110 protein-coding genes, 5 tRNA genes, 3 pseudogenes and 1 riboswitch (1 of these 119 running past the window's edge) are annotated in these 112751 nt (G+C 59.7%); of the genes and pseudogenes, 68 read left to right on the forward strand and 50 right to left on the reverse strand.

The window, feature by feature from the left end:
• The 12 genes from J2W17_RS00005 to J2W17_RS00060 all read left to right on the forward strand — a co-directional run.
• Positions 1–432 (forward strand): electron transfer flavoprotein subunit beta/FixA family protein (locus J2W17_RS00005; RefSeq protein WP_307327301.1); only part of this gene is annotated, 432 nt, incomplete at its 5' end.
• Positions 433–1362 (forward strand): electron transfer flavoprotein subunit alpha/FixB family protein, encoded by a 930-nt coding sequence (locus tag J2W17_RS00010; RefSeq protein ID WP_307327304.1) that lies wholly within the window; start codon positions 433–435, stop codon positions 1360–1362.
• A gap of 194 nt (positions 1363–1556) precedes the next feature.
• Entirely contained in the window at positions 1557–2381 is an 825-nt protein-coding gene (locus tag J2W17_RS00015) for a substrate-binding periplasmic protein (protein ID WP_307327307.1), read from the forward strand.
• Positions 2382–2390: 9 nt separating this feature from the next.
• The gene (locus J2W17_RS00020; protein ID WP_307327309.1) at positions 2391–2747 is read left to right on the forward strand and encodes a DUF4398 domain-containing protein; all 357 of its coding nucleotides are present in this window, start codon (positions 2391–2393) and stop codon (positions 2745–2747) included.
• Positions 2744–3556 carry an OmpA family protein gene (locus J2W17_RS00025; protein ID WP_307327312.1) on the forward strand — a complete coding sequence of 271 codons (813 nt, stop codon included), beginning with the start codon at positions 2744–2746 and terminating at the stop codon, positions 3554–3556. Before J2W17_RS00020 ends, J2W17_RS00025 begins: the two co-directional genes overlap by 4 nt.
• A 210-nt stretch (positions 3557–3766) precedes the next feature.
• Entirely contained in the window at positions 3767–5206 is a 1440-nt protein-coding gene (locus J2W17_RS00030) for an aminotransferase-like domain-containing protein (protein WP_064676444.1), read from the forward strand.
• Between the two features lie 78 nt (positions 5207–5284).
• Positions 5285–5764 (forward strand): translation initiation factor 2, encoded by a 480-nt coding sequence (locus J2W17_RS00035; protein ID WP_307327318.1) that lies wholly within the window; start codon positions 5285–5287, stop codon positions 5762–5764.
• A 163-nt stretch (positions 5765–5927) separates the two neighbouring features.
• Positions 5928–6182: a YkgJ family cysteine cluster protein gene (locus J2W17_RS00040; RefSeq protein ID WP_307327320.1), complete on the forward strand. Its 255-nt coding sequence runs from the start codon at positions 5928–5930 to the stop codon at positions 6180–6182.
• A 41-nt stretch (positions 6183–6223) separates the two neighbouring features.
• A complete protein-coding gene (locus J2W17_RS00045) occupies positions 6224–6829 on the forward strand; it encodes an START domain-containing protein (RefSeq protein ID WP_307327323.1) in 606 nt (201 codons plus the stop codon).
• 1077 nt (positions 6830–7906) lie between these two features.
• Complete coding sequence (locus J2W17_RS00050) at positions 7907–10000, forward strand: LTA synthase family protein (protein WP_307327326.1); 2094 nt, start codon at positions 7907–7909, stop codon at positions 9998–10000.
• Between the two features lie 474 nt (positions 10001–10474).
• Positions 10475–14617, forward strand: coding sequence for a DUF1592 domain-containing protein (locus J2W17_RS00055; RefSeq protein ID WP_307327329.1), 4143 nt, complete (start codon positions 10475–10477; stop codon positions 14615–14617).
• 2 nt (positions 14618–14619) lie between these two features.
• Positions 14620–15984, forward strand: coding sequence for a DUF1552 domain-containing protein (locus J2W17_RS00060; protein ID WP_307327332.1), 1365 nt, complete (start codon positions 14620–14622; stop codon positions 15982–15984).
• Between the two features lie 116 nt (positions 15985–16100).
• On the opposite strand, the gene J2W17_RS00065 is transcribed toward J2W17_RS00060, so the two are convergent.
• Complete coding sequence (locus J2W17_RS00065; RefSeq protein WP_178084746.1) at positions 16101–16259, reverse strand: DUF3309 family protein; 159 nt, start codon at positions 16257–16259, stop codon at positions 16101–16103.
• A 279-nt stretch (positions 16260–16538) separates the two neighbouring features.
• Between J2W17_RS00065 and J2W17_RS00070 the strand changes: the two genes are divergently transcribed.
• The 3 genes from J2W17_RS00070 (at position 16539) to csrA (ending at position 18095) form a co-directional block, all read left to right on the forward strand.
• Entirely contained in the window at positions 16539–17354 is an 816-nt protein-coding gene (locus J2W17_RS00070) for an SDR family oxidoreductase (RefSeq protein WP_307327334.1), read from the forward strand.
• A gap of 64 nt (positions 17355–17418) precedes the next feature.
• The gene (locus J2W17_RS00075; RefSeq protein WP_307327337.1) at positions 17419–17751 is read left to right on the forward strand and encodes a YnfA family protein; all 333 of its coding nucleotides are present in this window, start codon (positions 17419–17421) and stop codon (positions 17749–17751) included.
• Between the two features lie 155 nt (positions 17752–17906).
• On the forward strand, positions 17907–18095 hold the full coding sequence (gene csrA, locus J2W17_RS00080; protein WP_307327340.1) for a carbon storage regulator CsrA: 189 nt from the start codon (positions 17907–17909) through the stop codon (positions 18093–18095).
• A 5-nt stretch (positions 18096–18100) separates the two neighbouring features.
• Here csrA and J2W17_RS00085 read toward each other — a convergent pair whose 3' ends face one another.
• The 4 genes from J2W17_RS00085 to J2W17_RS00100 all read right to left on the reverse strand — a co-directional run bounded on the left by J2W17_RS00085 (position 18101) and on the right by J2W17_RS00100 (position 23427).
• Positions 18101–18328 (reverse strand): YheU family protein, encoded by a 228-nt coding sequence (locus tag J2W17_RS00085; RefSeq protein WP_003199186.1) that lies wholly within the window; start codon positions 18326–18328, stop codon positions 18101–18103.
• Positions 18329–18549: 221 nt separating this feature from the next.
• The gene (locus J2W17_RS00090) at positions 18550–19740 is read right to left on the reverse strand and encodes an osmoprotectant NAGGN system M42 family peptidase (RefSeq protein ID WP_307327371.1); all 1191 of its coding nucleotides are present in this window, start codon (positions 19738–19740) and stop codon (positions 18550–18552) included.
• A gap of 162 nt (positions 19741–19902) precedes the next feature.
• Positions 19903–21651 (reverse strand): N-acetylglutaminylglutamine synthetase, encoded by a 1749-nt coding sequence (gene ngg / locus J2W17_RS00095; protein WP_307327374.1) that lies wholly within the window; start codon positions 21649–21651, stop codon positions 19903–19905.
• A gap of 3 nt (positions 21652–21654) precedes the next feature.
• Positions 21655–23427 carry an N-acetylglutaminylglutamine amidotransferase gene (locus J2W17_RS00100; RefSeq protein ID WP_307327378.1) on the reverse strand — a complete coding sequence of 591 codons (1773 nt, stop codon included), beginning with the start codon at positions 23425–23427 and terminating at the stop codon, positions 21655–21657.
• A 215-nt stretch (positions 23428–23642) separates the two neighbouring features.
• Between J2W17_RS00100 and J2W17_RS00105 the strand changes: the two are divergent.
• Positions 23643–24101, forward strand: a pseudogene (locus tag J2W17_RS00105) (NEL-type E3 ubiquitin ligase domain-containing protein); the annotation flags it as partial.
• A 4-nt stretch (positions 24102–24105) separates the two neighbouring features.
• On the opposite strand, the gene mnmC reads toward J2W17_RS00105, so the two are convergent.
• Positions 24106–26088: a bifunctional tRNA (5-methylaminomethyl-2-thiouridine)(34)-methyltransferase MnmD/FAD-dependent 5-carboxymethylaminomethyl-2-thiouridine(34) oxidoreductase MnmC gene (mnmC, locus tag J2W17_RS00110; protein ID WP_307327382.1), complete on the reverse strand. Its 1983-nt coding sequence runs from the start codon at positions 26086–26088 to the stop codon at positions 24106–24108.
• A 237-nt stretch (positions 26089–26325) separates the two neighbouring features.
• Here mnmC and pap point away from each other — a divergent pair, with 237 nt between their 5' ends.
• Both pap and J2W17_RS00120 read left to right on the forward strand, forming a co-directional pair.
• Entirely contained in the window at positions 26326–27840 is a 1515-nt protein-coding gene (gene pap, locus J2W17_RS00115; RefSeq protein WP_307327385.1) for a polyphosphate:AMP phosphotransferase, read from the forward strand.
• Positions 27841–27942: 102 nt separating this feature from the next.
• Complete coding sequence (locus J2W17_RS00120; protein ID WP_307327387.1) at positions 27943–29127, forward strand: thiolase family protein; 1185 nt, start codon at positions 27943–27945, stop codon at positions 29125–29127.
• A 153-nt stretch (positions 29128–29280) separates the two neighbouring features.
• Here the strand turns inward: J2W17_RS00120 and J2W17_RS00125 are convergent, their stop codons facing one another.
• Complete coding sequence (locus J2W17_RS00125; protein ID WP_307327391.1) at positions 29281–29475, reverse strand: DUF6316 family protein; 195 nt, start codon at positions 29473–29475, stop codon at positions 29281–29283.
• A gap of 210 nt (positions 29476–29685) precedes the next feature.
• On the opposite strand from J2W17_RS00125, the gene J2W17_RS00130 reads away from it, so the two are divergent.
• Positions 29686–30645, forward strand: a complete 960-nt coding sequence (locus J2W17_RS00130; protein ID WP_307327394.1) for a DMT family transporter — start codon at positions 29686–29688, stop codon at positions 30643–30645.
• Positions 30646–30789: 144 nt separating this feature from the next.
• On the opposite strand, the gene J2W17_RS00135 is transcribed toward J2W17_RS00130, so the two are convergent.
• Complete coding sequence (locus J2W17_RS00135) at positions 30790–32184, reverse strand: class II fumarate hydratase (protein ID WP_307327396.1); 1395 nt, start codon at positions 32182–32184, stop codon at positions 30790–30792.
• Between the two features lie 190 nt (positions 32185–32374).
• On the opposite strand from J2W17_RS00135, the gene J2W17_RS00140 reads away from it, so the two are divergent.
• The 7 genes from J2W17_RS00140 (at position 32375) to J2W17_RS00170 (ending at position 40320) form a co-directional block, all read left to right on the forward strand.
• On the forward strand, positions 32375–32896 hold the full coding sequence (locus J2W17_RS00140) for a DUF2059 domain-containing protein (RefSeq protein WP_064676461.1): 522 nt from the start codon (positions 32375–32377) through the stop codon (positions 32894–32896).
• Between the two features lie 12 nt (positions 32897–32908).
• Positions 32909–33208: a BolA family protein gene (locus J2W17_RS00145; RefSeq protein WP_307327398.1), complete on the forward strand. Its 300-nt coding sequence runs from the start codon at positions 32909–32911 to the stop codon at positions 33206–33208.
• A gap of 237 nt (positions 33209–33445) precedes the next feature.
• Positions 33446–34387: an oxygen-dependent tRNA uridine(34) hydroxylase TrhO gene (trhO, locus tag J2W17_RS00150; RefSeq protein WP_307327401.1), complete on the forward strand. Its 942-nt coding sequence runs from the start codon at positions 33446–33448 to the stop codon at positions 34385–34387.
• 3 nt (positions 34388–34390) lie between these two features.
• The gene (locus tag J2W17_RS00155) at positions 34391–35029 is read left to right on the forward strand and encodes a DsbA family protein (RefSeq protein ID WP_307327404.1); all 639 of its coding nucleotides are present in this window, start codon (positions 34391–34393) and stop codon (positions 35027–35029) included.
• Entirely contained in the window at positions 35022–36839 is a 1818-nt protein-coding gene (locus J2W17_RS00160; protein WP_307327407.1) for an ABC transporter ATP-binding protein, read from the forward strand. The genes J2W17_RS00155 and J2W17_RS00160 overlap by 8 nt, the downstream gene beginning before the upstream one ends.
• Before the next feature lie 178 nt (positions 36840–37017).
• Positions 37018–39480 (forward strand): EAL domain-containing protein, encoded by a 2463-nt coding sequence (locus tag J2W17_RS00165; RefSeq protein ID WP_307327409.1) that lies wholly within the window; start codon positions 37018–37020, stop codon positions 39478–39480.
• A gap of 78 nt (positions 39481–39558) precedes the next feature.
• On the forward strand, positions 39559–40320 hold the full coding sequence (locus J2W17_RS00170) for a TenA family transcriptional regulator (protein WP_373459900.1): 762 nt from the start codon (positions 39559–39561) through the stop codon (positions 40318–40320).
• Positions 40321–40403: 83 nt separating this feature from the next.
• On the opposite strand, the gene sugE is transcribed toward J2W17_RS00170, so the two are convergent.
• The 3 genes from sugE to rdgC all read right to left on the reverse strand — a co-directional run bounded on the left by sugE (position 40404) and on the right by rdgC (position 42860).
• Positions 40404–40718 carry a quaternary ammonium compound efflux SMR transporter SugE gene (gene sugE / locus J2W17_RS00175; RefSeq protein ID WP_027922462.1) on the reverse strand — a complete coding sequence of 105 codons (315 nt, stop codon included), beginning with the start codon at positions 40716–40718 and terminating at the stop codon, positions 40404–40406.
• Positions 40719–40839: 121 nt separating this feature from the next.
• The gene (locus tag J2W17_RS00180; RefSeq protein WP_307327418.1) at positions 40840–41805 is read right to left on the reverse strand and encodes a bile acid:sodium symporter family protein; all 966 of its coding nucleotides are present in this window, start codon (positions 41803–41805) and stop codon (positions 40840–40842) included.
• A 134-nt stretch (positions 41806–41939) separates the two neighbouring features.
• Positions 41940–42860 (reverse strand): recombination-associated protein RdgC, encoded by a 921-nt coding sequence (gene rdgC / locus J2W17_RS00185; protein ID WP_150744468.1) that lies wholly within the window; start codon positions 42858–42860, stop codon positions 41940–41942.
• 162 nt (positions 42861–43022) lie between these two features.
• Here rdgC and J2W17_RS00190 point away from each other — a divergent pair.
• From J2W17_RS00190 to J2W17_RS00235, 10 genes are all read left to right on the forward strand, one after another.
• Positions 43023–43098, forward strand: a tRNA-Val gene (locus tag J2W17_RS00190).
• Positions 43099–43117: 19 nt separating this feature from the next.
• Positions 43118–43194 (forward strand) — tRNA-Asp (locus J2W17_RS00195).
• 188 nt (positions 43195–43382) lie between these two features.
• Positions 43383–43458, forward strand: a tRNA-Val gene (locus tag J2W17_RS00200).
• Positions 43459–43473: 15 nt separating this feature from the next.
• Positions 43474–43550: transfer RNA gene (locus tag J2W17_RS00205), tRNA-Asp, on the forward strand.
• Between the two features lie 364 nt (positions 43551–43914).
• Positions 43915–44631, forward strand: coding sequence for an FKBP-type peptidyl-prolyl cis-trans isomerase (locus tag J2W17_RS00210; RefSeq protein ID WP_307327425.1), 717 nt, complete (start codon positions 43915–43917; stop codon positions 44629–44631).
• 294 nt (positions 44632–44925) lie between these two features.
• Entirely contained in the window at positions 44926–45381 is a 456-nt protein-coding gene (locus J2W17_RS00215; protein WP_064676472.1) for a YkvA family protein, read from the forward strand.
• A 113-nt stretch (positions 45382–45494) separates the two neighbouring features.
• Entirely contained in the window at positions 45495–45830 is a 336-nt protein-coding gene (locus tag J2W17_RS00220) for a helix-turn-helix domain-containing protein (protein WP_307327430.1), read from the forward strand.
• A 2-nt stretch (positions 45831–45832) separates the two neighbouring features.
• On the forward strand, positions 45833–46204 hold the full coding sequence (locus J2W17_RS00225) for a hypothetical protein (RefSeq protein WP_003223109.1): 372 nt from the start codon (positions 45833–45835) through the stop codon (positions 46202–46204).
• Entirely contained in the window at positions 46205–46612 is a 408-nt protein-coding gene (locus J2W17_RS00230; RefSeq protein WP_307327432.1) for a sel1 repeat family protein, read from the forward strand.
• A 427-nt stretch (positions 46613–47039) separates the two neighbouring features.
• Positions 47040–47366, forward strand: coding sequence for a hypothetical protein (locus tag J2W17_RS00235; protein WP_307327434.1), 327 nt, complete (start codon positions 47040–47042; stop codon positions 47364–47366).
• Positions 47367–47764: 398 nt separating this feature from the next.
• On the opposite strand, the gene J2W17_RS00240 is transcribed toward J2W17_RS00235, so the two are convergent.
• The gene (locus J2W17_RS00240; protein WP_307329424.1) at positions 47765–49846 is read right to left on the reverse strand and encodes a carboxy terminal-processing peptidase; all 2082 of its coding nucleotides are present in this window, start codon (positions 49844–49846) and stop codon (positions 47765–47767) included.
• Between the two features lie 138 nt (positions 49847–49984).
• On the opposite strand from J2W17_RS00240, the gene J2W17_RS00245 reads away from it, so the two are divergent.
• Positions 49985–50947, forward strand: a complete 963-nt coding sequence (locus tag J2W17_RS00245; protein WP_307327437.1) for a zinc-binding dehydrogenase — start codon at positions 49985–49987, stop codon at positions 50945–50947.
• Between the two features lie 116 nt (positions 50948–51063).
• On the opposite strand, the gene J2W17_RS00250 is transcribed toward J2W17_RS00245, so the two are convergent.
• The 6 genes from J2W17_RS00250 to J2W17_RS00275 all read right to left on the reverse strand — a co-directional run bounded on the left by J2W17_RS00250 (position 51064) and on the right by J2W17_RS00275 (position 56491).
• Positions 51064–51717 carry an HAD family hydrolase gene (locus tag J2W17_RS00250; RefSeq protein ID WP_307327439.1) on the reverse strand — a complete coding sequence of 218 codons (654 nt, stop codon included), beginning with the start codon at positions 51715–51717 and terminating at the stop codon, positions 51064–51066.
• Positions 51718–51825: 108 nt separating this feature from the next.
• On the reverse strand, positions 51826–52815 hold the full coding sequence (locus J2W17_RS00255; RefSeq protein ID WP_307327441.1) for an ABC transporter ATP-binding protein: 990 nt from the start codon (positions 52813–52815) through the stop codon (positions 51826–51828).
• Positions 52812–53612 (reverse strand): ABC transporter permease, encoded by an 801-nt coding sequence (locus J2W17_RS00260; RefSeq protein WP_307327443.1) that lies wholly within the window; start codon positions 53610–53612, stop codon positions 52812–52814. Before J2W17_RS00260 ends, J2W17_RS00255 begins: the two co-directional genes overlap by 4 nt.
• On the reverse strand, positions 53599–54444 hold the full coding sequence (locus J2W17_RS00265; RefSeq protein WP_373459903.1) for an ABC transporter permease: 846 nt from the start codon (positions 54442–54444) through the stop codon (positions 53599–53601). Before J2W17_RS00265 ends, J2W17_RS00260 begins: the two co-directional genes overlap by 14 nt.
• Positions 54441–55247, reverse strand: a complete 807-nt coding sequence (locus J2W17_RS00270; protein ID WP_307327445.1) for an alkaline phosphatase family protein — start codon at positions 55245–55247, stop codon at positions 54441–54443. The genes J2W17_RS00265 and J2W17_RS00270 overlap by 4 nt, the downstream gene beginning before the upstream one ends.
• Before the next feature lie 176 nt (positions 55248–55423).
• Complete coding sequence (locus J2W17_RS00275) at positions 55424–56491, reverse strand: ABC transporter substrate-binding protein (protein WP_307327447.1); 1068 nt, start codon at positions 56489–56491, stop codon at positions 55424–55426.
• 361 nt (positions 56492–56852) lie between these two features.
• Here J2W17_RS00275 and J2W17_RS00280 point away from each other — a divergent pair, with 361 nt between their 5' ends.
• Positions 56853–57566: a UTRA domain-containing protein gene (locus J2W17_RS00280; protein ID WP_307327449.1), complete on the forward strand. Its 714-nt coding sequence runs from the start codon at positions 56853–56855 to the stop codon at positions 57564–57566.
• Positions 57567–57597: 31 nt separating this feature from the next.
• On the opposite strand, the gene J2W17_RS00285 is transcribed toward J2W17_RS00280, so the two are convergent.
• The gene (locus tag J2W17_RS00285; RefSeq protein ID WP_307327451.1) at positions 57598–58365 is read right to left on the reverse strand and encodes a DODA-type extradiol aromatic ring-opening family dioxygenase; all 768 of its coding nucleotides are present in this window, start codon (positions 58363–58365) and stop codon (positions 57598–57600) included.
• Between the two features lie 103 nt (positions 58366–58468).
• Here J2W17_RS00285 and J2W17_RS00290 point away from each other — a divergent pair, with 103 nt between their 5' ends.
• Positions 58469–59125: a thiopurine S-methyltransferase gene (locus J2W17_RS00290; RefSeq protein ID WP_307327453.1), complete on the forward strand. Its 657-nt coding sequence runs from the start codon at positions 58469–58471 to the stop codon at positions 59123–59125.
• 198 nt (positions 59126–59323) lie between these two features.
• Here J2W17_RS00290 and htpX read toward each other — a convergent pair whose 3' ends face one another.
• Both htpX and J2W17_RS00300 read right to left on the reverse strand, forming a co-directional pair.
• On the reverse strand, positions 59324–60211 hold the full coding sequence (gene htpX / locus J2W17_RS00295) for a protease HtpX (RefSeq protein ID WP_064676487.1): 888 nt from the start codon (positions 60209–60211) through the stop codon (positions 59324–59326).
• Positions 60212–60526: 315 nt separating this feature from the next.
• Positions 60527–61738 (reverse strand): pyridoxal phosphate-dependent aminotransferase, encoded by a 1212-nt coding sequence (locus J2W17_RS00300; RefSeq protein WP_008030363.1) that lies wholly within the window; start codon positions 61736–61738, stop codon positions 60527–60529.
• Positions 61739–61963: 225 nt separating this feature from the next.
• Between J2W17_RS00300 and msrB the strand changes: the two genes are divergently transcribed.
• On the forward strand, positions 61964–62359 hold the full coding sequence (msrB, locus tag J2W17_RS00305) for a peptide-methionine (R)-S-oxide reductase MsrB (RefSeq protein ID WP_307327458.1): 396 nt from the start codon (positions 61964–61966) through the stop codon (positions 62357–62359).
• A 126-nt stretch (positions 62360–62485) separates the two neighbouring features.
• Here msrB and bglX read toward each other — a convergent pair whose 3' ends face one another.
• Complete coding sequence (gene bglX, locus J2W17_RS00310; RefSeq protein ID WP_307327461.1) at positions 62486–64777, reverse strand: beta-glucosidase BglX; 2292 nt, start codon at positions 64775–64777, stop codon at positions 62486–62488.
• A gap of 237 nt (positions 64778–65014) precedes the next feature.
• On the opposite strand from bglX, the gene J2W17_RS00315 reads away from it, so the two are divergent.
• The 6 genes from J2W17_RS00315 to J2W17_RS00340 all read left to right on the forward strand — a co-directional run bounded on the left by J2W17_RS00315 (position 65015) and on the right by J2W17_RS00340 (position 68145).
• The gene (locus tag J2W17_RS00315) at positions 65015–65626 is read left to right on the forward strand and encodes a LemA family protein (RefSeq protein ID WP_307327463.1); all 612 of its coding nucleotides are present in this window, start codon (positions 65015–65017) and stop codon (positions 65624–65626) included.
• Between the two features lie 43 nt (positions 65627–65669).
• The gene (locus tag J2W17_RS00320) at positions 65670–66425 is read left to right on the forward strand and encodes a TPM domain-containing protein (protein WP_307327465.1); all 756 of its coding nucleotides are present in this window, start codon (positions 65670–65672) and stop codon (positions 66423–66425) included.
• Positions 66426–66467: 42 nt separating this feature from the next.
• Positions 66468–67085, forward strand: a complete 618-nt coding sequence (locus J2W17_RS00325) for a TPM domain-containing protein (protein ID WP_307327467.1) — start codon at positions 66468–66470, stop codon at positions 67083–67085.
• Positions 67086–67221: 136 nt separating this feature from the next.
• Positions 67222–67524: a helix-turn-helix domain-containing protein gene (locus J2W17_RS00330; RefSeq protein WP_307327469.1), complete on the forward strand. Its 303-nt coding sequence runs from the start codon at positions 67222–67224 to the stop codon at positions 67522–67524.
• Positions 67511–67867, forward strand: coding sequence for a putative holin (locus J2W17_RS00335; RefSeq protein ID WP_307327471.1), 357 nt, complete (start codon positions 67511–67513; stop codon positions 67865–67867). The genes J2W17_RS00330 and J2W17_RS00335 overlap by 14 nt, the downstream gene beginning before the upstream one ends.
• Positions 67867–68145: a phage holin family protein gene (locus tag J2W17_RS00340; protein WP_307327473.1), complete on the forward strand. Its 279-nt coding sequence runs from the start codon at positions 67867–67869 to the stop codon at positions 68143–68145. The genes J2W17_RS00335 and J2W17_RS00340 overlap by 1 nt, the downstream gene beginning before the upstream one ends.
• 24 nt (positions 68146–68169) lie before the next feature.
• On the opposite strand, the gene J2W17_RS00345 is transcribed toward J2W17_RS00340, so the two are convergent.
• On the reverse strand, positions 68170–68592 hold the full coding sequence (locus J2W17_RS00345; protein WP_307327475.1) for a helix-turn-helix domain-containing protein: 423 nt from the start codon (positions 68590–68592) through the stop codon (positions 68170–68172).
• A gap of 300 nt (positions 68593–68892) precedes the next feature.
• Here J2W17_RS00345 and J2W17_RS00350 point away from each other — a divergent pair, with 300 nt between their 5' ends.
• From J2W17_RS00350 to J2W17_RS00360, 3 genes are all read left to right on the forward strand, one after another.
• Positions 68893–69177 carry an ogr/Delta-like zinc finger family protein gene (locus J2W17_RS00350; protein WP_307327477.1) on the forward strand — a complete coding sequence of 95 codons (285 nt, stop codon included), beginning with the start codon at positions 68893–68895 and terminating at the stop codon, positions 69175–69177.
• Positions 69174–69536 (forward strand): hypothetical protein, encoded by a 363-nt coding sequence (locus J2W17_RS00355; protein ID WP_307327479.1) that lies wholly within the window; start codon positions 69174–69176, stop codon positions 69534–69536. Before J2W17_RS00350 ends, J2W17_RS00355 begins: the two co-directional genes overlap by 4 nt.
• 124 nt (positions 69537–69660) lie before the next feature.
• Positions 69661–70869 (forward strand): class I SAM-dependent methyltransferase, encoded by a 1209-nt coding sequence (locus J2W17_RS00360; RefSeq protein ID WP_307327481.1) that lies wholly within the window; start codon positions 69661–69663, stop codon positions 70867–70869.
• Here J2W17_RS00360 and J2W17_RS00365 read toward each other — a convergent pair.
• Positions 70857–71768, reverse strand: a complete 912-nt coding sequence (locus J2W17_RS00365) for a DMT family transporter (RefSeq protein ID WP_307327483.1) — start codon at positions 71766–71768, stop codon at positions 70857–70859. The two genes, J2W17_RS00360 and J2W17_RS00365, sit on opposite strands and share 13 nt — an antisense overlap.
• 219 nt (positions 71769–71987) lie before the next feature.
• Between J2W17_RS00365 and J2W17_RS00370 the strand changes: the two genes are divergently transcribed.
• From J2W17_RS00370 to J2W17_RS00385, 4 genes and pseudogenes are all read left to right on the forward strand, one after another.
• Positions 71988–72569: a DJ-1/PfpI family protein gene (locus tag J2W17_RS00370; RefSeq protein ID WP_307327485.1), complete on the forward strand. Its 582-nt coding sequence runs from the start codon at positions 71988–71990 to the stop codon at positions 72567–72569.
• A 14-nt stretch (positions 72570–72583) separates the two neighbouring features.
• Complete coding sequence (locus J2W17_RS00375; RefSeq protein ID WP_307327487.1) at positions 72584–72889, forward strand: ribbon-helix-helix domain-containing protein; 306 nt, start codon at positions 72584–72586, stop codon at positions 72887–72889.
• Between the two features lie 122 nt (positions 72890–73011).
• Entirely contained in the window at positions 73012–73356 is a 345-nt protein-coding gene (locus J2W17_RS00380; RefSeq protein ID WP_307327489.1) for a YegP family protein, read from the forward strand.
• A gap of 48 nt (positions 73357–73404) precedes the next feature.
• Positions 73405–73647 (forward strand): annotated as a pseudogene (locus J2W17_RS00385) (cupin domain-containing protein); the annotation flags it as partial.
• 9 nt (positions 73648–73656) lie between these two features.
• On the opposite strand, the gene J2W17_RS00390 reads toward J2W17_RS00385, so the two are convergent.
• A complete protein-coding gene (locus J2W17_RS00390; RefSeq protein ID WP_307327491.1) occupies positions 73657–74676 on the reverse strand; it encodes a DUF4917 family protein in 1020 nt (339 codons plus the stop codon).
• Between the two features lie 155 nt (positions 74677–74831).
• Between J2W17_RS00390 and yiaY the strand changes: the two genes are divergently transcribed.
• Positions 74832–75980: an L-threonine dehydrogenase gene (gene yiaY, locus J2W17_RS00395; RefSeq protein WP_307327493.1), complete on the forward strand. Its 1149-nt coding sequence runs from the start codon at positions 74832–74834 to the stop codon at positions 75978–75980.
• On the opposite strand, the gene J2W17_RS00400 is transcribed toward yiaY, so the two are convergent.
• On the reverse strand, positions 75977–77137 hold the full coding sequence (locus tag J2W17_RS00400) for an MFS transporter (RefSeq protein ID WP_307327495.1): 1161 nt from the start codon (positions 77135–77137) through the stop codon (positions 75977–75979). The genes yiaY and J2W17_RS00400 overlap by 4 nt on opposite strands.
• 17 nt (positions 77138–77154) lie before the next feature.
• Positions 77155–78378, reverse strand: coding sequence for an aminotransferase class I/II-fold pyridoxal phosphate-dependent enzyme (locus J2W17_RS00405; protein WP_307327497.1), 1224 nt, complete (start codon positions 78376–78378; stop codon positions 77155–77157).
• A 265-nt stretch (positions 78379–78643) separates the two neighbouring features.
• Between J2W17_RS00405 and J2W17_RS00410 the strand changes: the two are divergent.
• The 6 genes and pseudogenes from J2W17_RS00410 to J2W17_RS00435 form a co-directional block, all read left to right on the forward strand.
• Positions 78644–78811: pseudogene (locus tag J2W17_RS00410) on the forward strand (type II toxin-antitoxin system RelE/ParE family toxin); the annotation flags it as partial.
• The gene (locus tag J2W17_RS00415) at positions 78808–79104 is read left to right on the forward strand and encodes an addiction module antidote protein (protein ID WP_307327498.1); all 297 of its coding nucleotides are present in this window, start codon (positions 78808–78810) and stop codon (positions 79102–79104) included. The pseudogene J2W17_RS00410 and the gene J2W17_RS00415, both read left to right, overlap by 4 nt.
• Positions 79105–79247: 143 nt before the next feature.
• Complete coding sequence (locus tag J2W17_RS00420) at positions 79248–79886, forward strand: LysE family translocator (RefSeq protein ID WP_307327500.1); 639 nt, start codon at positions 79248–79250, stop codon at positions 79884–79886.
• Between the two features lie 85 nt (positions 79887–79971).
• Positions 79972–81321, forward strand: coding sequence for a sensor domain-containing protein (locus J2W17_RS00425; protein ID WP_307327503.1), 1350 nt, complete (start codon positions 79972–79974; stop codon positions 81319–81321).
• Between the two features lie 115 nt (positions 81322–81436).
• Positions 81437–81595 carry a KGG domain-containing protein gene (locus J2W17_RS00430; protein WP_307327505.1) on the forward strand — a complete coding sequence of 53 codons (159 nt, stop codon included), beginning with the start codon at positions 81437–81439 and terminating at the stop codon, positions 81593–81595.
• A 73-nt stretch (positions 81596–81668) separates the two neighbouring features.
• Positions 81669–82172: a DUF4142 domain-containing protein gene (locus tag J2W17_RS00435; RefSeq protein ID WP_307327507.1), complete on the forward strand. Its 504-nt coding sequence runs from the start codon at positions 81669–81671 to the stop codon at positions 82170–82172.
• 57 nt (positions 82173–82229) lie between these two features.
• On the opposite strand, the gene J2W17_RS00440 is transcribed toward J2W17_RS00435, so the two are convergent.
• A complete protein-coding gene (locus J2W17_RS00440) occupies positions 82230–82640 on the reverse strand; it encodes a low affinity iron permease family protein (protein ID WP_307327510.1) in 411 nt (136 codons plus the stop codon).
• A gap of 189 nt (positions 82641–82829) precedes the next feature.
• On the opposite strand from J2W17_RS00440, the gene J2W17_RS00445 reads away from it, so the two are divergent.
• Complete coding sequence (locus tag J2W17_RS00445; RefSeq protein ID WP_191630651.1) at positions 82830–82976, forward strand: hypothetical protein; 147 nt, start codon at positions 82830–82832, stop codon at positions 82974–82976.
• A 170-nt stretch (positions 82977–83146) separates the two neighbouring features.
• On the forward strand, positions 83147–83917 hold the full coding sequence (gene tam, locus J2W17_RS00450; RefSeq protein WP_307327514.1) for a trans-aconitate 2-methyltransferase: 771 nt from the start codon (positions 83147–83149) through the stop codon (positions 83915–83917).
• Positions 83918–84203: 286 nt separating this feature from the next.
• Here the strand turns inward: tam and J2W17_RS00455 are convergent, their stop codons facing one another.
• The 14 genes from J2W17_RS00455 to J2W17_RS00520 form a co-directional block, all read right to left on the reverse strand.
• Positions 84204–84473 carry a short-chain dehydrogenase gene (locus tag J2W17_RS00455; RefSeq protein WP_307327516.1) on the reverse strand — a complete coding sequence of 90 codons (270 nt, stop codon included), beginning with the start codon at positions 84471–84473 and terminating at the stop codon, positions 84204–84206.
• Between the two features lie 492 nt (positions 84474–84965).
• Positions 84966–85325, reverse strand: a complete 360-nt coding sequence (locus J2W17_RS00460; protein ID WP_150798040.1) for a helix-turn-helix domain-containing protein — start codon at positions 85323–85325, stop codon at positions 84966–84968.
• Between the two features lie 167 nt (positions 85326–85492).
• A tRNA-Gly gene (locus tag J2W17_RS00465) sits at positions 85493–85566 on the reverse strand.
• A gap of 180 nt (positions 85567–85746) precedes the next feature.
• Positions 85747–86631: an alpha/beta fold hydrolase gene (locus J2W17_RS00470; RefSeq protein WP_307327521.1), complete on the reverse strand. Its 885-nt coding sequence runs from the start codon at positions 86629–86631 to the stop codon at positions 85747–85749.
• 312 nt (positions 86632–86943) lie between these two features.
• Positions 86944–87636, reverse strand: a complete 693-nt coding sequence (locus J2W17_RS00475; RefSeq protein ID WP_307327524.1) for a pseudouridine synthase — start codon at positions 87634–87636, stop codon at positions 86944–86946.
• Positions 87637–87695: 59 nt separating this feature from the next.
• The gene (locus J2W17_RS00480; RefSeq protein WP_307327529.1) at positions 87696–87890 is read right to left on the reverse strand and encodes a cysteine-rich CWC family protein; all 195 of its coding nucleotides are present in this window, start codon (positions 87888–87890) and stop codon (positions 87696–87698) included.
• Between the two features lie 6 nt (positions 87891–87896).
• Positions 87897–89384 (reverse strand): sensor domain-containing diguanylate cyclase, encoded by a 1488-nt coding sequence (locus J2W17_RS00485; protein ID WP_307327532.1) that lies wholly within the window; start codon positions 89382–89384, stop codon positions 87897–87899.
• Positions 89385–89619: 235 nt separating this feature from the next.
• Complete coding sequence (atzF, locus tag J2W17_RS00490; RefSeq protein WP_307327534.1) at positions 89620–91398, reverse strand: allophanate hydrolase; 1779 nt, start codon at positions 91396–91398, stop codon at positions 89620–89622.
• Between the two features lie 25 nt (positions 91399–91423).
• The gene (gene uca / locus J2W17_RS00495) at positions 91424–95056 is read right to left on the reverse strand and encodes an urea carboxylase (protein ID WP_307327536.1); all 3633 of its coding nucleotides are present in this window, start codon (positions 95054–95056) and stop codon (positions 91424–91426) included.
• A gap of 317 nt (positions 95057–95373) precedes the next feature.
• Entirely contained in the window at positions 95374–96039 is a 666-nt protein-coding gene (locus tag J2W17_RS00500) for an urea amidolyase associated protein UAAP2 (RefSeq protein WP_307327538.1), read from the reverse strand.
• 11 nt (positions 96040–96050) lie between these two features.
• Positions 96051–96776 carry an urea amidolyase associated protein UAAP1 gene (locus J2W17_RS00505; protein ID WP_307327542.1) on the reverse strand — a complete coding sequence of 242 codons (726 nt, stop codon included), beginning with the start codon at positions 96774–96776 and terminating at the stop codon, positions 96051–96053.
• Positions 96777–96788: 12 nt separating this feature from the next.
• Positions 96789–97577, reverse strand: coding sequence for an ABC transporter ATP-binding protein (locus J2W17_RS00510; protein ID WP_307327545.1), 789 nt, complete (start codon positions 97575–97577; stop codon positions 96789–96791).
• Between the two features lie 110 nt (positions 97578–97687).
• Positions 97688–98503 (reverse strand): ABC transporter permease, encoded by an 816-nt coding sequence (locus J2W17_RS00515; protein WP_307327548.1) that lies wholly within the window; start codon positions 98501–98503, stop codon positions 97688–97690.
• 15 nt (positions 98504–98518) lie between these two features.
• Positions 98519–99586, reverse strand: coding sequence for a putative urea ABC transporter substrate-binding protein (locus J2W17_RS00520; protein ID WP_307327551.1), 1068 nt, complete (start codon positions 99584–99586; stop codon positions 98519–98521).
• 63 nt (positions 99587–99649) lie between these two features.
• Positions 99650–99750: riboswitch (guanidine-I (ykkC/yxkD leader) on the reverse strand.
• A gap of 416 nt (positions 99751–100166) precedes the next feature.
• On the opposite strand from J2W17_RS00520, the gene J2W17_RS00525 reads away from it, so the two are divergent.
• On the forward strand, positions 100167–100640 hold the full coding sequence (locus J2W17_RS00525; protein ID WP_307327554.1) for a hypothetical protein: 474 nt from the start codon (positions 100167–100169) through the stop codon (positions 100638–100640).
• A 125-nt stretch (positions 100641–100765) separates the two neighbouring features.
• Here J2W17_RS00525 and J2W17_RS00530 read toward each other — a convergent pair whose 3' ends face one another.
• Positions 100766–101869 carry an enoyl-CoA hydratase/isomerase family protein gene (locus J2W17_RS00530; protein WP_307327557.1) on the reverse strand — a complete coding sequence of 368 codons (1104 nt, stop codon included), beginning with the start codon at positions 101867–101869 and terminating at the stop codon, positions 100766–100768.
• A gap of 132 nt (positions 101870–102001) precedes the next feature.
• Between J2W17_RS00530 and ung the strand changes: the two genes are divergently transcribed.
• Positions 102002–102694: a uracil-DNA glycosylase gene (gene ung, locus J2W17_RS00535; protein WP_307327560.1), complete on the forward strand. Its 693-nt coding sequence runs from the start codon at positions 102002–102004 to the stop codon at positions 102692–102694.
• Positions 102695–102810: 116 nt separating this feature from the next.
• Here the strand turns inward: ung and J2W17_RS00540 are convergent, their stop codons facing one another.
• Genes J2W17_RS00540 through J2W17_RS00555 form a run of 4 tightly spaced genes read right to left on the reverse strand, consistent with a single transcriptional unit; the run spans position 102811 to position 106854 of the window.
• The gene (locus tag J2W17_RS00540) at positions 102811–103851 is read right to left on the reverse strand and encodes an AbrB family transcriptional regulator (RefSeq protein WP_307327563.1); all 1041 of its coding nucleotides are present in this window, start codon (positions 103849–103851) and stop codon (positions 102811–102813) included.
• The gene (locus J2W17_RS00545) at positions 103844–105358 is read right to left on the reverse strand and encodes a tripartite tricarboxylate transporter permease (RefSeq protein ID WP_307327566.1); all 1515 of its coding nucleotides are present in this window, start codon (positions 105356–105358) and stop codon (positions 103844–103846) included. The genes J2W17_RS00540 and J2W17_RS00545 overlap by 8 nt, the downstream gene beginning before the upstream one ends.
• Position 105359: 1 nt before the next feature.
• Entirely contained in the window at positions 105360–105818 is a 459-nt protein-coding gene (locus J2W17_RS00550) for a tripartite tricarboxylate transporter TctB family protein (RefSeq protein ID WP_307327569.1), read from the reverse strand.
• Between the two features lie 58 nt (positions 105819–105876).
• Positions 105877–106854 (reverse strand): Bug family tripartite tricarboxylate transporter substrate binding protein, encoded by a 978-nt coding sequence (locus tag J2W17_RS00555; RefSeq protein WP_307327572.1) that lies wholly within the window; start codon positions 106852–106854, stop codon positions 105877–105879.
• Positions 106855–107234: 380 nt separating this feature from the next.
• Between J2W17_RS00555 and J2W17_RS00560 the strand changes: the two genes are divergently transcribed.
• Entirely contained in the window at positions 107235–107906 is a 672-nt protein-coding gene (locus J2W17_RS00560) for a response regulator (protein WP_064679262.1), read from the forward strand.
• Complete coding sequence (locus J2W17_RS00565) at positions 107899–109287, forward strand: sensor histidine kinase (RefSeq protein ID WP_307327577.1); 1389 nt, start codon at positions 107899–107901, stop codon at positions 109285–109287. Before J2W17_RS00560 ends, J2W17_RS00565 begins: the two co-directional genes overlap by 8 nt.
• Positions 109288–109320: 33 nt before the next feature.
• On the opposite strand, the gene J2W17_RS00570 is transcribed toward J2W17_RS00565, so the two are convergent.
• Together J2W17_RS00570 and ygfZ are read right to left on the reverse strand one after the other, a co-directional pair.
• Entirely contained in the window at positions 109321–110142 is an 822-nt protein-coding gene (locus J2W17_RS00570; protein WP_307327581.1) for an HDOD domain-containing protein, read from the reverse strand.
• Positions 110143–110176: 34 nt separating this feature from the next.
• The gene (ygfZ, locus tag J2W17_RS00575; protein ID WP_307327584.1) at positions 110177–111118 is read right to left on the reverse strand and encodes a CAF17-like 4Fe-4S cluster assembly/insertion protein YgfZ; all 942 of its coding nucleotides are present in this window, start codon (positions 111116–111118) and stop codon (positions 110177–110179) included.
• Positions 111119–111267: 149 nt separating this feature from the next.
• On the opposite strand from ygfZ, the gene J2W17_RS00580 reads away from it, so the two are divergent.
• Both J2W17_RS00580 and J2W17_RS00585 read left to right on the forward strand, forming a co-directional pair.
• Positions 111268–111522: an FAD assembly factor SdhE gene (locus tag J2W17_RS00580; protein WP_007898624.1), complete on the forward strand. Its 255-nt coding sequence runs from the start codon at positions 111268–111270 to the stop codon at positions 111520–111522.
• On the forward strand, positions 111506–111958 hold the full coding sequence (locus J2W17_RS00585; RefSeq protein WP_307327588.1) for a protein YgfX: 453 nt from the start codon (positions 111506–111508) through the stop codon (positions 111956–111958). Before J2W17_RS00580 ends, J2W17_RS00585 begins: the two co-directional genes overlap by 17 nt.
• Here J2W17_RS00585 and nadB read toward each other — a convergent pair.
• Positions 111927–112751: the 3' portion of an L-aspartate oxidase gene (gene nadB, locus J2W17_RS00590; protein ID WP_307327591.1), read on the reverse strand. The gene runs 792 nt beyond the window's last position; only the last 825 of its 1617 coding nucleotides appear in the window; the start codon falls outside the window, past its right edge; the stop codon is at positions 111927–111929. The genes J2W17_RS00585 and nadB overlap by 32 nt on opposite strands.

The following is a 112751-nucleotide window of genomic DNA, read 5'->3' on the forward strand; positions in this document are numbered from 1 at the left end:
AAGGAACAGCCGCAGCTGGTGATCCTTGGCAAACAAGCCATCGACAGCGACAACAACCAGACCGGCCAGATGCTCGCGGCACTGAGCGGCTACGGCCAGGGCACCTTCGCCTCGAAAGTCGAGATCAGCGGCGACACGGTTGCCGTGACTCGCGAAGTCGACGGCGGCGCGCAGACGGTTTCCCTGAAACTGCCGGCCATCGTCACCACCGACTTGCGTTTGAACGAGCCGCGTTATGCGTCGCTGCCAAACATCATGAAAGCCAAGAAGAAGCCTCTCGAAGTGCTGACTCCGGACGCTTTGGGCGTTTCCACTGCCTCCACCAACAAGACCGTTAAAGTCGAAGCGCCGGCTGCACGCAGCGCAGGCATCAAGGTCAAGTCGGTGGCTGAACTGGTCGAGAAACTGAAAAACGAAGCGAAGGTAATCTAAATGACTATCTTGGTTATTGCTGAACACGACAACAAAGTAGTGGCCCCGGCCACACTGAACACTGTGGCTGCTGCCGTCAAAATCGGCGGTGATATCCACGTTCTGGTTGCCGGTCAGGGCGCTGGCGCCGTGGCTGAAGCCGCTGCGAAAATCGCAGGCGTGGCTAAAGTGCTGGTGGCCGATAATGCCGCCTACGCTCATCAACTGCCGGAAAACGTTGCTCCGCTGGTGGCCGAGCTGGGTAAGGCTTATAGCCACATCCTGGCTGCCGCTACTTCGAACGGCAAAAACATCCTGCCGCGCGTTGCCGCGACCCTGGACGTTGACCAGATCTCCGAGATCATCTCGGTGGAAAGCGCTGACACCTTCAAGCGTCCGATCTACGCCGGTAACGCCATCGCTACCGTTCAGTCCAACGCTTCGGTGAAAGTCATCACCGTGCGTGCTACCGGTTTCGACCCGGTGGCGGCTGAGGGTGGTTCGGCATCGGTTGAAGCCGTTGCCGCTGCCCACGACGCTGCGATCTCCAGCTTCGTTGGCGAAGAGCTGGCCAAGTCCGATCGTCCGGAACTGACCGCTGCCAAGATCGTCGTTTCCGGCGGCCGCGGCATGCAGAACGGCGACAACTTCAAACACCTGTACGCCCTGGCCGACAAGCTGGGTGCGGCGGTCGGCGCTTCCCGCGCCGCGGTCGACGCAGGTTTCGTCCCCAACGACATGCAGGTCGGTCAGACCGGCAAGATCGTTGCTCCACAGCTGTACATCGCAGTCGGTATCTCCGGCGCGATCCAGCACCTGGCCGGCATGAAAGACTCCAAGGTGATCGTTGCGATCAACAAGGACGAAGAAGCGCCGATCTTCCAGGTGGCCGATTATGGCCTGGTGGCGGATCTGTTCGAAGCTATCCCTGAGCTGGAGAAGCTGGTCTAATCCAGCGGCTTCACTTATAAAGAGCCCGACCTTTTGGTCGGGCTTTTTTTTTGTTCTCCCAGTAGGAGCGAGCTTGCTCGCGATGGTCTCAAGGACAACGCGTTCATTCAGAAAGAACGCTTTATCGTTAACGTCCATCGCGAGCAAGCTTGCTCCTACAGAAGATATAACCGGGTTTAGGGGAGTGTATTGCCATGGAACTGCGTCGCATATGTGGTTGGTCAATGCTGCTGGGCCTGACGGTGTTGCCGATGTTGTCCAGTGCCGCAGGCAAGTGCGAACGCCTGGTGGTCACCGGCAGTCCGGACGCACCGCCTTATCTGTGGCAAGACCCGCAGCACCCCAAGCGCCTGATCGGTGCCGGTGCCGATCTGTTGCAGCAGGTGGCGGGGGAGTTGGGGATCAAGATCGAATTGCTTTACGCCGGCAAACGTTCCCAGGCTTGGGACGAAGTGCGCAGCGGGCGCATGGACATGCTGGTCGACGCGCCGTTGACAGTCAGTGGGCTGGAATCCCTGGATTACATTCATCCGCCGTTGCTGGAAAACGACTACCTGGTCTGGACCCGAAAAGACTCGGCACTGGTCTACAACCAGGTGCAGGACCTTCGCGGTCATCCCGGCGCTTTGTCCGAAAAGGCCCGCTTGACCCCGGCATTCGGCACGTTCGCCGAGCAGCAATTGACCCTCGTGCGCACGCCAAACCTGACCCAGGCCTTTCAGAAACTGCTGTTGGGCGAGGTGGAATTCGTTCTGGCGGGACGCTACTCCGGCATGGCGGCCGCACAGTCGCTGAGCATGGCCAATGACCTGATCGCGCGTCCTCAACCGGCCGACAAACCCGGTCTGTTCCTCGCGGTCTCCCATGACTCCGCTTGCAACGATCCGTGGTTACGCGGACAGCTGGCTAAAAAGATGACAGAATTGTCCGCGTCCGGTCTGACGGAAGCCGCATTGCAGCGCAATGTCGAGCGCTGGAAGCTGCAGCAGCAACTACCCGCCAGTACCCCAAAACAGTAGGGATTTTTAGTGAGTATTCGACCTCTTTTCGCTGCCCTGGCCGTTCTGGCTCTGGCGGGTTGTGCAGCCGATCCGGCGCCGAATGAACAGATACGCCTGACCGAACAGGCGCTTGTGCAAGCAAAAGCCGTGGGTGCCACCGCCGACGACGTGCCGGAGTTGAAGCTGGCCGAAGAAAAATTCAGCCGTGCCCAGGGCGACATGGCCGATCAATCCTACAAACATGCGCGCATGCGGGCCGAACAGGCCGAGCTGGACGCGCGCCTGGCCGAAGCCCGGGTCCTGACCCGCAAGAGTGAAGAACAGTTGAATGTGCTCGATACCCGCATCACCCGCTTGCGCAAGCAACTGGGAGATGCCCAATGAGCCTCGGCAGGAAAGTACTCGGCGGTCTGCTCCTGGCAGCCTGTGCAGGCCTTCATGGCTGTGCCGGTCAGCACAGCGAGGCCGCGTTGCAGCAGGCGGGGGTCGATTTCCAGAAGGTCAAGGAAGACTCCAGCGTGTTGCGAATTGCGCCCAAGGACGTGATTCGCGCTGGTGAGTCCCTGGCCCGCGCCGATCGCCTGTCCAGTTACTGGGGCAGCGGCTCCGACGTGCAGCATTACGCTTACCTGAGCCAGCGCTACAGCGAAATCGCCCGTGAGCACACCAACCAGGTACTCAACGAAGAGCGCGCGGCGAAGCTCGAACTGGAGCGTCAGCGCCTGCAACTGGCCCTGCGCGAATCAAAATTGCTCAGCGTGCAACAGCAGGGCAAGTGGCTTGAAGAACAGATTCTCGCACTGGCCACCACCCAGACCGACCGTGGCCTGGTGATGACCCTGGGCGATGTGCTGTTCGATACTGGCGAAGCGGAGTTGAAAAGTTCGGCCAACCGCGTGGTGTTGAAGATCGTGCAGTTCCTGCAGCTCAACCCCAAGCGTGTCGTGCGCATCGAAGGCTACGCCGACAGTACCGGCGGCAAGCAGGAAAACCTCAAGCTGTCCCGCGACCGTGCGCAATCGGTGGCGAACGTGCTGATGGACTTGGGCATCGACGACAAACGCATCCAGGTCGAAGGCTACGGCGATGAATACCCGGTGGACGTGAATGCCTCGGAACGGGGGCGCGCGCAAAACCGTCGGGTGGAAATTGTGTTCTCCGACGAAAGCGGCCAGCTCGGCGCTACCCGCTAGAGGTTGCATGACTGGAGAACCCGGCCTGCCAGCAGCGCCGGGTTTTTTTTACGCCTGACAAAACGTTCGTACCACCCCAATCATCAGTACAGATTCAGCTGACACTGCACTGTACTGTCGACTATTGTGGCAACTGTCCCCGTACACTTCTAAACTGTTCCGGTATTGTTTTGCACAAGAATAAAATGCCGTGAAATCGAGTGCTGCGTCATGACCAATCTCTTGCTTTACCAACGTATTGCTCAACAGCTGGCAGAAGACATCCGCCGGGGTGTCTATCAACCGGGGGAGCGCGTGCCTTCGGTACGCAAGATGAGCTCGCAGCTCAACGTCAGCCATGCAACAGTCTTGCAGGCCTATGCCAATCTCGAAGATCAGGGGCTGATCCGCGCCCGGCCGCAGTCGGGCTACTACGTGCACCAGACCCCTGCACTGACCGCGCCGACACCGGACATCGCCAGGGTCGAGCGTCCCGGCCTGGTCACCCGCAGCAGCATCATTCAGCAAGTGCTGGTCGAATCCCGCCGCGAGGGCGTATTCCCCTTGGGCGCGGCGGTGCCGAGCGTCGATTATCTTCCGGTCAGGGCGCTGCATCAGCAGTTGGCCAAAGTCACCCGTTTCCATAGTCCGCGGGCGTTCAGCTACATGTTCAGCCCTGGTTTCGAACCCCTGCGGCGCCAGGTGGCGATTCGCATGCGTGATGCCGGCGTGGTGGTCGATCCCTCGGAAGTGGTGATCACCCACGGCTGCGTCGATGCGTTGCAGATGTCCCTGCGCGTCCTGACGCGACCGGGCGACTTGATCGCCGCCGAGTCGCCGACCTACTACGGTTTGCTGCAACTGGCTGATCTGCTGGGCCTCAAGGTCATCGAAATTCCCAGCGATCCGGCCACCGGCATGAGCCTTGAAGCCCTGCAACTGGCGGCCAACCAATGGTCGATCAAGGCGCTGGTGCTGACCACGCGTCTGAGCAATCCGTTGGGCGGCACCATGCCCGAAGAGCGCCAGAAGCAACTGCTGCGACTGGCCTCGGATTTCGATATCCAGGTGGTCGAAGACGATATCTACGGCGAACTGATGTTCGAGCAGGGTCGCACCAAGGCGCTCAAGGCCTACGACCGGCTGGATCGGGTGATCTATTGCTCGAGCTTTTCCAAAACCCTGTCGCCGGGCGTTCGGATCGGCTGGATGATCGCCGGCAAGTACCAGCAGGAAATCCAGCGTTTGCAGACCTTCAGCACCCATTCGGCCTGCAGCGTCACCCAGATGGGCATTGCAGCGTATCTGGAGAACGGTGGTTACGACCGGCATTTGCGCTACATCCGTCAGGAGTACCGCAAGAACCTCAGCGCCTTCCAGCTGGCGGTGCAGCAGCATTTTCCAGAAGGCACACAGATGACCCGACCGACCGGCGGCTTCATTCTGTGGGTCAGTTTGCCGGGAAGGGTCAACACTCAGGAACTGCATGTGCGCGCCTTGCAGCAGGGCATCAGCATCGCGCCAGGGCTGATTTTCAGTAATACCGAGCAGTTCAATCACTGCATCCGGCTGAACTGCGGCATCCCCTGGAACCGGGAAGCGGAGCGTGCCTTGATGACCCTGGGCATGCTTGCCACCCAGCTCTGCCAGGAAATGGCCGGCGGTTTTTGACGGAGCGGACAGGCTGTGCTTGTCTTGTTGCCTGCAACAGGCCAGCATATGACTCCTGCCGTTTGCGCCGTTGGGTCCATGAAAGCGATTTTCCCCGCTGTGTGGCTATCGATATGCCTGCTGATGACCTTTCCGGAGGCAGGCCTCATGGCAGCTCCCGTTCAGGAAAAACCGCCAGCCAGCGCCAGCTCGAAACAACCGGCACCGGCCAAGAAGGCCGCAACGGTCAAGGTCAAAAAGAAAGCGGCCCAGGTGAAAAAACGCGCACCGATTGCCTCCAAGTCCAAATCCGCCAGTGAAGTGGTGAAGACCAGGCTTCCTTCGGCCAATCTGGATTTGAGTCTGCCCGAGGAGATGGCCGAGGAACTGAAACCCGTCGGTTCGGTACCCTTGCCACGGCGCGATCCGGTATTACCGCAAATGTTCGGCGACAAGGCCGGCAGTACTCCGTTCCAGCTCAACGGCAGGCTGATCAGTAACGAAATGCAGTTGCAATTGCGTAACGAAGAGCGCCGGGAGGTGGAAGGCGCTGCGTTGGAATTCGAATTCAAGCGGTAATTGCCACCCATCTGTGACCCGATGGCCAGACACTTTGTCGGAGACTGGTCAGTCACGTTCGTTTGATCGAAAAAACCGGATCCAGGCAATTTAAAACGACCGTTTTAGCGGTTACCCTGTGCCTCGTCTTTAACCCATCGCCCGTCGCGAGGAGCTCGTCGTCATGAAATGCCGTGAAGGCTGTGGCGCCTGTTGCATTGCCCCTTCCATCAGTTCACCGATTCCCGGCATGCCTAATGGCAAGGCCGCGGGAGAACGCTGCGTTCAACTCTCTTCAGAAAACCTGTGCAGTATTTTCGGCAAGGCGGAACGTCCCGCCGTGTGTTCGGCATTTGCCGCCGATGTCGAAGTGTGCGGAAGCAGCCGCGATGAAGCGATCAAATTGTTGGGATGGTGGGAGCAGATGACGGCGGCGTGATGGGTTCAACGAACGGAACTTCAACAATAAGGAATAAGATTATGGGTTCGCTGCATCGTATGGCTGTGCTCTGTGGTTTGACTGTAATGCTGGCCACCCAGGCCGCCCAGGCCGAAGACTGGAAAGTCGCCAAGAACGAAGACGGGATCAAGGTCTCCCTCAGTGAAGTGGCTGGCTCCGATTACAAGGCCTACCAGGGCGTCACCCTGATGAAGACCACGATGACCAAGTTGCGTGCTTTGCAGGAAGACCTGCCAGGTGCCTGCGTCTGGATTCACGAATGCAAGACCCAGAAGTTGCTCAAGCACGAAGGCAATCAGAGCTGGACCTACACCCAGTTCAATACGCCATGGCCAGTCACCCCGCGTGATTCGGTGCTGCACGTCACCACCGTCGAGGGCGCGGACGGCAGCTTGACCCGCAAACTCGAAGGCGTACCGAAATACCTTCCCGAAGAAAAAGGCTTTGTGCGGGTCACCAAGGTCGACGGTTTCTGGAAGTTCGTGCCCAAGGGCGACCAGATCGAAGTGACTTATCAGGTGCACACGGAGCCGGGCGGCAGCATTCCTTCGATGGTGGCCAACAAGTTTGTGGTCGATGCGCCGTTCAATACGTTGAAAGCCCTGAAAGAGCGTGCCGAGAGGTGATTGCTGTGTTTTTTTGATGGTGGCTGTATTGGGTACATATCCGTTGCTGCGGTAACGGCTACTTAGGGTTCCGCCCTTACGGCGGGTCACTTTGAAAAGCGCAAAGTAACCAAACGCTTTTGCCCCGCCATTCGGTGCCTCGCCTAGGCTCGGCATGCCCTCACTCCGGCATTGCTCCGGGGGCCCGCCGCCATCGGCCATCCATGGCCGGGGGCGGCTACCGCGGCATCCTTGCCGCGGTGCCCCCTGCGCAACGCCTGCGTTCGGCCTCTGGGAAAGGGGCGGCAGATCTGAAGCCAAAGCCAAAGCCAAAGCCAAAGCAACGGCAACGGCAACAGCAACGGCAACAGCAACTTCAGCGAACCCGGTGCCGGGCATCACACGATCAACTGTAGGAGCTGGCTTGTCGGATCGCCGCACCGCAGCGAAAGCGGTGGGTCAGCTGTAAAATTTTTGGACTGAACGGACGCCTTCGCCGGCAAGCCAGCTCCTACAGAAGATTGGCGTAGGGCTTTCGCTTTTCACCACTCAACAGGCCGAGCGTTAGCTCGCCTGCGGCTTTTGATCTTGATCTGCCCCGTCGTGAGGCCGAGTGGAGGTTCTGCGCAGTGGGCAACCCGGCATGGATGCCGGGTTAGCCGCCCCCGGCCATGGATGGCCGATGGCGGCGGGCCCACGGAGCAGGACCGGAGCGAGGGCATGCCGAGCCTAGGCGAGGCACCGGACGTCAGGGGCCAAGCGTTTTGGTTACTTTGCGCCGGGCCGCGCAGGCTCTTCCAAAGTGACCCGCTGTAAGAGCGGAACCATAAGAAGCCGTTACCGCAGCAACGGATATGTACACAATCATTCCGGCGTCACTTTATTGTGTTTCCAGATATACGTTGCACAAAATTTTCACAAAGCCTCCAAGACAATTCGCCCCGCACCGTGCATACCGGGCAGTAATCAATGGCAATGCCGCAGACGATCGTGCAACATTTGCGCACCGCGCACGCCCCGGGGCCGAGAACAGGCCAACAGAGGGCAAAGCGCCGCTGTTTTTTTGAAACTTCAACTTCCAATGGGTCCTAAAACGACATGGCAAACCCGGACGCCCTGAGTCAGCAGCGAGCTTCTAGTCGCCTGCTGCAACCGACCGTCAAATCGCATCTGGCCTATACGCTATTATGTGCCCTGGTCATGATGGTCATGTTGACCCTGCTGCGCGTCGCGCTGCTGGTCTACAACCGCGAGATGATTCTCGACACTCCAGCCTCTACCTTTTTCGAAGCGTTCACCAACGGTATGCGTTTCGACCTGCGCCTGGTGGTCTACCTCTGCATTCCGCTGCTGCTGGCGCTGTTCAGTGCGCGGGCCATGGCCGCCCGCGGGTTCTTCCGTCTCTGGCTGACCATCGTCTCGAGCATTGCATTGTTCCTCGGCCTGATGGAGATGGACTTCTACCGCGAGTTCCACCAGCGCCTCAACGGCCTGGTCTTCCAGTACATCAAGGAAGACCCGAAAACCGTGACCAGCATGCTCTGGTACGGTTTTCCGGTGGTTCGTTACCTGCTGGCCTGGGCCGTAGGCACCGTGATCCTGACCCTGGCGTTCAAGGGCGCCGATCGCGCCACCCGTCCTCGCGGTCCATTCAGTGGCGGCACTGTCAGCACGCGCCAGATCGCCCCGTGGTATTCGCGCATCGCGGTGTTCGTGGTCTGCCTGATGGTCTGCGTAGTCGCTGCCCGCGGCACCCTGCGCCAGGGCCCGCCGATGCGTTGGGGTGACGTCTACACCACCGACTCCAATTTCGCCAACCAGCTGGGCCTCAACGGTACCTTGTCGCTGGTCGAAGCGGCCAAGAGCCGGATGTCCGAAGATCGCGACAACATCTGGAAAGCCACGCTGCCACAGGCGCAAGCTCAGCAAATCGTGCGTGACATGCTGGTGCTGCCGGACGACAAACTGGTGGATGCCGAGACCGCCGCCGTGCGTCGCGATTACACGCCGCCGGCCGACAAGACCCTGCCGATCAAGAATGTCGTCGTGATCCTGATGGAAAGCATGGCCGGTCACTCGGTCGGTGCATTGGGCGCACCGGGCAACATCACGCCGTACCTCGACAAACTGTCGAAGGAAGGTCTGCTGTTCGACCGCTTCTTCTCCAACGGTACCCATACTCACCAAGGTATGTTCGCCACCATGGCCTGCTTCCCGAACCTGCCGGGGTTTGAATACCTGATGCAGACCCCGGAAGGCGGCCACAAGTTGTCCGGTTTGCCGCAATTGCTCAGCGCTCGTGATTACGACGACGTATATGTCTACAACGGCGACTTTGCCTGGGATAACCAGTCGGGTTTCTTCAGCAACCAGGGCATGACCAACTTCATTGGTCGTAACGACTTCGTGAACCCGGTGTTCTCCGATCCGACGTGGGGCGTGTCCGACCAGGACATGTTCGATCGTGGTCTGGTCGAGCTCAAGGCGCGGGAAAACGGCAAGCCGTTCTACGCATTGCTGCAGACCCTGTCGAACCACACGCCATACGCCTTGCCGACACCCTTGCCGGTTGAGCGCGTGACCGATCGCGGTAACCTGAACGAACACTTGACCGCCATGCGCTACGCAGACTGGGCGCTGGGCCAGTTCTTTGAAAAGGCCCGCAAGGAGCCGTACTTCAACGAGACCCTGTTTGTCGTTGTGGGCGACCACGGGTTTGGCAACGAGCGCCAGATCACCGAAATGGACCTGGGCCGCTTCAACGTGCCAATGCTGTTCATCGCACCGGGCATCCAGGAAAAGTTCGGCCAGCGTGACCACACCGTGGGCACTCAGATCGATATCGTGCCGACCATCATGGGCCGGATCGGTGGCGAAGTGCGCCATCAGTGCTGGGGGCGTGACCTGCTCAACCTTCCCGAAGGCGATCCCGGTTTCGGCGTGATCAAACCGTCGGGCAGCGAGCAGACCACGGCCATCATCACGGCCGACCAGATTCTGGTCCTGCCGAAGGAAAAGGAAATGGCGCCGAAGCTGTACCAATATGAATTCGGTGCTACCCCGCGCGCCGAGGTCGTTGCGGATGCGCCGCGAACGGCAGAGTTGAAACTCAAGCTCGAAGCATTCCTGCAAACGGCGACCAAGAGCCTGATCGACAACACCGCCGGCGTGGTGGATGGCAAGCCGGACTGAATGTTCAGGCAATAAAGCAGAGACCGTAATGGGCTAATGCCGATGGTCAAGGCTTTCTGCTTGACCTTGGGCAGCAAAAAAAAGGATCCGGTGTCTTTACTGACATCGGATTTTTTTTGCCCCTTGGATGGGTAGCGTACCGCTCTGAAATTCTGGATCAGCGCGCAGTTCAAGGGTAATACCTGTCAACTTTGACAGTAGACGGCCTTATGATTTGAGGATTTCATGAAGGCGCTTGTGGTACTGGGTCCAACGATTGAAAACGGACTGTATTTCAAGGATGAATGCCCCTCTGTTCCTGTCTCTATGGCGTCATGCCATGTCGTGGTCATGCAGTGGAACCGTATTGGAAGGCATTCCAATAGAAACGCCGGGGTCGGCTTTGGCTCTTTGTTGCCTGCCGCTTCGGTTCAGGTGGTTCACCGCAGGACACTGAATCAGCAGACGCGTCCGAAAGGTTGAATTGCTTGGCTGATGAGTGAGGCTTTCTTTATGGATAAGTCTGTCGGTACGCTTCGTTTGCTGTTTATCGCCTGTCTGTTGGCGCTGGGCGCGATTATCGCTTTGGTGGTTTTCCCCAAAACATCAGCTTCATCTCCCTCGCCTCGCTCATGTACGGCGCCCGCCTATGAACAGGGTAAGGTTTATGAGCAGGGCGATCAGGTTCAGCATGTCGATCGGCTATTCGAATGCTGGAAAGATGAAGAGGCACCGCTTGGCGTCGGCAGTTGGCAGTGGTGTCGGCAACCGACCTATGAGCCGTTTCTTTCAACTGGCCCCTGGAAAGATGCATGGAAAGAGCTCGGCGAATGCGGTGGATTCGAGGGCAATCGCCTGACGTTGGATTTTTCCACGCTCAGCGGCAAAGCGCCCCTGAAGCCGGCCGTGCCGGGTGTCGCTCGCGCCGACCAGATGGTCGTCGGAGTCCTGCGTTGCAAGGCCGAAGAGATTGCGATCAGCGCGAAGGCCAACGAAACGATACACCTCGATAATTTGAAAGCTTGTGACTATCAACTGGTGATGAATACCGCTGATGGGTACAGCCCGCTGAATACCCCACGCATTATCTCGTTCAAGGAGGCGCAGGGGGAGGAGCAAGCGGTGACGGTCAAGTATCGACCGCCGGTGGAAGTCAGCAAGCTCAGCGGTTTACCCGGGATAAAAATCGAGCTGTTTGCCCAGGGGCTTATTCAGCCCCGGCAGATGGCGATGGGCAAGAACGTATTGTATGTCGGCTCCAGCGCTATTCCTTCATACGTCTATGACGGAAAAATCGGCGACATGATCTACGCACTGCCTCTGGATGAGACAGGTAAACCGACAGGTATCCATGTGGTTGCCAGTGGTCTGGAGGAACCCCATGGCGTGGCGTATCGCGACGGTGATCTGTATTACTCGACCACGGGTGGTCTGTATCGCTTGCGTAATGCCGATGCCAACTACAAAGATCCAAAACCCGAGCTGGTCTTCAGCTTTCCAGCGGACGACAAGCTGTTTCCCTTGCCTTCGCAGGCGTCGGGATCGAGCACTCGCGTCTGGCACATGAAACACCCCTTGCGTTTCAATCCGCTCGATCCGTCAGACAAGTGGATTTATACGGCAGTGGGCATTCCCTGCAACCTGTGCATGATTCCTCCCGACAAGCGTTATGGGACCGTCTTGCGTTATTCCCTGGAAACAGGAGAGTCCGAGATTCTGGCCACGGGGGTGCGTAACTCTGTGGGTTTCGACTGGAATCCCCAAGACGGCAAGATATGGTTCAGTGACAACAATCGCCAAGGCTTCCCCAACCCGGACGAAGTCAACGTGATCAGCAAGCCCGGTTTGCATTTCGGCGTGCCTTACAGGTTTGGTAAAAACACGCCCGGCTTCACCGAGGAGGAATATCGGGATCCAAGGGTAATCCAGCCGCCGCTGGTGCCTGGTGCCATTGTGTCGGACAAGTCGCTTGAACAGATCAATCCCGCCGATTATGTGCCAGCGGCTTTTGCCTCGGGAACCAACACCGCGCCGCTGGGCGTCAAGTTCTGGTCTGGCTACCCCGGCGCGGCGGCGGGTACCCAGCGTTTACTTGTCGCCGTGCATGGTGCGGGCTCCATCGCGCGTCCCGGCATGGATATACAAATGCTGACCATTCAGGGCGGTAAGCAAGTCGTCAATCAGATCCCGTTGATCAATGGGTTTGTGCAGGACCCGGATCGATTCGATGTCTATTGCCTGGATAACTCGTGCATCGGACGCCCCGTAGAGTTTCTTGAACTGGCGGATGGCAGCCTGTTGATCAGTGACGACGTCGCCGGGGTCATTTATCGCGTGCGCTATGACGCAACCGGGTTGCCGCCGACCCGGTTGGAATTGCGCCCGACGTTGCCGCCAAACGGACTGGAAAACGAGATGATCAGCGGTTACCTGATTGATCCCGATGGCAATAGCCGGCTGGTGCAAATGTCCTGGCACTACGCAGACAATGCGGCAAGAATAATTCTCGATGGGCTTAAGTATGGTCAGTATCAGTTGCGGCTCAACGACGTAAAAAACTGGATTCCTCAGGTACGAAATACTTCCTTTACCCTCTCGGAAGCTAACAGAAGTCAGACCATCACCCTGATTTACCGCGAGCGGCCGATCAAGCTTGAGGTCAAGGTCAAGATTCAGGCTCCGGCCAAACCAGCTTCGGTCACCGATGCTCAATGGCGCATCAGCCTGGTCAACGAGGACCAAAGCGATGCTGAGCCACGGGTCGTTGAAGTCCCATGGGGTGGAAGTACGACACAAACCCTCGACTATGGAAATTACAAGGTTATCTATCCGTTTTACTCGAAGGAAAAACCGCAGCCGGAACTGGAATCGGTAGTGATTGATGAGGCCAGTGAGGACTGGCAACTACCCTCAATGGCCTATCAACATGTCGAAAACCTGGGCGAGAAGGTCCTGGTTGAATCCTGCACTAAATGCCACGCGGTCGAGCGCTTCGACAATTTGCGCATGGCCTTGGCCTGGAACGTGGCGGGCCAGGATGCGCTGGTCAAACTCATCGAGACCATGGGGGTGTCAGGGCACTGTGACACCACCTGTGCGACTGAAGTCAGCAAGCACTTGATAAACGTCATCTGGAAACCCTACCTCGATCAGGCCGAATCCCATGGCGCACGCCAAATGCGATTGTTGACGCCAAGTGAGTATGCCGCCAGCGTCAGGGACATCCTGGGTGTAGAGATCAACGCCGAAAAGTTGCCAGCTGACAAATCGGAGAAAGACTTCAAGTACCCTGGGGAGGCGGACAAGGGCATTCTGCAGGCAGAGGACGTCAAACTGTTCTACGACATGGCATTGTCGGTGGCAGAGCGCGTTCCGGCGGCACGCTTGAGTGCGCTGGCAACCTCCCGCGCAGGAACTGACCTGGTGACCTCGTTGGGCTATCAGTTGTTCCGTCGACCTGTGTCCGACGCTGAGCGTTTGCGCTATCAGAAACTGTTCGATGAGCAGGGGGCGCCTGCTTTGATCGCCGCTCTTTTGCTATCGCCGCATTTTCTTTATCGCTCGGAGTTGGGGCTGCAGACAACGGCTGACGGCAAGGTGTATCAGTTGACACCATTCGAGGTAGCCACTGCGCTCTCTTTCGGATTCTTGGGTACGACTCCGGATGTTGAGCTGTTGGCCAAGGCGCAGCGCAACGAGCTGCAGACCTCTCAACAGATCTCGGCCGAGATTGAGCGAATGATGGAAACGGATCGCGGTATCGAGCAATTCAACCGTTTCGTCAGCTACTACGCCAGGACGGTCCGCGGTGTCCAGGAAAAGCCGGGGTTGAGTAAGGATATGGTGGAACTCATGGCTCAAGAGCAGTATCTGCTGAGCAAAAACCTGCTCCTGAGTGGAGGAACGCTGAGTCAGTTGTTCAACCCCGGTTATACCTATCTGAACCAGGACCTGGCCACGCACTACGCAATCAAAGGGGTCACGGGCAGCACGATGCAAAAGGTAGCGGTAGATGAAACACGGGGAGGCTTGTTGCATCTGGGGCTGACCCAGGCCGCCACATCGGATTACCTGAGCACCTCATTGGTCAAGCGTGGAATCATGATTCGCGAGCAAATGTTCTGCCGCGAGTTTGGTGCACCCGTGGACGCCGACCCTACGGACCCTGTTTATCCGCCACGTGCGGTGACCACCCGTGAGCATTGGGACCTGGTTAATGGTGAGCAGGCTTCAGAGGGGCGCTGCTGGCGATGCCATCAATATATGAATGACACCGGGTCATCGATGGAACATTACGACGCAGCCGGTCGCTTCCGAACCGAGGAAAAAGCCTACAACTTTGACCAGTACCCGCAGATGTTGCCGATCAAGGCTTCCGGTCCGTTTATCAGTACGACCGGAACCGAGCAGATCAATGACGTCCGGGATATCGCAAAAATTATTCCACGCAATTCAGCGTCACAATTTTGCATGGCCGATAGCTACTTCCGATTTGTGTTTGGCACCAAATCGGATGTATCGACCGCCGGGACCGTGAGGGAAGTTGCCGCTGGTTTGAAGGCCTCAGGCTCCCTGGCAGAGATGTTGAAAACCCTGGGTACTTCCAATGCATTCATCTACAAGACCGAAAGGAATTGATCATGGGCATTTTGAAAAGTCGTCGGCGTTTTCTGGCGGGCCTGGCTGCGGCGGGTATCTATGGTCCCCTGACCCAATTTGGATTGGCGCGCATGGCATTGGCAGGGCAAACCCAGCAAGCTCAATTGAAGGTAGTGTTTGTCGTGTTACCTGACGGTCTGGCGGTGGACTCCTTCCAGGGCGGTGAAAATTTTGGTGACGGGCTCGGGTTGTGGCATCCCGTTGCATCTGAAATGGATACCGCGGCATTCACTTTGAGCGAAGTCAGCTCGGAACTGGCCGCCTATCGTAGTCAATCGTTATACCTGCGTGGAATTCTTCTGGGACCAGGGAATGCTGGCCATAACGCCTGGGGTTGGCTATTACGTGACAGTCAACAGAACCATTCGTCTATCGACGTCCTGTTGGGGCAAGCGATGCCGGGCAGTGAGCCGACGCACCGCAGTCTGTTTGCCGGTCCCCATGCCGGGATCGACGGTTATCCCTGGTTTGTTTCATACCAGGGGACTGCAATTCGCACGCCTTACCGCGACCCAAAGTTGATGGCTGAGTCGTTGTTCAAGGCCCCCGTTCAAATGAAGCGCTCCGAACCTGGAGCCGGCTCGCTGTTGGAGGCAGCCCTGGTGGATATCCAGGAGGTCAAAAGCAAGCTCTCCGCCGGCGAACGGCAAAAGCTCGATACCCATCTGGACTCGGTACGGCAGGTTATCAAGGATCTTGAGGATGCACGTCCACCCGTGGGTGAATGCCAGCCAGTGACGCTGGAACCTGTGGATTACAGGAGTGCGCTGCACCGCAACCGGATTCAGGCCGACCATCATCAAGTGGTGGCAACTGCCTTGAGTTGTGGGATAACCCGCGTCGCCACGATTCAAATCGGGCGCTCGGCGGAGTCGCTCAATATCATTGATGTCAGTCCCACCAGTAATCCCCATGAGTGTGCTCACCGTCGCTCCGGGGAAGCATTCTGGAAGGGAACGCGGCAATGGTATGTTCGGCAGGTCAAACTATTGATGGACGAATTGTCCCGGTATCAGGATCCACACGTGCCCGGCGACAACCTGCTCAAACATACCCTCGTCGTACTCACTAGCGAAATGGCCGATGGAGCCCCTGAGCACACGATTGATATGCCCATGGTGTTGATGGGGGGGGCGAGTGGTTTGCTCAAAAGCGGGGAGGGTGCAGGACGGTATTTCAATATCACGCAGCAGGCCGATCGTCAGCACCATGCAGGGAACCCGACCATTGGCAAGCGCTTCGTTGACATGCAGCGCATATGGGCAACCATAGCCAAAGCTGCGGGAACGAGCGTGCCTTACGGAGGTAACATCGAGCCAGTCACAGGAATTTTCAGCAACGTTTGAGGACGCTTTGCAGTCTGTGCGTGCGTGCACCGGCTTCGACACACCGCCCGGAAAAAATGCCAGTCAGTGAGACTGACTGGCATTGGATTTCAGCAGGTTATCTGCCTTTCAAAGCTTCATATCTTGCCAAGCAATAGCAGGATCAACAGCACCACCAACACCACGCCGATGATACCCGACGGGCCATACCCCCAACTTCTGGAGTGCGGGAAGACCGGTAAGCCACCTACCAGCAGGAGGATCAGGATAATGATCAGAATTGTGCCCATGTTTATTTCCTTGTTGGAAGTGTTCTGGAACTACCTGGCGTTTAACTGTCAGCCGTGATGCCATAAAACCAGGATGCTTACAAAATCCGACTGTTGCCCATGAAAGAAAATTCCAAGTTTTTTTAATGTTTTTCGAAGAAAGGCTTATTTCGTTTTTACTCCATTAGTTGGTCGGAGGCCTTCCACGGTTTGCCTGGGCCATTCAGCAATCTGATGGAGCGTGGGTCGGGCAATGTCCTTCGCTACACTCGACGCATCTTCCCCGGAACAACAAGGCTGTTTGCTATGCAAAATCGCATGATGATCACTGGCGCGGGCTCAGGCTTAGGTCGCGAAATCGCACTGCGCTGGGCGCGTGAAGGCTGGCAGCTGGCCTTGTCGGATGTCAGCGAACCCGGTTTGCAAGAAACCCTGAAACAGGTTCGCGAAGCGGGCGGCGACGGATTCATCCAGCGTTGCGATGTCCGTGATTACAGCCAGCTCACCGCCTTCGCCCAAGCCTGCGAAGAGAAACTGGGCGGCATCGATGTCATCGTCAATAACGCCGGCGTCGCCTCGGGCGGGTTCTTCAGTGAACTGTCCCTGGAGGACTGGGACTGGCAGATCGCAATCAACCTGATGGGGGTGGTCAAGGGCTGCAAGGCCTTCCTGCCACTGCTGGAAAAAAGCAAAGGCAAGATCATCAACATTGCGTCGATGGCAGCACTGATGCAAGGCCCGGCCATGAGCAACTACAACGTCGCCAAGGCGGGCGTGGTGGCTTTGTCCGAAAGCCTGCTGATCGAACTGGCGCAGCAGGAAGTCAGCGTGCACGTGGTGTGCCCGTCATTCTTCCAGACCAACCTGCTCGATTCCTTCCGCGGCCCGACGCCGGCCATGAAGGCCCAGGTAGGTAAATTGCTGGAAAGCTCGCCGATCACCGCGGCCGACATTGCCGATTACATCTATCGACAGGTCGGCGCCGGCGAATTCATGATTCTGCCCCATGAACAGGGCCGCATGGCTTGGGCACTCAAGCAGAAGAACCCGCAACTGCTCTACGACGAAATGACCATCATGGCCGACAAGATGCGCGCCAAGGCCAGACAAACCGCAGGCTGAACTTGCCTCTGGGCATCACGGTCGCTAGGGTGGCCGCAACCGGCCATCCTCGCGAGACGTTTGCATGCTCAACTACCTGTGGTTTTTCCTCGCCGCGCTGTTTGAAATCGCCGGCTGCTTCGCGTTTTGGGTGTGGCTACGTCAGGGCAAGAGTGCCTGGTGGATTGTGCCGGCGTTGCTCAGCCTGACCCTGTTTGCGCTGCTGCTGACCCGTATCGAGGCGACCTATGCCGGTCGCGCCTATGCCGCTTATGGTGGTATCTATATCGTTGCGTCGATTGGCTGGCTGGCGGTGGTCGAGCGGATTCGTCCGTTGGGCTCGGACTGGATCGGCGTGGGGCTGTGCGTGATCGGGGCCAGCGTCATCCTGTTCGGACCACGCTTTTACCCATCCTGACAGATAAGTCCTACAGCGCCGGTGATTTGTCAGACCCTTCCTTCACCGGCCTGCTTGATGCGTTGTAGGAGAGGACTGATTTGCCTTCGTTGCATTGAACACCCGCCGTGGGCCGGGCATCTTCAGGGTCAATTAACCCTGAAGGACGAAATGCCATGCTTGTACTCAGTCGCGTTGTAGGCGAATTGATCTCTATCGGTGACGACATCTCCGTACGCATTGTCGCGGTCAACGGTGGCACGGTGCGCTTCGGCGTCGAAGCGCCGCAGAACGTCGAAGTGCACCGGGCCGAGGTCTACGAACGCATCCAGCTCAAATTGCCGAAGAAAAACAAAGCGCGCTGAAGGTTTCAGTCGAACAGATGCTTGGGCACGTCGTGCTTGAGCATCAACTGGCATTGTTCGCTTTCCGGGTCGAAGACAATCAGCGCCTGCCCCTTGGTCAAGGCTTGGCGAACACGCAGTACGCGGGTTTCGAGCGGCGTGTCATCACCGTTGTCGGTGCCGTCACGGGTGACGAAATCCTCGATCAGGCGGGTCAGGGTGTCGACTTCAAGTTGGTCGTGGGGGATCAGCATGGGCACCTCGGCTAAACAATGGCGCGATGCTACGGCGAATGATTGATTTCGGCTAGCCTGCGGCTTATCTGTCGCCTGATCTACCGCTTTCGCGAGCAAGCCCGCCCACAGTGGACCGCGTTTTTCCTGGAGGAACTCGGTCGAATGTGGGAGCGGCGGTGCGACGATTCGACTTGCTCGCGAAGGCGATGGTTCAGGCACCAAATCCCTTAAGGCAAAAATCAGCTCTCCGACCGCTGCCCCACCAGGCTATCCACCGACGGCACCCGGGTATCGCTTTCCATCTGCGTGTCATGTTCGATCTGATGACTGAACCTGTCCAGCGATCCCTTCGCCGGTTGGGCATCGCTGGCGAATACCGGTGGGCTGAGGATGTAGGCACCCAGCAAACGACTGAGCGCGGCGAGGCTATCGATGTGGGTGCGTTCGTAGCCATGGGTGGCGTCGCAGCCGAAGGCGAGCAGGGCCGTGCGAATGTCGTGACCGGCAGTCACCGCCGAATGCGCGTCGCTGAAGTAATACCGGAACAGGTCGCGCCGTACCGGCAATTCATTGTCACTGGCCAGTCGCAGCAGGTGGCGCGACAAGTGATAGTCGTAAGGCCCGCCGGAATCCTGCATCGCCACGCTCACTGCGTGTTCGCTGGAATGCTGGCCCGGCGCAACCGGGGCGATGTCGATGCCGACGAATTCGCTGACATCCCAAGGTAACGCCGCCGCTGCGCCGCTGCCGGTTTCCTCGGTGATGGTGAATAGCGGATGACAATCGATCATCAACTCTTCGCCGCTGTCGACGATCGCTTTCAGCGCCGCCAGCAAGGCGGCAACACCGGCCTTGTCGTCGAGGTGACGGGCGCTGATGTGTCCGCTTTCAGTGAACTCCGGCAAGGGGTCGAAGGCGACGAAATCGCCGACGCTGATCCCCAGGGAGTCGCAATCGGCCCGGGTGGCGCAATAGGCGTCCAGACGCAGTTCGATGTGATCCCAGCTGATCGGCATTTCATCCACGGCAGTGTTGAAGGCGTGCCCGGAAGCCATCAGCGGCAACACGCTGCCGCGGATCACCCCGTTATCGGTAAACAGGCTGACCCGGCTGCCCTCGGCAAACCGGCTGGACCAGCAACCGACCGGGGCCAACGTCAGACGCCCATTGTCCTTGATCGCGCGAACGGCAGCGCCAATGGTGTCCAGGTGCGCGGAAACGGCGCGGTCCGGGCTGTTCTTTTTGCCCTTGAGCGTGGCGCGGATGGTCCCGCGCCGGGTCATTTCAAAGGGGATGCCAAGTTCTTCAAGGCGTTCGGCGACGTAGCGCACGATGGTATCGGTGAACCCGGTCGGGCTGGGAATGGCGAGCATTTCCAGCAGGACTTTTTGCAGGTAGTTGAGATCCGGTTCGGGAATTTTGCTGGTCATGGAAACTCCTGATGAGTTGAGCGCATCGATGGTTTCGATGAGGGGGGAGGATTTGTGGTGCTTGTCAGGACGCCTTCGCTGGCAAGCCAGCTCCTACAGGGGAATGCGATCACCTGTAGGAGCTGGCTTGCCAGCGAAGGCGGCCTAGCAGGCGCTACATAACTAAGAAGCCGCCGGCTGACTATGCGGAAACAACAAATCCACAAACCGCTCGGCCGTCGGCTGCGGTTCATGGTTGGCCAGCCCGGCGCGCTCGTTGGCTTCGATAAACACATACTCCGGTTGATCGGCGGCGGGCACCATCAGGTCGAGCCCGACCATCGGGATATCCAGCGCCCGCGCCGCACGCACCGCCGCATCGACCAGGGTCGGATGCAGGGTCGCCGTGACATCCTCGAGAATGCCGCCGGTATGCAGATTCGCCGTGCGCCGCACGAACAGATGCTCGCCGGCCGGCAGAATGCTCTCGTAGTCGTAACCTGCTGCGTGCAGGGTGCGCTCGGTCTCATGGTCCAGCGGGATTTTGCTTTCGCCGCCGGTGGCTGCCTGGCGACGTCGACTCTGGGCTTCGATCAGCGCACCGATGGAATGCTGACCATCACCCACCACTTCTGCCGGTCGGCGGATCGCGGCGGCGACCACTTCGAAACCAATCACCACGATTCGCAGGTCGAGGCCTTCATGGAAGCTTTCCAGCAGCACGCGGCTGTCGAACTGGCGGGCGGCCTCGACGGCTTGCTGGACCTCTTCGATGCTCTGTAAATCTACCGCGACCCCATGACCCTGCTCGCCATCCAGGGGTTTGACCACCACACGCTCGTGCTCATCGAGAAACGCCAGATTGTCGTCCGCGTTACCCGCGAGCTGTTGCGCAGGCAAATTCAGGCCGGCCTTTTTCAGCGCCTTGTGGGTCAGGCTCTTGTCCTGGCACAGTGTCATGCTGATGGCACTGGTCAGATCGCTCAAGGATTCGCGGCACCGTACCCGTCGTCCGCCATGGATCAAGGTGAACAGGCCGGCCTCGGCATCGTCGACCTGCACTTCGATGCCGCGCCGGTGCGCTTCCTCGACGATGATCCGCGCATACGGATTGAACTCGGCTTCGGGACCCGGACCGAGGAACAGCGGTTGATTGATGCTGTTCTTGCGCTTGATGGCGAAGGTCGACAGGTTGCGAAATCCCAGCTTGGAGTAAAGACTTTTCGCCTGGCGGTTGTCGTGCAGCACCGACAGGTCCAGGTAACTCAAGCCGCGGCTCATGAAGTGTTCGATCAAGTGCCGCACCAGCACTTCACCGACGCCCGGTCGCGAACATTGCGGGTCGACGGCCAGGCACCAGAGGCTGCTGCCGTTTTCCGGGTCGTTGAACGCCTTGTGATGATCAAGGCCCATGACGCTGCCGATGATCGCGCCGCTGTCCTCATCTTCGGCCAGCCAGAATACCGGGCCGCCCTGGTGACGCGGGGTCAGCAGGCTCGGGTCTATCGGCAGCATGCCGCGCAGCTGATACAGCTGATTGACCGCCGCCCAGTCTGCATCGCTCTGGGCCCGACGGATGCGAAAACCGCGAAACACCCGGGTGGACTGCCGATAATCGCTGAACCACAGACGCAAGGTGTCGGACGGGTCGAGAAACAGCTGTGCCGGCTCCAGCCCCAACACTTGCTGGGGCGCGGCAACGTAGAGCGCAATGTCGCGCTCGCCGGGTTGCTCGTTGAGCAACTCCTGGGCGAGGCTCGCCGGGTCGGCAAAGGTGTGGCCGATCAACAACCGGCCCCAGCCGCAATGCACGGCGATCGGCGCCGCGCCCAATTTGCTGCCATCTTCGGCCAGGCGCGCCTGCAAGCGTTCGTAGGAGGGTGCCTGACCGCGCAACAGGCGTTGGCTATAAGCCGTGGCATGGGGTTTCATCGATCAGATTCCTTGTTCACTGAGCCACAGATTCAGGGCCGCCAATTGCCACAGCTTCGAGCCGCGCAAAGGGGTCAACTGGCCTTGTGGATCGGTCAGCAGGCGATCGAGCATTTCTGGCTTGAACAGACCGCGATCCTGGCTGGGATCGAGCAGCAGTTCGCGCACCCAGTTCAACGTGTCGCCCTGCAAGTGCTTCAGGCCGGGGACCGGGAAGTAACCCTTCTTGCGGTCGATCACTTCACTGGGAATCACCAGCCGCGCCGCTTCTTTCAAGACTTGCTTGCCGCCGTCCGGCAGTTTGAATTTGCCCGGCACCCGAGCTGACAATTCCACCAGGCGGTAGTCCAAAAACGGTGTGCGCGCTTCCAGGCCCCAGGCCATGGTCATGTTATCGACGCGTTTGACCGGGTCGTCCACCAGCATCACCGTGCTGTCCAGGCGCAAGGCTTTGTCCACCGCAGCATCCGCGCCGGGCTGGGCGAAATGTTCTTTGACGAAGTCACCCGCGGCGTCATTGGCGGTCAGCCATTTCGGCTGCACGGTGGCGGCGTAATCGTCGTAGCTGCGGTCGAAAAACGCATCGCGATAGGCGGCGTATGGATCGGCGGCGCCGTCGACTTGCGGATACCAGTGGTAACCGGCAAACAACTCGTCCGCTCCCTGGCCGCTCTGCACCACCTTGCAATGCTTGGCCACTTCCCGGGACAACAGATAGAAAGCGATGCAGTCATGGCTGACCATCGGCTCGCTCATGGCGCGGAACGCCGCTGGCAGTTGTTCGATGATCTCTTTTTCGTCGATGCGCAGTTGGTGGTGCTGCGTGTTGTAGTGCTTGGCGATCAGGTCCGAGTACTGGAACTCGTCGCCGCGCTCGCCACCGGCATCCTGGAAACCGATGGAAAAGGTCGACAGGTTTTCCACGCCGACTTCCCGCAACAGACCGACCAGCATGCTCGAATCGACACCGCCGGACAGCAGCACGCCGACATCGACCGCCGCACGTTGACGAATCGCCACCGCATCGCGGGTGCTCTCGAGCACCCGGTCGCGCCAGTCTTCGAGGGTCAGGTTCATCTCGTCGGCGTGGGGGCCGTAGGGCAGTGTCCACCAGATTTTCTGCTCGGTGGTACCGTCCGCTTCGATGCGCATCCAGGTCGCCGGTGGCAGTTTTTCGATGCCCGCCAGCAAGGTGCGCGGAGCCGGAACCACGGCGTGAAAATTCAGGTAATGATTGAGCGCCACCGGATCGAGGATCGGGTTGATGTCGCCGCCCTTGAGCAACGCCGGCAGCGACGAGGCAAAGCGCAGGCGCTGGCCGGTGCGCGACAGGTACAGCGGTTTCACGCCCAGACGGTCGCGGGCGATGAACAGGCGTTTGGCGTCGCGCTCCCAGATGGCGAAGGCGAACATGCCATTGAGTTTGGGCAGCAGGGCTTCGCCCCAGGCGTGATAGCCCTTGAGCAGCACTTCGGTATCACCGCCGGAATAGAAGGCGTAGCCCAGGCTTTCCAGCTCGGTACGCAGTTCCGGGAAATTGTAGATAGCGCCATTGAATGCCAGGGACAAGCCCAGTTGGTTGTCGACCATCGGCTGCGCCGAGCCGTCCGACAGGTCCATGATTTTCAGGCGACGATGGCCCAGGGCAATCGGCCCTTGGGCCTGGAAGCCCCATGCGTCAGGGCCGCGAGGGGCCAGGTGATGGGTGATTCGTTCAACGGCTGCAAGGTCCGCAGGTTGATGATCAAAGCGTAACTCGCCAGCTAATCCGCACATAAAGTCCTTACCGGTTTTTCCGTTGGGGAGGGTCAAGCGATACCGCACCAAAAACGGTGGGTACTCTGAAACTGACCCGAGCGATTCCTCGTAGTTTTAGATCGATAAGTTATAAGCGGGTATTGCCGGACGAATGGCGGGACGGCAGAACGGCAGATTGAACGGGCGGTAAATAATGCTGCGATGCAGAGGAGTAGGATTATCTCGCCAAGCTTGCCAAGGAGCATGTCGAGGCCAATACCACGCTCGATCCTGTGGAAGTGGAGCTGGCGTATCGCACAGGGTTGGCCGAAAGACTCGACCTTGTTGGCCAACCCAAGCATATGCGCTTCGCCTCGGTCGGTGGCGTGACCTCGGCGGACCTGGACATTGCATGCAATAAGGTCATCAGCGCTGAAGCTTCCTCCGAGCTGTTGGATGACTTGGTTAAACGCGATTTCTGGGGCGATTTTTTGCGTGAACAGAAGGCTGAAAAATTCACCGCGCTTTTCGAGCCTTTTCTGAAACGGGTGAATACAGCCACCGAAAACATGGAGGCGCTGGGCGCGGGATACCGCGCGCAGGTCGACGGCATTGCGGATGAGAAACAGCTGGCTGAAAACGGTCTGTTGAAACGTCTGACCGAGGAGGTCCTGAAGGCGGAGGAGTCAAAGACCTGTTTTATTCTGGATTGATCATTCAGGCCTTGCTTCTAATCAATCGACGCAAGGCAAAGCGATTCGGATGACACGCCTCGGCCACAGTCCTTGGCAGTGGCAAGGGTTCATCATCGAGCCAGGCGGCAAGCAACTCGCCGGACAACGGTGCGGTGATCAACCCTCGCGAGCCGTGCCCGCTGTTGATGTACAAACCATCCAGCCAGGGGCAAGGAATGTCCGGTGTTTTCCGGGCATCCTTGCTCAAGGCACGGTAGGCCCCGGCAAATGCCTGACTGTCCGCCAATGGACCGACAATCGGCAAATAATCCGGGCTGGTGCAGCGAAACGCTGCGCGACCTTCGAGAGTTTGCGGTTGCAGGGTGTCCGCGCCGAGTCGTGTGACCAGGTCCAGCGATATTTCCTCGAGCATCTTAAGGTTATCGGCATGCTCGGCGGCTGTCGGTGTCAGGTCCTCGGTGTTGAAATCAAAACTGGCACCCAGGGTATGTTCGCCCAGCCGTGCTGGCGCCACATAACCTTCGGCGCAGACCACTGTGTTCAAACTCTGGCTGGCGGCTGTTTGTGGCAGGCGGGTGATCTGCCCGCGAATGCGTTTGAGCGGCAGCTCGCTGCTGCAGGGGAAACGCTTGATCTCGGCAGCGCCGGCCAGTACCACCACCGGTGCATCGGCCAGCAATGTTTCGCCATCCCACGCTTGCCATTGTCCCTCGGTGTGTCGCAATTGCAGCACATCGTGATGCGTCCGGACCCGGATATTCGGGTGTGCGGCCTGCCACTGGCACAGGGCGGGCGGATGCACCCAACCGCCTTCGGGAAAGAACAGCCCACCCGATTGCAGGCCGATACCGGCGTGCGCCTGGGCCTGCTCCCGATCAAGTGTGTGCAGCAAGTCCTCGGGAAACGCTGCCGCCAGCTGCGCCTGGCGCTCGGCTTCCTTGGCATTGAACGCCAGTTGCAGGACGCCACAAGCGTCCCAGTCCACGCCCCGCTGCAAATGCTCCAGCAGGCGTCGGGTGTAGCCAAAGCCGCTGACGATCAATTGCGACAATGCTGTGCCATGGGCCGAAAGCTTGAGATACAACACGCCCTGGGGATTGCCCGAGGCTTCCCGCGCCAGCGCATCGTGGCGCTCCAGCAGGCTGACTTGCCAACCTCTCGCCGCCAGGCTGGCGGCCGTCGCACAACCGGCCAGGCCGGCGCCGATCACCAGCGCCCGACGCTCGCCGGTCAGCGGTGTCGGGCGTGCAAACCAGGGTTTGGCCACGGCGGGTGCCTGGGCAGGTTCAGGCCAGCCGAGGAAGGTGCCGCGCAGGATCTCCCATTTATGGCCGATGCCTGGGGTGCGCTTCATCTTGAAACCCGCGGCGTTCAGCAATCGGCGCACCCAGCCGGTGCTGGTGAAGGTGCTGAGGGTCGAGCCCGGCGCGGCCAGGCGCGCCAGTTCGGCAAACAGTTCGGCGGTCCACATGTCGGGGTTTTTGGCCGGGGCGAAGCCGTCGAGAAACCAAACGTCGACCTGCGCATCCAGCTGCGGCAATTGCTCCAGGGCATCGCCGATCAACAAGGTCAGGATCACTCGGCCGTTATCCAGGATCAGACGCTGGAAGCCTCGATGGATCGCCACGTACTGCGCCAGCAGTTGCTCGGCAAAAGGTTTGAGCTCGGGCCACAAGGCCAGCGCCCGCTGCAGGTCCGGCAGGCTCAGCGGATACTTTTCGACACTCACGAAATGCAGCCGCGCACCCGCCACCGCGTGCTGTTCGAACAACTGCCAGGCGCAGAGAAAATTCAATCCGGTGCCGAAACCGGTCTCACCGATCACCAGTCTTGCGCCCACCGGTAACGCGGCAAAGCGTTCACGCAGATTATTTTGCTCGAGGAAGACGTAACGGGTTTCATCAAGGCCCGACTTATCCGAAAAATAGACATCGTCGAACACCCGCGAACGCGGGAGCCCTTGGTCGTCCCAGTCGAGCTGGGCGTGGGGCAATACAGGTTTCATGGCAGGCTCGGCAACGGCAAGGCGGCCATTCTAGCCTGTAGGAGCGAGCTTGCTCGCGATGGATTCCAGAACACGGCGTGTTATCCAGCAAAACCGCGGTATCGTTGGCGACCATCGTCGCAGCGCCGCCCGGAGCAGGCTCGCTCCTACAAAGTCATCACGAAACCATAGGGAATTTTCCCTGCGGACTAATGGCCCAATCCGCTAGTCTTGCTCAATCCGGGAAGGGAGCCGTCCATGTTCGAATCTGCTGAAATCGGTCACGTCATCGACAAAGAAACCTACGAAGCTGAAGTGCCAGCCCTGCGCCAGGCGTTGCTTGAGGCGCAGTTTGAACTTCAGCAGCAGAAACGCTTCCCGGTGATCATCCTGATCAACGGCATCGAAGGCGCGGGCAAGGGCGAGACGGTCAAGCTGCTCAACGAATGGATGGACCCGCGCCTGATCGAAGTTCGCACCTTCGATCAACAGACCGACGAAGAGCTGGCGCGACCACCGGCCTGGCGTTATTGGCGGATGCTCCCGGCCAAGGGGCGCATGGGGATTTTTTTTGGCAACTGGTACAGCCAGATGCTGCAAGACCGGGTCCATGGCGTGTTCAAGGATCCGCGGCTCGATCAAGGCATCAACGCCGCCGAGCGCCTGGAGAAGATGCTGTGCGACGAAGGCGCGTTGATCTTCAAGTTCTGGTTCCACCTCTCCAGGAAACAAATGCGCGCGCGGCTCAAGGCCCTGGCCGACGACCCTTTGCACAGTTGGCGCATCAGCCCGCTGGACTGGCAGCAGTCGCAGACCTACGACAAATTCGTCAAATATGGCGAACGCATCCTGCGTCGCACCAGCCGCGACTACGCGCCCTGGCATGTGATCGCCGGGATGGATCCGCGCTATCGCAGCCTGGCGGTGGGCATGATTCTGCTCGAGGGCCTGCAAGGCGCCCTGAAGCGCCCCAAAATTCACCCGGACAAAGTCAGCGCCGCGCCATTGATCAGCAGCGTCGACCAGATGAACCTGCTCGATAGCCTGGACTTGACCCTGAATCTGGACAAGGGCGAGTACGAAGAACAGTTGATCACCGAGCAGGCGCGGCTCTCCGGGCTGATGCGCGATAAACGCATGCGCCGCCACGCCCTGATCGCCGTATTCGAAGGCAATGACGCGGCGGGCAAGGGCGGGGCCATCCGCCGGGTGGCCGCAGCGCTGGACCCACGCCAGTACAGCATCGTGCCGATCGCCGCGCCCACTGAAGAGGAGCGGGCGCATCCGTATATGTGGCGGTTCTGGCGCCATATTCCGGCGCGAGGAAAATTCACCGTGTTCGACCGCTCCTGGTATGGCCGGGTGCTGGTGGAGCGCATCGAAGGTTTTTGCAGCGCGGCGGACTGGTTGCGCGCCTATGGCGAAATCAACGACTTCGAAGAGCAGATCGCCGATGCCGGGGTGGTCCTGGTCAAGTTCTGGCTGGCCATCGACAAACAGACGCAGATGGAGCGATTCGAGGAGCGGGAACAGACGCCGTTCAAGCGCTTCAAGATCACCGAAGATGACTGGCGTAACCGTGACAAGTGGGACGACTATCGGACCGCGGTCGGCGACATGGTCGATCGCACCAGTACCGAGGTCTCGCCCTGGACCCTGGTGGAGGCCAATGACAAGCGCTGGGCCCGGGTCAAGGTGCTTCGCACCATCAATGAGGCGCTGGAAGAAGCGTTCAGGAAGTCCGACAAGAAGGCGAAAAAGGACAAGAGGTGAGTCAATGGTTACGCATACGCAAGGTGAATGATTGTCGCGGTCGGTCATTCTGTGGACTTATGCTCGGTCTACTCCAATCCGACAACAACAATGAGGTATGCCATGCGTGAAGTGGTGATCGTCGACAGCGTGCGGACCGGCCTGGCCAAGTCCTTTCGCGGCAAGTTCAACATGACCCGGCCGGACGACATGGCGGCGCATTGTGTCGACGCCTTGTTGACACGCTCGGGGATCGATCCAGCCAGCGTCGAGGACTGTATCGTCGGTGCCGGCTCCAACGAAGGCGCCCAGGGCTACAACATAGGGCGCAATGTCGCCGTGCTCTCACGGTTGGGCGTCGGCTGTGCCGGCATGACCCTCAATCGTTTCTGTTCGTCGGGCTTGCAGGCGATTGCTATCGCCGCCAACCAGATCGCCTCGGGTTGCAGCGATATCATCGTCGCCGGCGGCGTCGAGTCCATCAGCCTGACCATGAAAAGCGTCAACACCGACAACCTGATCAACCCGCTGCTCAAAGAGCAGATGCCGGGCATCTACTTCCCCATGGGCCAGACCGCCGAAATCGTCGCCCGTCGTTATCACGTCAGCCGCGAACAACAGGACGTTTACGCGCTGCAAAGCCAGCAACGCACCGCGCAGGCCCAGGCCGGGGGATTGTTCGACGATGAAATCGTGCCCATGGCGGTGAAATATCGGGTTGAAGACAAGGCCACCGGGCAGGCGCAGATCCTCGACGGCATCGTCGATCGCGACGACTGCAACCGTCCGGACACCACGCTGGAAAGCCTGGCCGGTTTGAAACCGGTGTTTGCCGAAGACGGCTCGGTGACCGCCGGCAATTCTTCGCAGCTGTCCGATGGCGCCTCCATGACCCTGGTGATGAGCCTGGAAAAAGCCCTGGCGCTGGGGCTGAAGCCCAGAGCCTTCTTTCGCGGCTTTGCCGTGGCCGGGTGTGAGCCGGATGAAATGGGCATCGGCCCGGTATTCTCGGTGCCCAGGCTGCTCAAGGCGAAGGGTTTGCAGATAGCCGACATCGATCTGTGGGAGCTCAACGAAGCCTTCGCGTCCCAGTGCCTGTACAGCCGCAATCGGCTGGAGATCGATAACGACAAGTACAACGTCAATGGCGGCTCGATCTCTATCGGGCATCCGTTCGGCATGACCGGTTCGCGACAGGTGGGGCATCTGGTGCGTGAGTTGCACCGGCGTCATCTGCGTTACGGCATCGTCACCATGTGCGTGGGCGGAGGTATGGGGGCTACGGGTCTGTTTGAGGCAGTGCGTTAGAATCCGAAATGTTTGTTGCCTGATCAACCGCTTTCGCGAGCAAGCCCGCTCCCACAGTTGATCTGAGGTGCTCACAAATAATGAGTTCACAGAAGATCCAATGTGGGAGCGGGCTTGCTCCGGGCGGCGTTCCGACGATGCAGGCGCTGCGGTTTATTGGTTCGTCCGCAACAGCAGCATCCGCGCTATATAAGCCTGAATCTTCAACTCAGCCGTCTCCATGTTTTCAAACGGTCCTTCCAGGGTGTTTTCCCGGGTGCTGAAATACAGCTCCCCGTTCACACGGCACATCCGGTCACTGCGAAAGTGGGTAGCGGGGGTGTTGTCCTGGGCGCGCATGCCGTACATGGCGGTCTCCTGTGGGGTGTTGCCGTCGATGGATCCAATGAGCTTATGCACGAACCGCTGACTATGCCTCGCCAACCGATCGACGGCCTATCGCTCCTTGAATGTGGCGACCTGTACAGTTCCATTCGCGGCCAGTCGCCAACTGTCCCTGTGTGCCGAGCTCCTCTGGGCCTAGAATGACGGTTTTCGCCAATCGGTTTCGGGGTTTCCATGCACGTTTCATCGGGTCGCTGGGTTTATGGTCTGTTCCTGGCCTTGTTGACCGCGTTGTTGTGGGGAATCCTGCCGATCAAGCTCAAGCAAGTGCTGCTGGTGATGGATCCGGTGACGGTGACCTGGTTTCGTCTGATGGTGTCCGGCGGGTGCCTGTTCATTTTCCTGGCGGCGACCAGGCGTCTGCCCAGTCGCAAAGTCCTCGGCCCGCGCGGCGGCTGGCTGGTATTGATGGCGGTGCTCGGTCTGGTGGGCAACTACGTGCTGTACCTGATGGGATTGAATCTGCTCAGCCCCGGCACCGCGCAGCTGGTGGTGCAGACGGGGCCGATCATGCTGCTGATTGCCAGTCTGTTTGTGTTCAGGGAGCGGTTCAGCATTGGGCAGGGGATTGGCCTGCTGGTGCTGGTGGTCGGCTTCGTGTTGTTTTTCAACCAGCGGCTGGTCGAGTTGTTCACGTCCCTGACCGACTATACGGCCGGCGTTCTGTTGGTGTTGCTGGCTTCCACCGTCTGGACCTTCTATGCCCTGGGGCAGAAGCAATTGCTGACGGTGTGGAATTCGTTTCAGGTGATGATGGTGATCTACCTGTTTTGCGGGTTGTTGCTGACGCCATGGGTGCATCCGTTGGAGGCGCTGCAACTGAGCCCGTTGCAAGGCTGGCTGCTGCTGGCGTGTTGCATGAACACCCTGATTGCCTACGGCGCGTTTGCCGAGGCACTGGCGCATTGGGAAGCTTCGCGAGTGAGTGCCACCCTGGCGATCACGCCGTTGGTGACCTTTGCTGCGGTGGCGGTAGCGGCGTGGTTATGGCCGGAATATGTGCATGCCGAGACGATCAATGGTCTGGGGTATGGTGGGGCGGTGCTGGTAGTGCTGGGGTCGGCGCTGGTGGCGTTGGGGCCTTCGTTGATGGCCGGGATCCGGGCTCGGCGGGTGCGGATGGCGGCCAGTTAGACCGCGTTATCGTTCTTCGTCGGATCGCCGCCCGGAGCAAGCCCGCTCCCACAGGGATTTGTGTCGACCACTTTTTCGTGAATGACACAATACCCTGTGGGAGCGGGCTTGCTCGCGAAGGCGGACTGTCAGGCGCTACAGGACTCAGCCCTTGGCCCCAGCCTCCAGCATATTCTCCGGCCTTACCCAGGCATCGAACTCTTCATCGGTCAGGTACCCCAACTGCAACGCCGCTTCCCGCAACGTCAGCCCTTCGCCATAAGCCTTCTTGGCGATCTCCGCCGACTTGTCATAGCCGATATGCGGATTCAGCGCCGTCACCAGCATCAGTCCGCGTTCCAGATGTTCCGCCATTTTCGCCGCATCCGGTTCCAGACCGGCGATGCAATGCTGCTGGAAGTTGCTGCAGCCATCGCCCAACAGCCTGATCGATTGCAGCAGGTTGTGGATGATCACCGGTTTGAACACGTTCAGTTGCAAGTGGCCCTGACTCGCCGCAAAACCGATGGCGACGTCGTTGCCCAAGACCTGGCACGCCAGCATCGACAACGCTTCGCACTGGGTCGGATTGACCTTGCCGGGCATGATCGAACTGCCCGGTTCGTTGGCGGGCAGTTTCACCTCGGCAAAACCGGCACGCGGTCCGGAACCCAGCAGGCGCAGGTCGTTGGCGATTTTCATTAGGGTGACGGCGAGGGTTTTCAGCGCGCCGGACAAGGTGGTCAGTGGCTCATGACCGGCCAGTGCGGCGAATTTGTTCGGTGCGGTGACGAACGGCAGGCCGGAGAGAGCGGCCAGTTCGGCGGCGATCGCTTCGCCGAAACCGTGGGGCGAGTTCAAGCCCGTACCAACGGCGGTGCCGCCCTGGGCCAGTTCGTAAACGGCCGGCAGTGCACTGCGGATCGCCCGTTCCGCGTAATCCAGTTGCGCGATGAACGCCGACAGTTCCTGGCCGAAGGTGATGGGGGTCGCGTCCATCATGTGGGTGCGGCCGGTCTTTACCAGCTTCATGTGCCGCGCGGATAACTCGGCCAATCCGCCGGATAATTCGCTGATCGCCGGCAGCAAATGCTTTTGCACGGCCTGGGCCGCGGCGATGTGCATCGCAGTGGGGAAGCAATCGTTGGAGCTCTGGGAGCGATTGACGTGATCGTTGGGGTGCACCGGAGTCTTGCCGCCGCGCGGGTTGCCGGCCAGTTCATTGGCACGACCGGCGATCACTTCATTGACGTTCATGTTGCTCTGGGTGCCGCTGCCGGTCTGCCAGACCACCAGCGGGAACTGGTCGTCGTGACTGCCGTCGAGCACTTCGTCGGCGGCCTGTTCGATCAGTCGGGCGATGTCGGCGGGCAGGTCGCCGTTGCGGTCATTGACCCGCGCCGCGGCTTTCTTGATTAGCGCCAGCGCATGCAGCACCGCCAGCGGCATGCGTTCGTTGCCGATGGCGAAATTGATCAGCGAGCGTTGCGTCTGAGCGCCCCAGTAAGCTTCATCCGGGACTTCAACCTGGCCAAGGCTGTCGGTTTCGATACGGCTCATCATGCACACTCCTGTAGGTCTGATAGCGAGTTTAGGCCCTGATCCATCGCGGTGGTTCCATCAGTCTGGAATTTGACCGTTCACCCCTCTAAATCAGGCCCGACAAGGCTTGGGGTTGAGCCATACGGTTTTTTAGGCGCAGAATGGTCGCCCTTGGGGTTTTACCTCGCCTGCTAGAAAAGGAAACTCGATGACTCGTCTTCGTGCCATCTGTACCGCGGTTGCACTGGTTTGCGCCAGCGGCCCTGTTTTTGCCGATACCGCCAGCCACAACGCCAGTGCCGAGGCTTTCCTGACCCTGGCGCACGCTGACAAACTGGGCACTCCGGTGTACATGCAAGTGCAGCAAATGTTCGCTCAGCGCTTTGAACAGACCAAAGCCCCCGAGTCGAAAAAAGCCCTGCTGGAAACCTACCAGGCCAAAGCCAACGCCGCTCTGGACCAAGCCATCGGCTGGAACAAGCTGAAGCCGGACATGGTCAAGCTCTACACCACCAACTTCAGCGAATCCGAGCTCAAGGACCTGGTTGCGTTCTACAAGTCGCCACTGGGCAAGAAAGTTCTGGAAAAAATGCCGCAGCTGACCCAGCAATCGGCCCAGATGACCCAGGCCAAGCTGGAAAGCGCAGTGCCTGTGGTCAACAAACTGCTGGCAGACATGACCGCCGAGCTGGAGCCTAAAGGCGCCGCTCCAGCCAAGAAAAAGCCGTAAGCGGAGTCTGGTATGAGCATGCAACAACGCATCGAATCGACGCTGGGCCTGTTACAGCCCGAGCACCTGCAAGTGCTGGATGAAAGCCACATGCACAGCCGTGGGTTGCAGACCCACTTCAAGGCTGTGGTGGTCAGCCAGCAGTTCGAAGGGCTTAACCGCGTCAAGCGTCACCAGAAAGTCTATGGCACGCTCGGCGAGTTGATGGGCGAGTTCCATGCGTTGGCGCTGCATACCTACACGCCAGATGAATGGGCACAGATCGACGCGGCCCCGGCCTCGCCGACCTGTGCTGGCGGCAGCAAGCATTAACACGGCCCCCTGTAGGAGCTGGCTTGCCAGCGAAGGCGTCGTCACAGCCAACAATGATGTCGACTGACCCTCCGCCTTCGCTGGCAAGCCAGCTCCTACAAGGGCAGGCGTCGCTGGCAAGCCAGTTCCTACAGTGCCGTTTATTTTTGCTAGAATCCGCAACGCGCCGCTCACCCGGCGCGTTTTTTTTCGTATCCGGTTCACCCCTTACGAGGGTAGCCACCTGGAGAATCACCCATGACACAACAGATTGTCGTGGCGGCACTGTATAAGTTCGTCACCCTGGAAGATTACGTCGCTTTGCGTGAGCCACTGCTGCAAGCGATGGTCGACAACGGCATCAAAGGCACACTGCTGATCGCCGAGGAAGGCATCAACGGTACCGTGTCCGGCAGCCGCGAAGGCATCGACGGGCTGATGGCCTGGCTCAAGAACGACCCGCGCATGGACGACATCGACCACAAAGAGTCGTACTGCGTTGATCAGCCGTTCTATCGCACCAAGGTCAAACTCAAGAAAGAAATCGTCACCCTCGGCGTCGAAGGCGTGGACCCGAATAAAAAGGTCGGCACCTACGTCGATCCAGAGAACTGGAATGCGCTGATCAGCGATCCGGAAGTGCTGTTGATCGACACCCGCAACGACTACGAAGTCTCGATCGGCACCTTCGAAGGCGCCATTGATCCGAAGACGACGAGCTTTCGCGAATTCCCTGATTACATCAAAGCCCATTTCGACCCGGCCGTGCACAAGAAAGTCGCGATGTTCTGCACCGGCGGCATTCGTTGTGAAAAGGCTTCGAGCTACATGCTCAGCCAGGGTTTCGACGAGGTTTATCACCTCAAGGGTGGCATTCTGAAGTACCTGGAAGAAGTACCGCAGGAAGAAACCAAATGGCAGGGCGACTGCTTCGTGTTCGATAACCGCGTGACCGTGCGCCATGACCTCAGCGAAGGCGACTACGATCAATGTCATGCCTGTCGCACACCGATCAGCGTCGACGACCGCGCATCCGAGCACTACGTGGCCGGCATCAGTTGCCCGCATTGCTGGGATAAGCTGAGCGAGAAGACCCGCCGCAGTGCCATCGACAGGCAAAAGCAGATCGAACTGGCCAAGGCGCGCAACCTGCCTCACCCGATCGGCTACAACTACAAGCAAACCCCTTCCGAGGCCTGAACCATGTCTGCGCAACGCCTGCTCTATGTGATGGACCCGATGTGTTCCTGGTGCTGGGGCTTCGCGCCGGTGGCCAATGCGCTGGTCGAGCAGGCGCAGGCAGCGGGTGTGGACGTGCACCTGGTCGTGGGCGGTTTGCGTACCGGGAGCGGCTCCGCGCTGGAGCCGACCACCCGGCGCTACATCCTTGAGCATTGGCAGGCGGTCACCGAGGCCACGGGTCAACCGTTCAAGCTGGAAGGCGCGTTGCCCGAGGGCTTTGTGTACGACACCGAACCTGCCTGTCGGGCACTGGTAACTGCACGCAGCCTGGCGCCGGATTGTGCGTGGAGACTGCTCGGGCTGATTCAGCATGCGTTTTACGCCGAAGGTCGCGATGTCACACATGCCAGCGTGCTGGTGGAACTGGCGGAGCAGGCCGGTTTGCCGCGCATCGAGTTCGCCGCAGCGTTCGACCGCGCCGATCAGCATGCCGCAACGGCGGCCGATTTCACTTGGGTTCAGGACCTGGGCATCGCCGGTTTCCCGACCTTGCTGGCGGAGCGTGACGGTCAGTTGGCGCTCTTGACCAATGGCTATCAGCCGCTGAGTGTGCTGTCCCCATTGCTCGGCCGCTGGCTGGAGCGCGCGGCCTGTGCATGACCTGCCCGATGACGCGCCGGCACCCAAGCGCGTCGATCGACTGAGCTGGGCGGAAATCCGGCGGCTTGCCCTGCTGCATAAAAAATCCCTGTGGATCGCCAACGGCGTGGCCGTGCTGGCGACCCTGTGTAGCGTACCGATCCCCTTGCTGTTGCCGTTGCTGGTGGACGAAGTGTTGCTGGGCCACGGCGACACCGCGCTGAAAATCATGAACCACGCGCTGCCCGACGTCTGGCAGAAAGCCGCGGGCTACATAGGCTTGATGCTGTTCGTGACCTTGGGCCTGCGGTGCGCTGCGCTGCTGTTCAACGTGGTGCAGGCGAAGCTGTTCGCCGCGCTGGCCAAGGACATCGTGTACCGTATTCGTGTACGCCTGATCGAACGACTCAAGCGCATTTCGCTGGGTGAATACGAAAGTCTGGGCAGCGGCACGGTGACCACGCACCTGGTCACCGACCTGGACACGCTGGACAAATTTGTCGGCGAAACCCTCAGCCGTTTCCTTGTGGCCATGCTGACCCTGGTTGGCACCGCGGGCATCCTGATGTGGATGCACTGGAAACTGGCGCTGCTGATTCTGTTGTTCAACCCGCTGGTGATCTACGCCACGGTGCAGTTGGGCAAGCGGGTCAAGCACCTGAAGAAACTCGAAAACGACAGTACTTCGCGTTTCACCCAGGCACTCACCGAAACCCTCGATTCGATCCAGGAAGTCCGTGCCGGCAACCGTCAGGGTTTTTTCCTCGGGCGACTTGGCCAACGGGCGCGTGAAGTGCGCGACTACGCGGTGAGTTCGCAGTGGAAAACCGATGCGTCGAACCGTGCCAGCGGCTTGCTGTTCCAGTTCGGCATCGATATTTTTCGTGCCGCCGCCATGCTCACCGTACTGTTTTCCGACCTGTCGATCGGGCAGATGCTGGCGGTGTTCAGTTACCTGTGGTTCATGATCGGTCCGGTGGAACAACTGCTGAACCTGCAATATGCCTACTACGCCGCCGGTGGCGCGCTGTCGCGGATCAACGAGTTGCTGGCCCGGGCCGACGAACCTGAATACCCGGGCGGTGTCGACCCGTTCAACGGTCGCGAAACCGTCGGCATCGAAGTCCAGGGATTGAGTTTCGGCTACGGCGATGAATTGGTGTTGAACCAGATGAACCTGTCGATCGCTCCCGGTGAAAAGGTCGCGATTGTCGGCGCCAGCGGTGGCGGCAAAAGCACCCTGGTGCAACTGTTGCTGGGCCTGTACACGCCGCTCGCCGGGACCATCCGCTTCGGCGGTTCGACCCAGCAGGAAATCGGCCTGGAAACCGTTCGGGAAAACGTAGCAGTGGTCCTGCAGCACCCCGCGCTGTTCAACGACACCGTGCGCGCCAACCTGACCATGGGCCGCGAACGTAACGACGAGGCATGCTGGCAGGCGCTGGAAATTGCGCAGCTGCACGCCACGATTCGTGAATTGCCCAATGGCCTGGACAGTATTGTCGGTCGTTCCGGCGTGCGCTTGTCCGGCGGCCAGCGTCAACGCCTGGCGATTGCGCGGATGGTGTTGGCCGAGCCCAAGGTGGTGATACTCGACGAGGCCACCTCCGCCCTGGACGCGGCCACTGAATACAACCTGCACCAGGCATTGCAGCGCTTCCTGAGCAATCGCACCACCTTGATCATTGCGCACCGGCTGTCCGCGGTGAAACAGGCCGACCGGGTGCTGGTGTTCGACGGCGGGCAAATTGCCGAGGATGGCGACCATCAGCAATTGATTGCCGATGGTGGGTTGTACGCCAAGCTGTATGGGCATTTGCAGCAACATTAGACCCATGCCGCAGAATATCGGGACCTGTTCGCGCCGTCGACGCCGAAAATCCGTCCCTGGTATCGCTGTTACTATGCTGCCCTCGGGAGTGCCGCTTGCCTAGAATGAGAACCCATCCTAGTCTGGCTGTAGCGATTTCGTCCGGACGACGAACGGGTAGTGCTTATCAAGGGACCTCATGAATCAGACTCGGACTCTCGGAACGCCCCGGCTGCTGGGCATCGTCTGGCCTTTTATCGCCGTCGTGCTGTTTCAAGCACTGCTGGGGGGCGTCAGTCTGTACATGCTTTCCGCCGTCCGCGGCTACGTGGCGGGTGAAAGCCTGTGGTCCAAGGGCCAGAAAGACGCCATTTATTACCTCAACCTCTACGCCGACAGTCATGACGAGGCGATTTTTCGCAAGTACGAGAGCGCCATTGCCGTACCTGAGGGAGGGCACGAGTTACGTCTGGCGCTGGATCATCAGCCACCGAACATCGACGCGGCACGAGTGGCGATCCTCAAGGGTGGCAATCACCCGGATGACGTCTCCAGTTTGATCTGGCTGTACCTCAACTTCCGGCACTTCAGCTACCTGGAAAAAGCCATCGACCTCTGGCGGGTGGGGGACGCCTACCTGGTGCGATTGGATGACGTTGCGCAGCAGATGCACCGGCGCATGACCGCCAATCAGGCCACGGATGCCGACATCCAGCGCTGGAAGGCGCAGATATTCGCCATCAATGATGGCGTGACACCGGCGGCGAAGGCCTTCAGTGATGCCTTGGGCGAAGGATCGCGGGTGATTCTGCGGCTGTTGTTGGTGATCAATCTGGCCACTGCCCTGGGCTTGATCGTCCTGGCGCTGATGCGCACCCACAAACTGCTCAAGCAGCGGCATGCGTTCGCCGACGCGCTGCAACTGGAGAAAGACCGTGCGCAAATCACGCTGCAATCGATTGGCGATGGCGTGATCACCACGGATGTCGAAGGTGCGATCGCCTACATGAACCCGGCCGCCGAGGCCTTGACGCACTGGAAGGCCGAGCAGGCGACTGGTTTGCCCCTGGCGGCGCTGTTCAATCTGCTGGACGAGAATGCTCAGGCCGACGGTTTTACCTTGATCGAGCATATATTGAGCGGACAGCTCAGCGGTGGCAGCGAACATTCCAAATTGATTCAACGCCTGGACGGCAGCACGGTGTCGGTCACGCTGGTGGGTGCACCGATCCGTAATGCCGGCAAGGTCAGCGGCACCGTGCTGGTGTTGCATGACATGACCCAGGAGCGGCAATACATTGCCAATCTGTCCTGGCAGGCGACCCACGATGCCCTGACCGGGCTGGCCAACCGTCGCGAGTTCGAGTATCGCCTGGAGCAGGCGCTGCACAATCTGACGCGGCATTCGGGGCGCCATGCGTTGATGTTCCTCGACCTGGATCAGTTCAAACTGGTCAACGATACCTGCGGTCACGCGGCCGGTGACGAGTTGCTGCGGCATATCTGCGCGTTATTGCAATCGGGCCTGCGCGAGGGCGATACCCTGGCCCGGTTGGGGGGCGACGAGTTTGGCATCCTGCTGGAAAACTGTGCCCCGCACGCCGCGGAAAAGATTGCCGAGGTGTTGCGCCAGACCGTACAGAACCTGCATTTCGTCTGGAAAGGCCGACCCTTCGTCACCACGGTGAGTATCGGCCTGGTGCATGTCACGCAGAGCCCGACCACCCTCGAAGCCTCGCTGCGCGCTGCGGACATGGCCTGCTACATGGCCAAGGAAAAGGGGCGCAATCGGGTTCAGGTCTACCATGCCGACGATTCGGAACTGTCCCTGCGCTTTGGCGAGATGGCCTGGGTGCAACGCTTGCACATGGCGCTGGAAGACAACCGCTTCTGTTTATACGCCCAGGAAATTGCGCCCCTTGGCGCTACCGAACAGGGAGGCGGGCATATCGAGATCCTGTTGCGCCTGCATGACGAAGCCGGACGGATGATTATGCCCGACAGTTTCATTCCGGCCGCTGAACGTTACGGCCTGATGACGTCTCTCGACCGTTGGGTGGTGGAGAACGTGTTCAAGATCATTGCCCAGTGCATAGCCGACAAGCGCAAATGCCCGCCCATGGCGATGTGTGCGATAAATCTGTCAGGCACCACCATCGGAGATGAGGCGTTTCTCGACTTTCTGCGCGAACAATTTGTTGCGTATTCAATTCCGCCTGAAATGATTTGTTTTGAAATCACAGAGACGAGCGCGATTTCAAATCTGGGCAGTGCAATAAAATTTATCAATGAACTCAAAGGGTTAGGATGCCACTTTTCGCTCGATGATTTTTGCGCCGGAATGTCCTCATTCGCGTATTTGAAACATTTGCCTGTAGACTTCCTGAAGATCGACGGGAGTTTCGTAAAGGATATGCTGGACGACCCGATTAACCGCGCCATGGTCGAAGTGATCAATCACATCGGTCATGTCATGGGTAAGCGCACGATTGCCGAGTTTGTCGAGACGCCCCAGATCGAGCAGGCATTGCTGGAGATCGGGGTGGATTACGCTCAAGGGTATGTGATTGAACGCCCGCATCCGTTTACCTGCGATAGTCTGCAACGTCGTCCTGCCCGGCCCCGGCCCTTGTTGTTCAAGGCGCCTGGCACGTTCCGCTGAAAACTCTCGCTGGTCCTTACAATCACAATCAAAAGGAGCCCGACAGTGATCGACACATTCATCAGAACCGGACCACTCATGGAAGCTGCAAGTTATCCCGCCTGGGCTCAGCGCCTGATCCAGGATTGCAGCGCGAGCAAGCGCCGGGTTGTCGAACACGAACTGTACCAGCGTCTGCGTGATAACAAGCTCAGTGCAAAGACCATGCGCCACTACCTGATCGGTGGCTGGCCTGTGGTCGAACAGTTCGCTTTATACATGGCACAGAACCTGACCAAGACTCGCTTTGCCCGCCATCCAGGCGAGGACATGGCGCGTCGCTGGCTGATGCGCAATATTCGCGTGGAACTCAATCACGCTGATTACTGGGTGCATTGGAGCCGTGCCCACGGTGTCAGCCTGGAAGATCTGCAAGCGCAACAGGTTGCCCCGGAACTGCATGCCTTGAGCCATTGGTGCTGGCACACCAGTTCCGCGGACTCACTGATCGTTGCCATTGCCGCCACCAACTACGCCATCGAAGGTGCGACCGGGGAGTGGTCGGCGCTGGTGTGTTCCAGTGGCGTCTATGCGGCATCGTTCCCCGAGGAAGATCGCAAGCGGGCCATGAAGTGGCTGAAGATGCATGCCCAGTATGACGATGCCCATCCGTGGGAAGCACTGGAAATCATCTGTACGTTGGCGGGCATGAACCCGAGCAAGTCCCTGCAGGTGGAGCTGCGCCAGGCCGTCTGCAAGAGCTATGACTACATGTTCCTGTTTCTGGAGCGCTGCATGCAGCTCGAGCATGCAGAGAGGGCTCCGGTGATGCGTGAGCGGATGGCGCTGGCCGAAAGCTGATCCGTAATTCGCTGCATTGAAAAAGCCCGCTCTCCTGTCCGTATCGACAGGAGCGCGGGCTTTTTTGTGGCCGGTGCAATTGGCTAGGCGCTGACTTTCAGTCCAACCAGTCCGGCAATGATCAGGGCCACGCTGGCCAGTCGGAACAGCGCCATGGATTCACCAAACAGAATGATCCCGGCTATTACCGTCCCGACTGCCCCCACGCCCGTCCAGATCGCATAGGCCGTGCCCAGCGGCAGTTCCTTCATGGCAAGACCCAGCAAACCCAGGCTGATAGCCATGGCGGCAACGGTCAACGCGGTGGGGAGAGGGCGGCTGAATCCATCGGTGTACTTGAGGCCGACGGCCCAGCCGACTTCGAACAGGCCGGCGAAAAACAGAATGATCCAGGACATGAGGAGACCTCCATCGATTGACGGGGTCGTCCCCAGATTTAATGACTCGATCGAGCCGCGAGGTCGTCCTCGCGTTGCGCAGAATAGTGCCCATTATTAACCCGCAGATCAAGATCATGGATCAGTCGGTGGCCTCTTTGGCCGCTGTTGCCCTGTCCGCTTTCTCGCTCATGCGCCGGAAATACGTCGAGAGCAGCGCCCCGGAAATGTTGTGCCAGACGCTGAACAATGCGCTGGGCACCGCCGCCAGCGGCGAGAAGTGCGCGCTGGCCAGCGCGGCACCCAGTCCGGAGTTTTGCATGCCGACCTCCAGCGCCAGGGATTTACGCTGGGCCAGGGGCAACTTGAACAGCCTGCCGGTGAAATAACCCAGCAGGTAGCCGAAGCTGTTGTGCAGCATCACCACGGCCATGATCAGCAGGCCGGACTCGGCGATTTTCGCCTGGCTGGCGGCGACCACCGCGGTGACGATGATCACGATGCTGACTACCGAGACCAGGGGCAATACTTCCACCGCGTGGCGCACCCGGGCACCGAGCACCCGTTGGGCGACCACGCCGAGCACGATCGGCAGCAGGACCACTTGCAGGATCGACCAGAACAGCTCCATGAACGACACCGGCAGCCACGCCGAGGCCAGCAGCCAGATCAGTGCCGGCGTCAGCAGCGGCGCGAGGAGGGTGGTGACGGCGGCGATGGCCACCGACAGCGCCAGATCTCCACGGGCCAGCCAGGTCATCACGTTCGACGAGGTACCGCTCGGGCAGCAACCCACCAGAATCACACCGACCGCGATTTCCGGCGGCAAGTGGAACACCTGGCAGAGCAACCACGCCACGCCGGGCATGATCACGAAATGGGCAACCACGCCCAGGGCCACACGCCACGGATGGCGCGCGACTTCGGCGAAGTCTTCAAGCTTGAGGGTCAGGCCCATGCCGAACATGACCAGCCCCAGCAGTGGGACGATTGCGCTCTTGAGGCCGATGAACCACGTCGGTTGCAGGAATGCTACGACGGCGAAAATCAGTACCCAGTAAGCGAAGGTATTGCCGACAAAACGACTCAATGCTGCGAGTGCGCGCATGGCCTGATCCTATTTGTGGGAGGGTATACAATTTCTGTAGGAGCTGGCTTGCCAGCGAAGAGGCCCTCAAGTCATACACAAGGCATGACGACGCCTTCGCTGGCAAGCCAGCTCCTACATGGGGTGCCGCGTTGTTAGATCCCCTGCGGAGTCTCTTCCCCACCCAGCGCTTCAACCAGCGCCGGCAGGAAATCGCCGAACGTCAGCATCATCAGGGTGAAGCTGGCATCCAGTTGGCCCAGGGCTTCCTCGCCACCGTCCTGTTCCGCCTGGTCTTGCAGCAGGTCTTCGAACTTCAGGCGCTTGACCACCATCTTGTCGTCGAGGACGAACGACAGCTTGTCTTGCCAGGCCAGCGACAACTGAGTGACCACTTTGCCAGTGCTCAGGTGCAGCTGGATTTCTTCGCTGGTCAGGTCCTGGCGCTTGCAACGAACGATGCCACCGTCTTCATGGGTGTCGCGCAGTTCACACTCGTCCAGCACGAAGAAGTCGTCCGCGGCTTTCTGGGTGGTCACCCATTCCGTCATGGTCGCCGTCGGGGACATCTTCACGGTCAGTGGGCGCACCGGCAGCGTACCGATCACTTCACGCAGGGTGGACAGCAGGTCTTCGGCACGTTTCGGGCTGGCCGAATTGACCAGGATCAGGCCCTGTTTCGGCGCGATGGCGGCGAAGGTCGACGAACGACGGATAAAGGCGCGGGGCAGGAAGGCCTGGATGATTTCATCCTTGATCTGGTCGCGTTCCTTTTTGTAGACCTTGCGCATTTGCTCGGCTTCGATCTCCTCGACCTTTTCCTTCACCGCGTCGCGCACGACGCTGCCCGGCAGAATGCGTTCTTCCTTGCGGGCGCTGATCAGCAGGAAGTCACCGCTGACGTGTACCAGGGGCGCATCTTCGCCCTTGCCGAACGGCGCGACGAAACCGTAGGTGGTCAACTCCTGGCTTGCACATGGACGCGCCAGTTTGGTGGCCAGTGCAGTTTCCAACGCCTCGGCATCAACAGGCAGATCTTGGGTCAGGCGATAGAGCAGCAGGTTTTTGAACCACATGGGGTGAGTCTCTCCTTAATATACAAAGGGGGGCATTATTCTCTTCGCGGCGCCATAGGCCAACCCTTAGCTAAGCCTTTGGAAGGCCTGCAAAAATTATTTAAAAAAGTGCTTGCCAGAGGTTGGGGTGCTCCGTAGAATGCGCGCCACACCGAACGTGAAGGGTGATTAGCTCAGCTGGGAGAGCGTCTGCCTTACAAGCAGAATGTCGGCGGTTCGATCCCGTCATCACCCACCATTCGCATTCAGTGTTACGCGCAGCGGTAGTTCAGTCGGTTAGAATACCGGCCTGTCACGCCGGGGGTCGCGGGTTCGAGTCCCGTCCGCTGCGCCATATTCGGTTACCTGGAATGCTGAACGCCAGGTCACCACGGAAAAGCCCGCTCACGCGGGTTTTTTTCTGCCTGAAGTTCCTGCAGGGTGCTTCGTTTCACGGGTTTTCAGATTTTTTTGAATAATTTATCAATTAAATCAACACTTTATGAAAAACCGTGGCATAATGTGCCCCGCAACGAAGGTAAAGGGTGATTAGCTCAGCTGGGAGAGCGTCTGCCTTACAAGCAGAATGTCGGCGGTTCGATCCCGTCATCACCCACCACTTTCAACGCTACGCGCAGCGGTAGTTCAGTCGGTTAGAATACCGGCCTGTCACGCCGGGGGTCGCGGGTTCGAGTCCCGTCCGCTGCGCCATATTCGGTTATCTGGAATGCTGAACGCCAGATCACCACACGCAAAGCCCGCCTAGTGCGGGCTTTTTGCTGTCTGGAGATTGGCTTTTGCGCTTTTTCCCTGTAGGCGCGAGCTTGCTCGCGATGGTCTCAAGGGCGGCGCGTTGATTCAGGAAAAACGCGTTATCGTTAACGTTCTTCGCGAGCAAGCTTGCTCCTACAGACGAAGATGACAGACTCTTCATCCTCCGATTCCGGAAATGCGTTGAAACACCTGAACTTATCAGAAGTTTCCTGCTCTCATGCCGGTAGCCATTGGTCGTGGCCGCCTGATAAGCTCGCGGCTTTACTCGATTGCCCTTTAGGCGCATGAACAAGGAAATAGCATGAAACAGCATCGGTTGGCGGCGGCGGTGGCCCTGGTTGGCCTGGTACTAGCGGGTTGTGATTCGCAGACCAGCGTAGAGCTCAAAACCCCGGCGCAAAAAGCTTCCTACGGGATTGGCCTGAACATGGGCAAAAGCCTGGCTCAGGAAGGCATGGACGATCTGGACTCCAAAGCCGTTGCCCAGGGCATCGAAGATGCCGTCGGCAAGAAAGAACAGAAGCTGAAAGACGAAGAGCTGGTCGAGGCCTTCGCAGCACTGCAAAAGCGTGCTGAAGAACGTATGGCCAAGATGAGCGAAGAGTCGGCAACCGCCGGCAAGAAATTCCTCGAAGACAACGCCAAGAAAGCGGGTGTCACCACCACGGCTTCGGGCCTGCAGTATGAAGTGGTCAAGAAAGCCGATGGCGTACAGCCAAAGGCAACTGACGTCGTGACTGTCCACTACACCGGTACCCTGACCAACGGCACGGTTTTCGACAGCTCCGTCGAGCGCGGCAGCCCGATCGATCTACCGGTCAGCGGTGTGATCCCGGGTTGGGTCGAAGGCCTGCAACTGATGCACGTTGGCGAGAAGTACAAACTGTACATTCCTAGCGAGCTGGCTTACGGCGCCCAAAGCCCGAGCCCGGCGATTCCAGCCAACTCGGTGCTGGTATTCGACCTGGAACTGCTGGGCATCAAGGACCCGGCAAAACAGGACGACGCTGCCAAGTAATCGGCGTCTGCTCCAACGACAACGCCTCGCTTATGCGGGGCGTTGTTGCATCTGGCGTTCAGCAAGGGTAAACAATGCGAACGGATGCTGAACGCTGGAGTCATAGCCATTGAGGACGCCCTGCGCTATCCGCGCCAGAGCGCCAAGTCAATGAAATCTTGGGTTTTTTTATGTGAGTAAAAAACGCCCGATCTGAGCCCAGCCCTTATGAAACGGGGGCTTCAGCCGCGAAATGCAGCTCTGTTCACAAGGTTATCCACAATTTGTGTGGATAACATTTCAGCGGGAGAATTTATGAAAGCGCCCTGGAATTTCGCTCGTTTTCTGCCACTCGCCGGACGCCTGCTTGCTCGTGGTCGTTTGCCGACCTTGCTGTTCGCGGTGGCCAGCAAAGGTGCCACTCAGGGAAACCGGCTGGGCAAGCTCAAGGACGATCTGCGTTTGTTACAGGCGCTGTGCCTGGCCTATTGGCGAGGCGAGTACCGTGCCATCAGCCCGAAAGCGCTGATCTCGGTGGTCGCGGGCTTGATGTACTTCCTCAGTCCGGTGGATGCGATCCCGGACTTCATTCCGATGTTCGGCATGCTCGATGACATCGCCGTGCTGGCTTGGCTGATGAAAGTCCTCGACGACGAACTCAACGCCTTCCGCGCCTGGCGCAAACGCCAGCTGCCGGAGAAGCTCGCCATTGTCGAGCGCCTGCCCGATACCCCGGAGCAACTCAAGCTTCAGCACCCGAAAAAGCACTGAGCCTCTTCAAGACGTCCTTATATTCAAACCCCTCGCGACCTTGGCCGCTGTTAGGATTACACTTCTAGGGAAAAGTGCCGACTCGCTAAGTGTCGTTGTCCTACGGGGAAGTCATGGATATTCAGATAATCACACGCGAAGGCGAGCCCGAGTATGCAGTACTGCCGTGGGCTCAGTATCAGGCTTTACTGAAAGCAGCAGGCATCACCCAGCAACCGCCGCAGGTCGCCCAGGAGCGTCACGCGGCATCACCAGAGCCGATTCTTCCGGGTCTGGATCAACTCCGCAGTTTGCGCGAAGGAAAGGGCATCGCCATCGAGGCGCTGGCCCGCACGGTAGGCATCAGCCCGTCTTATCTGGCCCTGATCGAAAGTGGCGAGCGTCAACCCGACGCTGCGATTCGCCGCAGCCTGGCCTGGGAAATGACGGTGCCAGGGTGGAGGGATTAATCGTGAGCGTACGCATCAGTCGTCAACATTGGGATGGATTACTCGGCGAGCTGGATCAGGCCCGTCGTCAGCGGCACCTTCTGACTTATCGCGCATTACTGGAACGTCTGCAGCTGCCGACGCCCGCCATGCAAACCCTGACCGCCGCCCTTGAGCATTTGGCCGCGCTGGACGCCAAGGCCGAACAGCCCTTGCGCAGTTCGCTGGTGATCAGCCAGGGCGCCAGTCGCCTGCCGCGCACCGGCTTCTTCGAATGCGTCGAACGCCTGGGGCGTTTTTCCGGGCCTTCCGATGGTGTCGCTGCTGCCTCCTGGCATGCTTCGGAAGTGGTGCGAGTATTCGAGTACGAATACCCCGAATCGGCGGAAGCCTGAGTGTTTTTGCGACTCAAGGCGCGGGCCGGCTACTGGCTGGCGCGTCGTTTGTTTCACTGGTCATGGTTCGTCCGCCAGCCCCGCGGCTGGAGCTGGCTCGAGGGCCAGTTTGCGCGCATGGCCAACCTGGGTGATGTTGGTGCTCAAAGCTTCTACGGGCACATCCTGACCTTTCGCGGCGTTGGCCTTGGTGCTCGTGAGGAAGGCGTGCGCTTGTTGCGCCTGGCGGCGTTGGCGGGGGATGGCAAGGCGGCGTACCAGGTGGGCGTGATCAGCCTGGCGGGGACGGCGAGCAAGGCGCCGGATCCGGTCGAGGCGGCGCGGTTCTGGGAGATGGCTGCCAAGGCGGGGCATCCGTTGGCCGAGATCAAACTTAGAGAGTTGGTTTCTCGCGGATCTCCGGATTAATTATCTGCCTGTCCCTGTCTGCCTATCGACCTGAAAAAGAAACGTGCGAAAGAGAAACATCCCTGCACATTTTGCGCTTGGGTAGCGAAATTTCTGGGCAAAGTTGTCGGAAGTTTCCTTCAAAGCGCGGCGACTTTCGTGAACTGGTGCGCGATGAGTTCAGTCGTTAGGCTTTGGGGGTCGCTGCATATCCAGCGGCAGGGTGTAGGAACCCTTCAAGACTTTTAAGGTGACATTGGCGTCGATACTTGATTGCGGCCGTTGAAATGCGTCCGTAAAATTCGTTGCGGCGGCTATGTGTGGGCACGCTTCGGCGTGGTCGAGTTTTCGCCCTAAAGGTCTCGATATTCCTACCCCACGCATAGCTGCCACCCTAACCTGTAGGAAGGTGGATGGCAGTTCCTATCATCACTTTTAGGGTTTCCATATGACTACACTACATCCCGATCCACCTTACGAAAAACCGACCCCCCATCCCGAAAACCGCTTCATGGCGCTCACCAGCAACTGCAGCGACATATCCACGCTGTTCGTCGATACCCACGCGCCGCTTGATGTTTTGTATGACGCAGCCAACTACCGAATTCGCGCGGTAACCCAAGTGCTGGAGAACCTGTCAATGCGCGGTTCTATCGAGTGTGAATCCTTCATCCTCAGTGACTTTTCCTTGCTCTGTGCCATTCCGTTGCGCGATGGCTGCGATGTGCTGGATGTGATTGGTCGGCGGTTGCGGGCTCGGTCAGCGGCGAATTAGTTCAGAGAGTTGTAGTGTCTGAGCTGGCCTCTTCGCGAGCAAGCTCGCTCCCACAGGTTTTGTGTCGTTCGCAATATTTATAAACGACGCCATACCTGTGGGCGGGCTTGCTCCGGGCGGCGTTCCAACGAAAGCGGTGCGTCAAGCGACATCAATATTGACTGGGCCGCCATCTTCGCGAGCAAGCCCGCTCCCACATGAATTGCGCTTGACTGACTGGCATTGGGGCTTGCCCGCGAAGACTTCAGCCCAATCAGCGCTGCCCATCAGCAATTCACCCTCTCGCCCAGGCACCGCCTGGCAATAAAAAAAGGACTGAGTGCAAAAATGCACTCAGTCCTTTCTTCACGACTTTATGAAGACGCTCCTGGGAGCGTCAGTATTAAATCGCCATCACCTCAGTGCTTGGCCACCGCCGTATTGAGCTTCAAGTAGTCCAGCAGAATCCGCCCGGTCTCGCTCAGGTAGGCATCGTCTTCCGGCTTGGTCTTGTCCGGCTCGGCTGCGATCAGGTCTTCATCTTCCTTCTTCAGCTCTTTGAGCGGCTCTTCGCCCTTGGCCTTGCGACGCAGATTCTCCATGGTCAGCTGCTTGGCTTCGATGTCGGCGTGTTGGGCGCGACGGTCGGCTTCATTGAGGCTGACGGTTTTTTCCGCCATCAATTTCTGCGCCAGGGCCAGCTTGTCGCGGATGAACACGAACTCCGCGTCCTTGGCCGTACGCACGTCATGCTCGGACTGCAGCTGGGTGATGTACGGTTTGAAGGGGTCGAGCGCAGGCTTGATCGCCGCTCGGATGGTGTCCCACGGCATGGCTTCCGGCAGGGCGCTTTCGCCGATTTCCTTGGTGTCGATGATCGAGGGGTAGTCGATGTCCGGCAGTACGCCCTGATGCTGGGTGCTCTGGCCGGATACCCGGTAGAACTTGGCCAGGGTCAGTTTCAGTTCGCCATGGTTCAACGGCTGAATGGTCTGCACGGTGCCTTTGCCGAAGGTCTGGCCGCCGATGATCAAGGCGCGGTGGTAGTCCTGCATGGCGCCGGCAAAAATCTCCGAAGCCGAGGCTGACAAACGGTTGACCAGCAGCGCCATCGGGCCTTTGTAGAACGCCCCCGGATTTTCATCTTCGAGCACGTCGACCCGGCCATCGGCATTACGCACCAGAACGGTCGGCCCTTTGTCGATGAACAGGCTGGTCAGTTCGGTGGCTTCCTGCAGGGAACCGCCGCCATTGTTGCGCAAGTCGATGACCACGCCATCGACCTTTTCTTTCTGCAACTCGGTCAGCAGTTTCTTGACGTCACGCGTGGTGCTCTTGTAGTCCGGATCACCGGCGCGGAAGGCCTTGAAGTCCAGGTAGAACGCCGGGATCTCGATGACGCCGAGCTTATAATCCTTGCCGTCCTGCTTGAGCTTGAGGACCGACTTCTTCACCGCCTGGTCTTCAAGCTTCACCGCTTCGCGGGTGATCGGGACGATCTTGGTGGTCTGGTCGTTCGGCGCATTGCTCGCCGGGATCACTTCCAGGCGCACCACGGTGCCTTTCGGACCACGGATCAGCTTGACCACTTCGTCCAGGCGCCAGCCGACCACGTCGACCATTTCCTTGTTGCCCTGGGCCACACCGATGATCTTGTCGGCGGGTGCAACCATTTTGGTCTTGTCGGCCGGGCCTGCCGGCACCAGGCGCACGACTTTCACCTGGTCGTTGTCGCTCTGCAACACGGCGCCGATGCCCTCGAGGGACAGGCTCATGTTGATGTCGAAGTTCTCCGCGTTATCCGGTGACAGATAGTTGGTGTGCGGGTCGTAGGACATGGCGAAGGTGTTGATGTACGCCTGGAAGATGTCCTCGGCACGGGTCTGGTCCAGGCGCGCCAACTGGTTCTTGTAGCGCTTGGTCAGGGTTTCCTGGATCTGCTTGGAATCCTTGCCGGCGATCTTCATCCGCAGGACTTCATCCTTGACGCGTTTGCGCCACAGTTCGTCGAGGTCTGCGGTGGATTTGAGCCAAGGGGCATCCTTGCGATCGATCAGCAAGGTTTCCTTGGTGGTGAAGTCGATTTTGTCGACGCCCTTGTTCAACTCGACGAGGGCGAAGTCCAGACGCGCCTTGACGCGGTCCAGGTAGCGCTTGTAGATGGTGAACCCGGCGTTCAGGTCGCCGCTTTTCAGAAAATCGTCGAACTGGGTTTTCCACTTGTCGAATTCGGCAATGTCGCTGGCCATGAAATAGCTGCGCGACGGATCCAGCAGCTTGAGGTAGCTGTCATAGATGATGACCGAGCGCGCATCATCGAGCGGCGGCTTGCTGTAGTGGTGGCGCTTGAGCAATTCGACGACGTTCAGACTGGCGATCACTTCGTCACGGTCAGGCTGAAGCTTGTCCCAGCTATTGGCTGCGAATGTATTGCTCGACATCGGCATCAGGCCGATACCAATTAACAGGGCTAGTGCGGTGCTGGGGAACAAATGCTTCATGCTGATTCGACGCGGGGACAATTGATAACGCATATTAGGCCGTCTTTGAAGTCGCCGGTTCCGTAAAGGCCGGTCGCATAATGCAAAAAGCCCGGCGCTACAGCTACGGGCTCAGTCCAGACTCACTATGGAGGCACTGTGAAAGCATTGCAAGGCGTGGAAGGTCGAGTGGAGTGGGTGGACGAGCCGAGTCCTACGTGTGATGTAGGACAAGTCCGCATTCGTGTGGCGGCAGCAGGTCTCAATCGCGCCGATTTGTTACAGAAGGCGGGCCTTTACCCGCCACCGCCGGGAGCCAGTCAGGCGCTGGGTCTTGAGTGTTCGGGGGTGATCAGCGAGGTTGGCCCGGGCTCGTCCTGGCAGGTCGGGGATCGGGTTTGCGCCTTGCTGGCCGGGGGCGGGATGGCCGAAGAGGTGGTTGTCGACGGACGGCATGTGCTGCCGGTTCCCGACGGAATGTCGCTGGCCGAGGCGGCAGCGCTACCCGAAGTGTACGCGACCGTCTGGCTGAATTTATTTCAACTGGCTGCGCTCAAACCGGGTGAGAAAGTTCTTCTGCATGCCGGGGCGAGTGGCATCGGTTCAGCTGCCATTCAGCTATGCAAGGCGTTTGGCAACCCGTGCTGGGTCAGCGTCGGTTCCGCCGAGCGCCTGGCTTACTGCGAGGCGCTCGGCGCCCAAGGCGGCGTGGTACGTAACGGCGATCTGGACAGCTTAAGGGATCTGGGACCGTTCGATGTGATCCTCGACCCGGTCGGTGGCAACTATGCCGAGCTGAATCTGAAGGTGTCGGCCCTGGATGGCCGCTGGGTGTTGATCGGGCTGATGGGCGGGCGTGAGGCCAAGCTGGACCTGGCGCAGGTGCTGGGCAAGCGCGTGCAGTTGTTGGGTTCGACCCTGCGCACTCGCAACGATCAGTTCAAGGCAGATTTGTTCAGTGATCTGAGTCAGCATGTCTGGCCGCTGTTTGCCGAAGGGCGTCTGAGTGCGCAACTGGCGAAGACGTTTGCGATCAAGGATGCCGAGGCGGCGTTTGCGGAGTTGGCGAGCAATAAGGTTGCGGGGAAGTTGGTGCTGCTGATCGACGCTAGCCTCACGTGACCCTTTTGTAGGAGCGAGCTTGCTCGCGATGGACGTTAACGATAATGCGTTTTTTCTGAATGAACGCATTGCCCTTGAGACCATCGCGAGCAAGCTCGCTCCTACAGGGGGCTTTGTTATTTCCAGAGATGGATCGGCCAGCCGGCTTTTTCGGCGTGTTCGCGCAATACCGGATCCGGATTCACCACGTGTGGGAAATCCACCTTCAACAGCAGCGGCAGATCGTTGCGTGAATCGGAGTAGAAACTCGCACCTTCCAGGTTCTCTTCTTCCGCATCCAGCCATTCGAGTAAACGGGTGATCTTGCCTTCGCGGTAGGTCAGGGTGCCAAGGGTGTTGCCGCTGTACACCCCGTGCGTCAGTTCCAGCTCGATGGCGAGTATTTCGTCGATACCCAGCCGTTCGGCAATCGGCCCGACCAGGTGCGTACCTGAAGCGGAAATCACCAGGATGCGGTCGCCAGCCTTGCGGTGGGCGGCAATGGCCCTGGTGGCGTCGCTGAAGATGATCGGCTCGATGAAATCTTCCACCCAGGGCGCCACCAGGTGCTCGATCTCTTCCGGCGTGCGCCCGATCATCGGTTCCAGGCTGAAGGTCATGTAGTCCTCCATGCGCAGCTTGCCGTGGCTGTAGGCGTCCATCAGTTCATTGTTACGACGCATGAACGACTCGGGGTCGACCCAGCCCAGGCGGCCCATTTGCTCGCTCCAGAGGGTAGCGCAGTCGCCATGGATCAGGGTTTCGTCCAGATCAAAAATTGCCAGGGCCATTAGTGCGGTTCTCTGCGAGAACAGCTTCAAGCTATAAGCTTCAAGCTGCAAGAAAGTGGATTCAGGGTCAGCAGTCTACAACTTGAAGCTTGCCGCTTGAAGCTGCTTTCAAGCCACCTCACACAGGGCCGTCGGATCGATGGAAAGCGCCAGGCGCTGGCCATCGGGATGCAGGTCGGCCGCCGAGCGGTTCAGTACATCCACCACCAATTCCACGCCCCGGGCTTCGATGCGGTAGCGAATCACATTGCCCAACAGACTGTGACTGCGGACCTGTGCGTCGAGTTCGCCATGGAGGCTCAGCTCGATGGCTTCCGGCCGAATCGCGATGCGATGGGTGATCGGCCGCTGCAGCAATTTCGAGGCGCTGTCGGCGTCCAACAGGTTGTAGTTGCCGATGAAGCCGGCGGCAAAGACATCGACTGGCGCAGTGTAAAGCGTCTCGGCGTCGCCGCTTTGTACGATTTTTCCCTGATTCATCAGGAAAATGCGGTCGGACATCGTCAGTGCTTCCTCCTGGTCATGTGTGACGAAGATTGTGGTCAGGCCGAGTTCGCGCTGGATCTGACGGATCTGTTCGCGCAGGTGCTTGCGAATTCGCGCGTCGAGTGCCGACAGCGGTTCGTCGAGCAGCAACAGGCGCGGACGGGTCACCAGGGAGCGGGCCAGGGCGACACGCTGGCATTGGCCACCGGACAGTTGATGCGGATAACGGGCGGCAAAGTCGTTTAGCTCCACCAGTTGCAACACTTCGGCGACGCGCTTCTGGCTGTCGCCGGCGTTGACCTTTTGCATGCGCAAACCGAAGGCGACGTTCTGTTGCACTGTCATGTTGGGGAACAGCGCGTAGCTCTGGAACACCATGCCGATCCCACGTTTCTGCGGGCTCAGCGGAACGAGGTCGTGATCGTCGAGCAGGATCCTGCCGCCGTCCACCGGGGTCAGCCCGGCGATGCAGCGCAGCAGCGTGGACTTGCCACAACCGGACGGACCGAGGAGGGTGACGAATTCACCCTTCCTGATTTCACAGTTGATGTCGCTGAAGACCGTGGAGCCCAGGTAACTTTTCTTAAGATGTTGGACGCTCACATAGCTCATTCGCTTTTGTCCCTGTTCAAGATATTGGCCGCCCAGGTCAGAACCAGCACAAAGAAGAAGTAGGAAATAACCAGCGCGCTAGTGAAGTGGCCGCTGCTGTTGCGCATGTTGTTGAGGTACACCTGCAGGGTTTCGTAGCGCGTGCCAACGAGGATGTTGGCAAACACGAACTCGCCGAACAGGAACGAGAACGACAGCAGCAACGCCACCATCAAGCCCTTGCGCAGGTTTGGCAGCACCACCAGGAAGGCCGCCTGGAAGGTGCTGGCCCCGAGCAGTTGGGCGGCGTCCATCAGGTCGCGCAGGTTGATCGCTTGCAGGTTGTTGGTGATCGCCCGGTACATGAACGGCAGCGCCACGGTGAAGTAACAGCCAATCAGGATCCACGGCGTCCCGACCATTGCGAACGGTCCCGAACCGTAAAGCTGCAACAGGCCCACCGACGACACCACTGGCGGCACCGCAAAGGGCAGCAGGATCAGGATGTTCATCAGCGCATCGAGTTTCGGGAAGTGGTAATGCACAACAAACAGCAACGGCAGAATCAGCACCACCGACAGCATCAGTGCACCCACACACACCAGCAGGGATTGGCCGAAGGCTTGAAGAAAGCGTGGGTCGCTCCACAGTTGCACGTACCACTTGAAGGTAAAGCCGCTGGGCAAAATGGTCGCCGACCAGCTGCTGGAGATCGAGTAGATCAGCGTCCCGAGCAGGGGCAGCAATAGAATGGCGAACAGCAGGTACACCACCACCCGGTGGTAGATACCGGCAGGGCCCGGTTCAGCGCGAGACATGGTAGCTCCTCTTCAACAGAAGCTGATGCACGATCGTCACCAGGGTCATCAACGCCACCAGTACCACGGCCAGGGCGCTGGCCAGGTTCGGATCCAGGGAAATATCACCGGAGACCATGGCCGCGATGCGGATCGTCAGCACGTTGAAGTTGCCGGTGGTCAGCGCGTAGACCGTGGCGTAGGCACCCAGGGCGTTGGCCAGCAGGATCACGAAAGTGCCTAGCAGCGCCGGGGTCAGCACGGGCAAGCCGATGTGCCGCCAGAACTGCCAGCCGTTGGCGCCGAGCAATTCGGCGGACTCGCGCCAGTCTTCGCGCAAGGCGTCGAAAGCCGGGTAGAGCAGCAGCACGCCGAGGGGAATCTGGAAGTAGGTGTAGAGAATGATCAGCCCGGTTTTCGAGTACAGATTGAAGTCCTGAATGATCCCGGCCTGCTTGAGCATGATGGTGAAGCTGCCGTTGAAGCCCAGCAGGATGATGAACGCGAAGGCCAGGGGTACGCCGGAGAAGTTGCTGGTCATATTGGCGAAGGCGTTGACGAAGTTGCGCAGTTTCGAGTCGACGCGGCGCAGGGAATAGGCGCCAAGTATCGCGATGATGATCCCGAACACGCTGGACCAGAAACTGATCTCGAGGCTGTACTGGATCGCCTGCAGATAGAACTTGGAGTTGAATATCCTGGTGAAGTTGGCCAAGCCCCAGCCGAACTCTTCCGATTCCAGGCTGTTGATCATCACCCACGCCAGTGGGGCGATCTGGAACACGATGAAAAACAGCGTGAAAGGCACCAGGCACAGCACCGCCAGCCATTTGCCGCGAGTCATGGCGTTCATTTGAGCAGCTCCCGGCACACAGGTTTGTCGTGAGCCACGCCGAGCAGTTCGCAGACGGTGCCGCAGATTTCAGTCTGTTTCGGTGCGGCGTTGGCGTTGAAACTGAAGGCCTCGCCGAGAACGAACAGCGGCACTTCGCGCTCCTCGGGCAGCAGGCCGTTGTGGGAGCGGTCATTGTTCATGCCATGGTCGGCTGTCACCATGACCTGATAACCGGCGTCGAGCCAATGTTGCAGGTAGTCGGCGAGGATGATGTCCGCCGAGCGGACGCTGTTGCGGTATTGCGCAGTGTCGAGACCGTGCTTGTGCCCGGCATCGTCGATGTTCATGGGATGGATCAGGAGAAAATTCGGCGCATGACGCAGGCGCAGGTTTTCTGCGTCGGCGAACAGGTGCGAGTCCGGGTAGTGATCGCTCCAGTAGAAATGGCCGTGCTGGATCGGCAGGTCCGGATCGTCGGTGTGACGGTCCCGGGCCGCTACGAATGGCGAACGGTTATACAGCTCGCTGACCCAGTGATAGGCTGCGGCGGCAGTGACAAGGCCGGCGTCGGTGGCGTAGTGATAGATGCTGCGCTGGTTGGACAGGCGCGAGACGTTGTTATGGACGATGCCGCTGTCGATCGGTGTCACGCCGGTCAGGATGCATTCATAAAGCGGGCGGGACAGGGCCGGCAGCTCACATTCCAGCTTGTAGAGGGCCGCGCGTTGTGCGCCAACGTAAGCCTGCAGATGCCCCATGGCGTGACGCGCGACTTCATGATTGAGGCCGTCGAGCACGACAAGGATGACGTTGTGCTTCATAGGGGCGGAACTCCGCAATACAGCTGATTCAAGTACGCATCAATCCCCTGTGGGAGCGAGCCTGCTCGCGAAGGCGGTGTGTCAGTCAACATCTCTGTTGACTGTGGGGCCGCTTTCGCGAGCAGGCTCGCTCCCACAGGGATCTTTACTAGCTCTCCAAATGGCGGGCTACCGTGTCACTTCATCTCGACGATGACTTCTTCGTTCCACTTCTGCGGCAGCGCCTTGGAGGTCTTCTCCCACGCGTCCGCATCCTTGATCGGCGTCACGCCCTTGTACTGCTCGTTCGGCAGCAGTTTGGCCTGAACCTCTTCCGGCAGTTTTACATGTTCGGCGCGGATCGGACGGGCGTTGCCTTTCGCCAGGTTGATCTGGCCGGCATCGCTGAAGATGTATTCGCGCGCCAGCTTGGCGGCGTTCGGGTGCTTGGCGTACTTGTTGATGATGGTGGTGTAGCCCGAGATCACCGAGCCGTCGGATGGAATCAACACCGTGTAGTCATCAGGATTGGCCATCTTGGCCTTGTAGCTCAGGCCGTTGAAGTCCCAGACCACGCCGACTTCGATTTCACCCTTCTCCATGGTTGCGATGACCGGATCCGTCATCGACAGACGACCTTGCTTGGCGATCTCGGCAAACATCAACAGGGCCGGCTGCAGGTTTTTCTCGTCGCCACCGTTGGCAATGGCCGCAGCCAGTACACCATTGGCGGCTTGGGCGGCGGTGCTCACGTCACCGATGGACACCTTGTATTTGCCCGTCTTGAGGTCGGCCCATTTGGTTGGCGCGTCGGAACCGTGCAGCAGCTTGTTGTTGATGATGAAGGCAATGGTGCCGGTGTAGGCCAAGGCCCAATGGCCATCCTCATCCTTCGCCCAAGCCGGGATCTGCTCCCAGGTGCTCGGCTTGTAGGGTTGCGACACTTCCTGCTTGACCGCAATCGGACCGAAGGCGGCACCGACGTCGCCGATGTCGGCAGTGGCATTGTCTTTTTCGGCCTTGAACTTGGCGAGCTCCTGGGCCGAGCTCATGTCGGTGTCGATGTGTTTGAGGCCATAAAGCCTGGCCAGATCGTCCCAGGTGCCTTTCCAGTTCGCCCAGTTGTCGGGCATGCCGACACTGTTGACCTCACCTTCCGCTTTCGCCGCGGCTTCCAGGATTTTCAGATCGGTATCAGCGGCCATGGCGGCGGTGCACATGGCAATGGTCGAGCCTAACAGTGATGCCAGGAAAAGCTTTTTCATCCGAAGCTCCTTTGGGCGTTTTCAACGCTGCGATTGCGGTTATGTTGGTCTAGGTCAGCAATACCTGAGCCAATCTAGGCGGCCTGGATGACATTTTGATGTCGTGCGCTGGCCTGCCCAGGTTTCCTGCTCGGGATATCTCAGGGTTGGAGATAAGCGTAGACCATGGCTAAAGACCTGAAATGAAAGGACTTGGTCATGTAATTGCAGATGCAAGTGGAAAAGCCTGGAGCGACCGTTCGGCAACTTTGTCATCTGCAAGTCATGTGCAGTGCCTAGGCTTGCACAAAGTTGATAGCTCCGATTTCGCGCGCGATTAGACCGCGAATCGGTGCTGGTCTAGTCCAGATAGGTAACATTGATGCGCATCGAGACCACCAAGGCGGTGACAGCAATCGGGCAGGTCCTGCAGGAACAGCTCGGCCATGGCCTGTTGGCCCCCGGGAGCAAGCTGCCAGCCGAGCGCAAGCTCAGTGAGTTGTTCGGTACCACGCGGATCACCGTGCGCGAGGCGTTGCTACAGCTGGAAGCCCAGGGCCAGATTTATCGGGAGGAGCGCCGGGGCTGGTTCGTTTCGCCACCGCGCCTGGCCTATAACCTGATGCAACGCAGTCACTTCCACGCCATGGTCAGCGCTCAGGGGCGAGTGCCGTCCACCGAGGTGATTTCGGCGCGGCTGCAGCCGGCATCGGCGGCGGTCTGTGCCTGGTTGCAATTGCCGGCGTTGTCGAGCGTGATCCAGATTTGCCGGGCGCGGCGCATTGATGAGCGGCTGGTGTTGTATGTCGAGCATTATTTGAATCCGCAGTATTTTCCGGGGATTCTGCAATTCGATTTGAATCAGTCGATGACCGAGCTGTATGCCCGGCATTACGATTTGCATTATGGGCGGGTGCGTTTCGAGATCGTGCCGACGGCGCTGTCGGTGGATGCAGCGGCGGCTTTACGGGTGTCGGTGGGCAGTCCGGGTCTGCGAATTGCCCGGGTCAATTACGATCAGCATCAACGGCTGATCGATTGTGACCTGGAGTTCTGGCGGCATGATGCGATTCATGTCGGTGTCGATGTGGTCTGACCTGGCCGCCGCAGGTTGTGAGTTCCATGCGTCATCCGAAGAGATAAATATCCATGCCCAGGGCGCCCAGGGTGAATCCCGCGTGGCTTACGCTGAATTTGCCTCCGGCTGCGCGGGCAAAGTACAACGGCAACAAATGTTCATCACTGGGATGGTTGCGCGCGGCGTTCGGCGCTTGCCGACGATAATCGTGCAGCGCGACTTCATCCTGCGCCTCGAGTTTCTCGACCATCCAGTCGCGAAATACCCTGGCCCAGGGTTCGACGCTTTCCGGGCCGGCGTGCCAGTCCAGTTCGCGCAGGTTGTGGGTAATGCTACCGGACCCGATCAGCAGCACGCCCTGTTCGCGTAAACCGGCCAGGGCTTGACCTACCCGGGTTTGCAGCGCCGGGCCGCCGTGGGTAGGCAGCGAGACTTGTACAATCGGGATATCGGCTTGCGGATACATCAACGATAAGGGCACCCAGACACCATGGTCGAACGGCCGCTTGGGGTCGATGCGCGCGGGCAGGCCAGCATGCTCCAGCCTTTCGGCAACCTCTGCCGCCATGTGTGGATCACCAGGCGCCGGGTATTGCACCTCGAACAAGGCTTGTGGAAACCCGCCGAAATCATGCCAGGTGTCGGGTTGCGGGTTGCCGCTGACCAGCAGTTCATTGCTTTCCCAATGTGCGGATACAATTACGATGGCCTTGGGTTTCGGCAATTCAGCGGCGAGGCGCGCGAGGGCGGGCCCGCTGGCGCCCGGTTCGAGTGCCAACATGGGCGAGCCATGGGATATGTACAGGCTGGGGAACATGAATGAGCTCCTGAGGGGTAAGATGGCATCATCTTCAGTCAGATCATTGATCTAAATCTAATATAAGTTTTAGGGTCTTTTGATCGAATTTTCGGGATTAATTATGCAGCCGGAGTTTTGGCACAAGCGGTGGACGTCGAATCAGATCGGCTTTCACCTGCCGGAAGTGAATCCATATCTGCAACGGTACTGGCCGCAGCTGGGCCTGGAAGAGGGCTCGCGGGTACTGGTGCCGTTATGTGGGAAAAGCCTGGATCTGCTGTGGCTGGCAAAATGCGGTCACGAGGTATTGGGCATCGAGTTGTCGGAGAAAGCGGTGGAAGACTTTTTCCACGAGCATCAATTTGATCCGGACGTCAGCGACCAAGGCCCTTTCACTGTCTATCGGGCGGGCTCGATCGAGATCTGGTGTGGTGATTTCTTCGCGTTGACGGCCGGCGATGTCGCTGATTGCAGTGCGTTGTACGACCGCGCTGCATTGATTGCCTTGCCGCCGAAAATGCGCGAGCAATACGCCGAGCATCTGAAGCGGATTCTTCCGAAGGATTCGCTGGGGCTGCTGATCACCCTGGATTACGACCAGGCGCAAATGGAAGGGCCGCCATTTGCAGTGTTGGATGACGAAGTAAAACGGTTGTTGGGTGCTTCGTGGGAATTGAAAATTCTGGAGGATCAGGACGTGCTGGGCGAAAGCTGGAAGTTCCTGGAAAGCGGTGTTACGCGGCTTGAGGAGCGGGTTTATCGGGTTTCCAGCCGTTAATTTGTGTTAGTTGTGCCGGCCCCTTCGCGAGCAAGCCCGCTCCCACACTGGATCTTCGGTGGACACGGATTATGTGTACGACGCAGATCCAGTGTGGGAGCGGGCTTGCTCGCGAAGGGGCCAGAATGGGCACCACAAATCCCGACAGACAAAAAAAGGCCCGCATCACTGCGGGCCTTCTTTTTGGTGCCGAGCCTGTCAGCCCCGACGACGCAGTGCGTCGATGCGCTCTTCCAGCGGCGGGTGGCTCATGAACATGCGGGCAAACCCTTGCTTGATGCCACCGTTGATGCCGAAGGCATTCAGGGTGTCCGGCATGTGCACCGGCAGTCCCTGTTCCGCCCGCAGGCGTTGCAGGGCGCCGATCATTGCGCTGGTGCCAGCCAGGCGTGCACCGGCTTCGTCGGCACGAAATTCCCGTTTGCGCGAGAACCACATGACGATGGAGCTGGCGAGGATGCCCAGGACCAGTTCGGCGAAGATGGTCGCCACGTAGTAGGCGATGCCCTGGCCTTCTTCGTTCTTGAAGATCACTTTGTCGACAAAGTTGCCGATGATCCGTGCAAAGAACATCACGAAGGTGTTCACCACGCCCTGGATCAGCGCCAGGGTGACCATGTCGCCATTGGCCACGTGGCCGATTTCGTGGGCCAGTACGGCCTTGACTTCATCCGGCGAAAATCGCTCGAGCAAGCCCTGGCTGACCGCGACCAGCGCGTCGTTCTTGTTCCAGCCGGTGGCGAAGGCGTTCGCCTCGTAGGCCGGGAAAATCCCGACTTCCGGCATCTTGATCCCGGCTTCCCGGGACAATTGCTCAACGGTTTGCAGCAGCCATTGCTCGTGACGTGTGCGCGGCTGGGTGATGATCTGGGTGCTGGTGCTCATCTTCGCCATCCACTTGGAGATGAACAGCGAGAACAAGGAACCGGCGAAACCAAAGACCGCACAGAAAATCAGCAGCTGATTGAGGTTGAGATCAACCCCGTTGGCCGCCATGAACCCGTTGAAGCCGAAAAGGCTCAGGGTGATGCTGGCAATCAGCACGACCGCCAGGTTAGTGGCCAAAAACAGCAGGATGCGCATCATGGTTGTAGAAATCTCCTCATGCTAAAGATGTAGCGTACTGCGGGGTATATAAGGTGCTGCACCGGGCTATTCAACCAAGTGACTATTTCAAACTGTGTCCTACAGCAAGAGTCTAGCGGGTTGAAGGACATTTCCGACGCCGCCGGGGGGTGGGGATTGTCAGCCAATTGACCTCGCAGGCCCCGTCGTTGTTAGGCGCGAGCAAGCAACCTGTCTTCGGTCAGCCGCGGCAGGCGTGATGGAAGACAGGGCGCAAAGATATGTTGCTGAATCAATCACCCTGCGCTTCAGGACGCCCCGCTCGGTGATATTTGCTTATTGGCGATAGGACTTGAGGAAATTGCCGATACGTCCGATGGCCATGTCCAGGTCGTCTACCCGGGGCAGGGTCACGACCCGGAAATGGTCCGGCCATGGCCAGTTGAAGGCCGTGCCTTGCACCACCAGCAGCTTTTCGGAGAGCAGCAGGTCCAGCACGAATTTTTCGTCGTTGTGGATCGGGCAGACTTTCGGGTCGATCCGCGGGAAGGCATACAGTGCGCCCATCGGTTTGACGCAGCTCACACCCGGAATGTCGTTGAGAAGCTCCCAGGTACGGTTGCGCTGTTCCAGCAGGCGACCTTGCGGCAGCACCAGGTCATTGATGCTCTGATAACCGCCGAGGGCGGTCTGGATCGCATGCTGGCTCGGCACGTTGGCGCACAGGCGCATGTTGGCCAGCATGTCGATGCCTTCGATGTAGCTCTGGGCGTGGTGTTTCGGGCCGGAAATGGCGATCCAGCCGGAGCGGAATCCGGCCACGCGGTAGGACTTGGACAGGCCGTTGAACGTCAGGCACAGCAGGTCCGGCGCGAGCGAAGCGGTGCAGATGTGCACGGCATCGTCGTACAGGATCTTGTCGTAGATTTCGTCGGAGAACACCACAAGGTTGTGCTGACGGGCCAGTTCCAGCATGCCCAGCAGGACTTCTTTTGAATACACGGCACCCGTCGGGTTGTTCGGGTTGATGATCACCAGCGCCTTGGTATTCGGGGTGATCTTGGCCTTGATGTCGGCCAGGTCCGGCCACCAGTTGGCCTGCTCGTCGCACAGGTAATGCACCGGGTTGCCGCCCGACAGGCTCACCGCGGCGGTCCACAGCGGGTAGTCGGGGGCCGGCACCAGCACTTCGTCGCCATTGTTGAGCAGGGCCTGCATCGACATCACGATCAGCTCGGAAACGCCGTTGCCCAGGTAGATGTCTTCGATGCCGACGCCTTCCACCTGCTTTTGCTGGTAGTACTGCATGACAGCCTTGCGGGCACTGAACAGGCCCTTGGAGTCGCTATAACCCTGGGCGGTTGGCAAGTTGCGGATCACGTCCTGGAGAATTTCGTCCGGCGCTTCGAAACCAAAAGGCGCCGGGTTGCCGATGTTCAGCTTGAGGATGCGATGGCCTTCCTCTTCCAGGCGTTTGGCGTGCTTGAGCACTGGGCCGCGAATGTCGTAGCAGACGTTGGCGAGCTTGTTCGATTTGCTGACCTGCATGGCGATGTGTTCCCGAAAATGAACGATCCAGGCGGCGTATGAACGACCGTGCTGGGAATCCTGCGTAAAACACAGGCCTGACGCCTTGTCATGCGGCACACATAAATCCGTTTGAATGCGCGTGGTCTGGCTGCCAGACTGGCGTTTGACGAGGCGCAATCATACGTGCCGCCCGATCCGTGGAAAAGGTACAGATCGGGCTTTTTCAGCTGCTGAGGTGTGACAATGGAAAAGTTGGAAAAAACCCTGGAAGAATGGAAGGCGATGCTCGATCCGGAGCAGTATAACGTTTGCCGCCTCAAGGGCACCGAACGGCCGTTTTCCGGCAAATACAATGACAGCAAGGTTGACGGCATTTTTCACTGCATTTGCTGCAACGAGCCGCTGTTTGATTCCAAGACCAAGTTCGACTCCGGTTGCGGCTGGCCGAGTTTTTACGCGCCGATCGGCGACAGTGCCATGGTCGAGATCCGTGATGTCAGCCATGGGATGATTCGCACCGAGGTGGTTTGCGCCAAATGCGATGCGCACCTGGGGCATGTGTTCCCGGATGGTCCGCCGCCGACCGGGCTGCGGTATTGCATCAACTCGGTGTGCCTGGACCTGGTGCCGCGCGAGTAGTACCGGGCCAGGCGATTTGTGTGCGGGCTTGCCCGCGATGACGGCCTCACATTCGACATGGATGTTGAATGTGATGGCCTCATCGCGGGCAAGCCCGCTCCCACAGGTTTTGTGGCGTATGACTAACTACAGCAGTTCAAAGCTTTGCTGCGTCACGTCCTGTGAATCCAGGCCGATCTGCACATTGAACTTGCCCGGTTCCGCGGCGTACTTGAGCCGGGCGTTGAAGAACTTCAGGTCGTCCTCGGTGATGGTGAAGTGCACCACTTTCTGTTCGCCGGCCTTGAGCATGATTTTCTGGAAGTTCTTCAGCTCCTTGACCGGTCGGATCATCGAGCCGGTCACGTCCTGGATGTACAACTGCACCACGGTTTCGCCGTCACGCTGGCCGGTGTTTTTCACCATGACGCTGGCGTCGAGCTTGCCGGTCTTGTTCAGCGTGGTCGAGGACAAGGCCATGTCGGTCAGGCTGAAGTGGGTGTAGCTCAAGCCGAAACCGAACGGGAACAGAGGCCCTGTGGTGTCATCGAAATACTGCGAGGTGTAGTTGCCCGGTTTGCCCGGTGTGAACGGCCGGCCAATGCTCAGGTGGTTGTAGTAAGTCGGAATCTGACCCACCGAGCGCGGGAAGGTGATCGGCAGTTTGCCCGAAGGGTTGTAGTCGCCGAACAGCACGTCGGCGATGGCGTTGCCGCCTTCGGTGCCGCTGAACCAGGTTTCCAGTATCGCGTCTGCCTGGTCCTTCTCTTCGAGAATCGACAGTGGGCGGCCGTTCATCAATACCAGCACCAGCGGTTTGCCCGTGGCTTTCAATGCCTTGATCAGCTCGCGCTGGTTGGCGGGGATGTTCAGGTCGGTGCGGCTCGACGACTCGTGGGACATGCCACGGGATTCGCCCACTGCCGCGACGACGACATCGGCATCCCTGGCGGCCTTCACGGCCTCGTCGATCAGCACTTGCGCCGAGCGCGGATCATCCACCACTTCCGGGGCATCGAAATTGAGGAAGTTCAGGTAGTCGAGGACTTTCCTGTCGCTGGTGATGTTGGCGCCACGGGCGTAGATCAGCGTCGACTGTGCGCCCAGCGCATGGGTCATGCCGTCGAACAGCGTCACCGATTGAGCCGGACGGCCCGCGGCCGCCCAACTGCCCATCATGTCGATCGGCGCCTTGGCCAGCGGTCCGACCAGGGCGATTTTCGCGGTTTTCTTCAACGGCAGGGTTTCACCCTGGTTCTTCAGCAATACCAGGCTGCGGCGCGCGACATCGCGGGCTTCGGCGCGGTGCAGGCGGCTGTCGGCGTAGGTGTCGGCCGGGTCATCCTCAGCCTTGCCGATGCGCAGGTACGGGTCCTTGAACAGGCCCATGTCGTACTTGGCGTCCAGTACGGCACGCACGGCATTGTCGATGTCGCTCTGCTGGATCTCGCCGGCCTTCAGCAGTCCTGGCAGTTCCTTGCCATAGAGCGTGTCGTTCATGCTCATGTGGATGCCGGCCTTGATGGCAAGCTTCGCGGCTTCGCGGCCGTCGCGGGCGACCCCGTGCTTGATCAATTCGAAAATCGCCCCGTGGTCGCTGACGGCCAGGCCCTTGAAGCCCCATTGCTTGCGCAGCAGGTCATTCATCAGCCAGGTGTCGGCGGTGGCCGGCACGCCGTTGATCGAGTTCAGCGCAACCATCACCCCGCCGGCACCGGCGTCGATCGCCGCGCGGTACGGCGGCAGGTAGTCCTGGTACATCTTGACCGGGCTCATGTCGACGATGTTGTAGTCGCGACCGCCCTCGACCGCGCCGTACAAGGCAAAGTGCTTGACGCTCGCCATGATGCTGTCGGCCGCATTCGGGCCACTGCCCTGCAAGGCCCTGACCATGACGCCGGCGATGCGCGACACCAGGTAAGTGTCTTCGCCGAAACCTTCGGATGTACGACCCCAGCGCGGGTCGCGGGAGATATCGACCATCGGCGCAAAGGTGATGTCGAGGCTGTCCGCCGCGGCTTCCCTGGCGGCGACGCGCCCGGACAGACCGATGGCGTCCATGTCCCAGCTCGAGGCCAGGGCCAGGGGGATCGGGAAAATGGTGCGGTGGCCGTGGATCACGTCGTAGGCGAAGAACATCGGGATCTTCAATCGGCTGCGCATGGCCGCGTCCTGCATCGGACGGTTTTCCGGGCGGGTGATCGAGTTGAACGTGCCGCCGATGTTGCCAGCGGCGATTTCCTTGCGGATCAGCTCCCGGGGCATTTCCGGGCCGATGCTGATCAGGCGCAGTTGGCCGATTTTTTCATCGAGGGTCATTTGCTTCATCAGGTTACCGATGAAAGCGTCCTTGTTCTCCAGAGGTGCGGGGGTCGTGGCGGCCAATACGGTATGACTGGCCAGGCTGACGAACAGGCCCAGCAAACACAGCTTCTTCATGAATGGTTTTCTCTAAAGCCTAAACGGCCGTGACTACGCGCCGGTCAGCCAAAGTTTAGGGAGCGACTATTGTTGTTCAGGTAAATGCAGCACAGTTCTATAGTGTTTTAGCGCTGGGGCATCTTTTAGCCCATTGGCCCGATGCAATCCAGTGGCGGCGCAGATTATGCCCCAAGAGCCGTCCTCAAAGTTCGCAGGTTGTTTTTTCAACGGAATGTGCAAGGGAGCGTCAACCAGATGAACGTACGACACCACTATCGGTACACCCTGCGGGTCGCAGCCATGATGTTGCTGACCAGCTTGCTGGCCGGCTGCGGCATCAACAACATTCCGACCCTCGATGAACAGGCCAAGGCCGCCTGGGGCCAGGTGCAGAACCAGTACCAGCGCCGCGCCGACCTGATCCCCAACCTGGTGGAAACCGTCAAGGGCTACGCGCAGCATGAACAGGAGACCTTGACCGCAGTGGTCGAAGCCCGGGCCAAGGCGACTTCGATTCAGGTCGATGCCAACACCCTGGACAACCCGGAGAAACTCAAACAGTTCCAGCAGGCCCAGGATCAGCTGACCGGCGCATTGAGTCGTTTGATGGTGGTCGTCGAGCGCTATCCGGATCTCAAGGCCAACCAGAACTTCCTCGCGTTGCAATCGCAGCTTGAAGGCACCGAGAACCGCATCGCCGTAGCGCGCCGGGATTTCATTCTTGCGGTGCAAAAATACAACACCGAAATCCGCACCTTCCCCGGTCGCCTGTGGCACACGGTGATGTACAGCGATTTGCCGATCCGGGAAACCTTCGAGGCCACTACGTCCAATGCGGAAAAAGCGCCTGAAGTGAAGTTTCAGTAAGCACCGGTTCAGGTTAGATGCGTCACCATGGATGAGGTAGCCAATGCGCGTGTTGAAAATTGGCCTGGTACTGTTGCTTTGGGTGCTGGCCCTGACGGCCCAGGCCGAATTGAAGTTTCCGCAACTGACAGGGCGGGTGGTGGATAACGCCGGGATGATCGATCCGTCGGTGCGTGAGCAGCTCACCCAGCAGCTCGATGCCCATGAAAAGGCCTCCGGTGAGCAGTTGGTGGTGGTCACGTTGCCGGATTTGCAGGGCGCTGACATCGCGGACTTCGGTTATCAGCTGGGGCGCCACTGGGGCATCGGCCAGAAGGACAAGAACAACGGCGCGTTGCTGATCGTCGCTCGCGATGAGCGCAGGTTGCGTATCGAAGTCGGTTATGGCCTGGAAGAGCGCCTGACCGATGCGCAGAGTTCGGTGATCATCAATCAGGTGATCACCCCGGCGTTCAAGGCCGGCAACTTCAGCAAGGGCATCAGCGACGGGGTCGCGGCAATGCTGGTGGTGTTGGGGGGTAACCCGCTGGATGAGCCGTCTACGGTGTACGAGTCCCGAGGCGATCAGCAAAACGACTTCGTTTCGCGGCATCCGGGGTTGCTGGTGTTTCTGGTGATGCTGTTCATCCTGACGATATTCGTCTGCCAGATGCTCGGTATCCTGCCAAGCGGTGGTGGCGGTCGAGGCAGTTCGGGAGGCGGTTTTGGCGGTGGCGGTTTTGGTGGCGGTGGTGGCGGCGGGGGCTTCAGTGGCGGCGGGGGCAGTTTCGGGGGCGGCGGTTCGTCGGGCGGCTGGTGATGACGTAGGTAAAACAACGATAGCGAGCAGGTGTCTTTGAACATGGCGTTACTGACTGAACACGAACAACGCAAAGTCGCCGAGGCGATTGCCCGGGTCGAACGCGATACCGATGCCGAACTGGTCACAGTGCTCGCGGCCCGTGCCGACGACTATGCCTACATTCCGTTGCTCTGGGCCAGCCTGCTGGCGCTGGTGGTGCCGGGTGTGGTGCATTACCTGACCGGCTGGCTGACCCTGCACAGCCTGTTGCTGGTGCAATGGGGGGCCTTCATCGTGCTGTCCCTGGTGTTTCGAATTCCCAGGGTCACCACACACCTGATCCCGCGCTCGGTGCGTCACTGGCGCGCCTCGAACCTGGCCCGTCGGCAGTTCCTGGCGCAAAACCTGCACCACACGATGGGCAGCACCGGAATGCTGATTTTCGTTTCGGAGGCCGAGCGCTATGTCGAGATTCTGGTGGATGAGGGCATTTCCAAGCGCCTGGATAACACCCACTGGGACACGATTGTGGCGGCGTTCACCCGACAGGTGAAACAGGGACAGACCTTGCAGGGCTTTGTCACCTGCATCGAAGCCTGCGGTGAATTGCTCAAGGTTCACGTGCCGGTAACCCATGTGCGCAACGAGTTGCCCAACCGTTTGGTGGTCCTTGGCTGAGGACCGTTCAAGTCCGTTTGTGTAGCGCGCGACGCTACAATCCCGGCAAGTTGTCCGCACGCAAGCTTGTCTTCAACATCTCTCTCCAATAGTGAGCGCCCGGTAACGGGAGCTCTGGCATAGAGGGAGTTTTGTCATGTCAACGCATCAACCGCTCGACTCTTTTGTTTATGCAGTACCCCGTCGTGGAGACAGTGCGCCATCGGCCCGACTGACGGTGAAGGAGAAGCAGGCCCTGATCTGGTGCTACCAAGGGAAAACTTCCTGGGAGATCGCCATGATTCAGAATTGCTCGGTGTCCACGATCAACTATCACTTCGCCAATATCCGCCGCAAGTTTGCCGTCAACTCGCGCAGCACTGCTTTGCTCAAAGCCATCGAGACCGGCGTCATCGCTATGGCAGAGATCGATCCGCGAGGCGCCCATGAGCCTGACTGACTCAAGCTACAACAGCCTCAGCGGTCTCATGCTGGGATTGGGCATCGCGACGCTGCCCTCGATCGATGGCGAGGCGCTGTTCGGTGCGGCGCTGGGCGCATGGCTCGTCACGACCACCGGGAGCAATTTCAAGGCCTGGCAGCGTATCGGCTCCTGGTTGCTGTCGGCGGGCGTCGGCTATCTGTTCACTCCTGTCGCGTTGCGGCTGGCTCCGTTCCTGACCGGGGGGGTGACGGCGTTTTTCTGCGCACTGATCGTCATCCCCATCAGCATCAAGTTGATGCAGTGGGTTGACGGCGCCGGTATCGGCGAAATCATTCGGCATCTGCGAGGACGGGGATGATGGGCAATGTAATGATCGCGCTAATCTGCGTCACCGGTATCGCTCATTTGCTGAGCGCGTTCAGGCTTGCCTGTTATCAGCGTGACGAACAATGTTATTGCTGGTGTGACGGACTATTGATCAGCCTGTGCGGTGGAGTGTTTTGCCTTGCCGGTATGGATGTACTGCTGGCGTTTGTACCCGTGAGTCCGTGGCATGCAGTGGTGAGCGTATTGTCATGCGCACTGATTATCCGCAGCAGCGGCAATATCATGCTGTTGTGGCATGCCTTGAAGTAGTGAAATCGCGGATTACATGGGGATTTATTCATTCGAATGTTGCAATGCTGCGAGGATGGAGGTCATTTGCGATAGTTTGAGTTCCATTTCGCGCAGTCGCCATTTTTCTTCCAGTGCGTGTTGTATGGCGCAGCGATCATCTTCGCCGAGCAATCGCCAGAGGGCGAGAATAGTGTTTTCCCGTGTTTTGCTTTCTTGAGTGTCGTCGGAGGACGCGGCCAGTGTATGCCGCAGGATAGGTCCTTCACCGAGCAGCAACCAATCGAGGGAGATGCCCCTTGCTTGTGCGATATCTACGCATAATGAGTATGGCGTGCTGTCGCGCCCTTTCCAGCTGCTCAGTGTCTGAGGGCTGACCTGTAGCGCTATGGATAACGAAGCGTCGGTCTTGGTGCCGGTTATCAGCTTCAGGCGCGCCAGGATATCTTGTGATTTTTTGCTACTCAATTTGAGCCTCTTCCTTTTGACACATGCATTTTGAGTGTCTAAGTTACGCATTTCGCGTACTTTCTTTCTTGTGAGTGATCAATAATCAGCTATGAATCAGAACACTACGATGTCGAAACTTCCTAATGGTATCAGGGTGATTTCCTACGAGCTTGACTCGTGCCTGACACAGCATCGCCCCTTGGACTTTCTTTTTTCCGGTAAACGGTATTCGTTAGAACGGGGTGGGGTAATCAATGTTTCAAGCAGTATTGCGTTTGATCTTGTTGATTGCCACCAGATGAATGCCGGGAGTCAAGCATGAGCACTTACAAAATGGTGTGTCCGCACTGCTTGAACCGAATGCGTATTCGTACCAGTGAAGGCCGTCATATTTTCCTGAGGGTAGCGTATCTGCAATGTACGTCGGAGGCGTGCGGCTGGTCGGTTCGGGCCGAGTTCGAAATGACCCATGAACTTTCGCCCAGCGGGATGCCCAATCCGGCCGTGCACTTGCCTTGTGCGGGGCCCGACCTGCGTCGCGCGGCCCGGCCTGTTGCGGTGACGACCTCGTTGGCGGAAACGCCACAGGAGCCGTTGACATGAAGGCCGGCGATGAAAGCCAGGCATTGAATGAGGAGTTGCTGGTCATTGCCCAGGCATTTCTGGCTCGACATGAGGGCGATGGATTGCTCGATGATCAGGTGCTGTTCTGTCGTGCAGTGAAGCACCTGGAGAGTATCGATGTGCCAATGCACCTGGCGGAGAGGCTGGTCAGTCATGCCTATGGGGTGCTCAAGTCCAGCCATGATCGCCGGCGCCTGGATATCTCGGCCAGTTCCGACACCGTCGCCGTGGTCACCGATCCGGCCAACGGCCTGACCTGGGCGGTGCCGGTGGGGTTGATTGTCAAATACGTCATCAATTCTCCCACCAACCGTAAATTGCGGTTGGTGGAACCCTGAGGTTTCAGCGGGTCAGGTCCTGGAGGCGTGGCCGGGACCTGCCGGAAAATAACCCCGTGCCGAAAACCCCTATCCCCCTTAAAATGCCGGTCATTCCCGATTTCCACGCCGAGACGTTTTTTACATGTCCGTTACCGCCAGCCTCACGCCGGATCACCACGCGCAATTTATCGACCTGTTGGCGACCAGTCTGAGGCAGAACGCTTTCATCAAGCTGGTGCTGGCCAAGTACGTTGGCGCAGAGACAGACCTGCAGCGGCTGATCATCAAGCAATTGACGGTCAAGGATCAGCCCTGCCTGTCCTTTGTCTACCGCTACAAGACCCGCGACATCACCAAGAACCTGTCTCTTGCCGAGGGCATCGCGACCATCGCCGGGTTGCTGCCGGCCTCGTTCAAAAATGCGCATTTGCTGGCGCTGACTGACGAAGCCCAGCTCGAATACAGTAAAAAGGGCAAGTCTTCGCTGTTCAAGAGCAAACCTCAGCAATTACGTGAAGTGCCATCCGCCGAGCATAATCGCGAAAAGAACCGATTTCTCGACCTGAGCCGGCCATTCCTTGCCGACCTCGGCGTGACCAACAAGCAACATGAGTTGATCCCGGCGATGTCGCGCAAGTGGAAGCAGATCAACAAGTTCATCGAAGTCTTCAGCCATGCGTTGACCTCCTCGCCCCTGGCGCTGGACAAGCCGGTACGTGTCGCGGATTTTGGTTCGGGCAAGGGTTATTTGACGTTCGCGATCCACGACTATCTGCGCAATACCTTGAAAGCCGAAGGCGAGGTGACAGGGGTCGAGTTGCGTGAAGACATGGTCGCCCTGTGCAACACCGCGGCTGCAAAGCTGGAACATCCGGGCCTGGTGTTCAAATGCGGTGATGTGCGTAGCGTCGCGCCGAGCGAACTGGACGTGATGATCGCGCTGCATGCCTGCGACATCGCTACCGACTATGCGATCCACACCGGCATTCGTTCCGGGGCTTCGATCATCATGTGCTCGCCGTGCTGCCACAAGCAGATCCGCCTGCAGATCCAGAGCCCGGCGCTGCTCAAGCCGATGCTGCAATACGGACTGCACCTGGGCCAACAGGCGGAAATGGTCACCGACAGTTTGCGCGCGCTGTTTCTGGAAGCCTGCGGTTATGAAACCAAGGTCTTCGAGTTCATTTCACTGGAGCACACCAACAAGAACAAGATGATCCTGGCGGTCAAGCGCGCCGAACCGATGGACCCGGCTCAGCTGTTGGTGAAGATTCAGGAACTGAAGGATTTCTACCACATCAGCGAACATTGCCTCGAGACCCTGCTGCGAGCCGATGGTTATCTGGTTTGAATTCCCGCCGGTAACGTGCCCGGTTGCGCCGGGCGCACCGCCGTCTTGCGGCCCAAAATCACCGTCACGATCACTCCGGCGGCAAACAGCCAGGTGATCGGCTCGATGTGTTCGCCGAAGAACAATGCCGAAAACGCGATGGTGAAGAAGATCTGCAACAGCTGGATCTGACTGACCCGGGCAATGCCGCCCATGGCCAGCCCGGCGTACCAGGCAAAGAAACCGATGAACTGCGAGAACAGTGAGACGTATCCGAACGCCCACCAGGTCCTGGCCGAAATCGCGCCTTGATGTTGCAGCGCCAGGTACAGCACCGGTCCGATCAGCAGGGGCGTCGACAGCACCAGCGCCCAGCAGATCACCTGCCAGCCGCCCATTTCCTTGGCCAACCGGCCGCCTTCGGCATACCCCAGGCCACCCACGGCAATCGCCCCAAGCATCAGCAAATCACCGGCCTGAATGCTGCCGGCACCGCTGATCAGCGCATAACCGAGCACCAGCGCGCTGCCCAGGGCGGCGCAGGCCCAGAAGGCTTTCGACGGTCGTTCATGGGACAACCAGGCGGCATACAGCGCCACGCACAGCGGTTGCAGGCCGTTGACCAGCGCACCGTGGGACGCCGGCAAGGTTTGCATGGCCCAGGCCGAGAGTACCGGGAAGCCGAGGATCACCCCGGCAATCACCAGGCTCAGGCCTTTGACCTGTTTCCATGTTGGCCATTGTTCCCGGCGCCACAGCAACAATATCGCCGCCGGAACCGCCGCGAACAGTGCACGGCCCAGGCCGTTGAGCAACGGATGGAGTTCCTGCACGACGATCCGGGTGAAGGGCAGTGTAAGGCTGAAGATCACAACGCCGAGCAGGCCGAGGGCCATGCCGGTGTTTTCGCGCGAGGACATGATGGCAACCAGGATCGAGGGCGGTGGGAAGAGCCTTCATCTAGCCATAAACCGCGGCGTCTGCGCTGTTACAGCTGGGATCAGAGTTATCCGTACAGTTGGGCGTAATGCCCCCAGCTCCTACAGATGTCGGCGTAGTAGTCGGGTATTACCTGCCATACAGATAAAGGACTACCTTGAATACTCCTGCAGGCCCATATAACCCAGAGGAGTCTCCCCATGGCTGCCAAGAAAATCCTGATGCTGGTCGGCGATTACGTCGAAGACTACGAAGTGATGGTGCCCTTCCAGGCACTGCTGATGGTCGGCCACACGGTGCACGCCGTTTGCCCGGACAAAACCGCGGGCCAGACCGTGCGCACGGCGATCCATGACTTCGAAGGCGACCAGACCTACAGTGAAAAACCCGGCCATCTGTTTGCCCTGAACTTCGATTTTGCCAAGGTGGCCGAAACCGATTACGACGCGCTGCTGGTGCCGGGCGGTCGTGCGCCGGAGTACCTGCGCCTGAACGAAAAAGTCCTGGAACTGGTGCGAGCGTTCGACAAGGCCGGCAAACCGATCGCCGCCGTGTGTCACGGCGCGCAGTTGCTGGCGGCGGCGGGCATTCTGGAAGGTCGCGAATGCAGCGCCTACCCGGCGTGTGCCCCGGAAGTGCGCCTGGCCGGTGGTACGTTCATCGATATCCCGGTGACGGAGGGTCACGTCCAAGGCAATCTGGCCACTGCCCCGGCCTGGCCGGCCCATCCGAGCTGGCTGGCCGGTTTCCTCGGATTGCTGGGCACCAAAATAACGCTGTAATGAGGGACCTGTGCATGTGCGAGCTCTATGTCAAAGCTGATCCGATTCTCTACGAATCGCGCTCGCGCTCGCTGCGTATCTGCGGGGTAGTCACCACCTTGCGCCTGGAGAATCAGTTCTGGGACATCCTCAGCGAAATCGCCGAGGTCGACGGCATGACCACCAATCAGTTGATCGCCAAGTTGTACGAAGAGGTGATGGATTATCGCGGTGAGGTGGTCAACTTTGCTTCGTTTTTGCGGGTGAGCTGTACGCGATACCTGAGTCAACGACGGGTGCAGGTGCCGGAGTTGTCGGTGGTGCGGGCGGGGGTGAAGTAGGGTGGTTTTGCGGTGACCTTGCCGGCCCTTTCGCTCGCGAAGGGGCCGGTACAGGCGACAAAAATCCTGGCCTGGTCTTTACTCTGAAGCGCACATCCTCTCAATCGCCAAGGAGAACGAGCATGTCCGGATGGTACGAAATGAGCAAAAGCAGCAGTGGCCAGTTCAGGTTTGTACTGAAGGCCGCCAATGCCGAAACCATTCTGACCAGCGAGCTGTACACTACCCGCGCCGCTGCCGACAAAGGCATCGCATCGGTTCAGTCCAACAGCCCGCTGGATGAACGCTACGAGAAAAAAACCACCAAGGATGGCCATCCTTACTTCAACCTCAAGGCCGGCAATCACGAGATCATTGGCAGCAGTGAGGCTTACTCCTCCGATGCCGCGATAGACAAAGGCATCGCTAGCGTGAAGGCCAACGGCCCGACCAAAGTGATCAAGGACAAGACCCTGCCGGTGCTCTAACCACATCCCCCGTAGAAGCTGGCTTGTCGGATCGCCGCACCGCAGCCCAATGACCATAGCCCCGGTTACGCGGTGCTGGCCCATCAGGTCAGCGACCGCAGCCTGCTGCCGTTCATGATTTACCCGCCGATCGAGTTCGCCGACAAATCCTTCAAGGAACACCTGGGGGAAGAGTTTCTGTTCGTCCACGAAGGGCAGGTGGAAGTGGACTTCATGAACGAGCGGGTGCTGCTCGATCGCGGGGATGCGCTGCATTTCAATGCACAGAAGCCGCACCGGATTCGGTCAGTCGACGCGCCGCTAAACTTCAACCGGTACAGTCAGCTTCGGGCTCCCCAAGGCATGCGTCTTGGAATCGAAAAACTGCAACTCAACCCCGGTCCCCTCAAACACCTTCGCGTAATGCCGCTTCTGATGCTGGATGAACGCCTTGCTGCGCGGATAAATCGACACCGCCACGCGCTTGGGTTTCGCCTGGCGCAACGCATGAATGATGTGGCTGTCCTGCTCGCCCAAGGCATGACCGAAGATGCACAGCCCCTCGCCATGCCCCAGTAACTGGTCATAGCAGAACGACAGATAATCCGAGCTGCGAATGGTCTTGAGCTTGTCCAGAGCCGGCCCTTCGTTGACGAACAGCGGCACGTCGTCGAGGGTCTTGATCGTGTTGTTGATGGCGAAGCTGCCGAGCAAGGTGCCCTCGGTCGACATCAGCTTGCGTGCGGTGCCGTCCTGGTTACGCACCAGATGCAGGCCGCCGTGCAAGTACAGCAGCCGGGTTTTTTCTGTGCTCGCGGCGCTCAGGTCGAAGCTCGGTTCTGCCCCTTGGAACAAGTCGCCGATAGCGTCAGGCTGGTGCTGGATCGCCCAGTAGTTGAGCAAATCGTAGTTGGTGGTGAACACCGTCCGATAATTGCCCAGTTCCTGACTGATTGTCGCCAGGGTCGAGGGCACCACCAGCCGCCAAGGAATGTGCACCGCGTGCACAGTGTTGATCAGCGCTTCCTTGATCGCGTAGTAGCGATTACGCGGTGCGGCAGAGCTGACGGCCAGGGCCTTGTTGACCCGGCTGGTGGTTTTCAGCGCGCTGAGCACCTGTTCGAAGCTGCGCGTTTGCATTGCGTCGAACACGCTCAGTTCGGACTGGCTCATCGGTTTTTCTTCGACGGTGCGGGCGTTTTCAAACAGCGAGTCATACCCGAAGTCGTCCCACACTGCGCGGCTGGCGCCATTGCCCACCAGCAAGCCGCTGAACGAGGCGGTGCCCCGCAAGGCGTTCCAGTCTTCAAGTTGGGCATCGACATCCAGGAAATCGGTCATTGCAGTCGGCGTCTCAAAGCAAAAGGTCTGATGGGCGGCGACTTTATCACGCCCGGGACTTGAGCCAGATCAAGTTACTGCGCAACCGAAGGGTCGATCCTGTGGGTACCCGCTGGATCGGCCCTCCGATTCGGCCCCAGCCTGGAGATTCACTCGTGAGCAGCACGTTTTTCATCCCCGCCGTGAACATCATGGGCATTGGTTGCCTCGACGAAGCCATGGTCGCCATTGGCAAATACGGTTTTCGCAAGGCGTTGATCGTCACCGACACCGGGCTGGCCAAGGCCGGCGTGGCGAAGATGATTGCCGGGAAGCTGGCGATGCTGGACATCGATTCGGTGATCTTTGACGGCGCCAAGCCTAACCCGAGCATCGCCAACGTCGAGCTGGGCCTGGGACTGCTCAAGGATAGCGGCTGTGATTTCGTGGTGTCCCTCGGTGGCGGTTCGCCCCATGACTGCGCCAAAGGCATCGCCTTGTGCGCGACCAACGGCGGGCAGATCCGCGACTATGAGGGCGTCGATCAGTCGACCAAACCGCAACTGCCGCTGATCGCCATCAACACCACCGCCGGCACGGCCAGCGAAATGACACGCTTCTGCATCATCACCGACGAATCCCGTCACGTGAAAATGGCCATCGTCGACCGCAACGTCACGCCGCTGCTGTCGGTCAACGACCCGGCGCTGATGGTCGCCATGCCCAAAGGCCTGACGGCGGCCACCGGCATGGACGCGCTGACCCATGCAATCGAAGCCTACGTCTCCACCGCCGCCACCCCGATCACCGATGCCTGCGCGCTCAAGGCGATCACCTTGATCAGCAACAACCTGCGCCTGGCCGTCAGCGACGGCAGCGACCTGGCGGCACGGGAAAACATGGCGTATGCACAGTTCCTCGCCGGCATGGCTTTCAACAATGCTTCACTGGGCCATGTCCACGCCATGGCGCATCAGCTGGGCGGGTTCTACGACTTGCCCCATGGCGTATGCAACGCCGTGCTGTTGCCCCATGTGCAAAGCTTCAACGCGCTGGTGTGCGCCGATCGCCTGAGGGATGTTGCCGTGGCAATGGGCGTCGACACCCATGGATTCAGCCCGGAAAAGGGTGCTCAAGCGGCCATCGCGGCCATCCGCAACCTGTCCAGGGATGTTGAAATCCCCGCCGGCTTGCGTGAACTCGGCGCCAAACTCAACGACATCCCGCTCCTTGCCAGCAATGCCCTGAAAGACGCCTGTGGCCTGACTAATCCACGGGTGGCGGATCAGCGGCAGATCGAGGAGATCTTCCGTAGCGCGTTCTAGATGGATTTACCCCCGGGCGCGAGCATCACGCAGAGGATCGCGCCCACCGCCAGCAAGGCGCATAACAACGATAGTGGCCAGGCCTGCGGACTGGCGATCAGGCTGGCGATCCCGCCGATGGCGGCAGCCATCAGCTGGTGAATGAAACCGCTCAACGCCATCGCATACGCCCCGCCGACTGGCGAACCGGCGTTGGCCAGCGACAGGCTGATCGGGTAGTTCAACGACTGGCCGAACACGGCAAGGCAATACGGTAGCCAGAACAGCAACGCCACTGAACTGCCCGCAATACTCCCCAGCAACATCGCTGCGCTGCCAGCCAGCACCAACCCTGCGCCAACTGTCATCAGCCTGCGTTGCCCGATACGAAGCACAAAGGCATTGACCCCCAGCGCTCCCAGAAAATATGCCGCACTGATGGGCCAGCCCAACAACCCGTACTCGACGGCCGACCAGTTGAACGGTCCTTGCAGAATCAGCGGCGCGGCCGTGTTGAACGCGATGATCACTCCGTAACCGAGACCGCCGGCCAGGGCTGGCAACAAAAAGGCTCGATCACACAGAATGCGCCAGTAGCTCGACCAGGCGGACAATCGAACGTTGTCCTCGGTCAGTATCGGGAACGTAACTCGCACTACAATCCCCGCCATCAACAGGCTCGCACCACCCAACAGGTAGAAAATAGCTGACCAGCCCAGCGCAACTTGAATGATCGACCCCAGGTATTGACCGATCCCCAACGCCACCACGAAGGAAATGGAAATCCAGGACAGCGCTTTGGCCAGCAGGTCACCGCGGAAACTGTCGCGGATCAGCACTCGCGCCATCACCGAAATCCCGCTGGCGCCGACACCCTGAACCAGTCGAAAAATCAGGAACGATTCAAGCGACTCGCCCAGTGGAAGCGCCAGATTACCCGCTCCATAGATACCGAGTGCGGCGAGCAACACCGGTTTTCGACCAATGCGCTGGCCCAGGCTGCCCCAGAACAGCATCGGCAGGGCCATACCGATCAGGTACACAGCTAGTCCCCATGAAAGCTGCGAGGCGTCGGCGCCGAGACTTCGAGCCATCTCCGGTAGCGCGGGCAGATAAATGCTCATGCCCAATTGGGCGAGAAAAACTGTGCTGCAGGTGACGAGGAGGGTGGTATTCATGGAGTCTTCCCAGGATTTCAGTCGCTGAGGCTCCCAACGTGTGTGCGTAAAAGCTCGGTGAGGAGTTCGCAGAAGTGGCAGATAAGCGACGGATCCATATCGGCACGCAGAGTAATTCTGATGGCGGCATTACCTTGTGCCACCACCGGAAAAAAGACTGCCGAAGTGAAAAAACCGAGGTTGGCCAGTTCTACGGCGATGCAGTTGGCTTGCGCCGCTTCACCGCAGTGAATCAGTCGAATCGCCATGTTACTGCCGTGTTGTCTGGTTCGAATCAGGCTGTCAAAGAGCTGAATATTAGCCTGTAATTTCTCCTGTAATGCGGCAAATTCCGGGGTGCGGTGAAGCTTGATTGATGCTCTGCCTGCACCGATGGCTGCGCTGTTCAAGCTTTGCGACCAGTTGCTGGGGCCGCCGTAACGCTGGATGAGCTTCTTCTGTCTTTCATCGCCCAGCATTACCAGACCGCCGCTGGCGCCAAACGACTTGGCTAAGGAGGCGACGATCAGACAGTGATCCTCAAGGGCGTGCATCCTGGGTCTTACGAGGCCTGCGCCGAATGTGCCAACTGCGGAAAGAGCATGGGAGTCATCCAGATAAAGAAACAGTCCATAGCGGTCTTTCAGGTACAAAAGACTGTCCAGATCGGCAACTCCGCCCATGCTGTAAGCGCCGTCGGCAACATACGCGACCCTGGCCTCTCGCTGGCACTGTTTTTCGAGAAAATCCATGTCGTTATGCGGACTTGTCACGACCTTGGTTTCGTCCGCGCAGGCAGCTTTGATGTGATTCATCGAGTAATGTGCCAAGCGGTCGAACACCATTACAGGGGGGCGGTTTTCAGTGAACACGCCGCTTGCCAGCAATGGCAGCACTCCAGCACTCGCCGCACTGCATGACAGCGTGCTGATGCAATGGGTGCCAAATAACTCGGACAGCTCGGTTTCGTACTGTTCCAGACTTGCCAGTTTGCAGCGATTCTTTGAATTGGCGACGCGAAGGGTGCCGGTTTCCCACAACGTGGTGATGGCTCCGTCGAGCAGATCGGGATGGTGATCCAGGCCAAGATAAGATGTGGTGCAAAAGTGATGAAACTCACGCCCGTATTGGTCAACCATTCGATTGGTGTTTCTGATGTCGACATTGAGCCCCGCGACTTTTCCGGCTTCGGCTGTTTCCCAGTCGTGATCGGCCAGCGAGATCAGTTTTCTATAGTTGGTGAAGGTATTTACTGAGTCCATTTGACGTATCTGTCCTTGAGTAGTGTTGCCAACTGTTTGTGTACCCAGACTTTACAGACTGCGCCTGAGGCGTTGAATCGGCCGTTTCCGGGAAGCTTGAGTGTTACGAGAGATTTATGTGTAGGACGATTGCTCGTGATGTTGTGGGCTAAAACCGGGCTATATTGCCGATTCAGTCGAACCGAAGTCATCGAGCCCACCATGCTGCAAAAAAGCCTGATCCGCCGTCTCGACCTGATCACTCTCCAGCTGTTTGTCGCCGTCCACGAAGAAGGTCAGCGAGTTACGGATTCACTACGGCCCTGGCTACCGCGTATATTTTCAGCAGTCAGGTGATGAATTCGTTTTGCTGTTGTGCGACGGCGACAAAAGCAGCCAAAGCCGTGATATTGAAGCGGCTAAAAAACTCGCCAGCGAGTGGAGGTCAGAATGAGCGAAAAAATTTACAACTACGTCCCGGCAGCAGCCCTGGACGGCCCTGAAGCAATCGCCATTTTCATGGCGGATGCGTTTGAGACTGGCAACGCTGAATACATCGCTAAGGCACTGGGAGTTGTTGCTCGCGCCAAAGGCATGAGCGAGCTGGCCCGCGAAACCGGTCTTTCCCGTGAGCAGCTTTATCGCTCATTCAGCGAAGAAGGGAATCCCACGCTCAAAACCATGTTGGTCGTTATGCGAGGCCTTGGCATCGACCTGACCGCTCGACCGCACGTATCCCCGCTGTAACCCCTCCGCCGCCCACACCTCCGATCTCCCTCGGTTCAACCAGCGGCATCCCCAGGTCAAGACCGACCTTGAGGAACGCCCCACCGCCCCGGAGACCTGAGATAGACTGGCGCGCATTCGCCCAGTCTCTGCAAGGACTTCCCATGACTCCATCGCTGCTAATGGCCGTTCTCGCCTCGGGCTTTATCTACGGCATCACGCCGGGGCCGGGGGTGCTGGCGGTGTTCGGCATCGGCGCGGCGCATGGCCGGCGGGCCGGGGCGGGGTTTCTCTGCGGGCATTTGCTGGGGGATGTGGTCTGGTGCAGCACCGCGTTGATCGCGATTGTCGGTGCGCGGGAAATCGGCAGTACAGCCTTCGATGTGTTGGGGGTGCTCAGCGGGCTCTATCTGTTCTGGCTCGGTTTGCGCGCGGTGCGTGCTCGCCGCAGCACTGGCGAAACGCCTCAAGGGCCGGCGCGGCAGCCGTTCTGGCACGGCATACTGTTTGGCCTGACCAATCCGAAAGCCTATCCGGTAGCGGTGGCGACGTTTACCGCGCTGCTCTCAAGCCGTGCAGAACTGTTGCATTGGTCAATGTTGCCGTGGTTGATTGTCCTGAGCTTTGTCGGCGGCGTCATGGCCTACGCTATCCTCATTGGTATTGTCGGCGCACGGCAGGTGCGCGGCCTGTATCAACGACATGAGCTGGCGATCACCCGGTTGTGCGGGGTGATGTTCATCGGTTTCGCCATCAACGCCCTGGTGCATGCATTGCCGGGGCTGGTGCCGAACAAGGCGTGAGGCTGATTGCACGGACGCATCAGCGGTAATGATCGGTCAGGGATGGTTTTTTATTGCTGCATAGTCCGGAAACGCCCACCGCACCATGGCAACCAGAAATTCAGCGCCCCAGGCGAGCTACATCGATCTCTTGCTGGACGCAGTCTGTGCGGTCGATAAACACGGTCGCTACGTATTTGTCAGTGCAGCCTGCGAGCGCATATTCGGCTATACCCCCGACGAGTTGATCGGCCGTCCGATGATCGATCTGGTGCATCCCGCCGATCGGCAGCGCACCCTCGACGCCGCCAGGGAAATCATGGACGGCGAGCCAAAGCTCAACTTTGAAAATCGCTACCTGCGCAAGGATGGTCGGGTGGTGCACATCCTCTGGTCGGCCCGCTGGTCGGAAGTCGACCAGCTGCGCATCGCCGTGGCCCGCGACATTACCGAGCGCAAAGAGGCCGAGGCCCGGCAAGCGGCACTGTATGCGATTTCCGAAGCCGCCCACGTCACGGAGGATTTATTGGCGCTGTTCCAACGCATCCATTGGCTGATCGGCGAATGGCTGCCGGCGCCGAATTTCTCTGTCGCTTTATATGACGAACATTGCGGACAGCTGAATTTTCCTTATCACGTCGACGACCATGAACTGCAACCCGAACAGCCCGGAACCATCACCGGGCGCCTGTGTGCCGAGGTCATTCGCAGCGGCCAGCCGATCCTGCTGACCCGGGAACTGGACAATTTGCCTGAAGGGTTCGAGGCGCTGGTCGCGAACCAGCCATCGACCTGTTGGCTGGGCGTGCCGCTGAGTTCACAAAACGGCACCATCGGTGCGCTGATCGTCAAAAGCGTGCCCGGTGGCGAGCGCTACACGGAGCAGGATAAGGAACTGCTGCAGTACGTTTGCGCCCAGGTCGCGACGGCCATCGAACGCAAGCAATTGCACGCCAGGCTGCAGCGCATGGCCCAGTACGATCAACTCACCCAGTTGCCCAATCGCGAGTTGCTCCGTGAGCGGCTCAAGGCTTCATTGGCCATGGCCCGTGAAGACAGCGGCCGAATGGGATTGCTGTACATCGATCTCGACCGCTTCAAGGAGGTCAACGACACCCACGGCCACGCGATTGGCGACATGCTGCTGCAAGCGGTCGCCAATCGGCTCACGCATTGCGTGCGCGAAACCGATACCGTGGCACGTATCGGCGGTGATGAGTTTGTCGTATTGCTGCACAGTATCCACGCCAGCGAAGACGCCGACAACGTGGCGGAAAAAGTCCGCCAGGTCCTCGCCCAGCCTTTGCGCCTGGACGGGCACAGCGTGAATATCCAGCCGAGCATCGGCGTTGCGCACTACCCCGAACATGGCACCGAAGAAAGCCAGTTGTTCAGGCATGCCGACGGAGCGATGTACAGCGCCAAACGCCAGCAGCACCTGCGGCTCGGTGAGTGAATATTCACCACCGTTCGTCGCAGCGATCCCATGTTTTCTAAACCTTTACGGTGATCGAAATTCTGATTCTATGCGGGCTTATGCTCGCTGCGCTCATCAAGAGAGGTAGAGAATCATGCCTAACTCAAAAAACTCGAACTCGGGAAACTTCGCCAACGATCGAACGAAGGCGTCTGAAGCCGGTCGCAAAGGTGGGAAAACTACCACCACGACTGTCGAAAAAGACCCAGCGAAACCCGATATGGGCCGCAAAGGCGGTCAGAAATCGAAATAGTCCGTGAGGTAGTTTTGATTGAGAGGCGGGAGCGTAAGCTCCCGCTTGAATTTTTCAAGAGGAGGGCGCGACCATGAGCCGGATGGCCACCCGATTACGCAATGCCAGTTTTGCCACTTTATTGGGCCTGTGTGCCAGCAGTGCCTTTGCCCAGTCTCCCGCCGAATTCATCAATGACGCCTCGGCCAAAGGCATGGCCGACATCGAAGCCAGTCGCCTGGCGCACCAATTGTCCGAGTCCAAAGAGGTCAAGGATTACACCATTGTCGTCATCAACGATCGCACCACCGCCAACCAGCATTTGGCGAAAATCGCCAAGCAACTGGAATTGCCTGTGGCCCCGCGCGAAGAAGTGGTCGACAAGGCCAAGGCCCTGATGCCGGAAGTGAAAGCAGATGCCAGCTTCGACCAGGCCTACGCGGCCAGCCAGGTGAAATCCACCCAGGAAGCCATCGAGCAGCTGCAGCAGGCCGCGCAAACGAGCGACGTGCCGCAAATCAAAGCCTTCGCTGAAGAAACCCTGCCCAAACTGCAAAACCATCTGCAGATGGCCAAGGCGCTGCAAGCCAGTCGCTAGGGGTTGGCAGTGAAAATGTAAAACGGCGCGTGACTCAGGTCAGGCGCCGTTTATTGTTTAGCACTCGTCCCACTTCGGCTTTTGCTTGTCCTTGGAGACGAGACCTTCGAGGTCGAATACTTCATTTTCGCCCATGGCGCGATAGTGTTTGCGCAAGGCTTCCAGCTGCTTGAGATCGAGCAATTCGAGCCCCAGCATCGCATTTCGCGCTTCCTTGTTGACCCGCAGCAATTCATCGATCTTCAAGTGCAGAATGTCGGTATCGCGGTTCTGCGTGTTCTGGATCAAAAACACCATGAGGAAGGTGATGATGGTGGTGGAGGTGTTGATGATCAGCTGCCAGGTATCGTTGTAATCGAAAATCGGCCCACTCAGACCCCACAGACCAATCAGAATCAACGCGCTCATGAAGGTCTTGGGGCTACCGGCCCACAGAGCGAGTTTCTGCGAGATTTTTGCGAATTTCATTGCCGTGTTCCTTATAGGGATGCGCCTGATTTTGTGACAGCGCCGGCATGCTGAAAATTCTGCTTACATTTCTTTTTGCATAAACCAGCTCCCATAAGGCCTGCACGCTCATCGCGTCAGATGCGATCAATCGCAACGAACTCGATAAGGCCGGGTCACTACATCAAGCCCTTTATCCCGGAGACCACCATGAACCTCGCCCGTACGCTGTGCCTTTCCTGCTGCCTGCTCGCCTTGCAAGGCTGCTTCGACAATTCGGACAACGAGACCAAGGACAATACGGATGGCACCAAGTCTTCGGTGCAGATGCAGGAGAAGGATGCGCCGGAAAAATAGTTGATGTTAAATCGCAAAACCGGCCCGTCAGGCCGGTTTTTTCAAACTGAATGACCCAGCGCGAGAGCTCGCTTTGTAATCGACCCATACATCTTCCGGGGAAGTCAGATCGACTGCGGCGCTGTATCTTGGTGACCCGTTTTGCACAAACGCGCCGACAGGAGAACGCAATGAGTTGGTCCGCCAGACAATACGTCGCTTTTGAAGATGAACGCACCCGCCCGGCCCGTGACCTGCTGGCGGCCATTCCCGGTAATGACGCGCGCTCGGCCATCGACATCGGTTGCGGCCCCGGTAATTCGACCGAATTGCTGGTGGAACGCTTCCCCAACGCCACGGTGCGAGGGTTGGACAGTTCGACCGACATGATCGACGCCGCCCGCAAGCGCTTGCCGCAGGTGCAGTTCGATACCGCTGACATCGATACCTGGAGCGAGAGTGGCCCCTTCGATGTGATCTTTGCCAACGCGGTGTTGCAGTGGCTGCCTGACCACGCGAACTTGCTGCCGGCATTGGTGAATAAGCTGGCGCCCGGTGGCAGCCTGGCGATCCAGATGCCGGACAACCTCAACGAATCCTCCCACCGCTTGATGCGCGAAGTCGCAGCCGATGGCCCTTGGGTCGGCAAACTGGCAGGCGTCGCCGGGCAGCGGACGGAAATGGCAAGTGCCAGCGGTTACTATTCGATGCTGCGCCCCCACTGTTCCCGGGTTGATGTATGGCGCACGACTTATCACCATCCGCTCGCCGGCGGCGCTTCTGCTGTGGTGGAGTGGTTCAAGGGCAGCGGATTGCGGCCGTTTCTCGAGCCGCTGGATGAAGCGGAGCGGGCGCAGTTCCTCAAGCAATATCAGACGGCCATCGAGCGCGCTTATCCGGCGCTGGCCGATGGCTCGGTGCTGCTACCGTTTCCGCGGTTGTTTATCGTCGCGACCCGTTGATACCCCTATCTGTAGGAGCAAGCTTGCTCGCGATGGACGTCAACGATAACGCGCATTTTCTGAATGAACGCGTCGCCTTGAGACCATCGTCGGAACGCCACTTGTTACCAGAGGCGACACAGCACAGCAGCCGGGTTTAACCGATGCAGGGCGATGGCTCGGTGCTGCTGCCGTTTTCTCTGTCGTTTAACGTCGCGACTTGCTGGAGTAAAAAAGGGCAGGTGACGTTTAAGGTCATCTGTCCTTTTTACTTGTGCGTTATCGCATCAGTCGATGCTTGATGACGTCAAGCCGGTTCGGCATCCATACGTCGCGCAACGACATCCAGAACATCACAACCATCGCGCAAGGGGATACAGCAAAGCAAGGCGAAATCACTGAGAATCACCGAATCAGTGGAGATGTCGCCGCGCATCGCGAGGTTTTCCAGGACCTGAGTCACCGCACCAATTCTGTAACGGGCGGTGCTGAGCAGTGAGTGCAGCGGTTGGGTGGTGTTTACATACAGCGAGGGAAGGTCGTCGGCGTTGCTGGTTAAAGCCATATATTCTTTCATGAGTGATTGCCTTGAATTGAAGTCAGGTGACCTACCACTCGTTGTCGCCAAACAATGGTGGTAGCTGTACGCGGGTTGGCGAACCGGACAAGGCACAAACCGGCAGACCCGAAGGTCTCCCACGCACAGCCACCAAAAAATAGGCAGCCAAGTGCATTCAGAAACGCTCCGAGCTGGCTCGGAGGTTTCTGTGCCTTGCCATCGAGTCGCCAAACCCGATGCGTCATGTGGACGCGGATCGGACTATAGGCTTCGTGGCAATGGCGCAGCAATGCGCAAGTCTACGGACAATTCCCAGAGTAGTGTAGGACGTTGCCTTTTCGAAAACAGGCCTCGCTCGGACCTCCGCAGAATGGTCAACCGGCATTTGAAATTGGCATGCGTTGACTGGCTTACCGAGGAGAGAACAACGTTTCACCAGATTCCGCCCACAAAAAACCGGTCATTGATGACCGGTTATTTTGCTACTACAACCTCACGCTCTTCTGAGTGTCAGGCAACACCCGCAAGCAAACTCTCATAAGGAATTCGCAACCCGTCGTGTAGACGCTTGATCATTGACAGACTCAGTTTGCGCTTGCGGTTCAGCACTTCGGATACGCGTCCGCTCGTGCCGATGAAGGGTTCCAGGTCACGAGGGGTCAGACCTTGCTGATCCATTCGAAATTTAATGGCCTCAATCGGATCGGAGGGCGGCATAGGGTAATGCTCGTCTTCGTATTTTTCGATGAGCAGCGCCAGAATTTCCAGCTCATCGCCTTCAGGCGAACCGATGTCCGCCCCCCACAATTGCTCGACGCGCGCAAATGCAGCGGTCAGGTCTTCTTGGCTGCGAATAGGTTTAATGTTCATCACACGGTCTCCGTGTTGATCTGATCATACTGGGCGTGGGTGCCTACGAATCGTATGAAGCCGAGCTGCTCCCACCAAACCCCAGACACAAAAAAACCGGCCATCAAGGCCGGTTTTTTCTTTACCTGCATCCCCCGTCAAAAATCGACGTGAGACTGAAATTCGATTGGAGCGGGTGAAGGGAATCGAACCCTCGTTATCAGCTTGGGAAGCTGGAGTAATGCCATTATACGACACCCGCTCAGAGCGGCTGACTTTGTACCAGATGTGCGCGCGAATTTGAAGTTTTTCTTTGTGCGCGTTGCATTCAGCACCGGGTAAATCAAAAACAGGGACCGCGTGACGGTCGTTCGCGGGCAAGCCTCGCCTACAGGAATGCATTCAACACTGCAGGGCGGGGCGTGCGCGCGATGACGCTGTTTCAGATGGCAAATGCATGTTGGTCCTGGACGTAGTGGTACCGCGGTCGGCTGGCCTGTTGCGCCGGTTTCAGGAAGCCCAGCAGTGCGTTGCGGCTGTCTCGGCAGGCGGCTTTGTGTTCCATGTCGAGAAAGTGGCCGGTGGCCTGCAGGGTGCTGAAGGTGGCGTCCTGCACATGGTCGGCGAATAACCGGGCGCCATCGGCAGCGGTGTATTCGTCCCATTCGCCGTTCATGAACAGCACCGGCACCTTGATTTTCTGCGCAGCCTTGAAAAAGCACTGGCGATCGCTGTGCAGCAGGTCGCTGATGTGGAAGTGCATCTGCCCGTATTCATGCTCGGCCAGGGAGCTGACGTGCCGGTAGTTGAAGCGCTTGAACAGGGTCGGCAGGTGTTTGCCGATGGTGCTGTTCACCAGGTTGCCGACCCGGTCGCCGTCCCGGCTGCCGAGGTAATCGATCCCGCGCTCGAGGTAGTCGAGCATGTGCGAGTTGATCTCCGGCGAGAACGAGCTGATCACGGCTTTTTCGATGCGCCGTGGCTGTTGGGCCAGGGCGACCAGGGTCGCGGCGCCACCCCAGGAAAACGACAGCACGTGTTCGGCGGCGAAGTGATCGATCAGCTCCAGGAGGATCTGCCCTTCGATTTCCTTGGTCAGCAATGTCTCATGCAGGTTGTGGGCTTTTGACTTGCCCGCGTAGGGCTGGTCGTAGCAGACCACGTTGAACTGCGGGTGAAGGTTTTTCACGGTTTGTGCGAACGACGCAGTCGTGGCCATCGAGCCGTTGACCAGGATAATGGTCTTCTCTGCGGCGTCTGCGCGATAGAACTCCGTGTAAACCCGATACTGACCCTGTATATCCAGCACAGCGATTTCTGGCCTCATGTCATAAGACTCCAAGCAAGCGGGTATGAGCGCAAATGAGATTGCACGAGCTTTGTGACAGGTAGGCATGCGCCTGGAAATCTGGAGCCCATGTCGATCCAAAACAGTCCGGTCGACGGGTATTGTTATTGGCGGGCAGTCTGCCGGGGGACAGCGGAACCTGAGGGTTCTCTACCGGCAAAAAGTTTCTTAGAAGTATGTTGTGACTCGTCGGTCACATTTCGGCCGACGTCCTGATTCAAGCAGGGGTCACGTCTGTGCGCAAGTATCATTGGCGAATTGTTCGACAACTTCTGCTGAGCGGTCGTGTGCTTAGAACAAAAGAATCTCTTCGGTGCACAGTGCGCGGTACTCGCCCGGTTTTAGGGCGTTGTCGAGCGCCAACGGCCCTATGCGTTCGCGGTGCAGGCGCAACACTTTATTGTCGAAGTGGCCGAACATCCGCTTCACCTGATGATACCGCCCTTCGACGATGCTCAGACGCGCGGATTTCGGCCCGAGCACCACCAGTTCGGCGGGTTGGGTGACGAGGTCTTCGAATGCGAAGTACAGGCCTTCGGTGAAGGTGATCGCGTAGTCGGGGCCGATGTCCTGTTCAGTCTCGACGTAATAGACCTTGGGCAGTTTGGTCTGCGGTTGGGTCAGGCGTCGTGACCAGCTGCCGTCGTTGGTGATCAGCATCAGGCCGGTGGTGTTGTAGTCCAGGCGCCCGGCGATGTGCAGCTCGTGCTTGTCCGGCTCGTGGATCAGGTCGAGTACGGTCGGGTGCTCGGGGTCGCGGGTGGCGCTGACGCAGCCGGCCGGCTTGTGCAGCATGAAGTAGCGGGCGGGCTTGCCGACTTGCAGTACGTCCTCGTCGACCTCGACGCGACTGAACACCGAGACCTCGGCGTGGGGGTCACTGGCGATTGTGCCGTCGATCCTGACGCGCTTTTCCACCAGCAACAGACGCACCTGCTGACGGTTGAAGCGGGGCAGGTTGCTGAGGAAACGGTCGACGCGCATGACAGGAGATCGGTGGGGGCGATGGGGCGCGCATCTTACGCGATTGGCGGCGCGGTTGCTTACAACTGCGAGTCGACCTGGGCGCAGCGCGGGCACAGGCAGGATTTGTCGCGCAGTTCCGGCGGCAACGCCTCGAGCACCGCCGGGTCGATGCTGACGCCGTAGCACCAACAGGCCCGATCGGCGGTTCGAGGGTCGGCCAGGGTGCAGTCGTTGGAGGCGCCGCAGGCCGGGCAGAATTCTGGCTTGTTCATGTAGGCCTATGCATAGCTGGAGTGAGGCATTTCCACGCAGGTGCGGTTGCGCCCGGAATGCTTGGCACGATACATCGCTTGATCGGCCCGCGACAGCAGTGTGTGCAAGGTGTCGTCCGCTTGCAGGGTGGTCAGGCCGATGCTGACCGTCAGTTGCAGCTCCTTACCGTGGTAGGCATACCGCTTTTTTGCCACATGCTGGCGGATTTTCTCTGCGATCATCTTGCCGTTGTCACCGTCGGTGTCCTTGAGCAGCAAGATAAATTCTTCACCGCCCCAGCGGCAGACGATGTCGGAGTGCCGCAGGCAGCTCTCGAGGTCCCGTGCGAAGCCGATCAGCACCTGATCGCCGGCCAGGTGGCCGTGGGTGTCGTTCAGCGCCTTGAAGTGGTCCAGGTCCAGCAGCAGCGCGGTCAGGGGCCTGGGTTCGCGCTGGGCTTCGTGCATGGCTTGCGCGGCCAGCAGGTCGAAGCCGCGCCGGTTGGGCAGTTCAGTCAGGCTGTCGAGGGTGGCCTGAGTCTGGATTTTGCCCTGATAGCGCTTGATCACCCGATTGAGCAGGGCCAGTACGCTCAGGGTGACGATCAGGCAGATCAGCAGGTTCAGGTACAGCGACTGGCGAATCTCGCTGAGGGCGCCGTCTTCGCGCTTGTCGACGAACAGGTACCAGTTCAGCTCCGGAATGAAGCGCACGTTGAGGAAGTGGCCCTGGCCCTGGACAGAATACTCGTAGCTGCCGCTGTGGGGCTTGGGCAGTTGGCTGACCAGGCCTTTCATGCTGTCGAGCTCGCCGAGGGTCTGTCCGACCCGTGCGCCTTGCGGGCCACCTTCGGCGCCGGTGAGCACCAGGCGCCCGAAGGTGTCGACGAAATACACGCTGCGCTGGTAGCGCTGCTGGTATTTGTCGATCAGCTTGATCACCGCATCGACCGTCAGGCCGACACCCGCCGCGCCGATGAAGCGGTTGTTGTAGTCGTAGACCTTGTAGTTGATGAAGAAGGTCAGGTTGTCCTTGTTGGCCAGGTCCGGGTCGACATTGATCTCGTAGGGATCGGCCATGTCGCGTACGCGGAAGTACCAGGCGTCGCGGGGCTCGTCGACCTTGACCTGCTTGAGCACGCCTTTGGCGTGGTAATAGGTCAGCGTGCCGTTGGAGACGAAAAACGCGGTGTAGGCACCGTAGTGGGTCATGACCTCGTCGAGGTAGCGGGTCATCTGCCCGGGATCGTTTTCGCCGTTGACCACCCAGTCCCGCATGAAGGTGTCGCGGGACATCATCGAGGAAATCAGGATCGGCCTGACCAGGTCTTTCTGGATTTCCGAGTAGACCGTGTCTGACGTCAGCGGCAATTCGGTATTGACGATATTGTCGCGGATCGACGCCCGCGAAGCGTAATAGCTGAGCAGGGACGTGGCCAGAAACCCCGCGCCCAGCAGCGCGATCAGCGTGAACACCAACGAACGTTGCGAATACAGCGGCGAGCGAAGCGGCATGGCGATTCCGTTGCAGTAATCCGATGCAAGCATTCTAGTGGCACTTTGCGGAAATAACTGCGGGATTTGTGGGGTGGATCGGCATGGATCAGGTCGGTGGCGTCCGGGCCCCTTCGCCGCACCGCAGCGAAGGGGCCATGCCTGACACACCGCATCGCCTGGTTCGCCAGCAAGCCGGCTCCTGCAGGGTTGTGCGCGGTCACGGTAGGAGCTGGCTTGCCAGCGAATCGTGAGGTCAGCGCAGGTCTTTCAGATACGCTCTCCAACCTCCCAAATGACTGATATTGACCGCCCCCTCCAACCCATACGCCTCGCAGATAAACCCGCTCTCCCAGCGCCCATCCGCCAGCTGCACCTTGCCCAACCCCAGCGGTGCCGGAATCCCGGTCAGGAACGAACCCAGCTCACTGCTCGGCAGTTCCCAGACTTCCACCGCGATTGCGACACCACCTTCCTTCACTCGAACCATTCCGGGACGCAGCGGTGAGCCGCCGGCCAATGCATACAGCTGGTAGTCCGGTGAACTGAACGTCGTCTCGATCAGCCGCGCCCCGCGCCGCTTCAATTGCCAATTCAACGCCAACCCATCCAGATGCGCACCACACACCACCAACCGCGCACGATCATTGCGCGCGACTGTGGCTGGTGCAGAGATCGCCAGACCTTGCCGACGTTGCAACGCATCCGCCACCCCCAACAGATACTGATCGGTGAACGCCCGGCCAAACAGCGTCACGCCCCACGGCAGGCCGTTGCCCATGAAGCCGGCGGGCACGGCGACGGCGGCGTAATCGAGCAGGTTCATGAAGTTGGTGTAGTAGCCGAGTTCCGAGTTGCGCACTACCGGTTCGGCCGTCAGTTGCGCCAGTGTCACCGGGCGGCCGATGGTTGGCGTGAGCACGCAATCGAGTCCGTCCAGCGCCTGGTCGCACAGCGCTTTCAAGGCTTGCAGGCGATACTGCGCACGGAAGGTTTGCACGCCGCTCACCGCCGGCGCCTTGGCCAGTACCGCACGAATCACCGGCAGCACCGCTTCGGGATTTTGCTCCAGCAACTCGCCGGCGACGCTGTAGCGCTCGGCCACCCACGGCCCTTCGTAGAGCAGGCGCGCCGCTTCCAGAAACGGCGACAAATCCAGTTCCACGGCTTCACCGCCCAAGGCCTTGAGCTGATCGACGGCATCACTGAACAGCAGCGGGCCCTCAGGGCAACCGAAGAACTCCAGGTCTTGCGTGCGCGGCACGCCAAAACGGAACGGGCGCGGTGTCCCGAACGCCGAGCCGTCATTCCACAGCGGATTGCTGCGGCTGTATTCATCCCGCGGATCGAGTTGCGCGGTGAGCGCCAGTAGTTGGCTGGCTTCCCGGGCAGTGGCGGTAAAAGTCGTGACGCAATCGAGGGTGCGGCAGGCCGGCACCACGCCCGCCGTGGAGATCAACCCTTTGGTGGCTTTCAAGCCGACCAGATTATTCAAGGCCGCCGGCACCCGCCCGGAACCTGCCGTGTCCGTGCCCAGCGAAAAGCTCGCGACGCCCAATGCCACCGCCAGCGAAGAACCGGCACTGGAACCGCCCGAGGGGTAATCCGGCAACACGCTGTTCGGACACGCGCCATAGGGTGAGCGACTGCCGTTGAGGCCGGTGGCGAACTGGTCGAGGTTGGTCTTGCCCAGCGGAATAGCGCCCAGAGCGAGCAATTGCTCGACGATGGTTGCCGAACGCTGCGGCACGTAGGCAAACGCCGGGCACGCGGCCGTGGTCGGAATGCCCGCCAGGTCGATGTTGTCCTTGATCGCGAATGGCACGCCGTACAGTGGCAGGCTGTCCGGGTCACACCCGTCGAGGGCGGCGAGGTAGGGCTCCAGTTCCTCGGCGCTGAGCAAGTGGATGAACAGGTGATAGTCCGGGTTCAGCGCTGCGGCTTTCTCGCGCAGGCTCGACAGCAGTTGCCGGGGTGTGATGCTGCCGTCGCGGTAGGCGCTGCGCAGGGCCTCGAGTTGCAGATTGATGTTCATGGCATTGATCCTGTTCAAAATGGTTTCACTCGAGTTCCAGCACCACGACGCGCTGTCCGGCACGCACGGCCGACCCCGGCTGTACGCGAATTTCCCGCACCACGCCGGCCATGGGCGCGAGCAGGGGGATTTCCATCTTCATCGATTCCAGAATCACCAGTACATCACCGGCGGCGACGCGGCTGCCGGCCTCTACCTGCACCTGCCAGAGGTTGCCGGCGATGTGGCTGTCGACGCTCTGTTGACCATGGGCTAGCGGTGCGTCTGCGGTGGCCTCCGGGGCCGGTTCTTCGCTGTCGAAACGGGCCTGGCCGCTGGCGATCCACCGCTCGCGTTCGGCGTTGAACGCGCCTTGTTGCTGATCGCGAAACGCGGCAATGGTCTCGGCTTCTTTGGTCAGGAACGCCTGGTAGTCCGCCAGATTCAGCTGACTGTGCTCGATGTTCAGATCGAAACGCCCAAGAGGGAAATCCCGGCGAATGCGCAGCAGCTCATCGGCGCTCACCGGATAGAACCGGATCTGGTCGAAAAAGCGCAGCAACCACGGTTTGCCGTCGAACGCCGCGACCTCCCGGTAGCGATTCCACATCTGCAAGGTACGACCGACGAACTGATAACCGCCAGGGCCTTCCATGCCGTACACGCACATATAGGCGCCACCGATGCCCACCGAGTTTTCCGCGGTCCAGGTGCGGGCCGGGTTGTATTTGGTGGTGACCAGCCGATGCCGTGGATCGAGCGGGGTGGCGACCGGTGCGCCGAGGTAGACGTCGCCAAGGCCCATCACCAGGTAGCTGGCGTCAAACACCGTGCGCTGCACTTCATCGAGATTCGGCAGGTCGTTGATGCGACGGATGAACTCCAGATTGCTCGGGCACCAAGGCGCGTCCTTGCGCACGGTGGTCATGTATTTCTCTATCGCCAGCTGACAGGCCGGGTCGTCCCACGACAGCGGCAGGTGGACGATGCGCGAGGGCACTTGCAGGTCCCGGGCGGCGCACACCGCGTCCCATTCACCGGCGACGATGCCGAGCAGATCGGCCAGCGGCAGTTGTTCGGGTTGGTAGTGCACTTGCAGCGAGCGGATGCCGGGGGTCAGGTCGATCACCCCGTGCAGGTTTTTGCTTTCCAGGGCTTGCATCAGGGCGTGGGCGCGGAAACGCAGGACCAGGTCAAGTTCGGGAGCGCCGATTTCCAGCAGCAGGTGAGTGTCGCCGGACAATCTTGCCACCAGCCGCGTATCGTCCTGACCAAGGTCCAGCACCACAGGCGATACACCCCCCTGTAGGAGCTGGCTTGCCAGCGAAGAAGTTGATGCGGTGTCTGTCAGGGCCCCTTCGCTGGCAAGCCAGCTCCTACAGGTCCCCCATTTCAGGGCGAGATGGCGGGCGGTTTTGAGATCGACTGGGAAAAACTGCACCTTGTCGCCAGCCTTGAGCTGCCCCAGCTGCCAGAGGTCGGCCTCGATCACTGTCACCGGGCAGACGAACCCACCCAGGCTCGGGCCATCGGGACCGAGGATTACCGGCATGTCGCCGGTGAAATCCACCGCGCCGATCGCATACGGATTGTCATGGATATTCGACGGATGCAACCCCGCCTCACCACCGTCGGCACGCACCCATTCCGGCTTCGGCCCTATCAGTCGAACCCCGGTACGGCTTGAGTTGAAATGCACTTCCCACCGGGTGGCGAAGAAGGTGGCGATGTAGTCTTCGGTGAAGTATTCCGGCGCGCCGTGGGGGCCGTAGATCACCCGGATTTGCCGCACGGCGGGTAACTCGGTGACCTGCTCGTCAGCCAGTTGCTGCCCGGCCCCAAAGTCCTTCAATGCCGGAACATGCAGCACATCACCGGCGCGCAGCGCTCGGCCACCGTGCCCGCCAAACTGCCCCAGGGTGAAGGTGCTTTTGCTGCCCAGATAATCCGGCACTTGCAGACCGCCGCGCAGGCACAGGTAGCTGCGAGCGCCAGCACCGGCAATAGTGCCGAGGCTCAACGTGGCGCCTGCCGGAATCAGCAGCGCTGTATTCATCGCTACGGTTTCACCGTTCAACGTCAGTGGAATCACCGCCCCGGTCACCGCTATCACCGCCTCGCAGTTGAAGCGCAGCAACGGGCCGCTCATGGTGATTTCCAGTGCCGCCGCACCGTCGTCGTTGCCCAGCAACAGATTACCCAGTCGCAACGCGCGGCTGTCCATCGGCCCCGACGGCGGCACCCCCACCGCCCAGTAGCCGAGGCGGCCGGGATAGTCCTGAACGCTGGTCTGGGTGCCGGCGCTGAGCACTTCGAAGGTGTTGGCTCGATAGACCAGGCCTTCCAGGCAACGGGTCCACGCCTGGCCGCTGGCGAAGGGTGCATCGAGCAGGATCTGGCGCAGGTAATCGCGGTTGGTTTCCACCCCGTAGAGCAGGCTGTCGCCCAAGGCCTGGTGCAGATCGGCGCGGGCCTGTTCGCGGGTCGGCGCCCAACTGATGACCTTGGCGATCATCGGATCGAAGTAGGGCGGGATCTCGCAACCGGCCTCGACCCAGGTGTCGATCCTTAGATGTTTGCCATCGGCGACAGGGAAATCCACGGCCGTGAGCAGGCCGGGGCTCGGTTGAAAATCCCGCCCCGGATCTTCGGCATACAGCCGCGCCTGAATCGCATGACCGTCAGCTTTCAACCCTCGGCTCAACTCGCTCAACGGTGGTAGATCACCGGCCGCCAGTTGCACCATCCAGCGCACCAGGTCCACGCCCCACACTTGCTCGGTGACACCGTGTTCCACCTGCAAGCGGGTGTTCACTTCCAGAAAGTAGAAGCGCTGATCTTCACTGTCGAAGACGAATTCCACAGTCCCGGCGCTGCGGTAGTTCACCGCTTGCGCCAGTTTGATCGCCGCTGCGCACAGCGCTTCGGCCATGCCCTCGGGCAGGTTCGGCGCCGGGGTTTCTTCGAGGACCTTCTGGTTGCGCCGCTGCACCGAGCAGTCGCGCACACCCAGGGCGATCACTTGCCCGTGGCCGTCGCCGAACACCTGGACTTCCAGATGCCGGGCCCGCTGGATGTACTTCTCGATGAAGACACCGGCGTCGCTGAAATTGTTCTGGCCGAGGCGTTTGACCGCTTCGAAGGATTCAATCAGTTGCTCCGCGCTGTGGCATACGCGCATGCCGATACCACCACCACCGGCGGTGCTTTTGAGCATCACCGGGTAGCCGACCTGTTCGCCGGCGATCAAGGCGGCGTCGAGACTGTCGAGCAGTTCGGTGCCTTCGAGCAGCGGCACCCCGTGTTGCCTGGCCAGGGCACGGGCGGTGTGCTTCAGGCCAAACACGCGCAGTTGCTGCGGCGTCGGGCCGATGAAGGCGATACTGGCCGCTTCGCAGGCTTCGGCGAACGCGGCGTTTTCCGAGAGAAAGCCGTAGCCGGGATGAATCGCCGTGGCGCCGGTGGATTTGGCAATGGCGAGCAGCTTGTCGACCATCAGATAAGTACCGGCCGCGGCGCCGTCACCCAGGCTGTGGGCTTCGTCGGCCTGCAGGATATGCAGGCTGGCGGCATCGGCTTCGGAGTAGACGGCAACGCCCCGGACCTGCAATTGACGCAAGGTGCGCAGGATGCGGCAGGCAATGGCGCCGCGGTTGGCAATCAGGACTTTTTCGAACATGGCAAAACCCCCGGAGGCGATGACGCATCGGCCTCGACCTGGGTTGCGGGTCGTCCCGCAGTTTTCGATGGGCGCCGGGGTCGTCCCCGGCGGCAGAATCACTAAACTTGACACCACTGATGACCTTGTAGGAGCTGGCTTGCCAGCGAAGAGGCCGGCACATTCAACAGTGATGTCGACTGACACACCGCTATCGTCGGAACGCCGCCCGGGGCAAGCCCGCTCCCACAGGGATCAGGAGTGTTCTTACTGTTTGAGGCACTGCCCGGAGCGGGCCTGGCAAAGGGCAAACAACCATTTACGCAACCGCGCCAGTTTCAGTTCCATACCAGCACCTCCGCCGGCGTAGGGTTGTAGGCATTACACGGGTTGTTCAATTGCGGACAGTTGGAGATCAGCACGATCACGTCCATCTCCGCCCGCAGGTCGACGTATTTACCCGGCGCCGAGATCCCGTCTGCAAAGGTCAACCCGCCCTCCGCCGTGACCGGCACGTTCATGAAGAAGTTGATGTTCGGTCCGATGTCGCCCTTACCCAGTCGTCCGTCGTGGACGCAGGCGCGCAGGTAGTTGTCGCGACAGCTGTGCATGTAGCGTTTCTCCAGCGCGTAACGCACCGTGTTGCTCTCCTGGGCGCAGGCGCCGCCGAGGGTGTCATGCCGGCCACAGGTGTCGGCGACAAGGGTCAGCATCGGTTGGCCGAGGTTGGAATAGAGCACGCTGCCGGTGCTCAGGTAGACGCTGTTTTGCCGGCGCAAGGTGCGTTGCACGTCGTAGCGTTCCTTGGGGTTGGCGACGCTGTAGAACAGGGTATCGATCGCCTGGTTGCCTTCCAGGTCGAGGATGCGCAGGGTCTGGCCGGCCTTGACCTCCATCAGCCAGGGTTCGCCGGCGGGAATGGTGGCGCGGTAGACCGCGGTGTCTGGCTGCCTGTTTGCGGCATTGTCATCAGAAGCGGCAGCGGTAGCGATGGCGAGTGACATGGCAGCGATCCTCAGGCGAACAGGCGGTCGGTGTTAATGAAGCCGCGCTCGTTTTCCGGGCGCGAGGTGCGGCAGTGTTCGGCGACGCTGGCGTCGGCGTTCATCCAGCTGAGCTTCAGGGGTTGGGGGGCGTATTGCGGTGACGGGTCCATCGGGTGTTGCAGGGCGGTGAGCACCACCAGCGTGTCCATCGGCGCATACAACTCGATGTAATCGCCGGCCCTGGAGTTGCCTTCGACGAAGTGGAAATGTCCGGCCTCATCGACGTTCACCCGGCTGAACAGGTTGAGCGTCATCAACAGATCGGACAGGCCCAGCCCCCATTTGCCCAGCTCCACCAACAGGTTGTCGGTGCCATTGCGGAAGAAGCCGTTGCGCAGTTCCTGATAGCGGCCCTGACCGTATTTTTGCGCGACCTCTTCCGCGCACAGTACGCCGCCGAGGCTGTCGCTCCAGCCGCAGGTGTCGGCGGTGATGGCAGCCAGCACCCGGCCCATGTCCGAGTACAGGCAATGGCCGGTGGTGAGCTTGGCGGTGTGCTGGCATTTGAGGCTGTCGGGCAGGTTCAGGCGCTCGGTTTTTTCGTTGGCGTTGAGCAACGTCAGGCTGACGTTGGCGCCACCGCGCAGGTCGGTCAGGCGCAGCAATTGGCCGCGTTTAAGAACAAAGGAGCGATGGCCGCCGCCGGGAAGCATTTCTTCGGCGAAGGGCGGGAACAGTTGAGTCGAATCCGTCATTTCAAAATTCCTCTATGCGATACGAAGCGTGCCCGCCAGCTGAGGCGGCAGGGCGTCGACGGCCGCGCGATTGATGCGGCGGTCGCTGTTCAAAGGGATGTCGTAGGTGATGCGCGCGCCATAGGCGCCAGGGGCGTGCGGGTCGAGGCGGACCTTGTCGAACACCAGCAGGCGCGTGCCGAGGCTGAAGCCTTCGGACAGGTCGTGGGTGACCATGAAAACCGTCAGCTGTGTCTCGCGCCACAGTTCCAGCAGCAGGCCGTGCATGTCCTTGCGGATACCCGGATCGAGGGCACCAAACGGTTCGTCGAGCAGCAGCACCCGGGGTTTCATGATCAGCGCCTGGGCGATGGCCAACCGTTGCTGCATGCCGCCGGACAGCTGCGCCGGGTACTTGTCCCGCGAATGGCCGAGGCCGACCTTGTGCAGCAGCACCGAGGCCTGTTCTCGTGCGTCTTTTTTAGCGCTGCCGAATAACCGCCCCAGCCATGGCGAACGCGGCAGTTCGAGACCGAGGGCCACGTTGTCCAGCACGCTCAAGTGCGGGAACACCGAATAGCGCTGGAAAACCACGCCACGGCTGGCATCCGGCTCGCCGGCCAGGGCCTGGCCATCGAGCAGAATCTCGCCGCGACTGGCGCGTTCCTGGCCGAGCAGCAGGCGCAGGAAGGTCGATTTGCCGCAACCTGACGCGCCGACCAGCGTGCAGAACTCGCCCTCGTTGACGTTCAGGTTCAGCCCTTCGAGCACTACCTGATCGGCGTATTGCTGCCAGACATTTTTCACGGTGATGAAGCTCATGCGCGGGCTCCTCCATAACTCATTCAGGGCACCTTCGTGGCTCATTTAGAGGCACTTTCGTGGCTCATTTAGTGGCGCCTTCGTGGCTCATTTAGTGGCACCTTCGTGGCTCATTTAGTGGCACCTTCGTGCCAGGGGAACGCCCGTCGGGTCAGGCGCTTGAGGCCCCAATCCATCAGCCAGGCGAGCAGGGTGATCCACACCACGTAGGGCAAGATCACGTCCATCGCCAGGTAGCGGCGCACAAGGAAAATCCGGTAACCAAGGCCGTCGGTAGAGGCGATGGCTTCGGCGGCAATCAGGAACAGCCAGGCCGAGCCGAGCATCAGGCGCAGCGAGATCAACAGGCGCGGCAGCAATTGCGGCAGCACCACCCGCAGCATCAAGGTCCAGGTCGAAGCCCCGAGCGTCTGGGCCTTGATCAGCAATTCGACTGGAATCTCCCGGGCACGCTGTTCCAGATCCCGCGCCAGGCACGGGGTGATGCCGATCACGATCAGCATCACTTTCGACAACTCCCCCAGTCCGAACACGATGAACAGAATCGGCAGGATCGCCAGCGGCGGCACCATCGACAGCACCGTCAGCAACGGCGACAACGGCGCGCCGAACAGCGGCAGGGTCCCGGCGACGATACCCAGGCACAGTCCGGCCAACGCGCTGATGCCCAGGCCGATGGCCAGCCGGCGCAGGCTGGAAGCGGTGTCTTGCCAGAGCAGGTAGTCACCGGTGCGGGTGTCGGCGGTGAACGCCAGGCGTTTCACGGCGTCGGTCATCTGCTCGGCGCTGGGCAGCAGCTTGTCGTTGGGGTTTTCCGTCAGCCGCTCCGCCGAACCCATGAAATAGGCGAACAGCACCAGGGCGAACGGCAGGATCACCAGCAACAGGCGACTCGGGCGATCCGGGTGGCGATTGATCAGGCGCATGGCCAGTCCTCCTGGTTACAGCTTGGCGTCGGCAGCCATCTGCACGAAGGTCGGGTCGAAGCGCAGCTTGAGGTTGTTCTTGTCGCCGCTGGTCACGCCATTGGCGAAGGCCATGCCGACGGCGCTGGTGTCCTTGGCGCCTTCACCGAGCAAGCCATGCTGGAAGGAAAACTCGGCGACCTTGCGCATGGTTTCCGGCAGTTGCTTGCTGGTGGCAAACACGAGGGCTTCTTTGGGCGTGGCGAACAATCGGGTGGTGTCGAGTTGCGCCTGGAAACCCGCCAGATCAGTGCCCGAGGCTTTGGCCATGTGCTCCAGGGCGGCTTTGCCGGCGGCGTTTTTCGCGTTCATCAACTCGACCACTTCGAACCAGGCGCCGGTGAGTGCCTTGCCCAGGGCCGGGTTGTCTTTGAGGGTGGCGCTGTTGACCACCATCATGTCCATGATTTCGCCGGGGATCTGGCTGGAGTTGAAGACTTCGGTCACCCCTGGCTTGGCCTTGATGTCCGAGAGCATCGGGTTCCAGGTGGTGACGGCGTTGACCTGGTCGGTGTTGAAGGCGGCCGAGATGTCGGCGTCAGAGGTGTTGACCACTTTCAGGTCTTTCTCGGTCAGGTCCACCGAATCCAACGCCCGTGCCAGCAGGTAGTGGGACACCGAAAGCTCCACCAGATTGACGTCCATGCCCTTGAGGTCGCCGACTTTCTTGCCGTCACCCTTGAGCACGATGCCGTCGTTGCCATTGGAGAAGTCGCTGACGATCAATGCAGTGCTATCGACGCCACCGGCCGCCGGAATGGTCAGTGCGTCCATGTTGGTCATGGTGCAGCCGTCGAACTGGCCAGCGGTGTACTGGTTGATCGATTCGACGTAATCGTTGAGCTGCACCACATCGATCTGGATGCCATATTTTTTCGCCCACTTGTCGACGATGCCCTGGCTGCCAGCGTATTCCCAGGGCATCCAGCCGGCGTAGATGGTCCAGCAGACGCTGAAGTGGTCTTTCTGGGCGGCCTGGGACGAGAAGCTCACACAGGCTGCGAAGGCAGTGGCGAGCAGGGCGGGTAATCGAAGTCGGGACATAGGATGGTTCTCCAGTTGATCAAGGGCGGGCAGGAGTCAACGCGGCACCGTGAACGGTGGCTTGTCTCCCGGGCTTTTGTCCCGCCGTGTAACCTCAACTGGAGGTCGCCAACTCTCGGACCAGCCACTCGCCTTAGCGAGCCGGAACCCTAGTCAGCCATTGCAAATTGTGGTGCCGCGAACCTGTGATGACTCCTGCACGTCTTTGCTAAAGCGAGAGCCGTGCCAAGTCGCCCGGAGCGCTCTAGATCGCAGGAAACAGCAACAGGCGTTGTAGGAAAGAGAGGAGTATTGCCTTGTGATGGTGCGTGAGTGCACTGCAATGGAACGTGTTGGCCGCTGATCTGAAGGTTACTGATCGGCGGCCATGGTCCGCATTATTATCGGGGTGGCTATCACCGCTGGCACCATTAACCAGCAGGCGAATAATGAAGAACCTTTCATCGGCTACTTGTTTCAATGTGTTTCACAAACGCACCAGATTTCAAATTCGATGTCTGATCTCTCGACAGTCACCGAATAATTGACTGTCGCCTGCCAGCGTCGCTGGTATGGCTCACTCGCGGTCCAGGAGGCCGCCATGCTCTGTCGAAAACAGCTCCGCCAGATTCTGCTGATTGCTCTATCGGGATTGTCTCTTGGTGCGTGCGTACCCTATTCCGATGGAGGAGCCAGCTACTACCGGTCCGAGGTCTACACATCCCCTGCGCCCTATTACTCCGGGGGCGGGCCTTACTATTCCAACGGCGGTTATTACACGGCGCCGCGCCGGTATTATTCGCCGCCTGCACGGTACTATCAGCCAACGCCGCGGTATTACCACCAGCCGCGGGTGTATCAGCCAGCACCGCGTTATTACCAGTCGGCGCCACGAGCCGACTACCGGGCTCATCAGAGTCGCAGTTGGGATGGGCACAGCCGCGGCGGTTGGGATGGCCGTAACCGTAGCGGTCGGGACAACGACAATCGCAGCCATGGCGGGCGCGACAACCGTGGCGGAAGAGGCGACCACAATGGTCGCGGTGATCACGATGGCCGAGGTGGCCACCGTTAACAGGCGTTAAACGCAATCACTGTGGGGGCGGGCTTGCTCGCGAAGGCGGAGTGTCAGCCAGCAGTAATGTTGACTGACACTCCCTCTTCGCGAGCAAGCCCGCTCCCACATTTGGTTCGGCGTTCCTAGAGGTCTGCCAGCGGATGCCGACCTTCCCATGCCTTGTGAAAATGCGCTTCCACCACCGCATCAGGCACATTGTTAATGTCCGGCCAGTGCCAGTGCGGCTTCTGATCCTTATCGATCAACCGCGCCCGCACCCCTTCGCTGAACTCTGGATGACGACAGCAATTGAGGCTCATGGTGTATTCCATCTGAAAGACCTGAGCCAGGGACATGTGCCGGGCGCGGGCGATCTGTTCCCACACCAGATGAGCGGTCACGGGCGAGCCTTCACTCATGGTTTTCGCTGCGCGACTGAGTAGCAGGTCGGTGCTGTCGCGCTGCAAACCGATGGCTTTCCAGGCGCAGCACACGTCACTGACGTCCAGCAACTCGTCAATTTGCTGGCGACGCGGCAACCATTGGGCTTCGGGCATCTGCGCGACCGCTTCCTGCTGCAAGGCCTTGAGCAGACTGTTGAGTTGCATGGCCGTCTGTTCCTGCCAGTTCAACTGCAGCAAGCGTTCAAACAGTTCTTCCTGCTGTTCGTCGAGCAGGAAACGGTCCGCCAGGTCCAGGTCGATCGCATCGCGACCGTTCATCTGAGCGCCGGTCAGGCCGAGAAACAAACCCAGCTTGCCGGGCAGCCGCGACAGGAACCAACTGGCGCCGACATCCGGGTACAGGCCGATGCTGATTTCAGGCATCGCCAGGCGGCTGCTCGGCGTGACGATCCGGATACTCGCCCCTTGCAACAGCCCCATGCCGCCGCCAAGGACGTAGCCATGGCCCCAGCAGATCAGTGGTTTGGGGTAGGTGTGCAGCATGTAGTCCAGGCGATATTCCGCCGCAAAGAAGTGCGCAGCCAGGGGCGGCACTTCTCCCGGGTGAGCACGACACGCCTCCACCAGGCTGCGGACCTCGCCCCCGGCACAAAAAGCCTTGGTGCCGTTACCACGCAACACGACACAGACGATTTGCGGTTCCTTGGCCCAGGCCTCCAGTTGATCGCGCAGGGCGTTTATCATGGGCAGGGACAGGGCGTTGAGGGACTTTTCGGCATCCAGGCTGGCAACGCCGATGCGTGCGCCGTCGGTGCCGGTGAGTTCTTCGAAGTGCAGATTCATCGTGACCTCGATCGGGAATTTGAGCGTTCAGTATGATCGCTGTTCAGGAAAGTGCCGGATCTGTGTCAGATCAATTGACAAGCATGGTCAGCTTTCCTAGGGTTCGCCCCATTGTTTTTGCCGGATGTAACCATGACTGCTGACGACCGTATCAAACTCGAACCGAGCTGGAAGGAGGCACTGCGTGCTGAATTCGACCAGCCTTACATGGCAGAGTTGCGCAACTTCCTGCAACAGGAGCGCGCGGCGGGCAAGGAGATCTATCCGCCGGGCCCGATGATTTTCAACGCACTCAACTCGACGCCGCTGGACAAGGTCAAGGTGGTCATCCTCGGCCAGGACCCCTATCACGGCCCGGGCCAGGCCCACGGCCTGTGCTTCTCGGTGCAACCGGGCGTGCCGGCGCCGCCGTCGCTGGTGAACATCTATAAAGAGTTGAAGCGCGACCTGAACATCGATATCCCGAGCCACGGCTGCCTGCAAAGCTGGGCCGACCAGGGGGTGCTGATGATCAACACCACCATGACGGTGGAACGCGCCACCGCCAATGCGCACAAGGACAGGGGCTGGCAGTTTTTCACGGATCGAATCATTCAAGTGGTCAGTGAACAGCAACCGCATCTGGTGTTCATGCTGTGGGGTGCTCATGCCCAGAGCAAGCAGAAGCTGATCGATGCGACCAAGCATCTGGTGCTGACCTCGGTGCATCCGTCACCGTTGTCCGCTTATCGCGGTTTTCTTGGATGCGGGCACTTCAGCCGGGCCAACAAGTTTCTGGAGCAGAATGGCGAGATGCCGATCGAGTGGCGGTTGCCGCCCATTTGACGCGTGACCGCGCTGGCCCCTTCGCGGCGGTGCGGCGATCCGACAAGCCCGCTCCCACAGGGGTCGCGGCGGTCTTTGTGGGAGCGGGCTTGCCCGCGATGAAGACGACCCGGTCTTCAGTCCGGCTCCGGTTCCCGGTCCCAATATTTGAACAACGGCTCCGCCAGAAACAACACAAACAACAACCGCATCACCTGCATCGCCGTTACCAACGGCACCGACAGTTGCAGGGTTTCAGCGGTGAGGCTCATCTCCGCAATCCCGCCGGGCATCATGCCCAAGGTCAGCGAGCGCAGATCCAGATGGGTCAGCGCACTCAGCCCCAGCGCCGCCAGCGTTGCGATCAACATGGTCAACACAGTGCCGATCAACGTCCGGCCCATGAACGACGGTGCGCGACGGAAAAACTGCCGATTGAAGTGACACCCCAACCCGCTGCCGATCAGCCATTGACCGATCTGGCTGCCGCCATTGGGCAGGCCGATGTGCAGGTCCCAGCCGATGCTCACCGCCGCGCTGACCAGCAATGGCCCGAACAGCCATGGATTGGGTTGCCGAAGACGCTCCCACAGCCACGCCGCCCCTGCGCCTGCCGGAAACAACAGGGCCAGCCACCGCCAGTCGACGGCGCTCGGATGGAACACCGGCGCACCGTCGCCAAGCAAATACTTGAACGCAGCCGGCACGCACAGCACCACCACCAACACCCGCAAGCTTTGCCCCGCCGCGACGCGACTAAGCACCGCGCCATTACGCGCGCCGAGGTTGACCATCTCCCCGGAGCCGCCGGGCATGCTGGAAAAGAACGCCGTGGCACGGTCCTCGCCGGTGCGCCGCATCAACCAGACCCCGACCACGGCCGACAGGCTGGTGATCAACGCACCGAAGAAGATCAAGCCGAAGTGACTCAGCACTTGCTCCATCACCACCGGGGTGAAGTGCAGGCCGATACCGATACCGATGATCCACTGGCCGACCTTGCGTCCGCCAGGGATTTCCGCCAATTGCCAAGGGGTCAGGCACCGCACCAGGATGATCGCCAGCAACGAGCCGACCATCCACGGCAACGGCCAGCCGATCTGGCTGGCGAGGTAACCGCCCAGCAGACCGACCAGCGGGGTTCCCCACCAGGCTTTGAACGGAATTCGATCAGACATCGGCGAGCGCGCGCCGGGCGACCGAACGCTTGCGCCAGATCCGCAGCAGCGGCATCAACAGCATCAATGCGGTCAATATCCAGACGCCGAAGGTGATCGGGCTTGACCAGAGGATTTCCAGTGCACCGTTGGAAATCGACAGCGCGCGCCGCAGGTTCTGTTCCATCAGGCCGCCGAGGATGAAGCCCAGCAGCACGGGCGACAACGGGAAGTCCAGCTTGCGCAGGATGTAGCCGAAGATGCCGATGCCGATCATCAGGAACAGGTCGAAGGTGGTGGCATGCACCGCGTAGACGCCGATCCCGGTGATGATGGCGATGACCGGCACCAGCGCCCAGTTCGGCACCGCGAGGATGCGCGTGAAAATGCGGATCATCGGGATGTTGAGGATCACCAGCATGATGTTGGCGACGAACAACGAAGCGATCAGGCCCCACACGATGTCCGGTTGCTGTTGGAACAGCAGCGGGCCGGGCGTGATGTTGTACAGCGACAGCGCGCCGATCATCACGGCCGTGGTGCCCGAACCCGGAACACCCAGGGTCAGCATCGGTACCAGGGCGCCGCACGCCGAAGCGCCGATGGCGGTTTCCGGTGCCGCGAGGCCACGCATGTCACCCTGGCCGAAGGTACCCTTGGCGCCAGCGATGCGTTTCTCTGTCATGTAGGCCACGGCACTGGCCAATGTCGCGCCAGCCCCCGGCAGCACGCCCATGATGAAACCCAGCAGACCGCATCGGATGTTCACCACGAACACCGACGACGCTTCCTTGAAGTTGAACATCATCCGCCCGGTGGCTTTCACCGCTTCCTGGCCGCGATGGGTTTTTTCCAGCAGCAGCAGGATTTCGCTGATGGAGAACAGGCCCAGCACCAGCACCACGAACTGAATGCCGTCAGTCAGATGGATGTTGTCCCCGGTGAATCGGTACACGCCGCTGTTGGCATCGATGCCGACGGTCGACAGAAACAGCCCGATCAACGCCGCGATAAAGGTCTTCAGCGGTCGATCACCGGCCATGCCGCCCAGGCAGACGATCGCGAACACCATCAGCACGAAGTATTCCGCCGGCCCGAAGGCAATCGCCCATTTCGCCAGCAGCGGGGCGAACAGCACCATGCCGCAGGTGGCGATGAACGCGCCGATGAACGAACTCCAGGCCGACAGCGACAATGCCACACCGGCCAGGCCTTTGCGGGCCATCGGGTAACCGTCGAGGGTGGTCATCACGGTTGAGGCTTCGCCCGGGATGTTCAGCAGAATCGAGCTGATCCGGCCGCCGTATTCGCAGCCCAGGTACACTGCTGCCAGCAGGATCAGCGCTGATTCCGGTGGCAGACCCAGGGCGAAGGCGATAGGTATCAACAACGCCACGCCATTGATCGGGCCCAGGCCTGGCAACAGGCCAACGACGGTGCCGATCAGGGTGCCGCAGAGCGCGGTCACCAGGTTGTACGGGCTCAGCGCGACGCCGAAGCCCTGGCCCAAATAGCCGAAAGTATCCATATCAGTTCTCCAGGACGTCGAGCAGGCCCAGGGGCAGCGGCACGTCCATCAACTTGTCGAACAGCAGGTAAAGACCAATGCTCATCAGCGTAGTCACGATGATGCTCGGTCCCCAGCGCCCCCCGTACAGGCGCGCCATCGGAATGCCGATCAGGATGCTGCTGAGAATGAAGCCCAGCGGTTCGAACAGCCCGGCGAAGATCAGCAGCAGGACGACGCAGATACCGATCTTGTTCAGGGTTTCGCGATCGAGCCTGGGATCATCGTCGCTGTGCACGATAGGCGTCGGGCGAAACACCATGTACAGCAGGCCAAGCCCCATCAGGCCAAGCATCAGCAGCGGAAAGGCCCGGGGGCCCACCGGTTCGTAGGAAAAAGCCGCCTGATACGGCCACGCCATCAATGCCAGGCCGATACAGGCCAGCAACAGCACCGAAGCGAAAATGCGTTGTACGAGCATGAGAAACTCCTGGGCCGCGGCCCCGAGAACCGGGGCCGCAACCGCTAGACAGAGGCGATCACTGGATCAGGCCGAACTCTTTGGCCAGCACTTTGTAGTCCGCTACCTGCTTCTTCACGTAGGTGTCCAGCTCGGGGCCGGTCATGGCGAACGGGAAGAGCTCGCGCTGGTCGCGCAGCTTGGCGAACTCGTCGGAAGCCAGGAGTTTGTCGAAGGAGTCTTTCCACCAGGCGTAGTCTTCGTCGCTGACCTTTGGCCCGAGGTAGAAACCGCGGACCACTGGCCAGACGATGTCGTAGCCTTGCTCCTTGGCGGTCGGGATGTCCTTCATTTCCGGCTCGTCCAGACGCTTCTCGGAGAACACCGCCAACAGGCGCATGTCGCCGCTCAGGATATGCGGCATGGAATCGGAGATGTCGGTGCTGCCGACCTGGATATGGCCGCCGAGCAACGCGGTGGCGATTTCACCGCCGCCTTCGAGGGCGACATAACGCAAGTCCCGCGGGTTGATCCCGGCGGCCTTGGCGATCAGGGCGGTCTGCATCCAGTCCTGGCTGCCGACGGTGCCGCCGGAACCGATGACCACGGCGCTTGGGTCTTTCTTCAGCGCCTTGACCAGGTCGTCGAGGTTTTGGTAAGGCGAATCCTTTTTCACCGCGATGGCGCCATAGCTGGTGCCGACCGCCGCCAGCCAGCGCACGGCGTTTTCATCGAACCGACCGAATTTGCCCTGTGCCAGGTTCAGCAGCGAACCGCTGGACCAGGCGACCAGCGTGCCGGCGTCGGCCGGACGCTGCGCCACTACCGCGTTGTACGCCACGGCGCCGACACCCCCGGGCATGTAGGTCACGCGCATCGGTTTGCTCAGCAGTTTCTGGTTCACCAGCGCGCTTTGCACCAGTTTGCAGGTCAGGTCGAAACCGCCGCCTGGCGAGGCCGGGGCGATGCATTCCGGGCGTTTGGGCTCGGCCATCAGTTGGCCGGCAAACAGCACACAGCTGGCGGCGAGGGCGATACGGCGCAGTGATCGATTCATTGTGGTCTCCAGGGGAGTTGTTGTTTTTAGGATGTTTCAGATGCGGCGGTGTTGCGCCGTGCAGCCGGGTTCGGCGCTGGCGAGCGAAAACGATGGGGAAGAGAAGGGCGGGCGGGCTTGAAGCTGTAAGGACAGCATGGTGCAGTACCTCGTTATTGTTCTTATTGCGAAAACGCATCAAGGCGTTTTTCGAGAGCTACATTTCAAAGCACGATGTGATGGCGTGCAGTCGAAGCCATCCGTGGGCCGACTCTAGCGGTCGAACCTTTCGCTAACCTTTCAGCGGACTTTCGCGGTATTCAGACTTCACAGTGGCGGGCGCGGCTGTAAACTCCGCGCCAAACAATGGCGTCGAACATCCCTGAATGAGGTAACTATCCATGCGTGTTCTGCTCGTCGAAGACCATCTGCAGCTCGCTGAAAGTGTCGCCCAGGCGCTCAAGAGCACGGGTCTGACCGTGGATGTGCTGCACGACGGCGTGGCGGCCGACCTGGCCTTGAGCAGCGAGGAATACGCCATGGCGATCCTCGACGTCGGCCTGCCGCGCATGGACGGTTTTGAAGTGCTGGCGCGCCTGCGGGCCCGAGGCAAGAACCTGCCGGTGCTGATGCTGACCGCCCGCAGCGACGTCAAGGATCGGGTCCATGGCCTGAACCTGGGGGCCGACGACTATCTGGCCAAGCCTTTCGAATTGACTGAGCTCGAAGCCCGGGTCAAAGCCTTGTTGCGCCGCAGTGTGCTCGGTGGTGAACGTCAGCAGACCTGTGGGGTGCTGGCTTACGATCTGGACACCCGGCGCTTTACCCTCGGTGATGAACTGCTGACGCTCACCTCCCGCGAGCAGGCCGTGCTCGAAGCCCTGATCGCCCGTCCCGGCCGGGTGATGAGCAAAGAGCAACTGGCCGCCCAGGTGTTCGGCCTGGACGAAGAAGCGAGCCCGGACGCCATCGAGATCTACGTTCATCGCCTGCGCAAGAAACTCGACGGGCAGCCAGTCGCCATCGTGACGTTCCGCGGTCTCGGCTATTTGCTGGAAAGCCGCGATGCATAAGCCCAGCAGTCTGCGCTGGCGGTTGCTGTGGAACCTCGCGCTGTTGCTGGTGGTGTTGATGCTGGCCAGTGGCTTGAGCGCGTACTGGAACGGTCGCGAAGCCGCCGACACCGCCTATGACCGCACGTTGCTGGCCTCGGCGCGGACCATCGCCGCCGGGGTGTCCCAGCGTGACGGCAGCCTCAGCGCCGATGTGCCGTACGTGGCCCTCGACACTTTTGCCTACGACAGCGCGGGACGGATTTTCTACCTGGTCAACGACATCAACCAGAAGCTGATTTCGGGCTACGAAAACCTGCCACCGCCGCCGCCGGGTACGCCGCGCACGGATGATTATCCGGCGCTGGCACGCTTCTACAACGCTAAATATCAAGGGCAGAACGTACGGGTGGTCAGCCTGCTCAAACCCGTGAGCGAGCCGAACATGAACGGCATGGCGGAAATTCGCGTGGCGGAAACCGATGAGGCGCGGGTCAGCATGGCGCGCAGCCTGGCGGCGGACACCTTGCTGCGCCTGGGCATGCTGGCGATCGGTGCGTTGTTGATGGTGTGGTTCGCAGTCAGCGCGGCACTGCGCCCGCTGGAGCGCTTGCGCACGGCGGTGGAGGAGCGTCAGCCCGATGATTTGCGGCCGTTGCCGCTGGTGGAAGTGCAACATGAATTGTGGCCCCTGGTGCGTGCGCTCAATCATTTCACCGAACGCCTGCGCGGGCAGTTCGAGCGGCAGGCGCAGTTCATCGCCGATGCGGCCCATGAGCTGCGTACGCCGTTGGCGGCGCTCAAGGCTCGGCTCGAACTGGGCCTGCGCTCGACCGAACCGCAGACCTGGCGCAGCACCCTGGAAACGGCCGCCCAGGGCACGGATCGCTTGACCCATCTGGCGAACCAGCTGCTGTCCCTGGCACGGGTGGAGAATGGCGCGCGGGCGATCGCCGAGGGCGGCGCACAGCTGCTGGATCTCAGTCAGTTGGCGCGCGAACTCGGCATGGCGATGGCGCCATTGGCGCACAAACGTGGCGTGGCACTGGCGCTGGAAGCGGATGAGCCGGTGTGGCTGCGCGGTGAGCCGACGCTGTTGAATGAATTGCTCAGCAATCTGGTGGATAACGCCCTGGCGCACACGCCACCGGGCGGCAATGTGATTTTGCGGGTGACCGCGCCGGCCGTGCTGGAGGTCGAGGACGATGGCCCCGGGATTCCGCTTGAAGAGCGTGATCGGGTGTTCGAGCGTTTTTATCGACGCAATCAGCAGGTGGCCGGGTCCGGTTTGGGCCTGGCGATTGTCGGTGAAATCTGCCGCGCGCATCTGGCACAGATCAGCCTGCACGATGGCGAGCAGGCAGGGTTGAAGGTGCGGGTGAGTTTTAATGCGGGGGAGTGATGGTGTTTGTGCAGGGGGGCGGCGCGGTCTCGATCAGTAAAACATCGACCGCGATTCTTCCAGCGCCCTGCATTGCACCTCGTTCTCCAGATCGATGCCCAGCTTCTTGAACGCCGGCACGCCGGACGCCTCGATTGCGCCAAGCGGGTGATCCGTGCCCTTGTAGCAAAACAGGCAAGCCACCTGCACCAGGTCGACATAATCGACCCGCACGGACTGGCGGCCGAAGTCCAGGTACATCCCGGGCAACTGCACCAGCATCTCTGGAAATTCCCAGACCTTGAGCAGTTTGTCGCCAATCAATGGATGAATCTGGTCGATCACATGGTTCAGGCTGATCGAGTCGGACAGCAATTCATTGTGTTCTTCGGCGTAGGTCAGGATCGGCAGCACACCGATCTGATGCACCAGCCCGCCCAAGGCTGCCTGATCGGGTTTGAGCTGAGTGTAACGGCGGCACAGCGCATAGCTGATGCCGGCGATTTCCAGGCTTCTGCCCCAGACGTCGCGCATTTTCTGTTCCACGACCTCGGAGCGGGCATGGAAAATCTGTTCCATCACCAGGCCGATCGCCAGGTTGCTGCTGTAATTGACGCCCAGGCGAGTGATGGCCGTGTGCAGGTCAGTGACTTCCCGGGTCGCGCGCAGCAGCGGGCTGTTGACCACTTTGATCAGTCGCGCCGACAACGCAGTATCGCGGCCAATCACTTTACTGAGAGTACTGACGCTGATTTCCGGGTCTTCGGCGGCCTTGCGAATCTGCAAGGCCACTTCCGGTAACGTTGGCAGAACCAGGTCATCGTTATCGATGGCCGCAACCAAATCCTGTTGGACCTTATCCGCCAGCTTGCTCATTTCTTATCTCTGGGTATTGCGACAAGTGCTGCATTCAGCGCTGGATTTCGCGATCGCGATCCAGTTGATAAGGCAGGTCGAGCAGGTGCAGGGCGGGCCCTTCGAGCGCGCCCAGATGAATATCGCCACCTTCTGCTGCTTCGGCCTGCAGCACGGCCAGGAGTTCAATGTTTTGCCCGGCGCGGGCGGCCAGCACCACTTCGCCGATAGCGCTGCCATGGGTCGGTGAAAACAGTGGCGTACCGGGTTCCGGCAATTCACCGGCTTGCAAGCTCAGGCGATACAAGCGGCGCTTGAGTTTGCCCAGGTACTGCATCCGCGCGACGATTTCCTGGCCGGTGTAGCAGCCTTTCTTGAAACTCACGCCACCGACGGCCTGCAGGTTGAGCATCTGCGGGATGAACAGTTCGCGCGTGCCCGGCATGACCTGACCGAGGCCTGCGCGGACCTGGCCCAGCAGCCATTGATTCAGCTCGCCCTCGGCCAGCAGCGCCGACAGCTTGCCCTTGAGGGCGTCCGTTTGATCGGCGGGGGCCCAGAGTTCGGCGCGATCAGGGGACACGCGGATGGCGACCAGGCCGTCATTGCGCACGACACTGTCGGTTTCCGCCGGTAACTCAAGACCCAGGCCGAGCAGCGCCGCATCGCCATGCTCGATGCCGAAGCGCACCCAGGCGGCGCTTTCATCGGTCAGTTTGGATTTGGAGAATACTGCGTACTTCTTCAGGTCCGCCAGTTGCGGCTCCAGCAACTCGCTGGCCATGGCCAACAGCACGCCGTCACCTTCGAGCAGGATGCGGAAGCTCGACTGCATCCGGCCTTTCTGCGTGCAGCGCGCGCCGAGGCTGGCCCGGGTGTCGCTCAGGTAATCGAGGTTGCAGGTCAATTGACCTTGCAGGAATTTACTCGCATCCGCGCCGCGGACCGCGAGAACGCCTTCGTGAGACAGGGTGCAGAAAAAAGCAGAATCGGCCATGGGTCATCGCAGGATAAAGAGTCTGGGGGACATCATAAGGGGGCGCCCATGAAATGGGTAGTTTACAAAAGACCCTGTTGCCCCGACCAAAGCCGACTGTTCGACGGAGCATGGGGCTGTATACTTGCCGCCTATTTGAGGAGCGCTCCATGGTCGAAGATGTTGAACTGAATCGCCTCTACTGGCACAGCCGCCGCGGCATGCTTGAGCTTGACGTGTTGCTGGTGCCGTTTGTGAAAGAGGTTTATCCGCACCTCAACGAAGTCGACCGCGCCTGCTACGTCAGGTTGCTTGAATGCGAAGACCAGGACATGTTCGGCTGGTTCATGGAGCGCGCCGAATCGGAAGATCCGGAGCTGCAGCGCATGGTGCGCATGATCCTGGATCGTGTCCAGCCCAAGTAATTCGTTCGAATGCCGCTGGCAGGCCTCACGGCAGCTGCTGGCGGTCTACCTGTTGGCCCAGCTGTTCGCGCTGGGTGCGTTGTTTCTTCTGTCGATACCGCTCTGGGCCAGTCTGCTCGGGGTTTTGCTGTGCGTGGCCCACGGCCTCCGGGTGTTGCCGCAACAGATTCTGCTGACGCATCCCCGGGCGTTTCGCGGTTTGCGTCGCGATCGGGATGGCTGGCAGCTGTGGAACCAGGCGGCCGGCTGGCAATCGGTGCAACTGCGGCCGGACAGCCTGGCGCTGCCCTTGATCGTGGTGCTGCGTTTTCGTCTGCAAGGTGAGCGGCATGACCGCTCGATCTGCATTCCCCGGGATTCGCAGGCGGCGGATCTGCACCGACGCCTGCGGGTCCGGCTCAAGTTCAGTCGACGTAGGTGGGCGGCACCAGAATAGTGTCCAGGGCAACCGGCAACATGTCCGGGTAGTCGAGAGTGTAATGCAGGCCCCGACTTTCCTTGCGCTCCATGGCTGACAGGATCATCAGCTCGGCCACCTGGGCCAGGTTACGCAACTCGATCAGGTCGCGACTGACCTTGTAATTGCTGTAGAACTCGTCGATTTCGTCCAGCAGCAGGCGCACGCGGTGCTGGGCCCGTTGCAGGCGCTTGCTGGTGCGCACGATACCCACGTAGTCCCACATGAATCGCCGAAGTTCATCCCAGTTGTGGGCAATGATCACGTCTTCGTCGGAATCGGTGACCTGGCTCGCATCCCAGACGGGCAGGGCGGCAGGAATCGATACCTGGGGCAATTGCTCCAGAATGTCCGCCGCCGCCGAGCGCGCATAAACGAAGCATTCCAGCAGGGAGTTGCTGGCCATGCGGTTGGCCCCGTGCAGGCCGGTGAAACTGGTTTCGCCGATGGCGTAAAGGCCCGGCACGTCGGTGCGACCCTGTTGATCGACCATCACGCCACCGCAGGTGTAGTGCGCCGCCGGAACCACCGGGATCGGTTGCCTGGTGATGTCGATGGAAAACTCGAGGCAACGCTCGTACACCGTCGGGAAATGAGCCTTGATGAAGGCTTCTGGCTTATGGCTGATGTCCAGGTAAACGCAATCGACACCCAGGCGCTTCATCTCATGGTCGATGGCCCTGGCGACGATGTCCCTGGGGGCCAGTTCAGCGCGTGGGTCGAAGCGCTGCATGAAGCGTTCGCCGTTGGGCAACTTCAGGTGCGCACCCTC

It is taken from the genome of Pseudomonas lini, from assembly GCF_030812475.1.
GTDB classification, from domain to species: domain Bacteria; phylum Pseudomonadota; class Gammaproteobacteria; order Pseudomonadales; family Pseudomonadaceae; genus Aquipseudomonas; species Aquipseudomonas lini_A.

Coding starts and splice junctions, on each gene's coding strand:
- J2W17_RS00145 (WP_307327398.1), top strand. CDS start 32,909: ATGAGCATGCAACAACGCATCGAATCGACGCTGGGCCTGTTACAGCCC.
- csrA (WP_307327340.1), top strand. CDS start 17,907: ATGCTTGTACTCAGTCGCGTTGTAGGCGAATTGATCTCTATCGGTGAC.
- J2W17_RS00320 (WP_307327465.1), top strand. CDS start 65,670: ATGCGCGTGTTGAAAATTGGCCTGGTACTGTTGCTTTGGGTGCTGGCC.
- J2W17_RS00120 (WP_307327387.1), top strand. CDS start 27,943: ATGCGTGAAGTGGTGATCGTCGACAGCGTGCGGACCGGCCTGGCCAAG.
- J2W17_RS00420 (WP_307327500.1), top strand. CDS start 79,248: ATGACTCCATCGCTGCTAATGGCCGTTCTCGCCTCGGGCTTTATCTAC.
- J2W17_RS00215 (WP_064676472.1), top strand. CDS start 44,926: ATGAAAGCGCCCTGGAATTTCGCTCGTTTTCTGCCACTCGCCGGACGC.
- J2W17_RS00470 (WP_307327521.1), bottom strand. CDS start 86,631: ATGAGGCCAGAAATCGCTGTGCTGGATATACAGGGTCAGTATCGGGTT.
- J2W17_RS00415 (WP_307327498.1), top strand. CDS start 78,808: ATGAGCGAAAAAATTTACAACTACGTCCCGGCAGCAGCCCTGGACGGC.
- J2W17_RS00365 (WP_307327483.1), bottom strand. CDS start 71,768: ATGTCCTCGCGCGAAAACACCGGCATGGCCCTCGGCCTGCTCGGCGTT.
- J2W17_RS00030 (WP_064676444.1), top strand. CDS start 3,767: ATGACCAATCTCTTGCTTTACCAACGTATTGCTCAACAGCTGGCAGAA.
- J2W17_RS00355 (WP_307327479.1), top strand. CDS start 69,174: ATGAAGGCCGGCGATGAAAGCCAGGCATTGAATGAGGAGTTGCTGGTC.
- J2W17_RS00520 (WP_307327551.1), bottom strand. CDS start 99,586: ATGTCCCGACTTCGATTACCCGCCCTGCTCGCCACTGCCTTCGCAGCC.
- J2W17_RS00180 (WP_307327418.1), bottom strand. CDS start 41,805: ATGCGCGCACTCGCAGCATTGAGTCGTTTTGTCGGCAATACCTTCGCT.
- msrB (WP_307327458.1), top strand. CDS start 61,964: ATGGAAAAGTTGGAAAAAACCCTGGAAGAATGGAAGGCGATGCTCGAT.
- J2W17_RS00250 (WP_307327439.1), bottom strand. CDS start 51,717: ATGGCCCTGGCAATTTTTGATCTGGACGAAACCCTGATCCATGGCGAC.
- J2W17_RS00550 (WP_307327569.1), bottom strand. CDS start 105,818: ATGCTCGTACAACGCATTTTCGCTTCGGTGCTGTTGCTGGCCTGTATC.
- J2W17_RS00055 (WP_307327329.1), top strand. CDS start 10,475: ATGAGTGAGGCTTTCTTTATGGATAAGTCTGTCGGTACGCTTCGTTTG.
- mnmC (WP_307327382.1), bottom strand. CDS start 26,088: ATGAAACCTGTATTGCCCCACGCCCAGCTCGACTGGGACGACCAAGGG.
- J2W17_RS00040 (WP_307327320.1), top strand. CDS start 5,928: ATGAAATGCCGTGAAGGCTGTGGCGCCTGTTGCATTGCCCCTTCCATC.
- J2W17_RS00475 (WP_307327524.1), bottom strand. CDS start 87,636: ATGCGCGTCGACCGTTTCCTCAGCAACCTGCCCCGCTTCAACCGTCAG.
- J2W17_RS00010 (WP_307327304.1), top strand. CDS start 433: ATGACTATCTTGGTTATTGCTGAACACGACAACAAAGTAGTGGCCCCG.
- J2W17_RS00325 (WP_307327467.1), top strand. CDS start 66,468: ATGGCGTTACTGACTGAACACGAACAACGCAAAGTCGCCGAGGCGATT.
- sugE (WP_027922462.1), bottom strand. CDS start 40,718: ATGTCCTGGATCATTCTGTTTTTCGCCGGCCTGTTCGAAGTCGGCTGG.
- J2W17_RS00270 (WP_307327445.1), bottom strand. CDS start 55,247: ATGAAGCACAACGTCATCCTTGTCGTGCTCGACGGCCTCAATCATGAA.
- J2W17_RS00235 (WP_307327434.1), top strand. CDS start 47,040: ATGACTACACTACATCCCGATCCACCTTACGAAAAACCGACCCCCCAT.
- J2W17_RS00045 (WP_307327323.1), top strand. CDS start 6,224: ATGGGTTCGCTGCATCGTATGGCTGTGCTCTGTGGTTTGACTGTAATG.
- J2W17_RS00100 (WP_307327378.1), bottom strand. CDS start 23,427: ATGTGCGGATTAGCTGGCGAGTTACGCTTTGATCATCAACCTGCGGAC.
- J2W17_RS00570 (WP_307327581.1), bottom strand. CDS start 110,142: ATGAGCAAGCTGGCGGATAAGGTCCAACAGGATTTGGTTGCGGCCATC.
- J2W17_RS00555 (WP_307327572.1), bottom strand. CDS start 106,854: ATGAATCGATCACTGCGCCGTATCGCCCTCGCCGCCAGCTGTGTGCTG.
- rdgC (WP_150744468.1), bottom strand. CDS start 42,860: ATGTGGTTCAAAAACCTGCTGCTCTATCGCCTGACCCAAGATCTGCCT.
- ygfZ (WP_307327584.1), bottom strand. CDS start 111,118: ATGGCCGATTCTGCTTTTTTCTGCACCCTGTCTCACGAAGGCGTTCTC.
- J2W17_RS00340 (WP_307327473.1), top strand. CDS start 67,867: ATGGGCAATGTAATGATCGCGCTAATCTGCGTCACCGGTATCGCTCAT.
- J2W17_RS00510 (WP_307327545.1), bottom strand. CDS start 97,577: ATGAGCTTCATCACCGTGAAAAATGTCTGGCAGCAATACGCCGATCAG.
- J2W17_RS00530 (WP_307327557.1), bottom strand. CDS start 101,869: ATGAATCTGCACTTCGAAGAACTCACCGGCACCGACGGCGCACGCATC.
- J2W17_RS00170 (WP_373459900.1), top strand. CDS start 39,559: ATGGAAGCTGCAAGTTATCCCGCCTGGGCTCAGCGCCTGATCCAGGAT.
- J2W17_RS00525 (WP_307327554.1), top strand. CDS start 100,167: ATGCTCTGTCGAAAACAGCTCCGCCAGATTCTGCTGATTGCTCTATCG.
- J2W17_RS00445 (WP_191630651.1), top strand. CDS start 82,830: ATGAACCTCGCCCGTACGCTGTGCCTTTCCTGCTGCCTGCTCGCCTTG.
- J2W17_RS00300 (WP_008030363.1), bottom strand. CDS start 61,738: ATGCAGGTCAGCAAATCGAACAAGCTCGCCAACGTCTGCTACGACATT.
- uca (WP_307327536.1), bottom strand. CDS start 95,056: ATGTTCGAAAAAGTCCTGATTGCCAACCGCGGCGCCATTGCCTGCCGC.
- bglX (WP_307327461.1), bottom strand. CDS start 64,777: ATGAAGAAGCTGTGTTTGCTGGGCCTGTTCGTCAGCCTGGCCAGTCAT.
- J2W17_RS00425 (WP_307327503.1), top strand. CDS start 79,972: ATGGCAACCAGAAATTCAGCGCCCCAGGCGAGCTACATCGATCTCTTG.
- htpX (WP_064676487.1), bottom strand. CDS start 60,211: ATGATGCGCATCCTGCTGTTTTTGGCCACTAACCTGGCGGTCGTGCTG.
- J2W17_RS00545 (WP_307327566.1), bottom strand. CDS start 105,358: ATGGATACTTTCGGCTATTTGGGCCAGGGCTTCGGCGTCGCGCTGAGC.
- J2W17_RS00460 (WP_150798040.1), bottom strand. CDS start 85,325: ATGAACATTAAACCTATTCGCAGCCAAGAAGACCTGACCGCTGCATTT.
- J2W17_RS00015 (WP_307327307.1), top strand. CDS start 1,557: ATGGAACTGCGTCGCATATGTGGTTGGTCAATGCTGCTGGGCCTGACG.
- J2W17_RS00390 (WP_307327491.1), bottom strand. CDS start 74,676: ATGACCGATTTCCTGGATGTCGATGCCCAACTTGAAGACTGGAACGCC.
- J2W17_RS00435 (WP_307327507.1), top strand. CDS start 81,669: ATGAGCCGGATGGCCACCCGATTACGCAATGCCAGTTTTGCCACTTTA.
- J2W17_RS00050 (WP_307327326.1), top strand. CDS start 7,907: ATGGCAAACCCGGACGCCCTGAGTCAGCAGCGAGCTTCTAGTCGCCTG.
- J2W17_RS00330 (WP_307327469.1), top strand. CDS start 67,222: ATGTCAACGCATCAACCGCTCGACTCTTTTGTTTATGCAGTACCCCGT.
- J2W17_RS00285 (WP_307327451.1), bottom strand. CDS start 58,365: ATGTTCCCCAGCCTGTACATATCCCATGGCTCGCCCATGTTGGCACTC.
- J2W17_RS00370 (WP_307327485.1), top strand. CDS start 71,988: ATGGCTGCCAAGAAAATCCTGATGCTGGTCGGCGATTACGTCGAAGAC.
- J2W17_RS00070 (WP_307327334.1), top strand. CDS start 16,539: ATGCAAAATCGCATGATGATCACTGGCGCGGGCTCAGGCTTAGGTCGC.
- J2W17_RS00265 (WP_373459903.1), bottom strand. CDS start 54,444: ATGAACGCCATGACTCGCGGCAAATGGCTGGCGGTGCTGTGCCTGGTG.
- J2W17_RS00565 (WP_307327577.1), top strand. CDS start 107,899: ATGCATAAGCCCAGCAGTCTGCGCTGGCGGTTGCTGTGGAACCTCGCG.
- J2W17_RS00165 (WP_307327409.1), top strand. CDS start 37,018: ATGAATCAGACTCGGACTCTCGGAACGCCCCGGCTGCTGGGCATCGTC.
- J2W17_RS00155 (WP_307327404.1), top strand. CDS start 34,391: ATGTCTGCGCAACGCCTGCTCTATGTGATGGACCCGATGTGTTCCTGG.
- J2W17_RS00405 (WP_307327497.1), bottom strand. CDS start 78,378: ATGGACTCAGTAAATACCTTCACCAACTATAGAAAACTGATCTCGCTG.
- J2W17_RS00240 (WP_307329424.1), bottom strand. CDS start 49,846: ATGAAGCATTTGTTCCCCAGCACCGCACTAGCCCTGTTAATTGGTATC.
- J2W17_RS00260 (WP_307327443.1), bottom strand. CDS start 53,612: ATGTCTCGCGCTGAACCGGGCCCTGCCGGTATCTACCACCGGGTGGTG.
- J2W17_RS00350 (WP_307327477.1), top strand. CDS start 68,893: ATGAGCACTTACAAAATGGTGTGTCCGCACTGCTTGAACCGAATGCGT.
- J2W17_RS00130 (WP_307327394.1), top strand. CDS start 29,686: ATGCACGTTTCATCGGGTCGCTGGGTTTATGGTCTGTTCCTGGCCTTG.
- J2W17_RS00335 (WP_307327471.1), top strand. CDS start 67,511: ATGAGCCTGACTGACTCAAGCTACAACAGCCTCAGCGGTCTCATGCTG.
- J2W17_RS00455 (WP_307327516.1), bottom strand. CDS start 84,473: ATGAAAGAATATATGGCTTTAACCAGCAACGCCGACGACCTTCCCTCG.
- J2W17_RS00085 (WP_003199186.1), bottom strand. CDS start 18,328: ATGCTGATCCCCCACGACCAACTTGAAGTCGACACCCTGACCCGCCTG.
- J2W17_RS00540 (WP_307327563.1), bottom strand. CDS start 103,851: ATGTCTGATCGAATTCCGTTCAAAGCCTGGTGGGGAACCCCGCTGGTC.
- J2W17_RS00380 (WP_307327489.1), top strand. CDS start 73,012: ATGTCCGGATGGTACGAAATGAGCAAAAGCAGCAGTGGCCAGTTCAGG.
- J2W17_RS00210 (WP_307327425.1), top strand. CDS start 43,915: ATGAAACAGCATCGGTTGGCGGCGGCGGTGGCCCTGGTTGGCCTGGTA.
- J2W17_RS00485 (WP_307327532.1), bottom strand. CDS start 89,384: ATGCCGCTTCGCTCGCCGCTGTATTCGCAACGTTCGTTGGTGTTCACG.
- J2W17_RS00480 (WP_307327529.1), bottom strand. CDS start 87,890: ATGAACAAGCCAGAATTCTGCCCGGCCTGCGGCGCCTCCAACGACTGC.
- ngg (WP_307327374.1), bottom strand. CDS start 21,651: ATGAAACCCCATGCCACGGCTTATAGCCAACGCCTGTTGCGCGGTCAG.
- J2W17_RS00360 (WP_307327481.1), top strand. CDS start 69,661: ATGTCCGTTACCGCCAGCCTCACGCCGGATCACCACGCGCAATTTATC.
- J2W17_RS00560 (WP_064679262.1), top strand. CDS start 107,235: ATGCGTGTTCTGCTCGTCGAAGACCATCTGCAGCTCGCTGAAAGTGTC.
- J2W17_RS00125 (WP_307327391.1), bottom strand. CDS start 29,475: ATGTACGGCATGCGCGCCCAGGACAACACCCCCGCTACCCACTTTCGC.
- J2W17_RS00400 (WP_307327495.1), bottom strand. CDS start 77,137: ATGAATACCACCCTCCTCGTCACCTGCAGCACAGTTTTTCTCGCCCAA.
- pap (WP_307327385.1), top strand. CDS start 26,326: ATGTTCGAATCTGCTGAAATCGGTCACGTCATCGACAAAGAAACCTAC.
- atzF (WP_307327534.1), bottom strand. CDS start 91,398: ATGAACATCAATCTGCAACTCGAGGCCCTGCGCAGCGCCTACCGCGAC.
- J2W17_RS00280 (WP_307327449.1), top strand. CDS start 56,853: ATGCGCATCGAGACCACCAAGGCGGTGACAGCAATCGGGCAGGTCCTG.
- J2W17_RS00440 (WP_307327510.1), bottom strand. CDS start 82,640: ATGAAATTCGCAAAAATCTCGCAGAAACTCGCTCTGTGGGCCGGTAGC.
- J2W17_RS00315 (WP_307327463.1), top strand. CDS start 65,015: ATGAACGTACGACACCACTATCGGTACACCCTGCGGGTCGCAGCCATG.
- tam (WP_307327514.1), top strand. CDS start 83,147: ATGAGTTGGTCCGCCAGACAATACGTCGCTTTTGAAGATGAACGCACC.
- J2W17_RS00515 (WP_307327548.1), bottom strand. CDS start 98,503: ATGCGCCTGATCAATCGCCACCCGGATCGCCCGAGTCGCCTGTTGCTG.
- J2W17_RS00035 (WP_307327318.1), top strand. CDS start 5,285: ATGAAAGCGATTTTCCCCGCTGTGTGGCTATCGATATGCCTGCTGATG.
- J2W17_RS00430 (WP_307327505.1), top strand. CDS start 81,437: ATGCCTAACTCAAAAAACTCGAACTCGGGAAACTTCGCCAACGATCGA.
- J2W17_RS00220 (WP_307327430.1), top strand. CDS start 45,495: ATGGATATTCAGATAATCACACGCGAAGGCGAGCCCGAGTATGCAGTA.
- J2W17_RS00290 (WP_307327453.1), top strand. CDS start 58,469: ATGCAGCCGGAGTTTTGGCACAAGCGGTGGACGTCGAATCAGATCGGC.
- J2W17_RS00075 (WP_307327337.1), top strand. CDS start 17,419: ATGCTCAACTACCTGTGGTTTTTCCTCGCCGCGCTGTTTGAAATCGCC.
- J2W17_RS00500 (WP_307327538.1), bottom strand. CDS start 96,039: ATGTCACTCGCCATCGCTACCGCTGCCGCTTCTGATGACAATGCCGCA.
- ung (WP_307327560.1), top strand. CDS start 102,002: ATGACTGCTGACGACCGTATCAAACTCGAACCGAGCTGGAAGGAGGCA.
- J2W17_RS00505 (WP_307327542.1), bottom strand. CDS start 96,776: ATGACGGATTCGACTCAACTGTTCCCGCCCTTCGCCGAAGAAATGCTT.
- J2W17_RS00140 (WP_064676461.1), top strand. CDS start 32,375: ATGACTCGTCTTCGTGCCATCTGTACCGCGGTTGCACTGGTTTGCGCC.
- J2W17_RS00025 (WP_307327312.1), top strand. CDS start 2,744: ATGAGCCTCGGCAGGAAAGTACTCGGCGGTCTGCTCCTGGCAGCCTGT.
- J2W17_RS00135 (WP_307327396.1), bottom strand. CDS start 32,184: ATGAGCCGTATCGAAACCGACAGCCTTGGCCAGGTTGAAGTCCCGGAT.
- J2W17_RS00375 (WP_307327487.1), top strand. CDS start 72,584: ATGTGCGAGCTCTATGTCAAAGCTGATCCGATTCTCTACGAATCGCGC.
- J2W17_RS00580 (WP_007898624.1), top strand. CDS start 111,268: ATGGTCGAAGATGTTGAACTGAATCGCCTCTACTGGCACAGCCGCCGC.
- J2W17_RS00275 (WP_307327447.1), bottom strand. CDS start 56,491: ATGAAAAAGCTTTTCCTGGCATCACTGTTAGGCTCGACCATTGCCATG.
- J2W17_RS00090 (WP_307327371.1), bottom strand. CDS start 19,740: ATGACCAGCAAAATTCCCGAACCGGATCTCAACTACCTGCAAAAAGTC.
- trhO (WP_307327401.1), top strand. CDS start 33,446: ATGACACAACAGATTGTCGTGGCGGCACTGTATAAGTTCGTCACCCTG.
- J2W17_RS00255 (WP_307327441.1), bottom strand. CDS start 52,815: ATGAGCTATGTGAGCGTCCAACATCTTAAGAAAAGTTACCTGGGCTCC.
- J2W17_RS00060 (WP_307327332.1), top strand. CDS start 14,620: ATGGGCATTTTGAAAAGTCGTCGGCGTTTTCTGGCGGGCCTGGCTGCG.